This is a genomic window from Aeromonas sp. MdU4, from assembly GCF_041929505.1.
Classification (GTDB): domain Bacteria; phylum Pseudomonadota; class Gammaproteobacteria; order Enterobacterales; family Aeromonadaceae; genus Aeromonas.
In genome coordinates, this window is record NZ_JBHFMW010000006.1 from 111,936 (window position 1) to 223,361 (window position 111,426).

Below are 111,426 nucleotides of genomic sequence, written 5' to 3' on the forward strand. Positions count from 1 at the left end.
CAACGACTCATCCCCTTGAGCGGATAGCGCAGCGGCTGCTCATGGCCCATGGACTTCTGGAACACCTGCTGCCGACTGCGCGAGCGGCGCTCCAGCGCGATCAAGAGCACCACTGCCAGCAACATCAGGCAGGAGAGTTTGGCCGCGGTGGCCAGACTGCCGTAACCGAGCCAGGTGTCGTAGACTGCCGTGGTCAGGGTGTTGATGGCAAAGAAGTGAACGGTGGCGAAATCAGCCAATGTCTCCATCGCCACCAGCGATACCGCCACCATAATGGCGGGGCGCGCCAGCGGCAGACTGAGACGGCGAAAGCTCTGCCACGGGGTACAGCCGAGCAGGCGGCTGGAGTGAATGAGGCTGACCGACTGCTCCAGAAAGGAGGCTCGAGTCAGCAGATAGACATAGGGGAACAGCACCAGCGCCAGCACCCAGGCGGCGCTACCAAGGGAGCGAATGGCCGGAAACCAGTAATCTGCAGGACTGTTCCAGCCAAAGAGTGCGCGCAACCCGGCCTGTAGCGGGCCCGAGTAGTCGAGCAGGTCGGTATAGACGTAGGCGACGATATAGGAGGGCATCGCCATCGGCAGCATCAAGGCCCACTGCAGGGCACGACGCCCCGGCACCTGACACATGGCCACCAACCAGGCGGTAGGTACACCAAACAGCAGGCTAAGCAGCACCACACCGACTACCAGCCCCAGGGTATTGGCCAGATAGTCGAGCAGCACTGTATCGGCGAGGTGGCGAAACAGCTCTCCCTCAGCCGAGAAGGCAGAGAAGATGAGGGCGAGCACCGGCAAAGCCAGCAGCAGGGCGGTGGCCCAGCTGCCGGTAATCCATCCAAAATTTTTCATGAGACCACAGAGGTTGATGGGGCCATTGGCCCCATCTGAATTACAAGTCGAACTTCACTTCATCCAGTAGCTGCAAGGCGTCCTTGCGGTGCTTGGCGTAATCGCTGACCGGTAGTGCGTCAGACTTGAAACTGCCCCAGGACTTGACCATGGCGGAAGGCTCGACCCCGGCCTTGACCGGATACTCGGCGTTCACGTCCGCATACATGTGCTGGGCGGTGTCGCCGGCCAGAAACTCCATCAGCTTCTGAGCGGCCTCTTTGTTCTTGGCATACTTGGTCATGGCCACGCCGCTCACGTTGACGTGGGCACCGCGGTCAGCCTGATTAGGGAAGTTGATGTAGACGGCATCGGCCCAGGATTTCTGCGCCGGATCCTTCAACATGGCGCCCAGATAGTAGCTGTTGCCGAGCGACACGTCACAGATGCCATCCTTGATCGCCTTGACCTGATCCCGGTCGTTGCCCTGCGGCTTGCGCGCTAGGTTGGCTTTGACCCCTTCCAGCCAGGTTTTGGTCTCGGCCATACCGTGATGGACGATCATGGAGGAGACCAGCGCCACATTGTACTCATGCTTGCCACTGCGGGTGCAGATTTTCCCTTTTAATTCCGGCTTGGCCAGATCTTCGTAGCTGATGGTGTCGAGTTTGCCGAGGCGCTCCTTGCTCGAATAGATGGCACGCACCCGGGTGGTCAGGGCGAACCAGCGGTTGTCCGGATCGCGATAGCTGGCGGGGATGTTCTCCTGCAGGATCTTGCTCTCAACCGGCTGCACCAGCCCCTTGTCTACCAGATCGGTCAGGCGGCTGATATCGGTCGTCAGCATCAGGTCGGCCGGAGAGAGTTTGCCTTCCCGCTCCAGACGCTCGTTCAGCCCCTCTTTGGCGAACACCACGTTCACCTTGATGCCCGATTCCTTCTCGAACTGCTGGATGATGGGCTTGATCAGCTCATCCTGCCGGTTGGAGTAGACATTCACCTCTCCTGCCGCCAACGCAGACTGGGCTGCCAAAGCAGAGAGAGCCAGTGCCAGCATCTTCATTTTCATCATCCATTCCTTGAGTTGCTAAACCGAGTGAGAACAATTGCCGTTTGCATTCTGCATATTCCAATTGCGAGATCAAGGAGGAGTTGCGGGGATAGTTCACATAATTAAACGCAGCATAAATAAAAGGGCCGGATAGAATCCCATCCAGCCCCAATCGGGTTTCGCCATGACAAGTGAGGTGACAAACCGGCGATCAGAGCGCCTCTTCGTCGCTCTCGCCGGTACGAATACGCACCGCCTGCAACAGGTCGTATACGAAGATCTTGCCGTCACCGATCTTGCCGGTATAGGCCGCCTTGCAGATCGCCTCGATCACCCCCTCCACATTGTCATCCGTGGTGGCGATCTCCAGCTTCACCTTGGGTAAAAAATCGACCTGATACTCGGCTCCCCGGTATAATTCGGTGTGTCCCTTCTGGCGGCCAAATCCCTTGACCTCGGACACGGTCAACCCCTCCACCCCCAGGTTGGCAATGGCCTCGCGGACATCGTCCAGCTTGAACGGTTTGATAATCGCACTAATCAGCTTCATCTGGTTGCTCCCAATCCATGGTGTGTCATAAACCGGGAATCAATTCTTGTGCCAAGTATTTTTATTATTAAATTTCATGAAGATAGCGTCTAATTACGGCGCAACACCCAAAGCGGGCCAAGATCGACCTGCCACGCGCCCCATAATGAGGCACCACGCTGTGGCGGCCAGCGCCTCTGCACCAAACAAGAGCACAGCAGTATGTTAGTCATCTCCAACAGCGTTACCCTCCCCTGGCATGAGCTGCAATTCCAGACCATGCGGGCCCAGGGCAACGGCGGCCAGCACGTCAACAAGACCGATTCGGCCGTCTGGTTGCGCTTCGATTATCGCAACTCACCCAGCCTGACGCCGCTCTACAAGGAGGGGCTCGACAAGCTGAGCGACAGCAGGGTTCACGACGGTTTTATCATGATCCGGGTCGAGAGCCATCGCAGTCAGGACATGAACCGCAAGGAGGCGATGAGCCGTCTGGTCGAACTGCTGAAGAAGGCGGCGTGGCGCCCCAAGGCCCGTCATGCCACCAAGCCAACCCGCAGTTCCCAGCGCAAGCGGGTTGATGCCAAGAAGCGCAAGGGGGATATCAAATCCGCCCGCGGCAAGCCGCAACTGGATTGAACAAGGGCAGACCCGATGAACAGCAACATGAAATACGACTTCTGCGAGACAGCCCGCGGCCCTCTGCTGGTCGCCATCGATAAGGATGGCCTGCGCCACGTCGAGTTCATGCACGGGGAACGACCCGTCATGCCGCAGGCTGACTGGCAACGGGATGATCTGGCGCTGGCCCCTTTCGTTGAGCAGTTCGCAGCCTATTTCACCGGAAAGTTGCAGCAGTTCGACCTGCCGCTGGCCGCTCGGGGCACCCCGTTCCAGCAAACGGTGTGGCACGCTTTGTGCGATATCCCCTACGGCGAAACCGTCAGCTACCTCGATATCGCCCAAGCCATCGGCAATCCCAAATCGGTCAGAGCCGTGGGCGCCGCCAATGGCCGCAATCCGCTGAGCATCATTGTGCCCTGCCACCGGGTGATCGGCCGCAGCGGCGAACTGACCGGTTATGCCGGCGGCATCCCCATCAAACGCTGGTTATTGGCACTGGAGCAAACGGGGGCGGCATTTGAGTTAACCCCATAAAGGCGGCGTGATTTATGGGCACCCTACATATGTGGCCACGACAATGAAAAGGCTTTCAACCAGCACACCCGGGTTGCTGGCAAGATGAACAGAAAATGAAGAATCATCTCAGAACTACTTCAGATTCAGCGGAGCATGATGGTCTCATACTTGAATGGCACGGCTCATTCGCTGATTCAAGTAGCACCCATGTGACGCTTCCAATCTGTCTTTTTCCCCAGCGCCTCCTCTGAGGCGCTTTTTTTGCGCCAACGCAACAGGCCCCCCCTCTGGCTGAGTGGCCTGAGCGCGACAAAATCGGCACCACCGCAAACGCCAAGAGGCGAAGGATCACCCTTCGCCTCTTGGTGTGACTGTTGGCTACTCGCTTTGGGGCAGGAACTGCAGTTCCGGCGCGAAGGAGGTCAACACATCGGCACAATAATCCCAGGTCGAGATGCGATAGTGCTGCAGATCTTCGTCAAGATGCAGGCCATCAGACTCCTGATGAAACCAGCTGGCGAAACGGGATGGGGTGATGAGCTGGATCTGCTCTTCGATGGCGTGACTATCCTTCCCCTCCGCCAGATCGCAATCTTCGATGACCCGCAGGGCGTAGATATGGCGGAAATGAACCCGACAGAGGATTTGCGGGGGAAGATCGATGCTGCGCGCCCGACCCAGCATGATGGTCAGGGAGTCGCTCCAGAGATCCTGATGCAGCTCGGCAACGACCAGCCCGGGCGGAAGCTGGCGGGACGGAGCCCAAGGTACGGCAACCTGCCGAATGGCATTTTTCTGTTCCATATCCACCTCGCGACCACTCACTTCCTGTCTTGAGTCTATCTGAACCAGATAGTCCCGGCGAAGACAATCGATGGACAAGAAAAACAGACAATAAAAAAGCCGACGTATCAAACGTCGGCGAATAAAAAGTGCTTACAACAGAGGATTCACATATTAAGACCCGTGGGTCAGCAGATTGGTTCCCTCTTTTTGTAATTAATTTTCGGCGCGTTTAAACATCAGGGTATGGGCGTCCGACTCTTCCGGCACGAAGTAGTAGCCCTCAGCGTTGAAACCGGTCAGTTGCTCTACCTCGGTCAGACGGTGCTTGATGATATGGCGAGCCATCATGCCGCGCGCCTTCTTGGCGTAGAAGCTGATGATCTTGAACTGGCCGTTCTTCTCATCCTTGAACACCGGGGTGACGATCCGCCCTTTCAGGTTCTTGGGTCGCACCGACTTGAAATACTCGTCAGAAGCCAGATTGATCAACACCTCATCCCCCTGTGCGGCCAGCGCATCATTGAGGTGGTGAGTGATCACCTCGCCCCAGAACTGGTAGAGATCCTTGCCACGGTCATTCTCGAGCCGGGTTCCCATCTCCAGACGGTAGGGCATCATCAAATCGAGTGGGCGCAACACACCGTAGAGACCGGAGAGCATCCGCAGATGCGCCTGAGCGAAGTCAAAATCAGCCTCGCTGAAATCTTCTACCGCCAGTCCGGTATAGACATCCCCCTTGAAGGCCAACAATGCCTGACGGGCGTTGGTCGGGTTGAAATCGGGCTGCCACTGGGCAAAGCGAGCGGCGTTGAGGCCCGCCAGCTTGTCGCTGATCTTCATCAGAGTGGCGATTTGATCCGGGCTCAGTTGGCGAGCCCGCTTGATGAGTTCTGCGGAGTGATCCAGCAGTTCGGGTTGAGTGAATCGGGTTGTCACCAGCGGTGACTCATAATCCAGCGTCTTGGCCGGGGAGACCACAATCAGCATAAGGTTCCTTTAGTGCGTGGGGCCGAGCCGCAGCTCGGCTCCATTGTTCATTCATCCAGCGTCACATTATCCAGCGTGCCTGTACCAAGCTGATCACGGCCAGAGAGCTTGATCAGCAGCCGCAGGTCGTTGGCCGAGTCGGCATGGGCAAGGGCCTCACTGTAGCCAATCTGGCCGGAGCAGAACAGGCTAAACAGCGATTGATCGAAGGTTTGCATGCCAAGCTCGCTGGATTTGGTCATCACCTCCTTGAGCCGGTGCATCTCCCCCTTGCGAATGATATCGGTGATAAGCGGGGTGTTGAGCAGGATCTCGAACGCCGCACAGCGCCGCTTGCCATCGATACTCGGTACCAGCTGCTGAGCCACGATGGCCTTGAGGTTGAAGGAGAGATCGAACAGGAACTGGCGATGCTTATCCTGCGGCACCAGATGCAAAATGCGATCCAGCGCCTGGTTGGCGTTGTTGGCATGCAGGGTGGCAAGGCAGAGGTGGCCCGTTTCGGCAAACTGCAGAGCAAACTCCATGGTCTCCGAGCTTCTGATCTCACCGATCAGGATCACATCCGGCGCCTGACGCAGCGAACTTTTCAGCGCCACATCGAACGACTCGGTATCGATCCCCACCTCACGCTGGGTGATCAGGCTGCGACCATGCTGGTGGATGAATTCTACCGGGTCTTCCACCGTCAGAATGTGGCCATCGGCATTCTGGTTGCGATAGCCAATCATGGTCGCCTGGGTGGTCGACTTGCCCGCCCCGGTGGCGCCGACAAACAGCACCAGCCCGCGCTTGGCCAACGCAACCTCCTGCAGAATGACGGGCAGTTGCAGGTCTTCAAAGGTGGGAATGCGGGTCTCGATGCGACGCACCACCATACCGGGCAACTCCTGCTGCCAGAAGGCGCTGACCCGAAAACGACCTAACGCCTCACGATGAATGGCATAGTTGGCCTCCTTGGTGCGGACGTAACGCTCGAAGTGATCGCTGCTGAGGGTCTCCCGAACCAGGGTCAGCGCCCCCTTTTTGTCGAGCGCCTCGCCCCCCAGCGACAGCAGATGGCCGTTCACCTTGAGGGTGGGCGGCGAACCCACCGTCACAAACAGATCCGATCCCTTGCGCTCGACCAGCTGGCTTAGCAGATCATCCAGATTCATCATTTATCCCTCCCTGGGCTCCATTCCCTTAGACGCTGTTGGGATCGACGGCCTTGGCCTTGGCATCGAGAGAAGCCACCACACCGCGACTGACCAGCTGTTTGAGGCTCTGATCCATGGTCTGCATGCCGTGGGTCATACCGGTCTGGATCACCGAGTAGAGCTGGGCAATCTTGTCCTCCCGAATGAGGTTACGCACCGCCGGGATCCCCATCATGATCTCGTGGGCTGCCACCCGACCGCCACCGATGCGCTTGAGCAGGGTCTGGGATATAACCGCCCGCAGGGATTCAGAGAGCATGGAGCGCACCATGTCTTTCTCTGCGCCGGGAAAGACGTCGATGATACGGTCGATGGTCTTGGCCGCCGACGAGGTGTGCAGGGTGCCGAACACCAGGTGGCCAGTCTCGGCCGCGGTCATGGCGAGGCGAATAGTTTCAAGGTCACGCATCTCACCCACCAGAATGATGTCCGGGTCTTCACGCAGTGCCGAGCGCAGGGCGTTGCTGAAGCTCTTGGTATCCCGGTGTACTTCCCGCTGGTTCACCAGACAGCGCTTATTCTCGTGCACGAATTCGATAGGGTCTTCGATGGTAAGAATGTGGTGATGGAAGTTCTCGTTGATGTAGTTGACCATGGCCGCCAGGGTGGTCGATTTACCGGAGCCGGTCGGGCCGGTCACCAGCACCAGACCGCGCGGGAACTCGGCAATCTTGCGGAAGATCTCCGGCGCATCGAGATCTTCGAGGCTCAGCACGGTGCTGGGGATGGTACGAAACACCGCCCCCGAACCGCGCGCCTGCTGGAAGGCGTTGACCCGGAAACGGGCCAGATTGGGCACCTCGAACGAAAAGTCGACCTCGAAGTTCTCCTCCAGCTCCTTGCGCTGATGGTCGTTCATTATGTCGTAAATAAGGGCATGCACCTCCCGATGTTCGAGAGCGGGCAAATTGATCTTGCGAACCTCACCATCAACCCTGATCATCGGGGGAACCCCGGCCGAGAGGTGTAGATCCGAGGCTTTATGCTTTACACTGAAAGCCAATAACTCTGTGATATCCATAGATTTGTCATTCTCCCATCACAAGATCACTAACGAAATATGAACCAGATTGCCCAGCACCTGTTTCAGGTAAAGGAACGTATTGCCCAAGCCGCCGAACGGGCAAACCGCAACCTGCAGCAGGTCAGCCTGCTTGCCGTGAGCAAAACCAAGCCCCTTGATGCTATCGTGGCCGCTCATGCCGCAGGTCAGCGCTCATTTGGCGAATCCTACGCCCAGGAAGCAGCAGCCAAGATCGACAGCTTGCGCCCGCAACCCGAATATAGCGATATAGAGTGGCACTTTATCGGCCCTTTGCAATCGAACAAATCCAAGCTGGTTGCCGAACGGTTCGACTGGGTACAGAGCGTGGATCGGGACAAGCTGATCGACCGCCTCAACAACCAGCGCCCTGCCTCAATGGCACCGCTAAATGTTTGTCTGCAAATCAATATTAGCGGAGAGAGCAGCAAATCCGGAACGTCGGAACAAGAGATTTTCCGCCTTGCCAAGCTGGTCTCCCAGAGTGAACGACTGGTGCTGCGCGGCCTGATGGCCATTCCCGAACACACCAGCGACGAGAGCGTATTGGCCGCCCAAATGGCCCGCATGCAGACTCTGTTCACCGAACTTGCGCGACAATACCCCACGGTGGATACCCTCTCGATGGGAATGACCGAAGATCTCGAGCTGGCGATCGCCCACGGCAGCACCATGGTGCGAGTCGGTACCGCCATCTTCGGCGCCCGTGACTACCCATAAGCAAGACTGGTGGATGGCTCAGGCAGCCACCTCTTGCAGCAACTTCATCAACAGGAGCGTTTGATGAAATACCGAATCTTGGCGTCAGGCGGTGCAGGCAGCACAAGCCCCGCAGTGACCGCATGTGCAACAGGAGCATCTGATGCAGCATAGAACTCTGGCCTTTATCGGCGCGGGCAACATGAGCCGCAGCATCATTGCCGGACTGGTCAAGGCGGGTTATCCCGCCGGGCAGATCACCGCCGCCAACCCCAGTCTGCCCAAGCTGGAAGCGCTGGCCAGCGACTACGGCATTCGCACTACCCAATCCAATGCCGAGGCGGCCCGCGATGCCGAGGTGATCGTGCTGGCGGTCAAGCCACAGCTGATGGCTGGCATGCTGGCGGCGCTGGTTGCCGAGCTGGGCTCTCTGGAGAGCAAGCTGCTTATCTCCATCGCTGCCGGTATCAAGGTGGCGCGCCTTGGCGAGATGGCCGGTGGCCACCACCGCATCATCCGCACCATGCCCAATACCCCGGCCCTGCTGGGTCTGGGGATGACCGGCCTCTACGCCCCGGAACATATCGTTGCCAGCGACCGCGACTTTGCCGAGCAGATGATGCAGGCGGTCGGCAAGACCCTTTGGGTGGAGCAAGAGTCCGGCATCAACGGCGTTATCGCCGCAGCGGGCAGTGCTCCGGCCTACTTCTTCCTCTTTATGCAGGCCATCGCCGAAGAGGCAGAGGCGATGGGCTTCTCGCCCGAGCAGGCACGCCTGCTGGTGCAGCAGACCGCGCTGGGCGCCGCCGCCATGGTGGAACAAAATCCCGAACTGTCGCTGCAAACCCTGCGTGAGCAGGTAACCAGCAAGGGCGGGACCACCTTTGAGGCAATCAACACCTTCCAGCAGCAGGGGCTGATGCCGCTGACTGCGCAAGCCATGCAGGCGGCCGTCGCTCGCGCCACCGAAATGGAAACCCTCTTCTAACAGGAGCCCAGATGAACACTGCTTACTTTCTGATTAACACCGTTTTCGATCTCTACCTGATGGTGGTGCTGCTGCGCGTCTGGCTGCAGTGGGCGCGCGCCGACTTCTACAACCCGATGAGCCAGATGGTGGTCAAACTGACCAATCCGCTGGTAATCCCGCTTCGCCGCATCATTCCGGGCTTGGGCGGCATCGATCTCGCCTCCGTGGTGCTGGCACTAGCCGTTGCGTTCATCAAGCTGGCCCTGCTCAAGAGCATGAACGTGCTGATGGCCGACTGGCTCAGCATCAGCCTGTTCGCTGCCCTCACCGTACTGAAGAAAGCGGGTTCAATGATTTTCTGGGTGCTGCTGATCCGCGCCATCCTGAGCTGGGTCAGCCAGGGCCGCAACCCGATCGAATACGTGATGCATCAACTGACCGAGCCATTCCTGGCCCCTATTCGCCGCGTGCTGCCGGCACTGGGTGGGCTGGATCTGTCGGTACTGGTCGCCTTTATCGGCCTGCAAGCCATCAACTATCTGCTGGGTGACCTGTTCGGCCAGCTGTGGTGGATGATTTGATGCCAGCCGTCCTGCAACAAGGGGATGAACTGGTACTGCATCTGGTGATCCAGCCCAAGGCGAGTCGGGATCAGATCGTCGGATTGCACGGTGAAGAGTTGAAAGTGGCCATCACTGCACCGCCCGTCGATGGCCAGGCCAACAGCCATTTGATCAAGTTTCTGGCCAAGCAGTTCAAGGTGGCCAAGGGGCAGGTCACCATAGTGCGGGGTGAGCTGGGGCGGCACAAAACCGTCGCCATCGACTGCCCCAAACAGTTGCCACCGGAAATAAGTGCACTGCTGAACGAAACGGTCTGAGCCAACAGTTGATACGAGAGGGATGACAGATGAAAACAGCCTGGACAAGCTGCCTGCTGGCACTGCTGATAACCCTGCCACTCAAGGCAGAACAGATGAAGGAGCTGGGCCCCTGGCAGGTGCACTACAACGCCTTCAACTCCAGCTTCCTCACCCCCGAGGTGGCCAAAACCTACGGGCTGGAGCGCAGCCGCTACAACGGCATCATCAATATTGCGGTACAGGACAAACAAGGCAAAGCACAGGCTGTCGGCATCACAGGTGAGGCCAAAAACCTGACCGGCACCATCCGCACGTTGAGCTTTCAGGAGGTAAAAGAGGGGGATGCCATCTACTATCTGGCGACCCTCCCCTATCGCAATGAAGATACCTATCAGTTCACCCTGAAGATCATGGGCGGCGGGCAGCAGCAAAACCTCACCTTCCAGCAGACTTTCTACGTCGACTGAGCAGACAAACCGACCCGCCGACCAGCGGGTCTTGCTCTGATAAAACAACAAGGGCGCCATCACGGCGCCCTTGTTGCATTCGATGATGTCGCCACCCGTTACAGGGCGAGGAACAGACCGGCCAGACAGGCACTCATCAGGTTCGCCAGCACGCCGGAGAGAATGGCACGCATGCCATAACGGGCGATGAACCCTTTGCGCTCCGGCACCATGGCACCCAGACCGCCGATCAGGATCGCCATGGAGGAGATGTTGGCGAAACCGCACAGGGCGAAAGTCACGATGGCTTTGCTCGACGCACTCAGCGTCTGATCCTGCACCAGACCGATAAAAGCGACAAACTCGTTGACCACAATCTTGGTGCCGATCAGGGCACCCGCCGCCTGTGCCTGCTCCCAAGGCACACCGATCAACCAGGATACCGGTGCAAACAGCCAGCCCAGAATGATCTGGAAGCTCAGATCCAGCCCTACCAGACCACCAGCCCAGCCCAGCAAACCATTGAGCATGGCAATCACGCCGACGAAGGCGAGCAGAGTTGCGCCAACAGCCACGGCGATGTTGAGGCCCGCCATGGCACCATCGGCAGCCGCTTCAATCACGTTGGTCGCACGAGGGATTTCTACATCCTGATGGTGATCGATCTCTTCAGCCGCAGGCGGCACCAGGATCTTGGCCATTGCCAAACCCGCTGGCGCGGACATGAAGGCGGCCGCAATCAGATATTTCAGCTCGACACCGATACTGGCGTAACCCACCAGAGTACCGCCAGCGACCGAGGCCAGACCGCAACTCATCACCGCGAAGAATTGGGAATCTGACATCTTGGAGAGGTATGGCTTGACCACCAGCGGCGCTTCCACCATGCCGACAAAGATGTTGGCAGTGGCGGAGAGGCTCTCGGCACGACCGGTACCCAGCAGCTTTTGCAGACCACCGCCCAGCAGGGCGATCACCCGCGGCATGATGCCGATGTGGTAGAGGATGGCGATCACCGCAGAGAAGAAGATGATGACTGGCAACACGTTGAAAGCAAAGATGAAGCCCAGTTTGAACTTGGCCAGATCGCCGAACAGGAAGGCGATCCCCTCCTGACCATAACCGATCACGCTACTGACGCTCTCGCTGACCCCGTTCAGCACGTGCTGACCGGCAGGCAGCCAGAGCACCAGACCGGCAAACATGACTTGCAGGCAGAGGGCAAGGCCAACTGTTCGCAGCGGGATACGACGACGATTATCAGAGCAGATCACGGCGAGCGCCAGGATACTCAGGATGCCGAGCAGGGCAATCATAGGGACTCCATCAGGTGGGGCAAAAGATGGGCGCGGATTCTGCGCCTCTCACCCCGTCACTGCAAGCCCACTTGGTTACAGCTCTGTTAGCAAAAACGTTTTCACGATATCGGTTGCGCCAACTGGCTGATTTGGCTCAATTTTGGTATCACGCGAAATCCAGAGTTTCTACTCAGAAACAATCATTCCTCACTGCCGGACAATTTCCCCCCAAGCCAGGGGGCAAGTCGTTGCTCCCAGTAGGGTTCGGGACCAAAGCGGGTCTTGAGGAAATCGATGCAGAGGCGGATCTTGGGATCCAGATGTTCACGCCTGGCATAAACCGCGTGCACCGCCATCTGCTGGTTTGGCCGCCACTCGGGCAACAGCGGGATCAGCTTGCCGCTCTGCAACTCCTTGTCCAGCAAGTAGTTGGCGATATAGGCGATGCCGAGTCCTGCCAGCGCCGCATCGCGCACCGCTTCCGCCATATCCACCCGGTAGTTGCCAGCCACCTGCACCGTCTGGCGCTCCTTGCCCTGGCGGAACGACCACTGGTGATAGCGCCGCTCCCGGCTCTGATAGGTGATGCAGTTATGCTGAGCCAGATCCTTCGGATGGAGCGGGGTGCCGTGGCTCAGCAGGTAATCCGGCGAGGCAGCCAGCACGAAGCCAATGTCGGCCAGTCGCTGCCCTACCAGCCCTTCCGGTTTGTCTTCATAGGTGGTGAGCCAAAGATCCAGCCCCTCATCCACCAGATTGGTGCGGTGATCGAACAGCGAGACCTCCAGCTCAAGCTCGGGATAGCAGTCCTGAAACGCCTTGAGATGGGGAATGACGTGCAGGCGACCAAAAGATTGGCCCACCCCGAGATGGAGCACTCCGCTCACCTTGCCACGCCGTTCGGCGATCATCGAGTCTGCTTCCTGTGCCACCGCCACCAGTGCATGACAGTGACGGGCATACTCCTGACCCAGATCGGTCAGGGCAAAGCGGCGGGTAGTGCGCTGCACCAGCTGGGCGCCAAGGGAGGTCTCCAGCAACGCCAGCTGCTTGCTGATATGGGATTTGGAGACCCCGAGCCGACGGGCTGCGGCAGATATTCCCTGCTCGCGCACCAGCGCATCGAAGATCACCATTTGGGGGAGACGTTGCAGCACAGCATAACCAGATTGAGGAGCGGGAGCCCATTATTCCAGAGCTCCTCGCCAAGGGGTAGGGTCAGAGTCCGAGAGCCCGGGTGATCTGCAGCTTGAGGGGGTCGTCAGCCGGATTCTGGTTGGCGCCGTAGCTGGCGATCAGCTTGCCATCGCGCCCCACCAGATACTTGTGAAAGTTCCAGTTCGGCTCATCGCCATCAGCGGCCGCAGCCAGCCCCTTGAATAGCGGCACCGCATCGGATCCGCGCACCGCCACCCGATTGAACATCGGGAAGGTCACCCCATAGTCGCGGCGGCACACCTCGGCAGTTTTGCGCTCGTTACCCGCCTCCTGCCAGAAGTCGTTGGAAGGGAAGCCCAGAATGATCAGCCCTTTATCCTTGTAACTCTGGTACAGCTTCTCCAGATCACGGAACTGGCCGCTGTAACCGCAATAGGAAGCGGTGTTGACCACCAGCACCACCTTGCCCTCGGTCAGCTGACAGAGGTTGTGACGCTGAGAGTTGTTGAGCTCCCGCATCTCCACATTGAAGTAGTCGGGGCAAGCCGCAGAGGCAGCGCCAGCGCCAAGTAAAAGCAACAGAGTGAACCATTTCATCGCCAAGACTCCTTTTGTTTTATCCATCATACGCGGTTACGACAACCGCAGTTCACTCTCAATGCAGGGGGATGCCGGTCAGCCAGCCGTGGCCCCAGAAGACCAGCAGTAGCGTGGCTGCCACTCCGGCCCCGACACAGATACCGGTCATCCGCCAATTGGCTGCCGGACGGGGCGATTTTTGCCAGTCCCGCACCGAAATCCAGACGATGCTGACCAGCGCCCAGAGCCCGATGCCGCCAAACAGCACCAAGGATCGCGCCTCGCTGTTAACCAACAGATGAGCCGCTGCCCACAGCAGGGTGCCAAGCAGTTGGGGATGAACCAGCCAACGGCGCAAATGATTGGCCCCCTGGCCGGAGCAGAGGAGGATCAAGGCAACCGGCATCATCGCCATCATCGCCACCGGCCCCCACACTGGCAAAAAGTAGAGGGGCAACGGGCTGGCACTGCGCCAACCTGCGATGATGCAAGCGATGGCGACAAACACCAGCAGAGAGAAGAGCCCCTTGTAGCGATTCTCACCCAGCCGTTCACGCAGCCGCGCCCGATGGGCCACTGCAAAGCAGGGGTAGAGATGGATCAGGGCAAACAGCACAACCCCCAAGGTTAGCAGGAACATGGGTCTCTCCTTGTACTTGATTCAACCACTATGCCGCAAAGGGGGACATGCGCCTATAGAAACCAAGCGAACGGCGAGAGCCAGGATGAGGGGGGGGAGACAAAAAAAGCCGACCACAAGGGGTCGGCGAAAAGTGCTAAGGGCAACCGGATTTCTCATCAGATGAGAATGGCCCTCATGGGGCAAGGGATGGTTGATGCCCGGATGTCGGGCATCAACCAACATAAATCAGCGGGGCAGTCGATAGAGCGCAGCGACATTGCGCGCGGTCAGCTGAATGTTGGTGCTAGCGGTCTCCAGTGCTTCCGGCAGGGACATGGCACGGTTGACCACGGCGAATACCGCATCCAGCCCGTGCTCGTGTACCACGCCGCAATCGTCGGTCAGACAGCCGGAGATGCCGATCACCGGCTTGCCGAACTGCTTGGCACAGCGTGCGACACCGATTGGCGTCTTGCCATGGATGGTCTGGCTATCGATACGCCCTTCACCGGTAATAACCAGATCCGCATCGGCCACTTCATCGGCCAGTTTCAGGGCTTCGATGACGATCTGGATGCCGGGCTTGAGCTCGGCACCAAGCAGACCGACCAGCGCGGCTCCCATGCCACCGGCGGCGCCCGCCCCCGGAATATCCTTCACCTGTTTGCCAAGGGCCTGCTCGATGCAGTCGGCATAACGGGAGAGGTTGGCATCGAGCTGCAGCACCATCTCGGGAGTCGCCCCCTTCTGCGGGCCAAACACCGCGGAAGCGCCTTTCGGGCCGCACAGCGGGTTGTTCACATCGCAAGCCACCTCGATCACCAGATCGCTCAGGCGCGGATCCAGAGCGCTCAGGTCGATGGTCGCGAGTTCTGCCAGACCTGTTCCACCCAGCTCGATGGCAGAGCCATCGGCTTTAAGCAACTTGCCGCCAAGCGCCTGGATCATGCCGGCACCGCCGTCATTGGTGGCGCTGCCGCCGATACCGAGGATCAGGTGCTTCACCCCCATCTCCAGTGCGGCCAGGATCAGCTCGCCGGTACCGAAGCTGGAAGTGAGCAACGGATTGCGCTGTTCGGGGGCGACCAGATGAATACCGGAGGCGGCGGCCATCTCGATGACGGCACGCTCGCCATCACCCAGCAGGCCGACGAAACCCTGTACCTTGTTGCCAAGCGGTGCGGTCACTTCGACCGGCAGAATGCGGCCACCGGTGGCATCGACCAGCGATTGCACCGTGCCCTCACCGCCATCAGCCATCGGCAGTTTGACGTAGGTGGCATTCGGCAGCACCTGTTTGAAACCGGCCTCGATGGCATCAGCCACCGCCATGGCGCTCAGACTCTCCTTGAATGAATCGGGGGCAATAACAATTTTCATATCAATTCCTTAGGCGAGGCCAAACACGCCAAACATCAGGGTGGAGACAGCTGCAATGGTCAGACCGACTGCGGTTTCGTAGGGGATGAGCTTGAGACGCTCACCCACGCCCATGTGGACGCTGCCGCCAGTAGCATGGAAGAAGGAGCCGTGGGGCATGTGGTCAAACACGGTGGCACCGGCATGGATCATCGCCGCCCCCGCCAAACCACTGATCCCCAGCTCAATCAGGGTTGAGCTGAATACGTTGGACGCGACTACAGTACCGGCGGTGGTCGAGGCAGTCGCCAGCGACATCAGAGCACCTGAGATGGGGGCCAGCAGATAGGAGGGCAAACCGGAGGCGGTCAGGCCGCTGATCAGCACATCCTTCAGACCCGAGTTGGCGATGATGCCTGCCAGGGTACCGGTGCCCAGCAGCATGATGGCGACTGGCGCCATGCGGGAGAGACCCGCGACCGCAAACTGGTTCACCTTGCTGAACTTGCCCATCATCAGGGCGCCGACCAGACCACCGAGGGGCAACGCAATCAGCGGATCCACCACGATACCGGCGACCGGACGCAGGGCCAGCAGCAGGATAGCCACCAGCGGCGCGCTGATTGCAGCGGCAAAGCCCGGCAGTTTGGTGCCCTCGAAGCTCACCACCTCGTCAGCGGCGACCTTGCTGCCCTTGTTGTTGAGACGCTTGGCCAGCCAGTAGGCCATCACCAGACCGAACAGACCCGGAATGATGCCCGCCGCCATGACCGAGGTCAGGGGCAGATGGAAGGCGTCAGCCGCCGCAATGGCGTTGGGATTGGGGGACATAACGTTGCCCGCCTTGCCGCCACCGATCATCGCCAGCAGGATCGCCGCCTTGGAGAGGTCAGCACGACGGGCGATGGCCAGCGCGATAGGAGCAACCGTGATCACCGCCACGTCCACGAACACGCCGACCGCAGTCAGGATCAGGGTCGCCAACGCAAGCGCCAGCAGAGCGCGGGTTTCACCCAGCTTCTTGACGATGGTTTCGGCGATGGTGGTCGCCGCGCCCGATTCAATCAGCACGCCAGCCAACACACCGGCCGCCAGGATCCGCATCACCGCAGTGGTGATCCCCTGGGCGCCGCCAATCATCAGGGCAACGGTTTGGGTCAAATCGGCTCCGCCAATCAGGCCGCCAGCGAGCGCGCCAACGATCATGCCGTAAGCAGGCGGTACCTTCTTCAGAATGAGGAAGATGGCGATGGAGAGCGCCGCGATGGCGCCAAGGGCAGTAACCGGGATCATGACGGACACCTTCAATAAAAATGAATGGTGGCCATTATGGAGATCCGCGACTGAATTTCTTTGGTCAAATGACCAAATGTTTCATCTAAAGAGAGGCTTTATTTGTTGTAAATGCCAATCACAGGTCGAGATTGAGCCCGAGATAGAGCAAAAATTTGTCATCTAACTTGTTGAAATTCAATCCGGTTATCTGCTCGATCCGGTTTAGCCGATAACGCAGGGTATTGGGGTGAATAAACAAGGCTTCGGCACAGCGATGCAGATCACAATCCTGCAAGAAATATTGGCGCAGCGTCTTCTGCAGCGCCCCTTTTGCATCTTCCCGGGCCAGTTTCTGTAGCGGAGTACGTAATTGATCCGCCTGCCAGGAGTCTGCCAGACTGCCGAGCAACACCGGCAAGCGATAATCCTCGAAGAAGTAGACCTGCTTGCGCGGCGCCTGCCGCATGCCACGACGCAAGGTATCCCGCGCAGTCTGGTAGGAGCGCGCCAATCCGTCGATCCCGGCGAAGTAATCCCCCACCCCGATCCGCACCTTGAAGTGGGGAATGCGCGCCAGCAACTGCTTGATGCGGCTGCGCTCCTGCACCGATTGCCAGAGGCCGTCGCTGAGCTGGGCCGGTTTGAGCACCACTATCTCATCAAGGCCATTGATGGCCACCAGATTGTCCCGCTCCGGATTTTCCAGCTGATGGACCAGCTCCCGCAGCCGGGCTGGGTCGGCCTCTTCCAGCGCCAACACCGCCACCACGCGAGGCTGGGCCAGATCCAGCCCGAGAAAACGGGCTGCCTGCTGTAACTGATCGACCCGCCCCTCCCCACGAATGAGCTGCAACACCAGCTCCTCTTTGTGGCGCTTGTCCCACTGCAGCTGTTCGGTAAGCGCCGCCTGCTCCAGAATGAGTTCCGCCGTCATTCGCACCAGCTCGGCGTAAGCACGCACTTCTTCCGGATCGCCTGAAATGCCGATAACCCCCAGCAGCACCCCTTGATAAGAGATGGGCAGGTTGATGCCGGGGCGCACCCCCTTGAGCTGCAGAGCGGTCGCTTCACTGATCTCCACCACCCGGTTCTCGGTCAGCGCCAGTACAGCCCCTTCATGGCGCTCATGGATCCGCTCCGGATTGCCGGACGCAATGATGAGACCGCGTTCATCCATCACGTTGACCGAAAAGGAGAGGATCTTCATCGCCCGACTCACTATCTGGCGCGCCAGGGTCTCGTTTAACTGCATAACATCTCCAAGGAAGGGCGAAGCTGGACATGCCACCCACAGGATCCTGTCCGCGATGGAGCAAAGATGCCACATCATCAAGACAAGCGAGAGGTGGATCGCTAGAATAGGCCACTTTACCCGATGTGCGCCCCGTCATGGAGCAGGATTTGGTGCTGGCACCAGCCACTTCGTGCAGGCCCATCGTCCCGATTTGGAGTGCGCTATGGATTATGAATTTCGCCGTGACCCGTTCGGTGGTTATCGCGCCCGCTTCTCCATGGGCCATGAAGCCATCGGCCAGTGGCTGATCGATGAAGTGGGCAAAGATGAGGAGAAGCTCGACGAGCTCTTCGCCATCATTGACCAGCTATCCAGTCGGAGTCGCACCGAATATCGGCTCACCGGTGGGGATTACTCCCTGCTGCTGACCCATGAAGAGGCGGAGGTGAAAGCCAACGTCCTCAATATCGAACTGGGTGAGGATCTCGACGATCTTGCCTACTACGATGATGAACAGCTGGCCATGTGCGGGCTGGAAGATTTTGCCCAGGTGCTCGGCTCCTGGCGTGCCTTTATCCGCAACGAAGATATGGGCTGATCGGCCCAATGGCGGATCAACATGCCGAATTACTATGTCGGGCAAACTTGCCCTTTTGCCTAACCCAACAGGATTAACTATGTCTATTTACGATTTTGATGACGAACTGCCGGAAGACGAAGAACAGGAATCCAGCAAGAAAGCCGCTGCCCCTGCCAAGAAGAAAGGCAAGCAGGTGATGAACACTCAGGTCAACCTGAGCCCGCGTGATGCCAGCCGTCTGAATGGCATGCACGTAGAAGCTATCACGACTCTGGACGACGTCAGCCTGCCGAAGAACGTCATCTTCAAGGCTGGCCTGATCGCCCTGGGTGAGCTGGAAGCCAGCAAGCGTGCTGACATCATCGCCCGCGTCATCGCCGAATCAGGCCGTTAATCAGCGCCCTGAATGGAACAAGCCGGAGCAATGGCTCCGGCTTGTTACCTTGAATTAAAGAGAGCGTGTCGCAAGGACCCGAGTGTTCAGTGACTACGACTTGTCAGGCCAAACGCCCCCAACGAGATGCGTGATCGCCTAGCTATCACCTTTTTCCCATACATTGCACCTGCCCCCTCGACTCCCCCCAACCAACTCATCATAACTGCCGTTCGCATGGACCCTGGCCAACGCACGGTTAAACTGTTTTATCACCTCAGAACCATCTGCTATTTGACGCGAGACGATTAGATAGAGTGCTTCGGTTTCGCGAAAATAGGGTAAAGGTTGCAAATAACAGGGGTCGCCGAACTCCTGCTGGCTGGCATCCGCCATGACGGCATCATTCATGGTGATCAGATCTACCCGCTGACGTGCCAACAACTGCAGGCACTGCTCCAGGGTCTTGGGGCTCTGTACAATCAACCCAAACCGCTTGACCACACTATCAAAGTTGCTGGAGCTCCACCCCAGAGGCATACATACCTTCAACCCCTGCCAGTTGCCATCCAGCACAGCCTGACTGCCGCGGTAGGTAAACCAGGAGAGGTGATCAAGATGAATCGGGTCACTGTAATAGAAATCCCGCTCCCTCTCGCTCGTGCGGGCATAAGGATAAGTCGCGGTTGCCAGCCCATTAAGCGCCTGCTGATAACCTCGTCCCCATGGCAGATACAAGACCTTCAGATCCTGATAACCGGCCGCATGCATCACCCTGGTCACCAGCCTGGTGCTCTGGCCACCATCCGGCAACGTGGCACCGGAATAAGGCGCATAATCTCCCGTCACCAGTATCAGCGGTGCTCCAGACAGCCATCCACACCAACACCAGAGCAGCCACCAATACTTTGCCATCATCCCCCCTCTTCACTCTGCCATTCAGTATAGAAAGTGGAGTCAAGCCAACCACGCCCGAGTGAACTGGTTCACAAGGCCAGATACCGATAATCAGAAAGAGTGAAAGCATGAAGAGCAGGCATTGTCATAGCCAATTCCTCACCCCTCCTGCACAAAAAACTGATCCGCAACGCCCGAGCCAAGCCACAGTTATGCCGCCCCACAAAAAGCTTCATTTGGGCCACATCTTGCATCTTGTACTTTTGCTGCCCAACATCAGATCCTGATAGCTACCATCACTCCGGGAAGCAGCTAATGCATTGTTAAACCGATCCAGCAGGGCTGGACCATCGGGTACACGGCGAGAAACTATCAGATACAACACATCAAGCTGCCGAAAATAGGGCAACAGTTGCAAATAACAGGGGTCACCAAACTCCTGCATGCTGACATCCGCCATCACGGCATCATTCATCGCAACAAGATCGACACGCTGCCGCGCCAACAACTGCAGACACTGCTGCAGAGTTCTGGGACGCTGCAAGATCAGACCAAAACGCTTTATGACATGATCGGCGTGGGCAGTGCTCCACCCCTGAGGGACACAAAACTTCGCGCCTTGCCACTGACCATCAAGCAGAGCGGGGCGACCGTGATAGGTAAACCAGGATAGATTATCGATATGAATTGGCGAGCTGTAGTAAAAATCGCGAGCTCTCTCCTCGGTCCATGCATAAGGGTAGGTTGCCGTGGCAAGACCATTCTCCGCCTGCTGATAGCCCCGGACCCAGGGCAGATACTCCACCTTGATATCGCGATAACCAGCATTTTTCAGCAACCGGGTGACCAACCGGGTACTCTGACCGCCATCCGGAAGATCAGCCCCTGAATAGGGAGCAAAATCCCCCGAAACCAGCGAGAGCGGTGCCGCTGATAACCAGCTACACCAAAACCAAAGCAACCACCTGAACTTTGCCATCATCGTGATCGCACCCCGTGACTCAGCATCCTTCTGACTCTCTTCTCCAGTATAGGGAGTGCTGACAGCGGTCATCAGAGAGGCGATGGGCTACCAATCCTGCACAGCTACCCTGTCCACATCTTGCACCTGCGACCATGAGCCCCCTGCACCAACTCATCATAGCGTCCGCTCGTGCGGGCTGCCGCCAGGGCTTTGTTAAACCGTGTCAATAACATGGGTCCTTCTGTCACTCTTCTGGACACAATCAGATAGAGCGGTTCCGTTTCACGATAATAGGGCAACATCTGCAAATAACAGGGATCTCCAAACTCTTGCAGACTGGCATCGGCCATCACGGCATCATTCATCGTTACCAGATCGACCCGATGGCGCACCAATAACTGCAAGCACTGAGCCAACGTCTTGGGACTCTGCAATATCATGCCAAAACGCTTCACAACCACATCCAGATGGCTGGTACTCCATCCCAGCGGCATACATACCGTCAACCCCTGCCACTTGCCATCAAACACAGCCTTGCTGCCACGATAGGTAAACCATGAGAGGTGATCGAGATGAATCGGGTCACTGTAATAAAAATCCTGTTCTCGCTCAGCCGTTCTGGAGTAGGGATAAGTCGCGGTGACCAGGCCGTTAATCGCCAGCTGATAGCCACGCAGCCAAGGTAGATAAGTCACCCTCTGATCGTGATAACCGGCATCTCGCAGCATCTGGGTCACCAGACGGGTGCTCTTGCCCCCTTCAGGCAGGTTGGCGCCGGAATAGGGAGCATAATCGCCCGCCACCAGCGTCAACGGAGCGCAGGATAACCATCCACACCAGCACCAGAGCAACCACCAACAGTGCCTCATTATCACCTCTCGCACTCTGTCATTACGCCCAAAGGTTCCCCCTGACTTCAACCGCAAGCAAGTTGGGGTGATCTGCATCGTAGAATCTGGCCATTTTCATTTATAACAACCCTAAATAGCCAAGCCGGAGCCTCTGCTCCGGCTTGGCTATGTTTTGTCACTACTCACCGTCATTCACAACGGGGAGAGTGAGGAGGAGCCCTTGGTACCAGCTGATCATAATGACCGCTGGCACGGGCGGCTGCCAGCGCTTCATTGAACCGCTCAATCAGCTCACTTCCGCCAGGTACTTTGCGCGACACCAGCAAATAGAAGGTATCGTGCTGGCGAAAATAGGGTAACGGCTGCAAATAGTTGGGATCGCCAAATACCTGCATGCTGGCATCCGCCGTGACTGCATCGTTCATCGGCATCAGATCAACCCGCTTGAGTGCAAGCAATTGCAGGCACTGCGCCAGACTCTTGGGGCGGGTGAGTTGCAGAGCAAAACGAGCAATCACCTCATCAGCGTGACTGGTACTCCAGCCTGCGGGAATGCAGACCCGCAATCCCTGCCATTTGCCATCCAGCACGGCATCGCTGCCGTGATAAGTAAACCAGGAGAGGTAATCGATATGAATAGGCGCGCTGTAATAGAAAAGTTTGGCCCGCTCACTCGTCCAGGCATAGGGGTAAGTCGCCGTCACCAAGCCGTTACGGGCCAGCTCATAACCGCGGTTCCAGGGCAGGTAATCCACCTTGATCTGGCCATAACCCGCCTGGTGCAGCAGGGTCGTTACCAGCCGGGTACTCTGACCGCCATCGGGTAAAGTGGCACCGGAATAGGGGGAAAACTCCCCGGTTACCAGTGATAACGGGGCACCTGACAACCATCCACACCAACAACAGAACAACCACCAATAGTGCTTCATCGCCATCCCTCTTTTAACTCTGTTATTGAGTATAGGAGGCTGGCCCGAAGAACCCGCACTGGTTGCCTTTGCCGTCACGCCCCTGCTAAGGTGCAGCCCTTTTCGCTACAGATGAATTCTGATGTTACCCCTACCCGAGGCCCTGATATGGGGCGCAATGGCACTGGCCACCCTGTGCTGTTTTGCGCACCAACCCAAACCCGGTTTTACACTGCTGGGGATGGCCCTGCTGCTGGCCTTATGGCTGGAGCGTATCACTCCGACCGCCCTGCTGGTGACGCTGGCGGTCCTGTTGCTGGCTTGGCGCCTCCCTTCACTCCCCAAACAGGGCCGCATACTCGCATGGGTAGCCCTGCAGGTATGGGCAGTCGCACTGACCCTGCACCTTGTACCCGGCTTTAACAATCTCAAAGTGCTGGATCAGGCACTCGCAGGCCCGGATAGCATACCGTTCAACATGTACCTGAACCTCGACAAGCCACTGCTCTTCTTTGGTCTGTTGCTGGCATGCCCGACCCTGCTTGGTCAGGGCGGCACGATCCGCTGGCGTCCACTCGCCCTGCTGATCCTGCCGCTGGGCGCCCTGCTGGTCATCGCCTGGCAGTTAGGGGCTCTGAAACCGGAAGTGGCTCTGCCTAACTGGTGGTGGCTGTTTGCCCTCAACAACCTGCTCTTCACCTGCGTGGCGGAAGAGGCGTTGTTTCGTGGGGTGATCCAGCAACGACTGGCTGACCGCTCCCGACCCTGGATCGCCATCGTCGTCGGAGCACTGTTGTTCGGTGCCATCCACCTGCCCGGTGGCCCACTCCTGGCACTGTTTGCCACCCTGGCAGGCTGCTGTTATGGCCTGGCATTCCAGCTAAGCAGGCGACTCACCGTGGCCATCCTGATCCACTTCGCCTTCAACTTCGCCCATCTGGCGCTGTTTACCTACCCGCTGGCACACCACTGATCCTGTTGGTACCCGACGTGGGTACCAACCCCATCTTCCCTGCCCCCCTCTTTCCGCCCCATTGACCAGTGCAATAGAGATACAGCTTCAAATAAAACCAATTCATTTACTTGCAACAAAAATGCAAACAAACTGACCGCTGCATTCGCCATAACAGTCACTTTCCATTTCCCTGCAACCAAAAGGATCCTGTGATGCAGAAAACCCTCAGTTATGCCGCCCTGCTGTTGGTCAGCCAGTTCCCGCAACTGGCACTGGCTGATACCGATGTCTACCTCACCAACAACAGCTCTGAACCACTTCAGATCGACATTCGCCAAAGCGGCACTGGTCAGTTGCAACAAGACAGTCAGTGGAACCAGCACCGTACCGAACTGGGCCCTTGGGAGAGCGCCATGGTGCTCAGCTTCAATCGCTATGAGGGGGTCAAGGCGGGCAAAAGCTATCTGTTCGAAACTCGCGTGACCACAGCGGGTGGTGACGTCTATCGGCTCAACCAGCTGATGGAGGGAACCTGGTGGAACACCACCTTACAACACGGTGGCGAGACCCCGGCCGGAGCATCCGGCTGGCAAAGCGATCGGGTGGTCCATCGCGTTGCAGGGCCACAAGAGCTGGCCTTTGCCGCCAAGTTCACCGGCCGCTACGACGATCTGCACTATATGCTCACGCCACCACAACGTCGGGAGCAACCGGAACTGGCGGAAAACAAACTCAAGGTCGCCAGCTACAACGTCTGGGCGCTGCCGGTGATCGCCTCCAGCATTGGCGAGCGGTTTAACTTGCTACCTGATTATCTGAAGGGCTATGACGCCCTGCTGTTGCAAGAGGTATTCGATGGCCGCCGTGAAGGCTTTTTGCAGGCGCTGGCAAAAGAGTATCCCTACCAGACCAAGGTGCTCGACAAGCCCGGGGTCAACATTCATGACGGCGGTGTGGTGATCGTCAGCCGCTACCCCATAGTGCGGGAGGCCCAACTGGTCTATCCCCAGTGCACCGGCACCGACTGCTTCGCCGACAAGGGGGTGATGTACGCAGAGGTGATCAAGGGGGGCAAGGCGTGGCACCTGTTCGCCACCCACACCGCCAGCTTCGACACCGACGAGGCGCGCAAACTACGCCAGATCCAGTTCGGCCAGATCCGCGCTCTGGCTGCCAGCCTCAAGATCCCGGCCACGGACACCGTCATCTACGGCGGTGATTTCAACGTCAACAAGCGCAAATTTGCCGATGATTACGCCAGCATGCTGGCCAATCTGAACGCCGATGAACCCGCCTACGGCGGCTACACCGAAGCCACCTTCGATCCCAGGATCAACCCCTATGCCGGTGGCCCGCTCTCCGGTGGCGCCAACGTCGAGTATCTGGACTATCTGGTGGTGAGCCGGGAGTACGGCCGCGCCAGCCACAACCTCAACACGGTCTGGATCCCGCGCAGCAGCGATGGCAGCCTCTGGCCCGCCAGCAATCTCTCTGACCACTTTCCCGTCAAGGGAGAGATCAGCCGATGAGACGTCGTTACGGGATCCTGGCGCTGGCTATCCTGACGCTTTTGCTGGTGAATCTGTGCTGGCAGGAAGAGCAGCTCCCGATATCGCCAGAACGGTCGACGACGCCCGCTCTGACCGATATGCAGTTGCCAGCCGAACCGGCGAGCCCGTCTCCCCGCATGTCTCTCGCAGAGGTGCTGGATGACAAGAGCAAGGGAGCGCCCAGCAGCTGGCAGGCGATGCCGGATGAACTGATCAATCAGCTAGCCAGCGAGATCAGCGACAGCGAGTTGCCGCTGGCGCAGCGCTTGAGCAATCTGGAGGCAACAGAGGCCGGGTGGCTGAGCGAGGGGGAGAGCCTGATCCGGCTACAGGGGCGCTATGCCCTGGCGCTGGAACAACTGACGCAGGAGAACGAGAAGCTACCGTTGGCGGAGCGGCTGAACGCCCTCAGCCGCTTGCAGGATCAGTGGGCAGCGGATCATCCGGATCTGGCAGCTGATCTGTTCAACCCGGATGCCCGCCTGCAGCAAGCTCGCCAGCTGTGGGGGGATGAGGAGCTGGCTACCCTGGCCCGCCACTTCCTGCCCGCAGAGCAGGCCGAAGCCACTCTGGCGTTTGCCGGCGCGCGCCAGCAACAGCTGGATCAACGCAGCCGCTACCAGCAACAGCTAGCCGAGCTGGAGCAGCAACTGGCGGCCAGCCAACAGCAGATAGATCCCGCGCTGCGGCAGCAACACAAAGAGGAGGTGTTGAGCCAGTGGCGCCGTGACTTCTTCGCTCGGGAACAAGGCAAACCCTAGGGTCAGCGCTTGCCCTTGAACTGCTTGACGCTGCGTTTGGCCTGAGTGCGGCGATTGGCCTGCTTGTCGCGGGGTGGACGCTTGCCCTCCCCGCTGGCGGGTTGGTCGGTCACCGGGAATCCCGCCAGCTCACTCACCGGCAACTCACGCCCGGTGAGGGCGCGAATAGCCATCAGCGTCTCGGCTTCGCCATGGCAGGTGAGCGAGATGGCAAGCCCGCTACGCCCGGCCCGTGCGGTGCGTCCGATGCGGTGCACATAGACGGGGGCACTGGCTGGCAAGTCCAGATTGATCACCACCGGCAGTGCCTCTACATGAATGCCGCGCGCCATCAGGTCGGTAGCCACCAGCACCCGTACCTTGCCCGCCTTGAAATCAGCGAGCGCCTGCTCGCGCACCGCCTGCTCCTTCTCGCCATGGAGTGCCGCCACCGCAATCCCTACCTTGGCCAGCTTTTTGGCCACGCCGTCAGCGTCATCCCGGGCGCTGATGAAAACCAGCACCTGTGACCACTCGTGAGCCTTGAGCAGGCTGATGAGAGCAGGTACCTTGCTGCTCTTGTTGACCAGATAGAGCCGCTCCTCGATATCGTCGGCCACGCTGTTGCGGGGATCCGCCTCCACCCGCTCAGGCTCCTTCAGCAGACCGGTGGCCAACTCATCGAGCTCGCCCGGCAGGGTGGCAGAAAATAGCAGGGTCTGGCGCTCGGCGGGCATTGCATGCATCAACCACTGGATGTCAGGCCAGAAGCCCATCTCCAGCAGGCGATCAGCCTCATCCAGTACGAGAGTGCGCAATCCGGACAGCGTCAACAGCTGCTGTCCCAGCAGATCCCGCAGCCGCCCCGGCGTTGCCACCAGCAGTTGCGGCCCCTGCGCCAGCTCGTCCTGTTGCAGCTCCTGAGCCACCCCGCCACACAGAGTCACCAGCCGCACGCCCAACGCATCGGCAAAGCCTTGCAGCGCGCCACTCACCTGAGCGGCCAGCTCGCGAGTCGGCACCAGCACCAGACCCTGTACCTCAGACATGGCGGGATCCAGCCGCTGCAGCAACGGCAGCCCGAACGCCAGGGTCTTGCCACTGCCGGTACGGGCCAGCGCCAGCAGATCCCGCCCAGCCAGCACGGCAGGGATCGCCAGTTGCTGCACCCGGGTCGGATGTTGGAAGTCGCTTGGCAGAGTGGCCTGCAATGCGGGCGCGAGGGCAAGTTCGTTAAAGGTCATGGCGTTACGCTGATATCGGCTAATTGAAGAAGTGGAGGCGAAGTCTAGCCAGCCAGACCTCATAAGTAAAAGAAGTTGGCTCAGAGGACCACAGGTGGTCTGTCTCACCACATGACGGATATAAAAACGGCCAGCCCTGTAAACAGGGCTGGCCGTCAGGCAATCACAGCAGCCTGCGTTACAGCACGGCCAGAGCCGCGGCGTAGTTCGGCTCGTCGGCCACTTCAGCAACCAGCTCGCTGTGCAGCACCTTGTTCTCTTCATCCAGCACCACGATAGCGCGGGCCGCCAGACCGACCAGCGGGCCGGAGGAGAAGGCCACACCGTAATCCTGCAGGAAAGCGGCACCACGCAGGGTGGAGAGGGTCACCACCTTGTCCAGCCCTTCGGCGCCGCAGAAGCGGGACTGGGCGAACGGCAGGTCGGCGGAGATGCAGAGCACCACGGTATTGTTCAGCGCGCTGGCCTGCTCGTTGAACTTGCGTACGGAGGTGGCGCAGGTCGGGGTATCGACGCTCGGGAAGATGTTCAGGATCTTGCGCTGACCGGCGAAGCTCGCCAAGGTCAGGTCACAGAGATCCTTGGCGACCAGAGCGAAGGGCTTGGCCTGCTCACCGGCAAGCGGGAAATGGCCGGCGACGGAAACCGGATTGCCTTGCAGAGTGACTGAATTGCTCATGTCTCATGTCCTTTATTGGTGTTGTAAAAATCAGGCCGCCCATTATAGGCGCGCCCGAGGCGCACAAACACCCGTCAACCACAGGGATATAGGTGGTAGAGCTCGCAACCCAGCAGCAACGTCAACCGGATAAAAAGAGGGTTGACCTTGGACTTAACACCAAGGTTTACACTCACCTAAGTTAATCAGGATCCCGCAGGGGCGGGATCCAGCCAAGAGGAACACACCATGAGCAAATCCTGCTGCTCCACCCAGCATGCTGCGGCCCCCATCAAGGCTGTCAGCAAGGCCAGCTCCACCGAGCACCAGCATAACAGTCACTGCTGTGACAGTGCCGCGCCGGTCAGCTGCTGTGGCGGCGCCACCTCTCATGATCATCAGGATCACGAGAAGTGCGACTCACCGGGAGATGAAGAGCCCCCCCTAGGCGGCCCGCACTCCCAGAGCTGCTGCACAGCGAATTCATCCCATGACCATCATGATCATGACCACGATGCACAGGCACCAGTCGAACCGCTGGCCGCTCCGACTCAGGGCAACAGTCGCCACAGCTGGCAAGTCATGGGAATGGATTGCCCCAGCTGCGCTCGCAAGATCGAGACAGCCGTCAGCCGCGTCAACGGTGTCCAGCAGGCACGCGTGTTGTTTGCCACCGAGAAGCTGGTGGTGGATCTGGCCCCCGGTCTCTCCCCCGATCCTGTGACGGCTGCCGTACTGGCCGCCGGTTTCCAGCTCAAGGGTATTGCCCAGAGCGCGGCTCGCAGCGAAACGAACCGCAGCCCGCTAATGAATCTGCTCAGCAAATACTGGCAACCACTGTCGCTGGCCAGCCTGATGCTGGTGGCGGCCCTGCTGCCGGGTGAGATCGGTCAGCCGCTGTTTACTCTGGCCACCCTCTGGGGCCTGTGGCCCATCTCTCGCAAGGCGTGGGCACTGACCAAAAGCGGTTCCCCCTTCGCTATCGAGACCCTGATGACGGTCGCCGCCGTGGGCGCCCTGTTCCTCGGCGAAACCGCCGAAGCAGCCATGGTGCTGCTGCTGTTCATGCTGGGCGAGCATCTGGAGGCCTACGCCGCCGGTCGCGCCCGTGCCGGGGTCACCGCCCTGATGGCGCTGGTGCCTGACAAGGCGTTGCGGATCCGTACCACTGCCGCGGGCGAAGTGCGGGAAGAGGTCGGCGCCGATGAGCTGCGTCCCGGCGACATCATCGAAATCGCTCCGGGTGCGCGCCTCCCGGCCGATGCCCGTCTGCTCGACGCCCTTGGCGCCTTTGACGAGAGCGCCCTGACCGGTGAATCCATTCCGGTGGAACGCCGCCAGGGTGACAAAGTGCCGGCCGGTAGTCTGGCTGCCGATCGGGTGTTGCGCCTTGAAGTGGTATCGGAACCTGGCAACAACGCCATCGATCGCATTCTGCACCTCATCGAGGAAGCCGAGAGCCAGCGCGCGCCCATCGAGCGCTTTATCGACCGCTTCAGCCGCTGGTATACCCCGGCCATGATGCTGGTTGCCCTGCTGGTGGTGCTGGTGCCGCCGCTCGCCTTCGGCCAGAGCTGGGATGAGTGGGTTTATCGTGGTCTGGCACTGCTGCTGATCGGTTGCCCCTGTGCGCTGGTCATCTCCACCCCGGCGGCGGTGACCTCCGCACTGGCGGCAGCAACCCGGCAGGGGGCCCTGATCAAAGGGGGTGCCGCACTGGAGCGACTGGCCCATATCGATACCGTGGCGTTTGACAAGACTGGCACCCTGACCCTGGGCAAGCCGCAGCTGACCGAGCTGGTGAGTCTCAATGGTCAGAGCAATGGCGAACTGCTGGCGCTGGCTGCCGCCATCGAACAGGGCTCCCACCACCCGCTGGCACGCGCCGTGGTGGCCGCCGCCAACGAGCAGGGGCTGGCACAGGTAGAAGCCCGCGATCTGCGCGCCCTGCCGGGTATGGGTGTTGAAGGGCGCATCAACGGCGAGCTGTGGCAACTGCTGGCACCGAGCCGCGTCGCTACGCTGAGCAAAGATCAACAGGCCCAGATCGCCATGCTGGAGCAACAGGGCAAGACGGTGGTCGTGCTCTGCCAGAGCAGCAGCAACCAGGCTCTGCCGGTTGCCCTGCTGGCGCTGCGAGATCAAATCCGGCCGGAAGCGGCAGCGGCGCTGCAAGAGCTCAACCGGCTCGGCCTGCAGAGCATCATGCTGACCGGGGACAACCCCCGCGCCGCCGAGGCCATCGCCACCGAACTGGGCATGGGCTGGCGCGCCGGTCTGCTGCCGGAGAACAAGGTAGAAGAGATCGCCAAACTGGCCAGCACCCGGAAGGTTGCCATGATTGGCGATGGCATCAACGACGCCCCGGCCATGAAGCGAGCCAGCATCGGCATCGCCATGGGGGGAGGCACCGATGTGGCGCTGGAGACAGCCGATGCGGCGCTGACTCACAACCAGCTCGGTGGTATCGCTGCGATGATCCGCCTCTCCCGCTCCGCGCTGGCCAATATTCACCAGAATATCGCGCTGGCACTGGGACTGAAGGCCATCTTCCTGGTCACCAGTCTGCTCGGTATCACCGGTCTGTGGATTGCGGTACTGGCCGACACCGGCGCCACCGCCCTGGTCACCGCCAACGCCCTGCGCCTGCTGCGCAAGCGCTAAGCGAGCCGATTGCGCCCTAGCCAAAAGCCGTCCCCAACCGGGACGGCTTTTCTTTTTGCTCTCACGACTCCCCACAAAAGAAAAAGCGCGCCTGCCGGTCGGCAGTCGCGCTTTGCTTACTCTCTCGGATTATCCCACCCTTGGCGAGGTGGAATTCAACCCGGGGGCGCCGAGCCAGCCTCCGGGCTCAATGGGGTTGCCTAGGGCGTTGCATCAGCCACGCTGACGCTCAGGGTCGGCTTCTCCTTGTCCATGGCGGTAAAGACAAACTTGTAGTTACCGGCCTTGCTCAGGGTCATGCCAACGTTATCACCCCCTTTGCACAGGGTAAGAGGGGCTGAAACGGTCAGCACATCGCCCGATGCACACTTGCCGTAGTTGGCGATGTTCCAGCTGGCATCGGCGATCTTCAGGGTGGTCTGACCCAATTGGCCATCGGTTACTGGCACGGTCAGCCCGTACATGTAGTTGCCATCAAAGCTCATCTGGTTGACCGCATCCCACTGGCCCAGGAAACCGCGAATAAAGATATCGGTCATCCCAAACGGTGGCAGCGTGCTCAGGTCGGTTTTCTTGCCAAGCGGCAGGCCCGCACCTTGCTTACCAGACTGCGGCTTGACGAACACCGCAGCCGACCAGGCCCCCAGCGTCAGGGTACCGTTATTGACGGCGGCATCGCGAGCGATGCTGTTGCTGGCGTGGTGAGCCGGGCTCAGTTGCAGACCGCTCAGGTCGATCAGCTGACCATCGCCATCACGGAATTCGCCGATGCTCTGGCTCTGATTGGTGGCGTTGATCATCACCACCAGACCGTCGATGGCCGGATCCAGATCCACCCCGGCCTTGCTGCCATCATCCACCGTCATGACGATCAGGCCCGGTACCTGATCCGGCCCGGTATTGCGGAAGTCGACCCGCTTGATCACCTCGGCGCCGCTGCCAAGACGCAGCAAACGGGAGGAGTTGCGCAGCTCCGCCAGCTCCTGATAGAAGCTCACCATGGTCGCCATGTCGGCACCGCTCGGCTTGGCGTGCTGGGTGAGCACCTGCTCGATCAGCGCGTAGTTGACCTCATCCTTGTCCTTGCGTGGCAACCCCTTGTTGAAGTTGTTGTCGGCCAAGGTGTAGTCAACTTTGTTGTACCAGTCGCCTGAGTCGTAGCTGTCTCGCTCCATGGATTTGGAGCGCAGCAGCTCGACACCGGCGTGGGTGAAGGGGATGCCCTGTCCCAGCATGGCGGTGGCGAGTGATACCCCCTTGCATCCGCACCAGATCGGCTCCTTGCGGCGCCTTGTAGATCAGGTTGTCGAACAGGGTCTGGTTGTCGTGCTTGTCGACATAGTTCTGCACTTCCACCGGATCCTGGGCATAGCCTGCTGGCTGACCGTTGTAGTCGATCTCGGAACCCTTCTTCGGCATGCCATCCTTGTCGGTCAGCACGAACTCCTTGAGGTTGCCCGCCATACCGAGGCGCACCAGATCGGACTGGTGCAAGGCTGTTGCCAGCTCCACCTTGCTCATTTCGTTAGGATCAACAAAGGCGCCGTTGCCAAACCCCTGGGTTTCACGAATGGCATCTTTACTATCAAACGGACTGCCGCCGCGTACCGCATCCCGCAACCGGTCGGAGAAGGAGCCAATCCCGGTACCGGCCAGATGTTTCTGGGTCGCCTGCACGAAGCGCTTGTCATCGGCAACCTCGCCGAAGTTCCACCCCTCGCCGTAGAAGTACATCTCGGGATTGACCTTCTTCACTGCGGCCAGCGCCTGCACCATCTGATCTTTCGGGTGGTGACCCATCAGGTCGAAGCGGAAGGCATCGATCTTGTAGTCCCGCGCCCAGGTGACCAGCGAGTCATCCATCAGCTTGGCGAACATGGCGTGTTCCGGCGCCGTGTTGGAGCAGCAGGTGGAGTTCTCCACCGAGCCGGTCTCCGGATTGAGGCGCTGATAGTACCAAGGCACTATCTTGTCGAGCACCGACTTGGGGCCGAGCCCGGATTCGTTGGTGTGGTTGTAGACCACGTCCATCACCACGTTCATGCCGATGTTCTGCTTGATGGCCTTGACCATCTCGCGGAACTCCAGGATGCGCTGGGTGCCCTCGGCATTGGTGGCGTAGGAGCCTTCCGGCGTGGTGTAGTGGTAGGGGTCATAACCCCAGTTGAAAGAGTCGACGCCGCGCAGATAGCCGGAGAGCTCCTGCACCTGCGGGTTATCCTTGCTGTCGCCCGCCTTGAGCGTATCCAGCACCTGGCCAACAGTCTGACCGCCGCCACAGTAAGTGCCAAACTGGGATGTTTTCACATCCGGATTGACCTGACAGAGCTTGCTGAAATCATCGCCAATATTGGCCACCTTGGCCGGATCCTCGTTGACGGTGGCGATGTCGAATACCGGCAGCAGGTGCAGGTGGCTAACGCCGCTTTTTGCCAATGCTTTCAGGTGCTTGACCGGTACTGTATCGCTATCGGCCAGACCGAGGAACTTGCCGCGGTGCTCCACCGGGGTGGAGTCGTCGTTGCCGGTCAGATCGCGGACATGGGCCTCATAGATGGTGATGTCGGCCGGGTTTTGCTGGCTATGAGGCGCCGTCAGGCTGTCCCACCCTTCAGGTTTCAGCGCCGGATCGTTGAGATCCACCACCTGACTAAACTCGGAGTTCATCGCCAGACTGAGCGAATAGGGGTCGGTCACCTCGTAGTGCTCAACCTTGCGGCTCAGCGGATGGTAGACCTCCATGTCGTAGCGGTAGAACTGGCCGATCAGCTCGCTGCCCCCTTCGTAACTCCAGCTGCCGCTGGCGCTGTCGAAAGTCATCGCCACTTCGCCACTCTTCTGGTGACTGGCATTGTAGAGAGCCAGCTTGACCGACTTGGCGGTCGGCGCCCAGAGACGGAAGGTAACCCGGTTGCCCTCCACCACGGCGCCATAGCTCAGCTTGGTCGCCTCTGCCGCATAGAGGGCATCAAGAGCACCGGCGCTCTGTACCAGGGTCGCGCCCTGCAGAATGCCATCAGCATCGGTGCCGATAGCCACCAGCTCCCCTTTGAGCAGGGGCTTGAGATCCTTGCCAGCCGGCAGGGCAAAGGCAGCCGCATCCTTGAGATGCGGATATTTGGCCTGCTGTTCGCCAGTCAGGCTGGTCGCGGTCAGCGTGATATAGGGGAAATCGAACACGCCATCGGCATTGGCCTTGATGGTGCCCGAGTCGGTGTAATAGAGACGAACGTGGGGCTTATCCTTGCCACCTTGCCAAATCAGGGTGTTGCCGTCGATCAGATGGGCACTGGCCCCAGCCACACCGAAAGCCGCGGTAAAGGCATCAGCACGCGAATCAAACAGCTCTTTTTTACCCGCGACGATGGCCACGGTGCGATCCGGGTGATCCTTGAAGATCACCTGCATATCACTGCCGGTCAGGTTGCCGAGAGAACCATCACGGGCGATAAAGTTGATGCACCCTTCCAGCTTGGCCAGCGGTACCACCCAGGCCGGACCAAAGTTGTCAGCCGCAGTGGGACCCTTGCTCTTGTCATCCCAGCTACTGTTCAGGCCGCTATCAGCCGTTGCGTCGCAGGCATCGTTGTTCCAAAGATGCAGGCTGTAGCTGTCAAAAGACGCCTTGGCCCCCTTGGCAGCCGACTGGGTATCTACCAGCGCAATCACCACCTGATTGTCTCCGGCAACCAGCAACTCTTTGGGGGACTCCATTTTTGGCAGACGGGCAACGGGCCCATCGGTGACTTCGGGGGTGGGTGGCGTTGGTGGTGTAGGGTTAACACTGGATGGTGCAGAACTGTTGTCATTACAGCCAGACAAAAGCGCGAGCAGTGAGGCTGTTACCAGCGCCACTTTGGTCTTTTTCATATCCATGATTTTTATAATTCCCGCTGTGTAGTTAGTCTCGATAATCGAGCACCCGGTCATTGCCGGGCGGTGCCATATTAATCAGCGGCAATCGTCTCAAATGTGAGCGAATGGGCAAAAAAGCCAAACTTTTTCAACAAGATAACGTTTTCAGATTGAAACTTGGATCCTGCTCACAGACCGCACGCCACTTTAGCCCCATATCTGGCAAACGGCAGTCGCAGGATCAGAAAAAATAATTTCTGATCAAGTGGATAGAGAAGGAGCAAGCGATGAAAAGGATTGAAGAACAGGCCAAACGGCTGGATCAGGAGTATCAGGCGATCGGACAACTGTTCGACCAGTTCTGCCAGCAGGCAGGCACCCTTGCCGAGCAGTACCACTTCTTCAACTGGCCCGACTATGAGGACTCCCCTCCCCTGAGTCGTGCCTTCACTCTACTGGGAGAACCTCGCGAACTGCGGCTGCGCTGCCAGCCAGGTGAGCGGGGTGCCTTCAACGGTCTGATCCAGGTGGTGGCCGAAGATGGTACCATCGATGCGAGCCTTGGCTTTGGCTCCGATGGGCAGCTATTACTGGAGTCCGGCAAGCTGCTCGACAACCCGCCAGAGCTGTTGCTCAAGCTGCTGCTGGGCGCGGTCTGGCAGCACAAACCGCAGACCAGCAAGGGGGAACCGGCCACCTGACGCTGCACTCTTAAACATCAGGGGGCCAAGGCCCCCTGTTCGCGGTTATTCGGTCGCGATCTCGATGGTCACATGCACCAGCTCTTCATGGATGGCGAGCCGCTCGCGGATCTGGCTGGCCGACAGAGGCGCCATCATCAGCAGGGAGAGCACGCAGGCATACTGCTGCTGACCTACCCGCCAAACGTGGAGATCGCGGATCTCGGTCTCCGGCAGCTCGGCAATCACCTCGCGGATCTCCGTCACCAGCGGGGTATCCATCTCGGCATCCAGCAGCACCCGCCCCGAGTCGCGCAGCAGACCCCAGGCCCACACCGCCACCAGCCCGGCACCCACAATCCCCATCAGGGGATCGAGCCAGTCAGCCCCCCACAGCATCCCTCCCACCAGCGCCAGAATCGCCAGCACCGAGGTGGCCGCATCCGCCAGCACGTGGATGTAGGCGGCGCGCAGGTTGAGATCCTGATGACCGTGCTGATGCTCATGAGAGTGATCGTGGTCGTGATGATCATGATGATGGTTGTGGCCGTGCCCATGGTGATGGCCGTGATCATCCTTGAGCAACCAGGCACAGGCGAGGTTCACCAGCAGGCCGACGATGGCGATGGCAATCGCCTGCTGGTAGTGGATCGGGCTGGGATCCAGCAACCGGAACACCGACTCGAACAGCATCAACCCGGCGACCCCCACCAGCAGCAAGGCACTGGTGAAGCCCCCTAGCACTTCGATTTTCCAGGTGCCAAAGCTGAATCTGTGGTCGCGGGCGAAGTGGCGGGCGGCGCGGTAGGCCAGTACCGACAGGCCGAGCGCCAGCGCGTGAGAGCTCATGTGCCAACCGTCAGCCAGCAGCGCCATGGAGTTGTAGAACCAGCCGCCACCGATCTCCGCCACCATCATGATGACAGTGAGCAGAACAGCCCAACGGGTCTTCTGTTCGGCCAGTGGATTGCCTTCGTGCACGACGGGTTGATGGCAGTGTGATTGGGCAAGGGACGACATCTGTTTCTCCTGAGAACGACAATGCAATATACTATACCCCAGTATAGTTTTATTGATCGAGAGGATCCGCCATGTCACACACCATCCACGACAAGAAGAAGCTGCTGGCACGGGTGCGCCGCATCAAGGGTCAGGCAGGCGCACTGGAGAGTGCACTGGAGCAGGAGAGCGACTGCACCGCCATTTTGCAGCAGATCGCCGCCATCCGCGGTGCCGTCAACGGCCTGATGCTGGAGGTGCTGGAAGGACATATGCGCGAACACCTAGGCGCTGAAGAGGCGACCCATGCCGAGCGGCTGGAGGATCTGGATCAGGTAGTGCGGGTTTTGCGATCCTATCTGAAGTGACACCATGCAAAGATGCCCGGTGGCAAACCGGGCATCTCGTCAATCAAACTCCGCGTATGGGGTCAGAGGCAGTGGCGGCATATCGAGATCTCCCCGCCACGGCTTGAAGGTGTAACGCAGGAACAGGGTGGCGTGGCTGGGCGCGTAGTCATCCGCCTGCTGCAGGTCGATGCGACCACCGATGCGCCAGTGATCCGTCAAACGGTGCTCGACCATTGCATTGAGGGTGTAGCCCATGCCACTGCTGCTGCCACCGGTCACCGGGGCATCTTTATCCGGCAAACCATCCGGCAGCAGACCGGGCAGAGGATAACGGCGACTGTCATCGGTTCTGGCCTGCGACCAGGAGACCGAGCCTCCGAGCTCCCAGGACCAATTCTGCACGCGCTGGCGATAGCTGACCGGCAGCGCGACCGAGAGATAATGCTGGGGACTGTAATACCCTCCCTGCCCCAGGGTGTAACCGCTCAGATCCTGCTGATAGTGCCACCACATAGAGTTCAGTCCGACACTGACCCGACGGTGATCTTCATTGATCAGCTTGTAATAACTGCCGCCCATCAGCCGGGTACGCCAGTTGTCAGGCACATTCTTGCCCGTCAGGAGGTGCTGCTGAACGCTGCCCCAGAGGCCGGTATCCCCACCCTGGTCACGGCTCAGATCCAGGCGCATGCCATTGGCTCGCACTCCCCCCCAACGGATCCCGCTGCCCGGGTCGATCATTCCGGCATAGGCGAGCAGGGAGCTATTGAGCGGACGGCGTGACACCGTGGCCCGCCACCCCAGGCTCTGCCAATCCCCTCTCACACTCGCCCCCCCGACCCAGTCCACCACCTCGAACCCGACAGGTGTGGTCCCCAGATCAAAGGACCAGCGCTCATCATGCCAACCGGTAGCCACCGCAGTGCCCTGCTGTCGCTGCTGCGCCATGCCACTGCAGCTTGTCTCGGCACAAGTGCCCAGTTGCTCCTGATAGGGGGAATCAGGCAGGGTTCCCGCATCCATCTCGACCAGCTCGAGACGGTTGAAAAACGTGCCGCCAGCCAACGGGGTATCCAGCTGCAGCATCTGGGTCAGGGCACGGAGGTTTGACACCCCCGGCGTACCGCTGGAGCCCCAGTAATCGCTGTCAAACGAGAAGGTGCTCTGCTCCTGACGATAGTGCCGATCAAGATCGCTGCGCAGGCTGGAGAGCAACCAGTCGTCACCACGCTGGCGATGAGCCTGCTCGCTCAGCTCGCCATCGGGTATATCCTCCCGGGGGATAAGGCCGCCAGCCAGCAACGCCTTTCTATCCAGCGCCAGCGCCTCCTCGTTGTCTCCGCTGGCAAAACGCTGGCGGGCAGCGTCGCGCCAAAACAGGGTGCTCTCTTGAGAGGATGGCAACCCGGACACCAGCGGGGCATAGGTAGCAAAGATCTCCTGTGCAAGGTCAGGGTCCCCCAGCTGCTGGTAAAGATTGGCGACCTGACGATAGAGATTCATCTTCTCCGGCGACGGCGTATCGGGCCACGCAGGTAGCCAGTGATAGGCAGATTGTCGATCCCCTCTGGCCAGCGCGATTTCGGCCATGCCAAGGCGCGCATCGGGATGATGGGGATGTTTGGCCAGAACGCTCTGATAGAGATGCTCCGCGCGCACCTTGTCACCACGAACCGTCGCCCACTGCGCCAGCAGCAGAGCAATATCCTCGTCAGGCAGCAGGGGTTGCAGCAACTGCTCGGCCGCAACCTCATCGCCCTGCTCACGCAGTCGGGTTGCCTGTGCAACCCGCTCCCGGCGAGCAAGTCGGCTGTCCAGCTCGCGCATATCTTCGCTCCAGCGTGCTGCGGGCTCTGCGGGCTCTGCGGCCAGCAGGGTGCGCGCTTGCGCCACGTCGCCCTGTCCGGAAAGGAAGAGTGCGGTGGCATAACGCAGCGAGAGATCACGGGGGGTCGCCGCCAGACGTTGCCGCAGCAGCCGTTCACCCGCTGCGGCACCGTCGACACGCGTCAAATCTTCTGCCAGCCGATAAGCCAGCCAGACATCATCAGGGGTCAATTGCAGCGCTTCCTGACGCCGCGCTACCGCCTGTGGCCACTTGCCAGCCTGCGCCAGCAGGTCGGCCTCCTCCTCCAGCTGCGTGGCAAGGATCCGGGCCGCTTGTTCCTGCAAGCGCGGTGAGCGACTCGCATTGGCCAGCGCCACTGCTTTTGCCGGATCCTGCTGCACATAGAGATCAAACAGACGCCCCAAAGCCCGCGTGTTGCCGGGGGCGAAGGCGAGCACCTTGCGATAGGCCAGCTCTGCCTCCCGCTCTTGCTGACGCGCGCGTTCGCTGTCACCCAGCCCAAGCCACCCCTCCGGCTCCTGCGGATCCAGCCTGGTTGCCTGGCGGTATAGATTGGCCGCCTCCGCCCACTGTCGGGTGGCGGCCGCTTTGTCGGCGCGATCCAGCATTAACCAGTAGCGGTTGGTCGCCAGCAAACTCTCCCACTTTGCGCGTTGGGCTACGTCAGGCTGCCGCAACAACCGCTCCAGCTGGGCCACCGCTTCCGCCCGCCGGTTGTTGCGTGAGTACGCTTCGGCCAGGGCGCCTCTCAGCGCCTGATCATCAGGGTTGGCAGCCAGTGCAGCGCTGATCTCCCGCACCGATGCCTTGCCCGTGCGGTTGCGAGCCAGAGCATTCTGACGCTGGCGAAAGGCCGGAGATGCCCACTGCTGCTCCTGTGTATCGAGCAGCGTCAGGGCCTCATCTACCTCACTGTCAGAGCCAAACGTCACGACAAACTGGCGCAGCGCATCCATGCTCGCAATTCCGACCGGCATATCGCGGATAGAGGCAAGCCAGAGAGAGGCAGCCGCATCACGGCTACCGGGATGAAGCGCCATGCGCTTGAGCAACACCATCGCCTCTTGATAACGACCGTCCTGCTGCAGATTGCTTACCAGACCGGCCCGCAATGCTGCATGGCCGGGATAGCGCCGCTCAAGATCCTGCAAGGTGGCGATAGCAGCCTTGCGGGTAGCGGGAATGCGGGCCTCGAGCAGTGCATATTCCACCGCCAGATCCAGCGTCGGCGGCCCATCAGAACCAAACAGCTTGCGGTATCCGGCTTGCGCCTCCTGCAAGCGTCCTGCACTGGCGAGCACGCGCGCCTGCTGCAACTGTTGGCGCACTTCAGGAGCCTCCAGCGCCAGTGCGGCCATGATCTGCCGGTACTGGCTCGAATCCGGCGCCACACTGGCCAATTGTGCCAGCGCTTGTTGGGCATCGACCTGCTTGCCGAGACGCAGCGCCTGACGCGCCTTGGCTGCCAGCAGCTCGGGGTGGTCAGGCTCAACCAGAGAGAGGGAGTAGAGCGAATTGCTGATCAGCGCCTCGTTATGAGTCGCTTCCCCGACGCGCACCTGCTCCAGCAACCAGCTGACGGGCTCAACCGCACTATGGGCCTGACCGCTCAGCAACAAGCCGAGCGTCAGGCAGAGGGCTGTCACTCTGGTTGATGACATCTCTCGCTCCAGCGGGGGATCAGATTGCCATTTGCCGCAAAACGATAACGCTCCTGATCCCAACCCGACCCGAACAACGTCAGCACGCTGCCATAGTAGGCATGGGCATCCCAGCCGCGCTGGCCGACTTGTGCGCGCAACGCATCAAGTGCGGGCTCCCCTTGCATCAAAGGGAGCAGGGCCGCGGCAAATCCGGCAGCAGCGTGTCCCTCAACCTTGCCGGTGGCGGTATCGATACGCTCCGGAACCTGGCCGGTGCGATTGATATAAGCCCGCATGGGCGAGAAGTGGGCCAGCAGTTGCTGTTTCGCCGGGTCGTCAGCACTCAGCATCCCGACCCAGAGATAGACCCGAATCGCATCATAGCTGCCGCGATTACCATGTTTGGCATTGCTCACCCAGCCTGTCGCTTGCTGCCAGTCGACCCAGTCAGGGGCAAATCCCTTGGGAGCACTTGCCATCAACATGGCGGGCCACTGCTTATGCATCTCTTGCCACGGCCCCTGCATGCCGGCGACACGCGCCAGCAACTGGGGTGGCAAATAGGCGGGGTTGAGCGTCCAGCGATTTTCCGCAACAAATCCTTTGGGTCCCGGCAGCAGCACCGGCCCCAGGCCCGGCAGGCGCGCCACCTCTTCCCGGGCTATGCGGCGCAGCAACATGGTGCCGATGGATTCGTAGCTGTGGTTCTGCCACAAACGCCCGGCCTCCAGCAGGCTGTAGGCGATCCAGAGATCAGAATCAGCCGCACTATTGGCATCCAGCACACCCCACTTCTCGCCCTGCAGCCCCCACAGCCAGGCTGGCAGGAAACCGGTCAGATCCCCTTTTGCCAGCTCGCGCTCGGTCCAGTTCAGCACCTGCTCGAACGTCTCCCGATCATCATTGACCAGTGCAAAAAAGAGCGCGTAGCTCTGCCCTTCCGAGGTGGTGATACGGCGCGCATCTGATGGGTCAATCACCCGTCCCTCGGCCGTTATGTAATCCCGCTTGAACTGCTGCCACTCGGGCCAGTCACACGCAGCGCGGGCCGGGAGGGTGCTTGCGCACCAGAGCAGCAGTAGCATCATCGTTCTGATCATCTTTCTCATCTCTTACTCTTCCTTCAAACGACGACGGCTGATCTGAGCCAGCAACAACCTCAGCCCCCATCCCAGCAACAGCATGCTGATCAGCGTGACCCCGGCCAGACGCACCGGATGGTTGGCCAACAGATGCCACAGCCGCTCCCACCAGGGGAGATAACCCACCTCGTAGCGTTCGCCGACATCCAGCGCGGTGACCCCAGCCTCCCGAATAATCGCCACTGAGCCCTCTATCCGGGTCCGCAACGAAGGCGTTTGCATCGTCTCGTTCAACAAGCGGGTGCCCGCCGTACCATCTGCCAGCAGGGCCACGACGCTGCGCTGCGGGTGAGCAGGAGATTGCAGACCTAGCACCACGGCAATCGCGTTATTCCCGCTGATCCCGACCCGCGCCTCTGGCTGACGGTCACGAGCCGAAGAGTGTTCGACCGCCCTGAACTCGCGCCTTGGCTGATTCACCCAGCTCTGCAGCGAGGCAAGCAGCGCATCCGGCTCGGCATCATGGCGAAATTCGGCAGGCAGATCGCCGATCAGCAGGGTATCAAGGTCGGCATCCCGCACCTGCTGCCACTCATTGGTCAGGGTAAAGGCCAGGGCCGGATAACCGGTCTCGGCGCCGATTGCCCCCAAGGTATCGAGCATGGTTGTTATCTGCTCAGAAGATGGTTTTAGCGGCATAACTATCTGAGTTTCAGATAGATCAGCCATCCTGCTGAAGGGAAAACCGGCCCCGGAGAAGACCTTCAGATTGGGCATCTCGATCAAATGGCGATAGCCGGTGAAATCGAGCGTCGAGCTTTCATCAATTCGCACCTGATGAGCGGGTGGCAGCAACAGATCGCAACGACCATCCTCATGCCCCCCCATAAACTGCTGGCCATATTGGAAGGCGAAACTGAGACGATTGGCCTGCCCGCTCTTGAGCCCCGGCATCCGCAATGCTCTGGACTCATCCTCCCCGGTCAACCACAGGGGAAGGGTCAGTAACTGCTTGCCCTTGATCTCGTCAGGCTCCAGTGGATACGACTTCATCAACTGATCGTTCACCTTCACATCCAGCCGGGAACCGTCATGCAACACCGGCGATGTGTAGTGGTAACCCAGCTGCAGCTTGATCCCGTTCGCACCGGGCTGATAGAGGTCCGGCGGTAAGGTCACGGTGAGGTCCAGCGGCCAGATGGCGCGCCCGCTGGCCTGCAACTGCCCCGGATAGTCGAGCAGCTCGTCAAGGCGTACCGGACGATCCAGCCTGACCCAGTTGGGGGCATCATAAGGCACTCTTGGCGCCAGGGGCTTGAGCTCATCGACCCGCACGCTCTGACCACGCAACAGCACAGTTCCCTGCGCTATCGCCTTGCTGGCGATCAGCAAATCGTCCTGATTGCGCCCCGATATCACCAGCAGCCTCACATAGGGGTTATCAGGCGCACTCACCATGTCGATGGTGGGCCCGGTCACCTGAGGGTAATCGACCAGAAAATCGGGCCGGGTCTCGTTGGTGGCAAACACGATGGCATTGCGGGTCGGCGTCTCATTAATCAGCACGGGGAAATGCTGGCCGCGCCATTGCGCTTTGGCCCCGAACCAGGAGGCCAGTACGGCCGCTGCCCGTTGCTGCTCCAGCGACACGGCACCGGCAAAGACCATGGGCAGCACCAGCTGCGAATCATCGCGCGTGTCGAGAAACGGCATCGGGAAGAAGGAGAGTTCATTGCGCACCGGCAGGGTCTGCAGTTGCAAATTGAGCCGGGTGTCCCGATTGATATTGAGCCACAGGGTATCGCTGGCCGGGTTCTCGCAGACCCTCTGATAATGGCCGATGAAGTTCAGCTTGAGCCGGTTGAAATCCTTGGCGTAACGGGGATCGAGCGCCATGGTGGCGTAGTTTCGCTGTCCCATCTGCTTGTCGACAAAGGGCTGGACGCCCATCAGTTCGTCGTTGAGATAGACCTTGAGTTGCGAGACCAGCGGCAGCAAGGATGGTGACGGGGTGAAATCGAGATCCAGCGTGGCCCGGGTCACCACCTCGTCACGGCGCACGGTGAAATCAGCGAGCCCATCAGGCATGGTGCCGCGCAGGGAGAAGGTGCCAGGGTGCCCGGCCATCTGCTCCAGCGTCATTGAGCGGGTACGGATCGGGGCATCTACCGCAGGCAGCGGCCCCGTCATCTCCGTCGCCGATACCGCGGGGGCCGCCAGGAGCAATGCAAGCAGGTAAGGTTTTGGTTTCATCATGCTTTTACTGTCTGTGCTGTCGAGGCTCCGGAGCGAAAATCCGCAGAGACGCGACGTGGAACAAAAGAGAGCAGCCAGAACAGCAGCTTCTCACTGAGAATGCAGAGCGAAGCCAGCGGCGTGGAGCGCAGCAGACGCCAGTAAGCCCCCCAGCCCAGCTGAACTATCTGGAAAAAACTGTGCAGCGGACGATCTCTGCCCAGCCGTTTTTGCCACAGGGACCAGGTATCGGCGCGAGCAAAGGTGCACTGGATAAAGGCGATATGTTGCGCCTTGTCCATCGGCTCCAGCTCCAGTCCGAGGCGACTGCCAAATACCCGCTGAACCCGGGCAGGGAATGCCGCCTCCCGGCTGCCATAGCGCAACAGCAGCCAGACCCGCTCCTTACCTGCCAGAGGCAACATCGTCTCGAGCCGAATGCCAACCCCACCGTTCGAGTAGTCGCTGAGGGTGCAGGGGTAGATGTGTCCGTCGGCCAGCTTGATGGCGGCAGGCATCACCATCTCCACCCGGGGATTGCTGCGCACCTGGCGGGATTCGAAGGCAACGGCCAATGCGCCCCCCAGAATGGTCATGTTGTAGAGCGCCCACAGCATGCTGAGGATCAGGGTCGGGATCTCATCTACCGGCCCGGCCAGAATGCGCCAGATACCGAATCCCAGACCGCAGATATTGAGCAAAACCAGGATCAGATAGGGGCGCGATACCTCCAGATCGAGATAGACCTCCTCCGTCAATCCGCCCTTGGCCGTCACGTTGAACTTGCCTTTGTGCGGAGCAAAGAGAGCCACCGTCGTGGGGCGGGCGATATACCAAGCCAGTACCGTCTCGTAGACCTCTCCCCAGAAGGAGTAGCGCACCTTGCCCTGAAGCCGGGAGTTGGTCAGGGCGCTATGGAACAGATGGGGCAACATGTAGAGGGCGATCGCCGCCGCAGGGGCGTAGATGACATAGGCATGGAGGATCAGAAAGGTCAGCGGTGCGGTCAGAAAGATCAGACGCGGAACCCCGGCCAGAAAATGGAGCATGGCGTTGAAGTAACAGAGGCGCTGTCCCAGGCTGATCCCTTTGCCAAACAGCGGATTGTCCAGCCGCAGAATTTGAGCCATCCCGCGCGCCCAGCGAATACGCTGGCCGATATGGGCGGAGAGGCTCTCGGTCGCCAACCCTGCCGCCTGGGGGATCCGCATATAGGCAGAGGTGTACCCCTGACGATGCAGTCGCAATGAGGTATGGGCATCCTCGGTCACGGTCTCGACGGCCAGCCCGCCGATCTCATCCAGTGCCGAGCGCTTGATGACGGCACAGGAACCGCAGAAAAAGGTGGCATCCCACATGTCGTTGCCATCTTGTACCAATCCATAGAAGAGGGCGCCCTCGTTAGGCATCTTGCGAAAACGATGGAGGTTGCGCTCGAAGGGATCGGCCGAGAAGAAGTGATGAGGCGTCTGGACCAGACCCAGGGCAGGATCTTTGAAAAACCATCCGACAGTCATCTGCAAGAAGGATCGGGTGGGTAGATGGTCACAGTCGAAGATCGCCACCAACTCACCATTCGCCAGCTTGAGGGCATGGTTGATATTGCCCGCCTTGGCGTGCTCGTGGGTGGGGCGCGCCACATAGCGGATCCCGACCGCCTCGGCAAACTGTCTGAACTCCTCGCGCCCGCCATCATCGAGCAGCCAGATGGTCAGTTTCTCCTTTGGCCAGTCCAGCGCCAGCGAGGCATAAACCGTCCCTTTCACAATGGCCAGCTCCTCGTTGTAGGTCGGGATCATCAGATCCACCGATGGCCATTGCTCGATATCAGGGGGCATGGGTACGGGCGGACGATTGAGCGGCCACGCGGTCTGCCAGTACCCCAGGATCAACACGATCCAGGCATAGGTTTCTGCCGCCAGCAGCAACAGACCACAACACAGGCTTAACGGATCCCACCAGTCCAGGGTGGAGGTGTAACGCCACCAGATATAACGGCATGAGACAGTCAGGGAGAGCACCATCATCATCAGCATGGGATAGCGCCCCGGTACGGCACGCAGCACGAATGCCATCATGGCCAGCATCAGGACAAAGACCAGCTGAGCGTAGAGATCAAAAGGCTGGGTAATGCAGAGCAGGCTCAGTAACCCGGCCGCAATACAAAGCAGCACGCTCTTCCATCTGGCAACGGCAACAGCATTGCGTGACTGACGCAGCTGGCTGTGCTCGAATTGCGCCAGCTTCCCCTCCAGCCACAGAGTCCCTTTCTGCCATAACCGCTGGCACCAGGCCGGCCAGCGAAAAGGTCTGGGTTCAGGCCTGCGGATCAGCAGCCAGATCGTCTGTAACAGCAGACGGAGGGGATCGCCGGGGCGCGTGTTGGTGACATGGGGATAAAGCGCGTGCCGGTGCCGATAAAAGCGCTGCCAGGCTGGCCCCTCCAGCGGACACAGGATCCACGCCAGCACCCGCAGCATGGTGACCGCGAAGGCTGCCCAGCGGGATGAGCCCGCACTGCGCAAATGACGATAGCTGCGGCGTAACCAGCTCGTGGCGGCGGGAGTCAGCAAGGGCACTAGCATGAAATGTTACGCCCGTGCTGGAGGCACCAGCGTGCCAACGCATCCAGCTCATGGGCAATCAGGCTGTCGGGCGCATAGTCCCCCACCGGCAATTTGGCTGCCATGGCCTCCGCCATCGACTCATCCCGATGCAGACGAATGGCGAGCAGCGGGATCCCCCCCTCATCCCAGAGATCGAGCAGATCCTGTTGCAACGCTCGCCGACTGGTAAATTGGGTGACCACCACCTGCTCCTGTGGCACAAACCGATGGCGATAGAGCCGTGTGTGGGCATTGGCGTCGGCATTGACGACCGTGAGCAATCGGGTGCATTTCACCGCTATCGTTCCTGCAGGCAGATCCAGCAGCACCAGATCATAACCCTCCACTTCAGACAACCAGTCAATGGAGAGAGGCCCGGTTACCCCACCCTGCGCTAACAGATCCAGACCGGGTTGCCAGCAATGAATGGCGGAGCGCCAGCCATTGGCAGGATCAGCCAGCAAACCCCAGCCACGGGCCTCATCCCAGGGCCTCCCGAAATGCAGTGCTAACTGATTGTCAGGACAGAGATCGACCGCCAGTACCCTGGCTCCCTGTCGCCAGGCTGCCAGTGCCAACCCGGCAACGATAGAGGTCGTTCCCACTCCCCCTCTTATCCCTTGCAGCGCAACGGTAATCACTCTTCGCCCCGCTTTTTCAAATCCAGCTCGGCGAGCAGAGGAAAGCGCTCCCGGACATCGGCCAGACGCTCTTCCAGTGCGATATCGTGATAAAAAAAGCTGACACCAAAGGCTTGCTGGACAAGCTCGATGTCGGTGATCCCATCCCCTGCCACAGGGACATCAAAGGGTGCCGGTTTACTTACCTGCTCATCAGTCGTCATGTTGCACTCCGGATCATTTCGGATAAAGAACCCAATCGCCCTGCCCCAGTTTGATGTGGTAGTCCCCCTGATAATGCACCACCACGGTTCCCTGATTCTCCGACACCATGGGGGTCTTGGGCAGGTTGTTCAGCAGTCCATTCCAGTCAATAGTCGGCTTGCCAAACAGATCACTCTCCAGCGTGTTGGCCACCAGTGCGGAGAGGGCTAGGTAGCTGCTTTCTCCCGCGATATGACGTGTTGGCTCATGAGGTGCCTGGGTGCCGATAAAGGCCACACCAACAGGAATGCGGGTAATGGCCGGGCTCGGAATATCGCGCAAACCCGCCATCTGCATCCGATCACCGGTCAGAGCGGCGCCATGCTCCGGCACCACCACCACCATGACCTTGCGACCAGAGCGCTCCAGCTCGGAGAGGAAGTGATCCAGTTGATCCAGCAGGGTGCGCAGCCGCCCTTTGTAGGGGGCTGTCTGCCGATTTTTGGCGTAACGGTTGCCATCATGCAGGGAGATGAGGTTAAAGAAGGTGGCATTACGCACCGCCTGACTCTCGCCTCGCGCCTGCAACCAGCGCGCAAACAGGGCATCATCGCGGTAGATTGATTCACCATCAAACGACACCAAATCATTTGGTAATCCAGCCCGGCTCATGGGCGCAGTATCCAGACCAGCCAGATCTTTCAACTCCTTGAGATAATTGCCAAAGGCGCCGGAGTGATCGAGGGCCACCTGTTTCTCGAAACCCAATTGCGCCAGATTGTCGAACAGCAGGCACTCTTTGGGGGCTGGCAGATAGAGATCCTGATGACTGGGCTGACCACAACTGGCACGCAGCAGGCGGATGGAGGCAGGGCCACTGTAAGAGGTAGCAGCGTTGAAGCTGTCAAACATCAAATTGAAATGGCGCCATACCGGATGCTGCTGCAGGCCACTCGCCTCCACATCGCTCCACGCCAAAGAGCAGATGTTGATCACAAGCAGATCAAAAGGGGTCGCCGTGGCGGGCAACTGCTGCGGAAATTTGATCTTGCGCCCACGCTCTGCCAGATAGAAATCATCGAGATAGGCATTGAGGTTGGCCGTGGTCGGAGGCGCACTCTGCTCAAGCTGTTGCTCCAGTTCAACCGGGCCCTGCTCGTTATTGACCAGACCCTTCACAGGCTGGGCTGCACTGCTCGCAACCATATCCTTACCGTCAGGCACTGCACTCACCAGCAGCGGAGATAGCCACAGCCAGAGCAGAGAAGCCAGCACCCAGGGGGTAAACCGCAGCCACTGCACCAGAAACAGGTAGGCGGTTAGCATGACAAAACCAATCCCCACCATTTCCCAATTGATGAAGCGCTCGAGCAGTTCCAGCCAATAATCGGCACTAAAAGAGAAAAGCTGTCCGCCCTGACTGACGATGCTCTCTAATCCCGGCAACCAGGTATCGTGATAGAAGAGCCCGATCCCGACTGGCAAGGCAATCCATGACCGTGCTCGTCGCAAGCGGGGCGAGGAGAGCGGGAACAGCAGAAAAGCAGCGAATACCAGATTGGCCAGCGGGTGGAAATTGAGATATCCCCCCCACAACAGTGCCAACTTGCCCAGAAAATAGAGGTTCCAGCTACCCAGCCCCAGCCAGAGGGGGTTCACAAGAGAGTTTGCAGATGTATGTCGCGTCATTGAAACCGGTCTACCTATCGTCACCAAACCGGATAATTGCAAGCAGAGAGCAGCTCCAGATGGATAATTAAATCACGGCGCATGCGATATGGATGCGCTAAGTGACATGTCACCGGCATGTTTAACGGGCACACTGAGTCGCTCGCCTGAATACACCGGCAATATAATTAAGGAATTGATTGGTCTATCAGTGTACCACTACAACAAGGATGGAAATCCGTTTGACCCCGAATTTTTGTTTCAAAATGTGACGATAGCGGCCTATTTTCCTCCTCAACAGGCATATAAAACATGCATTCGAACTGGGTGTCATAGATAGCCAGACTAGAGCACAACTTGAGGCTTGAGGCTAAAAGGGGATTACGCCATGATGTCCAGCCCGGCTGACCGCCGGTCTTACTGGACAGTCAATTTCAAGGATCCCCCATGTTTGAACACGTCGATGCCTATGCTGGCGACCCCATCCTGACCCTGGTCGAGACCTTCCACAAAGACACCCGCGAGCAGAAGGTGAACCTGGGGATCGGCCTCTATTACGATGAGCAGGGCCGCATTCCGCTACTGCCGTCAGTGCAGCAGGCCGAAACGCAGCGCGCAGCCGCCCCGGCGCCGCGTCCCTACCAGCCGATGGAAGGCGCCGCCAACTACCGCACCGCGGTGCAGCACCTGCTGTTCGGCGCCGACCATGAAGCGGTCAAGGCGGGACGTATCGCCACCATCCAGACCATCGGCGGCTCAGGTGCGCTGAAGATTGGCGCCGATCTGCTCAAGCGCTACTTCCCGACCTCCGAGGTGTGGGTCAGCAATCCGACTTGGGACAACCACAAGGCGATGTTCGAGGGGGCCGGCATCAAGGTGCACGACTACCCCTACTACGATGCGACCACCGGCGGCGTGCAGTTTGACGCCATGATCGACTGTCTGAGCAGCCTGCCAGCGAAAAGCATCGTGCTGCTGCACCCCTGCTGCCACAACCCGACCGGGGTTGATCTCTCCCGTGCCCAGTGGGATCGGGTGATCGCGCTGGTGGCTGAGAAGAACCTGATCCCCTTTATGGATATCGCCTATCAGGGCTTCGGCGACGGGCTGGAAGAGGATGCCTACGCCATCCGCGCCATGGTGGCCGCAGGCGTCAGCTTCTTCGTCAGCAACTCGTTTTCCAAGAACCTCTCCTTCTACGGCGAGCGCTGTGGCGGCCTGTCTGTCATCTGCCAAGATGCCGAAGAGGCAAGCCGGGTGCTGGGCCAGATGAAGGCCACCGTGCGCCGCAACTACTCCAGCCCTCCCACTCACGGTGGCCAGATCACCGCGGCGGTGATGAGCCAGCCGGAGCTGCACGCCCTGTGGGTTGACGAGGTGACCGAGATGCGCACCCGCATCAAGGGGATGCGCCAGAAGCTGTTCGAGGTGCTGAGCGCCAAGGTGCCGGGCCGTGATTTCAGCTACTTCATCAACCAGCGCGGCATGTTCAGCTACACCGGCCTCACGCCGGAGCAGGTGGATCGCCTGCGCGAAGAGTTCGCAGTCTATCTGGTGCGCTCCGGTCGCATGTGCGTGGCGGGCCTCAATAGCCGCAACGTCGACTACGTGGCCGATGCCATGGCGGCAGTGCTCAAGGGCTAATCTGCATCAGCCCCGCTTTGGCGGGGCTTTTTGTCTGTTTCATTCGCTTGTGGAGTCTTTATGGATCTGATCGCGCTCTCGAGATTGGGCGGTCGCCATCTGGTCACCCTGCACCTGCTGCTCGACAACCAGAGCGTCACCCGCACCGCCGAACGGCTCTGCACCACCCCTTCCACCATCAGCAAAACCCTCAACCAACTGCGGGATCTGCTGGGAGATCAACTGCTCTACCGTCAGGGCAACCAGCTACTGCTCACCCCCATGGCCGAGCGACTGGCCCCGACCCTGCACCGGTTGTTGGGGGAGCTGAACGGCCTCACTCGCCAGAATGCCTTTGCCCCCGAGCAGTGGCAGGGCACCTTGCGGCTGGGATTGCGCGAGAGTGTGATGAGCTGGCCGGTTGGCCCCATTCTGGGTCAGCTGATGAGAGAGGTGCCCGGCATGGTGCCGGAGATCTGGAACAAGGATGAGCAGGGGCTGGAGGCACTGGCAGCGGGCAAGCTCGACTTCGTGATCCTGCCCCATGACCAGAGCCAGCCGTTACCACGTCAGCCGAGGCTGGTGTGGGAGACCCTGCGGGAAGAGCAGCTGGTCTGCCTGCTGCGCAAGGATCACCCGGCGCTGTCGCGCCCCTGGGATCTCGATGCCTACCTGAGCTGGCGCCACATCGCCATCCGCGATCAGGAGCTGGCCAACCCCTTCTTCGAGCAGAGCCTGGCCCAGCAACAGGTGCGCCGCCAGATTGGCGCTACCCTGCCCGATTTTGCCAGCGCTGCCGCTCTGCTGCCCCAATGTGACCTGATCCTCACCGCCATCGGAGGCTGGGCAGCCCGCATGGCCTGTCAGCCGGATCTGGAGATCCGGCCCGTTCCGTTCGATTACGGCAAGGTGAGTCACAGTCTGGTGTGGTATGGGCCAGCCGGGGATGGCTCGGCCCGCCACTGGTTCCGTCAGCGGATCCTGCAACTGGGCCGGGAGTTGACGCCGCCCTGAGCCGGGCGGCAACGCCAGCTGTCAGGGGCGTTTGGTATAGATGGGGCTGGGGAAATGGGAAACATTGCTGCCCAGCTCGGTGATGCGGGCAGCGCCCTGTTTTTTCACCCGATCGATGCGCAGCACCTGATGCATGGGGATCAGGGAGTGGCGCACATCGGCAAATTCGCTCTTGAGCTTCTCGTGACTGGGGTCAACGATGAGCGCCGTGTGGTTGTCCCAGACAAAGTCGGCAATTTCGATGAAGCCGAACAGCTGGCCCTGATTCACCTCGCGCACATAGACTTCGTAGCGCTCGCTGTGGCAGATAAATTGAACCCGATATAATGCCTTGCTTTCACTCATGATTCTCTGTCATTGAGGGGGAAGAAGATGGCCGATATTCTAGCCGCCGTTCTCACCCCCTCCAATAGACAGAAATCACAGTTGCATCCTCTTTCTACTCCCTTTTGGTCAGGGAATGACGCTGTCTCTCACAGCATCAGGGCAGGCAGTGAAACAGGCCCCAAACCCGCTGCGCGCAGGCGGCTGGCCAGCAGTTCCAGCTCGTCACGGGTCGCCTCGGGCCATTGTGCCGCCGCCCCCCTCACCCCGTGGTGGCGAAAGCCGTTGATACGGATCGGTACCGCACCAAGCTGATGCAAAAATTGGCTGAGATTGTGATCCAGCTCACCCTCTCCATCCAGAAAATCGCTCTGGCCCGGCACATGGAGCAGCCGCAGCTCAGCCAACTTGCCATGACGAGCCAACAGCTCAAGCGAAGCCAGCACCCGCTCGCGGCCATAGCCGGTCAGCGAGTGATGCACCGAATCGCGCCACCCCTTGAGATCGAGCATGGCGCCGTCGAGCACTGGCAGCAGCCGCTGCCAACCCGCCGCGCCGAGAGAACCGTTGCTGTCGAGCAGACAGCTGAGATGGGCCAGATCCGGCGCCCCCTTGATTGCACCAAACAGCGCAACCACAAAAGGGAGCTGGGTGGTCGCCTCGCCGCCGGAGACGGTGATGCCGCTCAGCAGCGGACCGTAGCTGCGCAGCAGGGCCAGCACCCCGGCCACCGTCATGGTGGCAATCTTCGGATTGGCGCTGCGCGGGCAAACATCGAGACAGGCGTCGCAGTCGGTACAGAGCACCTCCCGCCAACGGACCTTGCCATCAAGCTGGCTTAGGGCTCCGCTCGGGCAGGCCGCAAGGCAGTCGCCGCAATCGTCGCACAGCCCTATGGTGTGCGGGTTGTGGCAGCCGGGGCAGCGGAAGTTGCAGCCCTGCAGGAAGAGCACCAACCGGTTGCCCGGCCCGTCAACGCAAGAGAACGGCAGCACCCTGCTTACCAGGGCGCTGCGTTTCAGCAAAGCGTCATCCATCAAGATGGCGCTCAATACTCGCAGATGGTTGCTTCATGGGCTACTACCCGCGGTGCCCGCTGACGTATGGCGGTCACCTCACTCGCCTCGGCGCCGAGACAAGTGGTCTGCAAGCGTGAGCCCTCTTCTGCGAATCGGGCCACGTCGCTCTTGCGGATCATATAGCCGGTCACCCGCACCAGATCGCTGTCCGCCACGTTGGCGGTGAACTCGCGCATGCCGATGGCGAGCGCCCCCTTGCAGAGCTGCAACAGCGCCTGCGGGTTCTGGCGGATGGTGGGATCCAGCGTGAGGATCTCGCTGATCCCCGAGTGGTAATAACCGTGGTGCGGCGCCAGCGCCAGCAGATGGCTGGCCGGATCCGGCTCATGACCGTAAGGGATGCGCACCCCGGGAGTCACAGCCACATCGATGCTGAGGCCACCCTGCGAATGCAGCAAAGCGCGGCCGCCCCAGGCATGGGTTTGCGGCGTTGCAGTGACGTATTCCGAGAGCTGGGCCGAGATGCGATAGCCAAGCTGGTTCGCCTCCTCGTCATGGCCGTAGCGATCCGGCAGATTCTCTTTATCCATCAAGATATTGACCGCTTCCGCCATGCCGTAGATACCGAACATGGGGACGAAACGATCCTCATCCAGCAGCCCCTCCTTGACCAGGAAACTGTCGAAGAAACCGGACTCCTGATGGAGGAAGGCGGCACGCGCCTCGATCAGCTGGGAGGCCAGACGGCAGTAGTGGGGCAGCAGGCAGCCAAGGAAGTCGTCTATGCCCTGAGCCTGTTCAGCGACCCGCTTGAGGGAGATGCGCACCAGGGTGTTGGCGCCACCGGCCTGCGGCAGGGCGTTGTAGCAGCTGACGATGCCAAAACAGCGGGCATCGAAGGTGTCGCGATGGATCGGGTAGTTGGCGATGTGCGGCTTGCTGCACTCGGCGATGTTCTTCACCGCCTGCAGCAGCAGCTCGTCCGGGGTCTGCTCCGGATCGTGGAAGAAGGTGAGGTTGGGCGCCACCTGCTTGAGCTCGTTGTCGATGCGCAAGATCAGGCGGCAGATCCGGTTGTCATCAGGCCCAATGTTGACGTGCATGAAGGCGTCCGGCAGCACCCGATCCAGATAGACCCAGAACCCCTTCAGCTTGCGATAGAGGGTCTCGTCATCCAGCTCACCAACAAACGGCAGCAACAGATGGTCGAGTCGACCCAGCCAGACCGGCATGCCGGTGACGGAGGGGACATGGTGATAGAGGATGCGCAGGGCGTTAAGCGCCTCGTCGAAATCCTGCGGCGCCGCCAGCTCCAGCCAGGCAGAGCCCTGACTCAGGAATTTTTCATAGTCCGGCAGCACATAGCGCGGCTTGTAGGGTGCGTGTCCTTCGAACATGTCACAGACAACCCCCTGCGCCATCGCCTCGGCAACTGCAGCAGGCAGGTCGGGATAGGGCAACGCATTCTCGGCAGCCAGCGCCAGCGCGTGGCTCTTCTGGGCGGGGGAGAGATGGGGATCGCGCACGATGCGCTGACAGGCTTCGGTCAAAGACATGGGACACTCCTTCACGGACAGAGGCCATATCCTTACCCTTTACAGGCTTTTTTTGAAGTGACATTCACAACAATGCGGATGTCAGATAATGACATCCGCCAGACAAGATCACGACACGTTCTTTACCAGAGCAAGAGCTCGGCCACGCCTCCGAACCCGCGCAGCAGGAAGAAGCCCCCCATACCGACCACCACCACGACCAGAGTCGGCAGCCGCAGCAGGGTCAAGAGCGTCACCAACAAGGTGGCGGCCAGGTAGTCAGGATCCCAGTCAAGACCGATCCCCGGCTCGTAGCTAAAGACGATGGGCAACCAGATGGCGGTCAGCACCGACTGGGCCGAGAAGCCGAGAAACGCCCCCATCTCGGCACCCGGCTGATATCGGGTCAACCGAGAGAAAAAGGCGAAGCGGTTGAAAAAGGTGATCAGGGCCAGCAGGCCAATCATCAGCCAGCTCACGTTACCTCCTCATCCGGTGCAGCACATAGCCCACCACCATGCCAGCCAGAGCCGAGACGATGATGTGGATCTCCGCCAGCAGCGGCTTGGTAAGCAGCGCAGTGCCGCCGCTCACCAGAGTGGCCGCCACCATGGGCAGGTTTTTCATGGCGGGAATGGTCATGGCGATGAAGGTAGCGGCGATGGCAAAATCCAGCCCCATGCTGTCGAGTCCATCGATGTACTGACCGGCGGCGATGCCAAGCAGGGTCGCCAGATTCCAGAACAGATAGAAGACAAAGCCCGCGATTAGCGCATATGCCGGATCGAAGCGGCCGCTGCGCTCCCTGTCTTTCAGCGCCACCGCAAACATCTCGTCGGTCAGAAAGAAGGCGAGGCTGGCACGCCAGCGAAGAGAAAGTGGCAACACGTCACGGCGAAAGGTGAAGCCGTAGAGCAGATGCTGGGAGGTGATCACCATGGTTGAGCCCATGATGGGCAGCAGAGGCGTACCCGCACCAAACAGGGTAGTAGCCGAAAGCTGAGCTGCGCCGGCGTAGACCAGCAACGACATCAGCTGGGCCTGGAGAGGGCTCAGCCCTGCCTGCAACGCCAGCGCGCCACACAGGATCCCCCAGGGGATCACCGAAATCGAGAGCGGCAACATATCCAACGTGGCGCGCCACCAGAGCATCCCCGTTCGCTCGGGCAAGCTCGTTGCTGACATCATGTGATCTTCCTTGTCACAGCCAATACGAGCCGAGCAAACTAGCACGGGACAGCGAGTACTGTCACGCCATCACAGGTGGGAAATAAAACGCCCGCGGAGTCGCGGGCGTGCACAAGGGGATCAGGGCTCGATGATGATGGGCGTGCCGGGCTTGATGGCATCCCACACCTCATCCAGATCGTGGTTGAGCATGGCGATGCAGCCGTTGGTCCAGTTGGAGGGCTGTACCCTGCGGTTGCCAATGCTGTTGATCTGACCGTGGATCATGATCATGCCACCGGGGTTTACCCCCTTCTCGTTGGCCGCCTTGATATCGTCCAGATTGGGGTAATTGATGTGGATGGCCTTGTAATAGCCGGAGTTGGTCTTCTTGTAGTCGAGGATATAGCGACCTTCCGGGGTACGCTGATCCCCTTCCCGCTGCTTGTGCCCCTTGGGCGCCGGGCCCAGAGCAATCCAGTAGCGTTTCACCTCTTTGCCATCCTTCATCAGGGTCAGGCTATAGGTGGATTTCTTGACCACCACCATGTCGGCAGACAGGGTGGCAAAACTCAATGCGGGCCAAAGCCCCAACAAACACAGTAATACGGCTCTCATTCCATCCCTCGACAAGCCTCTGTACGGGCTTTGGTGTTGCCAAATCATCTGAACTCGGTTCGCCAGCTGGCGAGCGAGCGCCATGATATTGGATCGCCATCAATACTCAATATGCCCGCTAAAACATATCTTGGCCGCGCCTGCCGCGGCTTGCGCCATCCGCTCGATAAATATCAACAATTAACATTTAAAACAATAGGATGGCCGCATACTTCAGATATGGTACCGGGGCGATTGATCGGCGATGATGACTTTTTAACCCATCGACCGGATCATGCCATGCGCTCTTCGTGCCGCCTCGCCACCCTGCTGCTCTCTTCGCTACTGTGCTCGCCGCTGCTGCTCTGGCTGCCGACTGCCTTCGCCGCAGATGCACTCTGGCTACGGGAGCCCGCCCTCTCCCCCGATGGCAAGCAGCTGGCCTTTACCTGGCAGGGACGCATCTTTATCTCCAGCGCGCAAGGCGGGGCCGCAACCGCACTGACCGGCAGCGACTACCTGAGCCAGCGCCCCATCTGGTCGCCGGATGGCCAGCTGCTCGCCTTTGCCGCCAACCTCTATGGCAACGAGGATGTATTTGTGGTTCCCACCAGCGGCGGCAAGATGGTGCGTATCACCCGCGATTCGCGCACCGATCTGCCGCAGGCGTTCAGCCCCGATGGCAAACAACTGCTGCTGAGCAGCCAGCGGCTGACCGACCCCAACGCCGATCACTTCGTCGCGGAAGGGGTGCAAGGCAGCGCGCTCTACTGGACTCCAGTCACAGGAGGAAAGCTGCAGGCCGATCTGCCACTACCAGCCACCCTGGCTCGCCCCCACGGCACACAGCTCGCCTACCAGATGCCCGCCATGGATCAGCCTTTTCGCAAACACCAGCACTCCTTCGCGGTACCCCGGCTCTGGCTATTTGATGGCAAAGCACACCACCAGCTGACCGAAGATCGCATCGCCGCCACCGATCCGGTCTGGAGCGACCAAGGGGATACCCTCTTTTACCTGAGCGAGCGCAGCGGCGATTTCAACGTCTGGCAGCGCGATCTGGCCAGCGGCAAGGAGCAGCAACTCACCCACTACCAGGGCAATCCGGTACGGGGGCTGAGCGCCTCGCGCAGCGGCGATCTGGTCTGGTCGTGGCTCGGGGAGCTCTACCGCCTCGATGCGGGCAGCAAAGAGCCGCGCAAGCTGCACATTACCCCGCAAGCCGCCAGCGAGCCGGATGAACAGAGCCACTCCAACAATCAGGCGAACGAGATCCTGGTCAGCGAGGAGGGCAAAGAGCTGATCCTGGTGAGCGAGGGAAGCCTGTTCGCCGTTGATCCCGAGCGGGAGCGGGTACGCCAGCTAACCAACTCGCCCAGCGAGCAATCGAGCCCCCTCTTTGCCGAACAGGAGCGTTCGCTCATCTACCTCTCCGAACAGGATGGATCGGCCGCCCTCTATCGCCTGCACAAAGCGGATCCTAAGCGTCTCTTCAGCGATCCGGGCTCGTTGCAGGAGAGCCTGCTGCTGGCCATCCCCGGCAAGGGGATCAGCCGTCCGGTTCTCTCTCCCGATGGCAAGCAACTCGCCTTTGTGGTGGATGGACAAGCCATCCATCTGCTGGATCTGGCGAGCAACAAGCAGCGCGAACTGGTGCCTGCCAGCTTCAACCCCTCCCGTCATGAGGTGCAGCTCGCCTTTGCCCCCGACTCCCGCCATCTGGCCCTCACCTTCCGCCCCGATTCGACCCTGCAGGAGGTTGCAGTGATCGATACCCGGACTGCCAACGCCAAACCGGTCAATGTCAGCCTCAGCGGCTATCAGGATGGCGCTCCGGCCTGGAGCCAGGATGGCGGCATCCTCTACTGGCAGTCGACCCGATACGGGGTGCTGGATGCCGATGGCGAGCCACTGGGCAGCAACCTGCTCGGTATCTACAGCAGCCGGGCTGCCAAAGCGGACTTTATGGCCGAGGTACCCCCTCCCAAAGAAGGCTATGGCTTCGAAACCGAACGACTATCTCATCGGGAGGCGCTGCAGCTCTTCCCCAGCGGTAATTTACTCGCCAGCCGGGTGGTCCACGATCAACTCATCTATCTGGTCGAGGAGAGCCATCCCACCAGCCACGAGAGCGAGATCAAGGGCTACTCGCTCGATCTGCGCAAGGGAGAGACTCGCCAGCTGTTTGGCGACCAGCCGGGACCAGCCCTTGCCACCCTCAATCAGGAGGCAACCCTGGCCACCCTGGTGCGGGACGGGGAGATCACCCGCATAACCCTCGACTCAGGCGAGGCAGTCAGCGCCAGCTTCGAGCTGGTGCAGAGCCGTGGCAAGCACGCCCAGATGGCGGCCGCCTTTGACCAGATCGCCCGTCTCACCCGGGACGAGTTCTATCGCGCCGACATGAACGGGGTGGACTGGAACAGCTATGTCGCCACCTATCGCCGGCTGCTTGCCGGCATCAATAACGGCCGCGACTTTGGCGATCTGCTGGCGGAGCTGGCGGGCGAACTGAACGTCTCTCACACCTGGGGCTATGGCCCCACCCGCTATCCCGATATGGCGGACGAGACCGCCAGTCTCGGTGGCTACTGGCAGGATGGCAAGGAGGGGGTCGTACTGACCCATCTGCTGCCAGGCGGGCCGCTGGATCAGGAGAGCAATATCGCTGCCGGTGCCCGGTTGCTCGCCATCAACGGCAATCCGGTTGCGACCCTCGCCGATCTTGATCGCGCCCTCAACCACAAAGCGGGGGCACGGCTCTCCCTCACCTTCCAGCAGAACGGAAACAAGGAGCAGGACGAGGTGGAGGTAACCGCCATCGATCAGCAGCAAGAGTATCGGCAGCAGCTCGACAGCTGGGTCGCCAAGCGGCGGGATCAGGTCGCCAAACTGAGCAATGGCCGGGTCGGTTACGTCTATCTGCCGGAGATGAACAGCGCCGTCTATGAGGAGCTGGTGTCGGAGGCGCTCGGCCGCTTGCGCAGCAGCGAGGCATTAATTGTCGACGTGCGTTTCAACAAGGGGGGCTATCTGGCCAATACCCTGGTCGGCTTCCTCAGCGGCAGCGGCAAGGAGCAAGGGATGGCGATTTCCGCGCCCAAAGTGGGTCAGGGCGCCAGCGATGCCGCTTCCCGCCAGTGGACCAAACCCTCGGTGGTACTGGCCAACGCAGGTAGCTACTCGGAGGGGTCCGCCTTCCCCGAGTACTATCGCACCCTCAAGATCGGCCCCATCGTCGGCGAGCCGGTGCCCGGCACCGGCACCACGGTCTACGGCCACACTTCCCGCCTCGTGCCGGGCCTCTCCTACGGCATTCCGACGCTGGGGCTGCGCAAACCGGACGGCACCTTCTACGAGAATCAGGAGCTGATCCCGGACCTGCAGGTCCCGCTCACCCCGGCCGACATGGTGGCAGGACGCGACCCGCAGCTGGAGGCTGCCGTCAGCAAGGCACTGACCCTGATACCACAAGCAAAATAGTTTTCAGGGACAACAACATAGGTTGACACCTGCCTGACAGAGGGAGCCAAATGAGAGTCAGATATGTCTGCGGTGGAGTACGGGGAGCGCTCCACCCAGCCAACTCACAGGGAGGAGATGATGCTTACCGCAACTGAAATGCGATTCTGTGCCACCTGCCAGCGTGACACCAACCATATCGTGGTGCTGGTCGACAAATCCTATGGCAAACAGGTGAAACCGGAGCAGAGGCGAAAAGAGTTTTTCAAAGACTTTGTGACCGGCTGGGCGGCCGGACCCTTCCTGGCCAATATGGATCGCTTTGCACGCCACTCCATCTGTGAAAATTGTGGAACAAAAGTAATTGATGAGTGACCAATGATGACCAAAACGACTGGCAGAAAGGGCAATCTTCCTGCCAGCGGCCTCATGCAAGCACACCAAACGCCTCTCCCAGCGCTGCTCCGGTAGCCCCGGCGCAGTACAAAAGGTCGGATCGCGCAGCCTCTTATGAGGATGACCTAGCTGTAGCGGCTCGCTTCCTCATCAAGCGATACAGCAACTTGTTGTATTTCGCCCAAGAGTGGATCAGCAGAAAGATGCCGAACAGCAGGGCCACAAACAGTTGCCCCACCTCGACAGCATCCAGCGAGCCGATAAAGCTCTCGCTCTGCTGCGTCTCCAGATAGCTGAACCAGGGTTGCAGCGCCAGAAACAGCCAGCCCCCCCAGGTCACCAGCAGGATCAGCAGATCCCGCAGCCGATACTTCCAGCTGCGCCGGGTGCCGTTGCTGATGATCATCTCGTTCGCCAACTTATGCTTTGTCACGGAATGACTCTCCTCGGTCAGGGCTTTCCCAGACGGCCAGCTGGCCACGACGGCGCAGGATCGCCTTGGGCACGGCGACGATCACCGTGACCAGATTGAGCAGCCAGTAGATAAGCGGATACCAGACGCACCAGATAAAGCTGCGGGCCATGCTCTTGTCGTAGTGGTTGTCGATAAAGATGCTGACCCCGAACTGCAGCAGGCAGATGGCAGTCATCATCACCCCGGTCCACTGGAACAGGTGACCCACCGCCAGCCCGCTCAAGTCCGGCTCAATCAGCCAGATCAGCGCCAGCAGCAACATGCTGTAGCACCAGGCAACGCTGGAGAGATACTCCAGCAGCAGCAGCCAGAAACGGCGGTTGCGCCAGCGCATCGCCTGCAACCCGTAGCGCAGAAACACCTCGGCGCCCCCCTGCGCCCAGCGTAGCCGCTGCTTGTAGAGGCCGCGCACCGTCTCTGGCATCAGCACCCAGCAGAGCGCCTGCGGTTGGTAGTGGATGAGCCAACCGGCCAGCTGCAGCTTCCAGCTGATGTCGATGTCCTCGGTCACCATGTCATTGCTCCAGCCGCCGACCGCCTCGACCGCCTGCTTGCGAAACGCCACCACCACCCCGGAGACGGTGAAGACGGTGCCGTAGATCCGCTGGGCCCGCTTGATGAGGCCGATGATGGAGCTGAACTCGCCAGTCTGGATCTTGCCGATGATGGTGGAGCGAGTGCGCACCCGCGGATTGCCGGTGACCGCCCCGACCCTCGGGCTCTCGATGAAGTGCTTCACCATCCAGCGCACCGCGTCATAGTCCAGCACCGCATCGCCATCGATACCGACCAGGATCTCCCCGCTAGCCACGGCCAGTCCGTTGTTGAGCGCCATCGCCTTGCCCTGATTGTGCTGGTGGAGCACGGTCAGGCGCGGATCCTGCTGCGCCAGCCGATCCAGCCGTGCACCGGTGTCATCCTTGCTGCCATCGTTGATGGCCAGCACCTCGAGATCGGGATAACGCTGACGCAGCAGGTGGCCGATGGTCTCCTCGACGTTGGCTCCCTCGTTGTAGCAGGGCACCATCAAGGTCACTTTGGGGTAATAGGGGAGCGTCAGCCCCTGCTTGGCCAGCGCGATATCCCGCCGCTCCCACTGGAAGTAGTAATAGAGCCCACCGCAGACCCACACCATCGCCATCAGACTGGGATAGGCCAGGGTAAAGATGGCGATCCCTTCAAGAAGCTCCTTCACCGTGTTGCCTCCACGCGGGTGGCCGTGGCAGCACTGGCAGCGACCGGCGTAGTTGGCAGCTGGGGCTGGGTCTGCACCGAGAAGACCGGCTTGAGCACCGCCGGATCCGGCTGATTGTTGTGAAAATCATCCGGGTAGTAGCCAAAGTTGGTCACCCCCTTGCGCTGGATGATCTCCATCCAGCGCGCCAGCTCGGCGTCGGGAATGGGTTGGTCGGTACGCCAGTTGCGGCTCTGCAACTCGAACACCAGTCGATTGGCCGGCACCTGGGCCAGCGAATCTTCCGCCAGCCTGGCCAGCCACTGGTCGGGGTTTTCCGCCTGCTCCATATAGGGCATGGCCATCACGGCGGTGTAGTCATAGGCCTTGGCAAACGCCGCCATGCTCTGGGCAAACCACTGCTGGGATTGCGGCTCGGTCACCAGCGCCGCATAGATGTTGCGGGCGGTCTTAAGGCCGTCGGCGCCCCCCTGCCGGTAACGGGCTGCGGCATCGCGCAGCGCCATGGTGAAGTCGATCAGCAGATCGGTCTTCTGCTCCCCTTGCGCCTGCAGCGCATCCGGAGTGCGCGCCAGCGGCATCGGCCCCTCGTAGTCGCTGAGGAAGGCGTCGTCATGGAACAACAGGCCATCAAACTTGGTGTAAAAACCGAGATCCTCGTAGATATCCAGCAGCAGCTGACGACTGGCAGGATCCCAGGGCGAGAGGCGCAGATACTGCTCTTTGGCCGGAGCGCCGGTACGGCTGTCGGTGACATAGGCGTGGTTCGGCCCCATGTCATAGGCCATCACCGGCATCCAGGCGAACACCTTGACCCCGGCCCGGGTCTTGAGCTGCCAGGCCACCCGATTGAAGAGATCTGCCTTGACCGGCATATGACGGTTGGGGAAATAGAGCGCCTCCGCCACCCCGTCGCCATTGTCATCGGCATAGGCCTGCAGATAGACGGTGGTGATGCCGTAGCCCTTGATCCGATCCAGCAGCATGTCGATGTTCTTGTTCATCTGCAGCGGATCCTTGTCATAGACATAGTCCAGATCCACGTGCACCAAACGCTCCACCTGCCGCTCCCAGGTATTACCCCCCATGATCTCGTCCAGAGTTTCGAGGCTGGTGTCCTCCTCCAGCAGATAGCGGCGCACCGTGCTGCCCGAGTCACCCAGCTTGTTGAGCCCTTCGATCAGCGTGAAGGTGTAGGGCATCCCGGCGGCCCGGGCCAGTTCCAGCGCCGTCTGGTTGAAGGCGCCGTAGGGCCAGACCAGGATCCGTGGCACCCGACCGGTCTGCTCCCTGAGCTGGCTGGCCGAGGCGTCGAAGTCGGCTTTTATCCGGGCCCGATAGTCGGCCATGCTCTCGTAGCCATGCTGGCTCCAGCCTGCGGTGGTGACCGCTGGCTGCACGTTGCCCTGCGGGTTGGCGAGCAGCCCGTAGTGGGAGGTGAAGGTGTGGGAGGCCAGCTCTACCAGCCCGGAGGCCTGCATCTCGCGGATCTGCGGCCAGCCGACAAAGTAGTTGCGTGGCAGCTTGTCATTGCCGTACGGGACCATCTTGTCATCGGCTACATCCAGCCAGCTGCCCACCAGCGCAAAAACCGCCGGGTAGTTGTAGAGCTTGAGCAGCGGATAGACCAGCCGGTAGAAGCTCTCGTAGCCATCGTCGAAGCTGAGCAGGATCGCCTTCTCCGGCAGCGGTGCCTTGCCCGCTTTGGCATCCAGGATCTGCTGGAAGCTGACCGGGTGATAGCCCTGTTGCTTGATCCAGTTGAAATGGCGGATCAGGGTGTCGCGCCGGATGGTCTGGGGATAGAGCTTGAGGTTGGGGGTCAATTTCAGATCGACGATATCGTGGTAGCAGAGCACCACGTAGTCATCGGGTTGCCGGGCCGCCTGCGTCAGCGAAGGCAGCAGTGCAAGCAGCAAAACGAAAGGAGCAAGCCAGCGTTTCATCACATGAAACTCCATTGCAGATTGGCGAAGATGAAATTTCCGAACTCGGGGTTACCGTCATAGATGGCCTGACGGCGGCCCAGGCCATAGCCCAGGCTGAGGGCGGGAGAGAGGATCCAGTCATGGCGATAGCTGAGCTGCCAACCCTGATCGCTGCCATAGCCCTGCTGCCAGTAGTTGTTGCCACTGATGATCAGGCTCTGCAGCAGGGAGCGACGGCCAGCCAGCGGTAGTCGATAGCGCCCCGCCAGCTCCAGCTCGAGATTGCGATCCTGCAGGGGGTTGAAGTAGTCGACCTCCACCGCCTCGTTGCGGGAGGTGGCGCCGCGCAAGGTGGTATCGAACCACCAGCGATCCCGACGCCAGAGATCCTGACGCAACCAGCCGGAGGCGGTCAGCCGCCGGTTGCCATCGCTGATATCCATCCGCTCCAGCCGCAGTGCCCCCTCGCGGGTCTCATCCTGACGCCAGCCCAGATCGAGCTGGTATTGATCGGCGTAGTTGCCGCGCGCCAATGCCCGCAGCGGGGTATCGGCACTGTTGAGGTTGATGGCCGAGCCCAGCGTCCAGTGATCATCCAGCCGCCAGTCAAGGCGACTCCACAGATAGCCTTTGTGGTTGAGCTCGCTACCCGTGCCCCCCTCCAGCGTCAATTGCAGCGGATAGAAGGCAAGCTCGGCCCCCAGCCCGGTATAGGCGGCGCGCTCGGGCTGCTGGTCGAACTCGCCAAAGCTGCCCTGACGACGGACAAACAGCCGATCGCCGCCATCGCTGCGAGCGCTGTAGAGGCGGCTGTCGTAGCTCCAGTCTCGACTGGCCTGCACCGAGCCCCCTTCGTTGCGGCCATGGGTCAGCTCGGTGACAAATTGTGGCGCCTGCTCCAAAGTCAGCCGCTGTTGCAGCTCCTGACGATCGCGGGTCAGGTTGCCAAGGGTGCGCACGGCCTGCGGCGTGCCCTGCCAGTCGCCCTTGTCGAGCCGGGCATTGAGACGACCGGGCTCGGCCAGCACGGTGCGTCCGGCAGGCAGCCAGTGCACCGCCTGCTGATACGCCTGCTCGGCTTCATCGGGATGACCCCGCCAACGGCGAATATCCCCCAGTTGCAGCCAGAGCCAGGGGTTGGCTGGCGCGGTTTGCAGCCACCCTTCCAACTGTTTCTCTGCGGCGCCCGCCTCACCACGCCAGGCCTGCAGCAGGGTTTTCAGCTGCAACACCTTCTCGTAGTCGTCGTTGGCCATCCGCATATTGCCGGTGAAATCCCAGCGCGTCGGCGGCTCCTGCCAACCGGCCAGCAGACCCTGTGCCGCACCATAGCGCTCGCCATCCGCATAGGCGTAGAAGCGCTTCTCCAGCAGCCGCTTGTCTTTGGCGCGGGCCAGCGTTGCCAGTTGCTGGTAAATCACGGAGGCCTCATCCGCCCGCCCCAGTCCGGCCAGCGCATCGGCGCGCGCCTCCAGTACATAGTCGGGTAGCGGCCCCTCGGCCTGCAGCGCGGCGGACTCCTGCTCGGCCCGGGCAAAGTCACCGAGCGCCACCAGCGTCACCACCACATCGCGGCGGGCACTGATGTAGAGCACATGATCGTGTGGCGCACGGGCCAGGATCCGGTCCTGCAGCGCCAGCGTGCGGGTCAGGGAGCGACGGGCCAGTACCGGATCCTCGGTCTGGGCCGAGATCCGCAACAAATTGACCGCCTGGTAGTAGTCGAGCCAGAGCCGATCGACCGGCTTGAACAGCTCAGGGTAACGGCCCATCAGCTCTGCGGCCGCTGGGCCAGCCCCCAGACTCACCGCCACCCGATAGAGCGCCAGCACCTGATCGGGGTTGTCCGGCGCCAGCTCCAGCCACTGCTGGCGGGCCAGCAGCTCGCCCATGGGGTCTTCACTCTGACGGGCGGCATAGATACGGGCATCGAGGAGCGCCTGATCGCGACCAAAACGGGCTTCATATTCAGTCGCTGCGCTGCGGGCCAGCTCGCGGTTGCCCTGATCGCTGGCGGTGAGAAACAGCCCGAGCCAACCATTGCGGTTGGCGGGATCGCGCCCCTGCAGGACGCGGTAATAGCTGATCGCCTCGGAGTAACGCTTCTCGTCGCGGGCGGCACGGGCCACCCCTTCCAGCGTGCTGTTGCTGATGGCGCTGAACTCGCACGGCTCGCAGGCGGCCAATGCCCCCTTGCGATCACCACGCCACAGCTGCACGGCGATCAAATCGTCGAGCACCTTGCCATCACCACTCTGCCGATAGAGGGCATCCAGCCCGTGCGCCGCCCCATCCAGATCCCCGGCCCGGGCCTTGATCACCCAGGCTTCGCGCGCCCTGTCTACCTCACTGGCACACACCAGCAGAGGTAACAGCACCAACATCAAAAAGATGCGATTCATTCGCAACATACCACCCATAACAAACGCTGGTCATATCGTCCCTGCACGGCCATACGGATATCCACACCCGTCCGCTCCTGCCCGATAAGCAAGAGAACGTCCTGACTTGTGTGCTGATTTTGAGGGTGAAAGGCGGGCGATGAGCCGACACCTTTCCTATGTGCGGCCCAGCCATCTCCGGGCGGAGATCTGAGGCTTTCCGAACCCGATTCACATCGGGAGTGGCAAGGCGGGCGATTTTGCAGCTGTGGACAATTTAGTCAATCTGATGAGATGGGAATGGTTATCAACTGGACTATCCGGTTCGATACTTATGCACCCGGCTAACGACCGAAACAGGATTCACAAAATGCATCAGGGCACGTGGATAGCGGGTTCCCCTCCCTTGCGGAGCGGCCCGGCACTTCGTGTTCATACGAATACATATCTGATGAAAAGATCGCAGAGAACATCAGCAAAACGACAGAAATTGTCGCACCACATCCCCCGCAAGGTCACTGATGTCATGGCTGCGACAACCAATGGTCATAAAAAGCAGAGCTCCCGGCCTGATCGCCGGGAGCCAACAGAATTACCCGATGGATGCGGTTGGGTAATGGTTATGGATCCACGCCTCGAAGTCGGCCAGCATGCGACTCTCCGACTCGCGGTTGTCGGCGATGAGCTCGGCGCCGTGCACCACCCGGATATGGGCGTCGAGGGGCGAGCCCGCACCGGCAGTTGGCCGCTGCTGCGCGGCCGCCATGCAGGCTTGCGCTTGCTGCCAGGATTCGGCAGCGCTCAGGTTGCACGCCTCGGCCAGCGGCACTGCGCTAAACCCCTCGCCGGTCAGACTGCACAGGGTCTCATCGTGACTCATGCCGTTGCCCGGCCCCCAGTAGTGGTCGGCCAGATCCGGCCCGATGCGCGGGTTGTCGGTGAGGTAACCATCCCGTTTCAGGAAGTAGGCGCGGGTCTGCTCCACCGCCATCAGCGCCAGCAGGTAGCCATGATAGGCGCAGGCCGACTCCTGATTAAGGAGGTGCGGAATAGCCAGCAGCGGGCGCGGGCTCTCTACCCCGACGATCTGGCGCTCCCACTTGCGGGCCAGTGCCAGCACTGCCTCGGGGGTGCGTTCGGCCTCATCCATGGCGTAGAGATCCCGCTCGAAGTAGGCCACCAGCGCGATCTGGCGCTCGTTGAAGGCACGAAACGGCTGGCGCGCCTCGATCATCGCCTTGATGAGCGCATCGGGGATCGCCTCTCCTGCCGCGTTTCTGGCGTAGCGTTTGAGCCAGTCTGCATCGTCCAGCAGGCTGTCACAGAACATCGACTGGGTCTCGGCATAGGCCATCGACGTGGGCGGGAACTCCTGGGAGAAACAGGGGGCGTTGCCGGTGACATTGGCAAAGTGCGCAGCGTGACCGCCCTCGTGGAACAGGGTGTTGAGGCCACTCCAGCCGCTGCCCACCTGCGCCGGATCGGCCAGGCTGGTGAAGTTGACCACCGCCGGTATCCACTCACCCTGCTGGAAGAAGCTCGGTACCGGGCCATGGCAGAAGCCGTTCTCGTATTTCCCCTCCCGGGTCAGCAAGTCCAGGGTCAGGGTCGCACCGCGATACTGGATGCCGAGACGGCGGAAGCTCTCGACCCAGTCCCGCAGCGCCCGTGAGAAGGGCACATAGGGGTCGAGCTGGCGGGTCACATCGCCACTGATGGAGTAGCGCAGGTTGTGGGGCAACAAGGCAGCCTCCCCCTTGGCCGCTTTCAGTTCGGCGAGACTCTGCTGCAGCCGGGCGTCAGTACGGGCGATGAAGTCGTCGAGGATGGCGAACAGCTGATCCGGGCTCATCTGCTCGTTCTTGCGTACCTTGTAGTCGAAGTAGTCGCGATAACCCATGGCCCGGGCAAAGCGGTTGCGCAGGGCGACAATCTCGAGAAAACCACTGCCGACCACCCACTGCTCCAGGGTGTGGAACATGGCGAGCGCACTCTGGCGCACCGCCTCGTTCGGGCTGGCGGCCAATGAGGTGCTGGCGGCAGGCAGACTACCGGCCACCTGCTGGCCCTGTTCGTCCAGCAGGGTCAACTTCAACTCGCGGCGCCGGGCGAACAGATCCGCCTCGGCGGCCACCAGCTCATCCATCAGGGCCGCGGCAGCCGGTTCTTCAATCACGTTGCACTCGAAGAAAGCCAGCCAGCCTTGCAGACCACGCTTGAGATCATCCTGTTCGGCCAGCACCAGCATCTCCCGCAATGCGGGCAAGCGGCCCGGATTGGCACAGAACGCCTTATAGGCCTGCTCGGCAGCGGTGAAACCGGTCTGATCATCGCTGGTGCCCATATAGGTGGCCCAAAAGAGATCCTCTTTGCGTCTGTGTACCTCCAGGTAGTCGGCGTTGAGCTGGTTGAAGTAATTCCTGGCAATGGAACTCATAAATTCCCTCTTGTTATGGGGTCACCCAAACCGGGGCCCGCTCCTTTTTTTGATGAAATGCCAAACCCTTCACACTCTTTGGCAAAAATTGCGCTGGGATGCGCCTCAACACGCTACCACAAAGTGGGTGCTTGCTGTCTGCTGACTATACTGATGTCAAAACACTCATTTAAAAACAGGTGGCAACTTACTGAAAGTAAATGGGTTGTTAATTTTTCATCAACAGGCTGCCGCAGTAACGCGCCATACAAAATCAACAGGGATAATGAGGGTTTAGTCATGTTCAAGCTCGGTGATATCACCGTGAGCCGCAAATTGATCTTGCTGCTCACGTTGGCGTTTGTCGGTTTCGTTGCACTGCTGCTCATTTCGGCCAACGCACTCCAGCGCAATCTGATGAGTGAGCGGGAAGCGCGACTCAATGCGGTATTGAGTCAGGCCATGAGCCAGATCCAGTTTCTGGCCAGCACACTGCCAGCAGAGCAGGCCCAGCAGGAAGCACGCAAGCTGCTGACCAATATGCGTTTTGATGGCAACAACTACCTGTTTGTCATCGACGAGAGCCGCAAGATGCTGGTGCATCCTATCCGCCCGGAGCTGGTCGGCCAGACCATGGGAGAAGGGACGGGAGCCACCGCAGGACAGTTCTGGCACCAGATGGTCGACATCGCCCGCGGTGGCAAGCAGGGCACTTTGCAATATATCTGGACCGGCCCGTCAGGGGAGACCGCCGACAAGCTCTCCATGGTGTCAGGCTATCAACCCTGGGGCTGGATCCTCGGTTCCGGCATGCTGCTGCAGGATATTCAGCAGACCATCTGGGCCCAATACATGAAGATGGGCAGCGCCACGGGCATCATCATCCTGCTGATGGGGCTGCTGGGCTGGCGCATCACCCACTCCATCGTCTCCCCGCTCAACCAGATCAACCACGCAATGCAGCGGGTCGCCAAGGGGGATCTGGTGGTGAGCATTCCGGTACAGGGCAAGGATGAGCTGGGCATGGTCGCCCGCTGCACCAACCAGAGTCTCGATGCCATCCGTCACGCCCTGCTGGAAGCTAGCCTGGGGGCCCGCAACGTAGCCGATGCAGCCCTGCGCATCGCCGCCTCTGCCGAGCAGACCAATCAGGCGGTGACCAGCCAGCGGGATCAGCTGGCCCAGCTCGCCACTGCCATGAACGAGATGAGTGCCACCATCTCCGATGTGGCCGGTCACGCCGAGAACACCGCCCGCGATACCCAGGAGGCGACCGGTGAAGCCGGACTCGGTAACCGTGACGTTCACGCCAGCGTGCACGGCATCAAGGCGCTGGCAACCGAGGTAGAGCAAGCCACCCATCAGGTCAACCAGCTCAAAGAGGGGGTCATGCAGATCAGCGAAGTGACCGCTGTCATCAGCGCCATCTCGGATCAGACCAACCTGCTGGCCCTCAACGCAGCCATTGAGGCAGCCCGTGCTGGCGAACAGGGCCGCGGTTTTGCCGTGGTGGCCGACGAGGTGCGCCAGCTGGCCAGCCGCACCCGCCAATCCACCGAGGAGATCCAGAGCACCATCGCCCAGCTGCAGCAACGGGCCGTCAGCGCAGCCAATGCCATGGATGCCAGCCGCAAGCTGGCAGAGAGCAGCGTCGATCAATCCCAGCAGGCGGGCCAGGATCTCACCCTGATCGTCAACCACATCCAGCATGTCAGCGACATGGCGACCCAGATCGCCACCGCCGCCGAGCAGCAAAGCATGGTGGCCGAGGATATGAACCGCAACGTCAGCGGTATCAACGACTCGGCACTGGAGATGTCCCAGTCCGCTTCGCAACTGGCCCAGGAGAGCGAGCTGCTGGCAGGCCTCTCCCGCAGCCTGGATGAACGGCTCGCGGTGTTCAAATTAAGCAAGGAGTCCATCACCACCCCCATGATCCCGCCCTCTCATCATGCCGCCAGCGAACCGCGAGCTCGCCACTGACGACCTCTGGTAGTGCCATCTTGCCCTGCAACCTGCCAGCCATGCTGGCAGGTTTTTTTTAACCACAAAACATGCGTAAATTATGCACTTTATACGCACACACAACAGCTCGCAGACTGCAGGAAAAAAAAATAAATACTTATAAAACAATATGATTAATTAAAAATTAAACGGTTTCGGCCGACATTAAAACATTTAACTTTAAATAATTAATCAAATTGATACACAATGGCCAAGGCCGAGAATTCGGCCTGTAAATACCCATCGAGTCAATTGGCAAACTAACCGAAAGGTCAGGACGCAAAGCCTCCGGTCTAAAGACGCAGTGTCCAGGATAGCGGGGTTGCCACCCCCAGGTGTGCATCGGGGAACACTCCGGCCAACTGACTGCTCACATCTATCGAACAGAGGAATGTATGGCAGCAAAAATCCAACTCAGTCACATCGCTGCAGCACTGGCACTACTGGCCAGCGGCAGCGCACTGGCACACGGCTATATCAGCAAACCCGAAAGCCGCAACTACCTGTGCAATACCACCGGCAACACCCAGTGTGGTGCGGTGCAGTGGGATCCCCAGAGCGTGGAAGGCCCCTCCGGCTTCCCGCAAGCGGGTCCGCCAGATGGCCAAATTGCCTCGGCAGGCAACCCGCGCTGGGGCGAACTGAACGTCCAGACCAGCGATCGCTGGACCAAACGGGAAGTACAGGCAGGTCCCTTCGCCATCAGCTGGCTCTTCACCGCCAATCACATCACCCGCAACTGGCGCTACTACCTCACCAAGCAGGAGTGGAACCCCAACCAACCGCTAACCCGCGCCTCGTTTGATCTGACACCGTTCTGCGTCATCGACGGCAACATGGTGCAACCACCCAAGCAGATGACCCATAACTGTACCCTGCCAGAGCGAACCGGCTATCAGCTGATCCTTGGTGTCTGGGAAGTGGGCGATACCGCCAACAGCTTCTACAACATCATTGATGCCAAGTTCAAAGATGGCAGCCAGCCACCGCTAACGTGGACTCAGTCTGGCACCATCTACCCATCCATCAACCTCGCGGTGGGTGACAAGGCGATGACCCGAGTATTCGATGCCAACGGCGAACGCCCGGAACTGCAGACCGTGCTGACCATCGCCAATGCCGAACAGGGCCAAAAGAACAACTGGGCCCACGCCCTCGCCAGCAAGATCAACGCCGAGCAGTCGCAGATCCGTGCCGGTCAGCAGGGAGCCGATGGCCAGTTCAACCCTGTCTATGGCATGAACCCGGTCTATCTGAAGCGCGGCAGCAATCTGGAACGGGTCGAAATTGACCTGCAACAGCAGCAGCCGCCCGAGGTAGATGGCATCACAGTCAGCGGCCTAGCCAGCGAGTATGTGCTGGACAACGGCAAGGCAACCCTCGACTTCACCGTCACCGCGCAGGGCGACCTGGCGGTCACCAACACCCTGTATGACCATGGCGGCGCCGCCAAGGGAGAGAGCAGTGCCGATATCAAGGACAGCAGCCACACCTTCTCCATGGCGCTGGCCGGGCTCCAGGCTGGGCATCACCAACTGGTGATCAAGGCAGCACCGAAAGCGGGTGGCGACACCATTCAGCAGACCATGGACCTGATGTTCAAGGAGGCGAGCAGTGGCGGCGACTACCAGTTTGTCTTCCCGAACGATATCAAGTCCTACACTGCGGGAACCAAAGTGCTGCAGCCGAAAAACGGCAAGATCTATCAGTGCAAGCCCTTCCCCTACAGTGGCTACTGCGTGCAATGGACAACCACCGCCACCCAGTATGAACCGGGCACCGGTTCCCACTGGCAGAGCGCCTGGAGTGAGCTGAACTGATCCACGTCACTCGTTCATAAAAAAAGGCGTCCCCCGAACGGGGACGCCTTGCAAAGCCACACCTTGCGGTTGGCAGACCAACGGAGTCCGGTGTTCATTCTTCCCTCACAGCACACTCTTCACGACAGGGCTTATCCCTGCCATTTTCCCCCTTCCACGATCACGTCATTGGGATCGGTGTCGGCGCTTAAGCGATCGCGCACATACTGGTCATAGAGCTTGAGCAGGTACTTCTCTTCCCCCAGTTTGGCGAGACGGCCATTGACCCAGTCACGCAGCTCGATATTGCCCTTCTTCACCGCCGGGGCTATGGGATCTTCCGAACCCAGCTTCTCTGGCAGCACCCGGTAGCCCGGGTTCTCCTTGGCCCAGCTGAACAGCACCAGATTGTCTTGGGCATAGGCATCGCCGCGCCCTTGGGCCAGCGCTTGCAGGGATTCGGTATTCTTCTCGAACTTGAGCACCTTCCACTCCGGATGATTGCGAGTCAGCCAGATATCGGCCGTGGTACCGGTGGTGACGATCAGGGTCTTGCTGGCCAGATCGTCGAGTTTCTTGGCCGGGCTCCCTTCCGGCACCAGCACCTGTACCGCCACTCGCAGGTTCGGGTTGGTGAAGTCCACCACCTCGCGCCGCTCCGGAGTCACCGTCATATTGGCGAGGATCAGATCCACCTTGTCGCTCTGCAGGAAGGGGATGCGACTGGCGGGCTCCACCGCCACAAACTCGATCTTGTTCTCGTCCCCCAGCAGGTCCTTGGCAAAACGGCGGCCGAGATCCGTGTCGAATCCGACATAACGCCCCTTCTCATCGACGTAGCCAAAGGGAGGCTTGTCGGTGAAAACGCCGACGATGAGCTTGTCACGCTCCTTGATCTTGGCCAGGGAACCATCCGCCGCATGGGCAGCGCCGCTGGCGAGACCCAGCCCTAATAAGGCACTAAACAGAACCGAGGTGATTTTTTTCATGCTGACTCCTTTCGTTTGATGACATCGATATAAGAAAACTTGGCGAGGAACTGACGTGCTCGCTGGCTCCTGGGATTGTCGAAGAATTGATGGGGGGCGGCCTGCTCCAGAATGTGGCCGCCATCCATGAAGACGATGCGATCCGCCACTGCCCGGGCGAAGGCCAGCTCGTGGGTAACGATGAGCAGGGTCATGCCGCTACCGGCAAGATCACGGATCACCTCCAGCACCTCCTGCACCATCTCGGGGTCGAGGGCGGCGGTCACTTCGTCAAACAGCATCACCTGCGGGTTCATGCACAGCGCCCGCACGATGGCGATGCGTTGCTGCTGGCCGCCCGAGAGCTGGCGCGGATAGTCGTGACGCCGCTCCCACAGACCGATGCGGGTCAACAGCTGCTCGGCTTGCAGCAGCGCCTCTGCCCGCTCCCGCTTTTGCACCTGCAGGGGACCAAGCAGTACGTTTTCCTGCACCGTCAGGTTGGGGAAGAGGTGGTAGCTCTGGAACACCATGCCGATGCGCTGGCGCACTCGTTGCCAGTCGGTAGCGCCATCCAGCAACACGCCGTCGAAGCGGATCTCGCCCCCCTGAATGGGCTCGAGCCCGTTGAGGGTGCGCAGCAAGGTGCTCTTGCCGCAGCCACTCGGCCCCAGAATGACGATCACCTCGCCAGTCTGGACGTTGAGATTGACCCGCTCCAGCACCCGATTTGAGCCGAATTGTTTGCTGACAGAACTGAGTTCAAGCAGAGGTGTCATACCGCATTACCCCATTTTTGCTCCAGCCGGCGCGAGGCAAGCGAGAGCGGATAGCAGACCAGGAAAAAGAACAGAAACAACAGACCGTAGATAAGCACCGAGGCATAGGTGCGCTCGATGATCTGCTGGCCCACCTTGATCACCTCCACCACCCCGATCAATACCGCCAGCGAACTGGTCTTGATGATGCGGGTGTAGATGTTGATGGTCGGCGGCGTCAGGCGCTGCAGTGCCTGGGGCAGCAGCACGTGGCGATAGAGCTGCCAGGTCGAGAGCCCGAGCGCCAGCCCTGCTTCCTGCTGACCACGAGCCAGCGACCCCAAACCACCGCGCACCACCTCCCCCACCTCACTGGCGCCCCACAGGGCAAGTACCAGCACGGCGCACCAGAAGGCTGGAATATCGAGGCTGAAAAAGATCGGCAAGCCGAAGAAAAAGAGATAAAGCCACACCAGCACCGGCACCACTCGAAACAGCTCGAGATAGAGACGCAGCAGCCCCCGCACCAATCGGCCCCCCTGTTGCGCCAACACGCCGTAAGCGACACCACCGAGAGTGGCAAACAGAATGGCGAGCAGCGAGATGGCGAGGGTCTGGCCTGCCCCCACCGCCAGCAGTGGCAACGCTTGTGCCAATAACTCAGTAACCGGCGTGACCATACTGCGCCCTCCTTTCCAAGGTTCGCGGGGTCTGTGATGACGATGTCATGGCACTCTGCACTGCCATCAGACGCCACACTGGCTCAGGCAACTCAGTGACCGAACTGACCATGTTGCAGCCTCCTTTCAACGACTCGCAGAGCAAGCGACAGCGGCAGGAAGATCAGCACGCACATCAATGTCAGTACCGCCAGCATCTCGTAAGTCTTGTAGTAGAGGGCGATGTAATTCTTGGTGGTGTAGAGCAGTTCGGGCACCGCCACTGCCGAGGCCACCGTGGTCTCCTTGAGCAGGAAGATAAAATTGGCAAACAGCGCTGGCAGGCTGGCGAGCCAGGCTTGGGGCAGTTGCACGTGGCGCAGCAGTTGCCAACGGGATAGGCCGATGGCCCGGCCAGCCTCCAGCTGACTGGCAGGCACGGCCTGAATGCCTGCACGCAGCGCTTCGGTCAGATAACCACCACCGAGGAAGGTCATGGCGGTCACCGCGGTGGCAAACCCGGAGAGCGACAAGCCCAGCGCAGGCAGCCCGAAATAGAGAAAGAACAGCTGGATCAGCAGCGGCGTGTTGCGGGCCAGCTCGACATACGCCCGGATCAGGGCGCTGAGCGGCGGCTTGTGCAGGCTCAGCAGCACCACATTGATCAGGGCAACCGCCAGCGACGTCAGGATCACGATGGTTCCCAGTTGCAAGGTGACCCAGACCGACTTGCCGAAGGCGGGCAGCGTCGTGAGGATGAAGGGCAGATCCAGATTCATGCCGGGATCCTCCCGCCACGCTGCAAGCGCAGGAGGGGCGCACCGGCCCGACTCAGTTGCCAGGGCTGGTCGGCATCATGGATCTCTCCACTCTTGCTGCAACTCAGATGTGATAGGTAGCTATACGGCATGCTTTATCCTGAATGGATCGACGTTGGTCAGTCACTTATTCCATCATGTGACGCAAGTGCCAGATAACAAACGAAATAAAGTGGCAAAGTTAAGTGAAAAAATTCATATGGAGCCGTACCAGCGTACCTGATTGCGATCAGCACCACCCGTTCGGCCAGTAACAACAAGGGGAGCCAATGGCTCCCCTTGTTGTTACCCGTTACTGACTCAAATCTGGAAATCGATGGCAGGCTCACTGCCCATGGCGCGAGCTTGAATATCCGCCAGCGCCAGCTCGGGGTTGCAGAGCTGGATAAACTGCCAAGCAAAGTTGTGATGGAACTGCCCCTGCTTGAGCCCGATCCAGGCGGTATGGGGGGCAAACAGATGGCTGCCATCGAGCTGCACCAGCCCCTGATCGCGCTGGGAGTCGAACGCCATGTCGGCCAGAATGCCGACCCCCATCTCCAGCTCGACATAGGTTTTGATCACGTCGGAGTCCTGTGCCGTTAACAGGATCTGGGGGGTGATACCCGCCTCGGCAAAGGCCTCATCGACCCGTGCCCGCCCGGTCAACCCCGCCTGATAGGTAATGATGGGCCAGTTGGCCAACGCCGCCAGGGTAAGCTCGCTCTCGCTGGCGAGGGGGTGCTGCTCGGGCACCACGATATTGTGGTGCCAGCGATAATAGGGAAATGCCACCACCCCTTCGCTCTTGTCGAGCTGCTCGCTGCTGATGCCGATATCCACCTCACCGCTCTGCACCAGCCGCACTATCTCCTCCGGACTGCCCTGACGCAGCTCCAGCTGTACCAGCGGAAACTGCTCGCGAAACGCCTTCACCACCCGCGGCAGCGCATAGCGCGCCTGGGTATGGGTGGTCGCCACCAGCAAACGACCCGAATCGCGGTTGGCAAAGGTGCTCGCCAACTTGCGGATGTTGCTGGCGTCGCCCAGGATGCGCTCGGCAATAACCAGCAGCTCCTTGCCCGGCTCGGTCATCCCGAGCAGCCGCTTGCCATAGCGAATGAACAGCTCTATCCCCAGCTCCTCTTCCAGCTCGCGGATATGGCGGCTGACTCCGGACTGGGAGGTAAACAGGGCATTGGCCACCTCGGTCAGGTTGTAATCCCGCCGCGCCGCCTCGCGGATAATGCGTAACTGCTGAAAATTCACCTTGTCGCCTCCTGCGAAGAGTGACGACAAGGCTCCGTCGCCACTCTCTTTTTTTGTTATATGGCCGGACATGGCCGGCTGACAACCTGAACCGGGCGGCCATACCACCCGCAAAATGCCATCAAATCTGGTAATCGGGATAGAACTGCGCCTGTCTGGCCACTAGCCTCACCCCCTGCCCCGGAGCAAACAGTTTGGCCGCCTCTTTGGTCAGCTCCGCCTCGTAGTGGGCCCCTTTGGTTTCGCCATCGCCACGCAACTCCACCCGGATGCGTGGCCCCATGGGCAGCAGGCGGGTAATAGTGGCACGGATCCCGCCGGTCGCATCGGCTGGCAGGATCTCCAGCTCATGGGGACGCACATAGGCAATGGCGGCACTGCCGTGGGCCAGATGGGAAGCCGACGGGCCACCGAGCAGTTGCTCGCCGATGCCGAACCCCTGCTCGGCCACCCGACCGCGGAACTGGTTCACGCTGCCGAGGAAACTGTGAACGAAGGAGCTGGCTGGCTGGTCGTAGACTTCGGCCGGGGTGCCGATCTGCTCGACCCGTCCGGCATTCATCAGCACCACCCGATCCGCCACCTCCAGCGCCTCCTCCTGATCGTGGGTGACGAACAGGCTGGTGACATGCAGCTCGTCGTGCAGCTCGCGCAGCCAGCGGCGCAGCTCCTTGCGCACCTGAGCATCGAGGGCGCCGAAGGGCTCGTCCAGCAATAGCACCTTGGGCTGCACCGCCAGCGCGCGGGCCAACGCAACCCGCTGGCGCTGACCGCCTGAAAGCTGGGTCGGATAGCGCTCGGCCACGTGGCTGAGCTGCACCAGATCCAGCAGCTCCTTGACCCGGGTGCGGATCGCCGCCTCGGCCGGGCGCTCGCTGCGCGGCTTGACCCTAAGGCCGAATGCCACGTTTTCGAACACCGTCATGTGGCGAAACAGGGCGTAGTGCTGGAACACGAAGCCGACGTTGCGCTCGCGCACATGCAGGTCGGAGGCATCCTCACCACGAATGATGACGCTGCCGCTGTCGGCCTGCTCCAGTCCGGCGATGATCCGCAGCAACGTGGTCTTGCCACAGCCGGAGGGGCCAAGCAGCGCCACCAGCTCACCGTCGTGAAAGTCGAGGTTGATGTCTGCCAGCGCCGCGTACTGATTGAAATGCTTGTTGAGTTGTTGAACCTGAATGCTCATGGCTGCCTCTTTAAAACGGTGATCAGTGAGATTTGGTGGGCTGGGCACGCAGCCGGGCCAACAGGGTTTCACCCAGCAGGGTGAAGATCCCGAACAGAGCCAGCAGGCTGGCCACCGCGAAGGCGGCACCGGTCTGGTACTCGTTGTAGAGGATCTCGATATGCAGCGGCAGGGTATTGGTCTGGCCGCGAATATGGCCGGAAACCACCGACACGGCGCCAAACTCCCCCACCGCGCGGGCGGTACAGAGCAACAGGCCATACATCAGGCTCCAGCGGATGCCGGGCAGGGTGACGCGCCAGAACATCTGCAGGCCGCTCGCCCCCAGCATGATGGCCGCCTCCTCCTCTTCCGGGCCGCGCGCCTCCATCTGGGGCAGCAGCTCGCGCACCACGAAGGGCACGGTAATGAAGGTGGTGGCCAGAATGATCCCCGGGGTGGCGAAGATGATCTTGATGTCGTGTTCGCTCAGCCAGTCACCAAACCAGCCGCGACTGCCAAACAGCAGCACCAGCATCAAACCTGCGATCACCGGCGACACCGAAAACGGCAGATCGATGACGGTGATAAGCAGCTGCCGACCGGGGAAGCGGAAACGGGCGATGGCCCAGGCCGCTGCAATCCCGAACAGCAGGTTGAGGGGAACGGCGCAGAGCGTAACCAGTGCGGTAAGACCGAGGGCACTCAGGGCATCCGGCTCGCTGATGGCGTGCCAGAAAAAGGCGAGACCCGGGGTCAGCGCCTGAATAAAGACGGTGGCCAACGGCAGCAGCAGCAGGGCAGCAAACCAGCCCAACCCGACCGTGATGAGCAGCCACTTGACCCACTGGGGCTCGCGGATCACGACCGGAGCCTTGCGAACGGGGGCCGCCTCCACAGGGGCGACTTCCAGGGCGAGTGTCGATGCGTTCATATCCGGCTCCCTCCGATACGAGACCAGCTCCAGGCCTGCAACTTGTTGATTAGCAGTAACAAAATGAATGAAATCAGCAGCATCACCACGGCGATGGCGGAAGCGCCGGCGTAGTCGTACTCCTCCAGGTGGCTCATGATCATCAGCGGCGCGATTTCCGAGACCATCGGCAGGTTGCCTGCAATGAAGATGACCGAACCGTACTCCCCCACCGCTCGGGCAAATGCCAGGGCAAACCCGGTGAGCAGGGCAGGCACCAGAGTTGGCCACAGCACCCGCAGGAAGGTCTGCCAGCGATCGGCGCCGAGGCTGGCGGCGGCCTCTTCCTGCTCGCTCTCCGCTTCCCGCAGCACCGGCTGCAGGGTACGCACCACAAAGGGCAATCCGATAAAGGTGAGCGCAATCACCACGCCGATGGGGTTGTAGGCGAGCTGGATGCCGAGCGGTGCCAGCAGCTGACCGATCCAGCCGTTGGGAGCAAATATGGCGCACAGGGCGATGCCAGAAACAGCTGTCGGCATGGCAAACGGCAGGTCGATGAGGGCATCCACCAATCGGCGACCGGGGAAGCTGTAGCGCACCAGGATCCAAGCCAGGATCAGGCCAAACAGGCTGTTGAGCAGCGCCGCGACAAAGGCCGCACCGAAGCTCAGGCGAAAGGAGGCGAGTACCCGCGGCGAGCCGATCACCTGCCAGAACTCGGCGGCACTCAGGTTGTTCACGGCGAACAGCACCAGCGCCGAGAGCGGCAGCAACACCAGCACGCCCAGATAGAGCAGTGTGAAGCCGAGGGTCGGGCCAAATCCCGGCAGAACTGAGTAAGAACCAAATCGCATAACGATTCCATTTGTTATGAAAAACATCGGATGTAGCGATTCTGCTCACTCTCCTTTTAAGCAACAAACATCAATTGCGACTTTGCTAATTACTTTTTTGTCTAACAACGGTGGGATAAGGCTTTTAGAGCGTTCCAAATAAAAAAAGGTCTTTTATATAAATAAAAGACCTAAGAAATGGAGCAATGCGGAGCGCAACATTCAAAGAGCAGGGCATGGAGCAATAAACGAAACACGCATGCTCCAACCACGTCATAAATCACTAGCAAAAACCTATCGCGACTTGCCGGGACAATGCTGCAGCCAGTGGAGCCACCACCAGCTCGCCACGGCGATAAAGCGCGCCCAGCAGGTTCAGGCCCTGATGCCAGTCTCCATGACCAGACTGGGCATTGATATGGCCAGCGTCACCGGCATCGAACAGTGGCACCTGCCACTGGCGACTCCAATATTCGGCCCGCTCAAAGCTCATCCATGGATCATTGCGACTGGCCACCAGCTGAGCCGATACCTGCAGCGGCCCGGCCAATGCCTCATCGGCAATGCCAAAGCGGGCAGGATCGGCAGGTGCCACCAGAAAGATTGAGGCGACCTTATCCGGCTGCAATCTGGCCGCCGCGATGGCAGTCAGTGCGCCGAAGGAGTGGGCCACCAGATGGACCCGGCTACGACGGCTTCTCAACTTGCTCGCCAGCTTGGCACTCCAGACTGTGAGGTCGGGTTTGTCCCATGGCAGACCCGCCATCCGCTGCCATTGGGGAAAGTGATCGTGCCAGCGGCTCTGCCAGTGATCCGGCCCACTGTTGTGCAGACCGGGAACCAGGAGGATCTTGTTCATCTTGGTGCTCCTATCGGCTGGCACAGGGGCCAGTTCAAAGATGGGGTAAGCGCTTGTCAGCCTCAGCCACCCGGTTGATAAATCAGGTCAAACAGGCCGCCCTGGGCGAAGTGTTTCTTCTGGGCCTTGTCCCAATCCCCCTCCAGATCCTTGACGGTAAAGAGGGCCAGCTGCGGGAACTGGGCGGCAGTCTCTTTCAGGATCGCCGGATTGCTTGGACGATAGTGATACTTGGCGACGATACGCTGTCCCTCGTCGGAGTAGAGGTAGTCGAGGTAAGCCTTGGCCACCGCTTCGGTGCCATGCTTCTTGGCCACCTTGTCCACCACGGCGACCGGCGGTTCTGCCAGAATGGAGACCGACGGCACCACCAGCTCGAACTTGTCACTGGCACCAGCCTGACCAAGCACCAGCAGCGCTTCGTTCTCCCACGCCAACAACACATCACCGAGACCGCGCTCGATAAAGCTGGTAGTGGCACCACGGGCCCCCGAGTCGAGCACCTTCACATTCTTGTAGAGATCGCCGACAAACTGCCTGGCCCCCTCTTCACTGCCGCTCTTCTTAAGGGCATAACCCCAGGCTGCCAGATAGTTCCAGCGCGCCCCACCGGAGGTCTTGGGGTTGGGGGTGACGATGGCGACATCCTTGCGCACCAGATCGTCCCAATCCTTGATCTGCTTGGGATTACCCTTGCGCACCAGGAAGACGATGGTGGAGGTATAGGGCGCCGCGTTGTTGGCGAGACGGCTCTGCCAGTCCGCAGCGATGAGTCCTTGCTTGGCGACGGCATTGACGTCATAAGCAAGCGCCAGCGACACCACGTCAGCCTCCAGCCCGTCCACTACGGCGCGAGCCTGCTTGCCGGAGCCACCATGAGACTGGCTCACTACCACATCGTCACCCGTTTTTGTCTTCCACTCCTTGGCAAAAGCGCTGTTGTACTCCTGGAACAGCTCGCGAGTCGGATCGTAGGAGACATTGAGCAAACGGATCTCTGCAGCATTGGCCTGGCCCAAGGCCAGCAGGGAGAGCAAAGTCAGGGCGGTCATTCGCAGTTTCATGGTGAATCTCCATATCGTTGGGTTGAGAGCAGCATGCCGTGGAGTTGTTATGCCGAGAAGAAAGAAATAGCTCTTTGCTTATCTCTTTTGCTCATATCAAGCCGATCTCTCGCCCCACAAGGGGCCAAGCTGCGACTCTGTGAGCAATGCCCCTCTGACACCTGACTGGCTGTGCCATCATGGAAGCAAGCAGCAACAGAGCGAAAAGGAAGACGCTATGTGGATCAATGCTGAACCGGTCAATGGCGCCCTGGTCTCACTGGCCATCGGCCTTATCATCGGACTGGAGCGGGGCTGGCAGGTACGCCAGTTGGGGGATAACCAGCGTATCGCCGGGATGCGTACCTACGGCCTTATCGGCCTGCTCGGCGGAGTCTGCGCCCTGCTGCTGCCGAGCCTTGGCCCCTGGCTGCCGCTGCTCGGCCTGCTGGCGGTGGTGACGGGCTGTGGCCTCTCGGTCTGGCTGGCCCAGCACTGGCAGGGGGAGTTCGGCCTCACCAGCTCGGTGGCCATGCTGCTTACCTACCTGCTCGGCCTGATGTCGGTACTGCTGAGCCCGAGCGAGGCGGTGGCCTGCGCCGTGCTGGCAGCACTCCTGATGGGACTGAAAGGGCAGATCCAGCAGGGGATGCTGTTTCTGAGCGAAACCGAGTTTCACGCCACCCTGCGGTTTCTGCTCATCTCGCTGGTGCTGCTGCCGGTACTGCCCAACGAAGAGATGGGCCCGCTTGATGCCTTCAACCCCTTCAAAATCTGGCTGATGGTGGTGGTGATCGCCGGTATCTCGTTCTGTGGCCACTTCGCAGTGCGGCTACTCGGTACCCGCGCCGGGCTGGTGCTCACCAGCATACTGGCGGGACTGGCCTCCTCCACCGCCCTCACCCTGCAGTTTGCCCGCCTCAACAAGGAGCAGGGAGGGCTTGAACGGCTGCTGGCCACCGGCATCCTGCTGGCGGGAGCTACCATGTGGCTACGCCTGCTGGTGCTGGTACTGCTCATCCACAGCGAGCTGGCGATGCGCCTCGCCGCCCCCCTGTTGCTACTGGCCGCTACCGTCTACGGCTGCGCCTTCTGGTTCTGGCGCCAGCGCGAGGAGCTGACCGACGGTCCGGTGCAACCGGAGACCAGCAACCCCCTCGATCTGGCCACCGCCATCAAGTTCGGCCTGCTGCTGGCGCTGATCGGCTTCATGGCCACTCTGCTGCAGAGCAAGGTGGGCAACTCCGGGGTCTATCTGCTGGCGCTGGTGTCGGGCATCACCGACGTGGACGCCATTACCTTGTCACTCTCCCAGCTCTCCCACAAGGAGCTGGCGCTGGAGGTGGCGGCTCGCGGCATCCTGCTGGCCGGGCTGGTCAACTCGCTGGTGAAAGGAGTACTGGCGCTGGTGATAGGCGGCCGTAGTCTGGGGCTGCGGGTATTGTTGCCCTACTTCGTCTCGGCCCTGCTGATCCTGCCCCTCATCTGGCCTGCGGGTTGACCGGGTGCACCTGCAAAAAGTGACAGACTGACGACGACCCTGACAGTCACGTATACTGCCCTCTCTTGCAGCATGAGGAGGTAGCAATGGCGAGCGACTGGGACAAGGTACTGGCTGGCGGGGCACTGGACAGCCAGAGCGAGGAGATAGCCAACGACCGGATCCGCGGTCAGGCGCTGCTGGCCCGGCTCAATGGTTCACCGGCTGGCGATACGCCGCTACGCCAGCAGATCTGCCGCGAACTCTTTGGCCACTGCCCCGACTCCTGCTGGATCAGCACACCGTTCACCTGCGAGTTTGGCCGCAACATCCATATCGGCGAGAAGACCTTCTTCAACTTTAACGTCACCATTCTCGATGTGGGCGAAGTACATATCGGCAGCCATGTGCTGCTGGCCCCCAACGTGCAGATCTACACCGCCACCCACACCATGAACTATCTGGATCGGCGCAACTGGACTGCCTACAACAAACCGGTACGGATCGGTGACGACTGCTGGATTGGTGGCGGTGCCATCATCTGTCCCGGCGTCACCATAGGGCCGCGATCCATCATCGGCGCAGGCGCCGTGGTGACCCGAAATATCCCGGCCGACTCGGTGGCGGTGGGTAATCCGGCCAAGGTGATCCGCACTCTCAAGCAGGATGAGGAGCGCTGCTGGGAGCTGGCCCAATGATGGCGCTGGCACTGCTGCCACTGGGTGCAGCCCTCTGGCTCGGGCTCGACGGCCAGCAGTGGTGGCCGCTGGCCATGTTGCTAACTATGAGCCTGCTCACGGTGGCCGCCTACGCCTGGGACAAGCGGCAGGCGGTGCGCGGGCAGTGGCGCATCCCCGAATCCCGCCTTCATCTGCTGGAGCTGTGCGGTGGCTGGCCGGGCGCTCTGGTGGCCCGCCAGTGGCTGCGCCACAAGACCCAGAAGCGCAGCTACCGGCTGGTCTTCTGGTTTATCGTGCTGCTGCACTTGACCCTGTGGGCGCTCTGGGTCGGACGACCACTCTGGCAGCAATAGCCAACCGCATCACAAAGGCGCAACGAGCCCCATTGCGGCCAATTGGCGGCTATGAGAAAACAGAGCTGATCCATCAGCGTTTTCGCCGTTTATGACGACCATATTGATAACGACAAGGAGTCGTGACATGACCATGTGGACAGGCATAGTCCTGATCGTATTTATCAGCGTATTGTTCGGATATCTCGGCAAACGGGCCCGCTACCAGATGGGGGATGCCCGCATCACCGACCGCCTCGGCAAGCAGGATCTGATCATCAAGGAGCTGCAGGAGCGGGTCGCCAATCTGGAGGCGATCGTCATCGAAGAGGAGAAGCGGCGCCCGTTCCGGGAGCTGTGATTTTTCACCGCCAGGTTTCAGATAAGGAAAGGGCTGCATCATGCAGCCCTCTCTCGTTTGAACAGATTCAGATGGCCAGCGGCAGCAGTTCGGCATAGTCGCGGATCGCCGGGAAATCGGTGATGTTCTGCTCCGGCTTGCAGCTATCCGGATTCTGGATCGCCAACTGATAGCCAATGCCATAGTCAGCAGCGGCACGCAGGATCCGCTCGCTATCATCCACAAACAGGGTGCGGGCCGGATCGAATGCCAGCCGCTGTGCCAACGCCTGCCAACAGTGCTGACTCTCCTTCGACCAGCCCAGCTCATGGGTGCTTACCATCAGATCAAGATGGCCAGCCAAACCCAGCTTTGCATCCTTCACCGAAAGGCTGGCGGGGTGAGCATTGGTAAAGAGCACCAGTTGCTTGCCCGCAGCCCGCAGCGCTGCCAGAAAGGGGATGGCGTGGGGGCGCCACTGGATCTTGGCCAGCAGCTCCTGCTTGAGGGCACGAATATCGAGCCCCAGAGTCTCGCTCCAATAATCCACGCAGTACCAGTTGAGGGTGCCGTTGACCGCCTGATAGTGCACCTCGATCTGCGCCTTTGCCTCATCCAGCGGCAAACCGAGCCGCTCGGCGTAACGCTCCGGTACCAGCTGCTGCCAGAGGTGGTTGTCAAAATGGAGATCGATCAGGGTGCCATCCATATCGAGCAAAACGGTATCAATCTGGTGCCAGGGTAACGAGTTGGACATGCAGCCTCTTGAATCTCGGTGTCGCGGGAAAACGGAGCGGCAGTATAGCGGATTTTTCCGCCCCCTTTCCCCTCTCTGCCCCGTGGTGTTCGGTGTGGGAGTCGTTTACTCTTGAAGCACGATTTTTTAACGAGCAATCCCCCCTGATGAGTGAGCACCACAAAAGCGCCCCCGAACAGATTTCTATTGCCCAGCTGAAGCTGGAGAAGAGCAAACCGGAGATCCTCAAGGCCGACATCGTAGCCGAGAGTCGGCTGTTCTGTGTGGAGTCCCTCCACCTCAAGTTCTCCAACGGCGAAGAGCGGGTCTACGAGCGGATGCGCGGTGGCAATCGGGGCGCCGTCATGGTGGTGCCGCTGTTCGATGAGCATACCCTGCTGCTGGTGCGCGAGTACGCCGCGGGCACTCACTCTTACGAGCTGGGCTTTCCCAAGGGGCTGATCGACCCGGGCGAGGATGCCTTCAAGGCAGGCAACCGGGAGCTGATGGAGGAGGCAGGCTTTGGCGCCAACAGCCTGACCCTGCTCAAGCAGGTGTCGCTGGCGCCTGGCTACTTCTCCAGCCGGATGGATATCCTGCTGGCTTGGGATCTCTTTCCCGAGCAGCGGATCGGCGACGAACCGGAGCCGCTCGAGGTGATCCCCTGGCCCCTCAACCGAATAGACGAATTGCTGGCTCGGCCCGACTTCACCGAGTCGCGCAGCATCAGTGCCCTGCTACTGGCCCGGAAGTGGCTGGCGGAGCAGGCAGAGTAGCCCGCACACGGGCAGTTAACACAGAGGATAACGAGATGCAGGAGTTGTTGGCCTGGGTGCCGGGGGTCAAGGAGATTGCCCGCGAAGCCGGAAGGATCCTTCACGACATCTATCACGGCGGTCAGTTCGAGCGTCAGCTGAAGGAGGATGCGACCCCGGTCACCAGTGCCGATCTTGCTGCCGATGCCTACCTCAAGCAGGCGCTCTCGGCGCTCACCCCCCACGTGCCGGTATTGACCGAAGAGGCGGCCGACATCCCCTTCAGTCAACGCGCCAACTGGCGCCAGTACTGGCTGGTGGACCCTCTCGACGGCACCGGTGAATTTATCGCTGGCAGCGGCGACTTCGCCACCCTGATCGCTCTGGTACGGGACAATGTGCCGGTGCTCGGGGTCATCTATGCTCCCGAGTCAGATGTACTCTACTGGGCAATACGTGACTATGGTGCCTTCAAAGAGGTCAATGGCGAGACCCTGCCCATCAGCGCCATGCACCACGAGCACAACCAGCCCGACTCGCTGGTAGTCGCCATCAGCCGTCGCCAGAAGCTGGAGAAGCTGACGAGCCGCCTCAATCCGGCCATCAACTACGAGCTGATCCCGCTCGGCTCCAGCTCCCTCAAATCCTGTCTGGTGGCGGAAGGGGCGGCCGACTGCTACGTGCGGCTCGGCCCCACCGGCGAGTGGGATACCGCCGCCGCTCAGTGCATCGTCGAGGCGGCCGGTGGTCGCATCCTCAGTCTGACGCTGCAGCCGCTCAGTTACAACGAAACCGAGTCACTGGAGAACCCTGACTTTATCGTGATGGGGGATCCGGATCTCGCCTGGGGCAAGATCCTGACTCATTGAGCTGAGCGCGAACACAACGCGTTTTGATGAATAAGAGGCGGCCGCATGGTCGCCTTTTTCATGGTGATATTTGCTGCCAATGTCGGCAATGAGCAGGGATATTCACTAGGAAAGCCGCATAATGACAGTGGATCATCACAATCACCGTCAGATAACCGGCATGAATTTTCATGTAATTCTACAAAGTAACATCTGGTCAAAATAAAAAATCGACATACAGTTAAATTTCGGATTTAAATTTCGCAATTTCGACACTTGTCAGCTTTACACAATTCTGTGATCCAGATTCCATTCCCAATCTCACTGGCTAAAACCCGTTATGGTAGTGATATGTTTCAGGCCCTCTTTTTGAGAATTAAATCCCAATAAATCACAATAAGCTCAGATTAAAACACTGGCAAAAAGTGAATCAGCAATGAGTTTATCTGCAGACGTTACCGGGGAGCTATCCGGTTCCCACTCCACCACCGCCAGCACCACCCGCTGGCGCCGTCATGACACCCACTGGGTCATCAGCCTGTTTGGCACCGCCGTTGGCGCTGGCATCCTGTTCCTACCCATCAACCTGGGTCTGGGCGGCATCTGGCCTCTGGCCATCGTCGCCGTGCTGGCGGGTCCCATGACCTTCCTCGCCCACCGCGGGCTGGCACGCTTCGTCCTCTCCTCTGCCCGCCCCCACGCCGACTTTACCGAAGTGGCGGAGGAGCACTTCGGCAAGATGGCTGGTCGCCTCATTTCGGCGCTCTACTTCCTCTCCATCTTCCCGATCCTGCTTATCTACGGAGTCGGGCTGACCAACACGGTGGAGAGTTTCATGATCAACCAGCTTGGCATGGCAACCCCGGATCGGGTGATGCTCTCCGGCGTGCTGGTGTTCGCCATGATCGCCGTGATGCTGGCGGGGGAAAAAGCGATGCTGCGCGCCTTCGCCGTCATGGTCTATCCGCTGGCCGCCATTCTGCTGGCCCTCTCCTGCTACCTGATTCCCCAGTGGCAGTGGCCGGAAGTGACTGCGTTTGAATGGGGCAGTTTCCTCAATACCGTTTGGCTGGCACTGCCGGTCACCGTGTTCGCCTTCAGCCACGCCGCCGCCATCTCAGGTTTTGCCAACGTGCAGCGCCGGGAATATGGCGAGCTGGCCGAAGCCAAGAGCAGCCTGATCCTGCGCAACACCACAGTGATGCTAGTGGGTTTCGTGCTGTTCTTTGTCTTCTCCTGCGTGCTGAGTCTCTCGCCCGCCCAGTTGGCCGAAGCCAAGGCCCAGAACGTCTCGGTGCTCTCTTATCTGGCCAACATCACCGATAACCCGGTGATCGTGACCTTGGGACCGCTGATCGCCTTTATCGCCATCAGCTCGTCATTCCTCGGCCACTTCCTCGGAGCCCGAGAAAGCCTGAAAAGCCTGATCGCCAAGCCCACCGGCCTGCCGCTGGCGAAGGCGGACAAGGTCGGGATCGCCCTGATGTTCTTCTCCATCTGGGGTGCCGCCGTCATCAACCCCGGCATTCTGGGGCTGATGGAGACCCTCTCCGGCCCGGTCATCGCCATGATCCTGTTCATCATGCCGGTCATTGCGATCTATAAGGTGGAGGCGCTGGCCCGCTTCCGTCATGGCTGGACCAACGGCTTTATCCTGCTGACCGGTTCGCTGGCGGTATCGGCGCTGATCTTCAGCCTGCTGAAATAACAACGGCCCCGTAAACGGGGCCGTTGAAACGACAAGAGGCGACCCGTGGGTCGCCTCTTGTTCATTGCAAATCGCTTACTCTTTGTCGAAATCTTCGATCTCTTTGCCCAGCGCTTCCATGATGGCGCGCGCCTCGGCAGGGACGCTGTCCGGCTGATCCTTGCGCAAATCTTCATCGCAAGGAAGCGGCTGACCAGTGAAGGCATGCAGGAAGGCTTCACAGAGCAGCTCGCTGTTGGTCGCATGACGCAGGTTGTTCACCTGACGACGGGTGCGCTCATCGGTCAACACCTTCAACACCTTGAGCGGGATCGAGACGGTAATCTTCTTGACCTGTTCGCTCTTCTTACCGTGTTCCGCGTAGGGGCTGACGTAGTCGCCGTTCCACTCTGTTCCCATGACTCACCTGTTCTCATTTAGCCGTGAGCACGGATTTTAACCCTTAAGGAAATTAATGGCAATCCAACAGCAAAGCCATTTAGACGTCTGGAAGTGTTGACGGCCTTTTTAAGCTGGCGTAGTGTGATTCATCATGATGCCAGCATTGGCACGATAGCGTGTGGCAAAAACCGCGTGGCAGGAAGAGTAGCCACCGTCCAGAGAGATCAAGGAGAGAAACATGACCCACAAGGCCACCCTGGCGGTTCGCACCGGGATTGAGACAGACCAGCAACACGGTGCCGTGGTGCCGCCTATCTACCTCTCCAGCAACTACACCTTTGCCGACTTTGGCGAACCCCGTCAATACGATTATGCCCGCTCCGGCAACCCGACCCGTACCAATCTGGCGGACGCGCTGGCGGCACTGGAAGGGGGTGCCGGTGCCGTGGTCACCAGCACTGGCATGGGGGCAGTCCATCTGGTTACCACCGCCCTGCTCAAGGCGGGGGATCTGCTGATCGCCCCCCACGACTGCTACGGCGGCACCTGGCGCCTGTTCGAGTATCTGGCGGCCAAGGGCCACTACCGTGTGCAGTTTGTCGATCAGGGGGATGAGGCCGCACTGGCCGCATCGCTGGCCCAGAAGCCTGCGCTGGTATGGGTCGAGACCCCCTCCAACCCGCTGCTGCGGGTGGTGGATATCAGCGCCATTGCCAGCGCCGCTCATGAGGTGGGTGCACAGGTAGTGGTGGACAACACCTTCCTCTCCCCCCTGCTGCAACAGCCACTGGCGCTTGGTGCCGATGTGGTGGTGCACTCCACCACCAAGTACATCAACGGTCACTCAGACGTGGTGGGCGGAGTGGCGATTGCCAAGGAGGCCGCACTGGCCGAATCGCTGGTGTGGTGGGCCAACTGTCTGGGGCTCACCTCCGGGGCGTTCGACTCCTACCTCACCCTGCGTGGCCTGCGCACTCTGGCCCCCAGATTGCGCGCCCATCAGGAGAACACCGATCGCATCCTCGCCTTCCTGCAGCAACAGCCGCTGGTGAAACGCATCTATCACCCCAGCCTGCCGAGCCATCCTGGTCACGACATTGCGCGCCGTCAACAGTCCGGTTTCGGCGCCATGCTAAGTTTTGAACTCGATTGCAGCGAGGCGGGTATTCGCACCTTCCTCGCGGCCCTCACCCTCTTCTCGGTGGCCGAATCCCTCGGCGGGGTGGAGAGTCTGGTGGCCCATCCGGCCAGCATGACCCACAGGGCAATGACCCCGGCCGCGCAACAAGCAGCAGGCATCAGTAACCAGCTGCTGCGGCTTTCGGTCGGTATTGAACATGGTGAAGACCTGGTGGCCGATCTGGCACAGGCTTTTGCACAGGCACAGCAGGCAGAACAGGTAGCGAAGTAATGGAACAGCAGCAACAAGGAGAGATCGCGGTGGCCACAGAAGCAGGATTGAAGCGACGTCACGTCCACAAGTTTGGTGGCAGCAGTCTGGCGGATCCGGTCTGTTATCGCCGGGTTGCCACTATCGTCGAACAACAGGTAGGCGGAGATGAGCTGATCGTGGTCTCCGCCGCGGGCAAGACCACCAACCGACTGATCCAGCTGGTGGAGCTGGCCGAAGCTGGGGATGAAGCGGCCGGTGAAGCCATCTCGGCCCTGCAGGCCTATCAACAGAGCCTGATCGACGGCCTGCTGGAGGGGGAACTGCAGCTCGATCTGAGCAAGCAGCTGGCCGATGACATGCAACTCATCGCCAAAACCCTGGAAGGGCAGTTTGACCGCTTCGCCCGCAACGGCCTGCTCGCGTTTGGCGAAGTGTGGTCGGCGCGCCTGCTGGCAGCCCTGCTCACCAGCCGCGGCGACAAGGCCATCTGGCTCGATGCCCGCAGCTTCCTGCGCGCCGAGGATGGCGCCCTAGTCAAGGTGGATACAGCCCTCTCCAGCGAGCTGCTCAAGGCGCGGCTGGCCGAACATGCCGGACGCATCGTGGTGACCGGTTTTATCGCCGCCGACATGGAGGGACGATCCCTGCTGCTCGGCCGCAACGGCTCCGATTACAGCGCCAGCCTGTTGGCCCTGCTGGCGGACGGCGAATCCACCACCATCTGGAGCGACGTGGCCGGTGTCTACAGCGCCGACCCGCGCCGGGTGAAAGAAGCTCGCTTGCTGGAGCGTCTAAGCCTCGCCGAAGCGAACGAGCTGGCCCGCCTCGGCTCCTCGGTACTCCACTCGCGCACCCTGCAACCGGTGGCCGACAGCCGCCAGCGCCTCACCCTGCGTTGCAGTTACAATCCGGATGAAGGCTGTACCCATATTCTGCGCCGTGCCCCCCGCTCCGGCGGCGCCCGCATCGTCTCTTCGGTGGATCAGATCGCCCTGATCGAGCTGAAAGTGCTGCCGCAGACCAACTTTGATCAAACGGTGGCCACCATCGAGGCTTATCTCGCCCGCCACCGTCTCAACCCGCTCACCCTGCAGCGCCAGCCGGATCGCCGGATCCTGCGACTCGCCTACACCCTCGAGGTGGCACAGGGGGCGTTCGAGCTGCTGCGGGACTTCCAGCTGCAAGGGAGCTTCACCGGCCTCATCCAGAAAGAGGGGTTCAGTCTGGTGGCGTTGGTGGGTGCTGGTGTCACCGACAACGCCGAGCAGTGTCACCGCTTCTATCAGCTGCTGGCAGATCAGCCGCTGGAGTTTGTCCAGGTGGCTCGGGATGGCCTGAGCCTGGTAGCCGTACTGCGTCAGGTGGTGCTGGAGCCGCTGCTGATCGCCCTGCATAGCGCCCTGTTCAGCCGCCCGACCCGGGTCGGACTGGTGGTGTTCGGCAAGGGCAATATCGGCGGCCACTGGCTGAGTCTCTATGCCCGTGAAAAGGCACGGCTCGAACATGAACTCAATCTGGCGCTCACCCTCTACGGGGTATTCAGCTCGGAAGGGGGCTTGCTGGATGAAGAGGGACTCAACCCCCTCAAGGTGCAGGACAACTTCAATCCCAAAGCGCTGATCTGGCCCGAACTGCTGGCCCAGTTGGAACAGCACAGCTTCGACACCCTGATCGCCATCGATTTGACCGCCAGCGAGACGGTGAGCCGCTACTATCCGGACTTTGCCCAGCTCGGCATTCACATCATCGCCGCCAACAAGTTTGCCGGTGCCGCCGACAGCGAGTTCTACCAGCGCATCAAGCAGACCTGCCGCGACCATCAGGTGCAGTGGCGCTACAACGCCACCGTTGGCGCTGGCCTGCCAATCCAGTCCAGCATCCAGATGCTGCGCCAGAGCGGCGACCGCATTCAGGGGGTCTCCGGCATCTTCTCCGGCACCCTCTCCTGGCTGTTCCAGCAGTATGACGGCAGTCGCCCCTTCTCCGAGCTGGTGGACGAGGCGTGGCAACACGGCCTGACCGAGCCGGATCCCCGCGAAGATCTCTCCGGTCAGGATGTGCGCCGCAAGCTGCTCATTCTGGCACGGGAGGCAGGCTTCGAGCTCGACTCCGCCGATATCGAGCTGGAAAACCTGGTGCCCGTCCCGCTGCGCAAGGTGACAACCGATCAGTTTATGGATCGCCTGAAAGAGCTGGATGGCCCAATCCTGACCGCCTTCGAAGGGGCCAAGCGCCTCGGCAAGGTGCTGCGCTACGTCGCTCGCTTCGAGCACGATGGCAAGGCTCGAGTAGGTCTGGAGGCGCTGGAACCGCACCACCCGTTCGCCAACCTGCTGCCGTGCGACAACATCTTCGCCATCGAGAGCGACAGCTACCGCACCAACCCGCTGGTGATTCAGGGGCCGGGGGCGGGTCGCGAAGTGACGGCTGCCGCCATCCAGTACGATCTCTGGCAGATCTGCGCCAACCTCTGATCTTTCAGAGGCAGGAGAAGGCCGCCGTCATGCCCTGTGCGATCTCTGGCAGGTCTGCGTCGGCCTCTAAGCCAGATAATGCAAAGGGAGCTGCTCTCAGCTCCCGCGTACATAAAAAAAGCCCGAGTCAGTGACTCGGGCTTTTTGCTGAATGCCGCTTCGATTAGGAGAAGCAGGCCTGCAGCACGTAGAAGATGGCGATGGCCAGAATGGCACCGGCAGGCAGGGTGATGATCCAGGAGACCACGATGTTGCGCAGTACCCCCAGATTCAGCGCCGCAATGCCGCGCGCCAAACCAACCCCCATCACCGCACCGACCAGGGTCTGGGTGGTGGAGATAGGCAGACCGGTACCGGAGGCAATCACTACGGTGGCGGCAGTCGCCAGCTGGGCGGCAAAACCACGGCTCGGAGTCAGGTGAGTGATGCCGGTACCGACAGTCGCCATCACCTTCTCGCCCATGGTGGCCAGACCGATCACGATACCGATACCGCCCAGCGGCAGAATCCACCAGGCAATGGCAGCCTGACCGGAAATCTCGCCACCAGACGCAACGATTGAGGCCACGGCAGAGAGCGGGCCAATGGCGTTGGCCACGTCGTTGGAGCCGTGGGCAAAAGCCATGGCACAGGCGGTGATCACCATCAGGATGCCGAACACCTTCTCCACGTTGGCGAAGTGCATCTTGCTGTCATCCTGCGGGTTGTATTTCTGACCGCGAATGTAGATCCAGCCAGCAAATGCCACAGCAATAGAGATGGCCACGGAGAGCATGACACCTTCGCCATCGGTCAGGTGCAGACCAACGTGAGTCAGCCCCTTCTTGATGGTTACCAGGCAGATCACCAGCGCGGTCAGGAACATGTAGAACGGCACATAGCGCTTGGCATTGTTCAGCGGATCATCGGTGTTGAAGATGAGCTTCTGCACACTGATGAACATGAAGTAGGCGATGACACCGGAGATGGCCGGGGTAATGACCCAGGAGCCGACGATACCGCCAAACTTGCTCCACTGTACCGCTTCCGGGCCAATGCTCACCACCGCAAAACCGACGATGGCGCCGATAATGGAGTGAGTGGTGGAGACCGGCCAACCGAAGTAGGAGGCGAGGATCAACCAAGCTCCTGCCGCCAGCAGGGAGGCGATCATGCCAAGCACCAGTAGATCCGGGCGATCGGCAAAGGCATTGCTGTCGATGATGCCGTTACGGATGGTGGCCGTCACTTCGCCGCCAGCCAGATAGGCACCGGCAAATTCGAAGATCATGGCAATGATGATCGCCTGACGAATGGTCAGGGATTTGGTGCCGACCGATGTGCCCATGGCGTTAGCTACGTCGTTCGCGCCAATACCCCAAGCCATCAAAAAGCCGAACAAGGCCGCCACGAGCACCAGAGTGGTGCCGTAATTCGCGATAATGTCCATTAATAGTGTTTACCCAGTCAGTCGATTACGAACGAGCCAGCATCAGTTCCAGACGGGCGCCTACACGCTCGGCCTGATCTGCCAGGTCACCTACCCATTCGAGGATCTTGTAAAGGAACATCATATCGATCGGATTGTACTTCTGCTCAACCGCTTGCAGCTGTTGGCGCAGTCCGATCTGCATGGTGTCTGTATCGTCCTCGATCAGATCCAGCTGGTGGATCATCTCGGCAACCATTTCCACTTCCCGTCCCTTGAAGCCGGTTTCGAGCAGCTCGTCGAGCTCCCCGATCGCTTTCTCGGCCTGAGCGGTCGCATCAATACAACGTTTGAGATAAGCCATGAAATCCACCCGCATTTCGGAGGGGAATTCCATGCGACGACCAAGCATGCGGCCGGAAATATCCTTGGCACGATTGGCAATCTTGTCTTGCTGGGTCAACAGCTCCAGCAGGTCGGTACGCGCAACCGGCAGGAACAGACCACGAGGCAGTTTCAGACGGATTTCACGCTTGAGGATATCCGCCTCTTTTTCCAACTGGGCTATCTGCTGCCGGATCTTCTCGGCATCTTCCCAACGGTCTTCAGCAACGGCATCAAAGAAGGGAACCAGCTGCTGGGAACATTGGTGAACCTTAACGATATGCTTCTGCAGTGGCTTGATGGGGGACTTGGCAAAAAGCCCCAAAATAGTATTTACTGGCATGGTCAAACCTGTGTCGGTGAAAAAACACTCGATACGATTTTATGAGGCGCGCATGGTAACCGAACTGCGCCATCAATAAAACCGCGAATTAACCTAGTCGTCTCGGGGGCATTATATCCCCGCGACCCGAATCCTGCCCCCCAAAGTTGCCTGCCAGCCCGGAATGACTATGCAAACTGAGATCGAGATAAAGTTTTTTGTCGCCAGCGACATTCAAACCGCGTTATCCAACCTGCTGAATTCACTTGAAATTAATGATTGCTCCCAACAGCAGCTCGGCAACATCTATTTCGATACGCCGACCCTTGCCCTGCGCCAGCTGGAGATGGGTTTACGGATCCGCCGCTGCGATGCCTTCGCCGAACAGACCATCAAATGCCGTGGCCAGGTGGTGGGCGGCTTGCACGCCAGACCCGAGTACAACGCCCCCGTCAGCGGCGCTCTGCCGACCCTCTCGGCCTTTCCCGATGAAATCTGGCCGACCCTGACCGAGCGCGACTGCATCCAGCTGCAGCTGGTCGCCCAGTTTCGTACCGACTTCCTGCGGCGCCACTGGCTGATCGCCGTCGAGAACGCCGAGATTGAACTGGCCTGGGATCAGGGGGAGATAGTCGGCAGTCAGGGCAGTACCACCATCAACGAGCTGGAACTGGAGCTCAAATCCGGCGACACCGCGGCGCTATTTGCACTGGCCCGGCGCCTCGCCAAGATCGGCGGGCTGCGCCTCGGTGCCCAATCCAAGGCGCAGCGCGGCTATCGACTGGCAGGCCTTGGCAAACCGCTGGCCCTGCAATCGCTGGTCACCAGCGAAGTGATAGATGTGGCAGCTGCCATCGCAGCCGGACTGAGTCACTGGCAGCATCACGAGCAGCTCTGGCTGGAAAATCCGCAGGACAAAACGCTTCGGCAGCAGGCATTCGCCGCCTTGTGCGAAGGAATTGCGCTGATCAAACGTCGAGCCAACGAACTGGCACAGCCGACCCCTTGGCACTCTGAGCTGGCAAGCCTGCAGCTACATCTGCAAGCAGACGCGAACTCTGATCGCCAGTGGCCCATCGAACCGGAAGACCTCTTCCTCTGCCCGGATTATGTCGAATTACAGCTGACCATCGCCGCCTGGCTGCATCACGCTGCCTGAGCGAGGCTATGTCGGTCGGAAATAAAGACCGGACAAAAAAGTCGAAAACAAAACGGGTGAGCCTTGGCTCACCCGTTTTGCATTACAGCAGATTAAGCTGCTGCATGGCGCTGCGAATGCGCTCGCGAGTTGCTTCCGACAGCGGCATCACCGGCAAGCGGCACTCCTCGCTGCAGAAACCGAGTAGGGAAGCGGCATACTTGGCACCGGCCGGGCTCGGTTCGGCAAACATCGCCTGATGGAGCGGAATCAGCTTGTCTTGCAGTTCACGCGCGGCTTGCCACTTGCCAGCCAGCGTGAGGTTCTGCACCTCGGCCACCAGCTTGGGGGCCACGTTGGCGGTCACCGAGATACAGCCCTGACCACCGCCGATGTTGTAGGCCACGGCCGTGGCATCTTCACCGGAGAGCCAGGCAAAAGGCTTTTTGATCAGCTGACGCTCGGTCCAGGGGCGGGCCAAATCGCCGGTGGCATCCTTCACCCCGGCAATGCGCGGCAGTTCGGCCAGACGGGCCAGAGTGGCGGGCTGCACGTCGACGATGGCACGCGGCGGAATGTTGTAGACAATGATCGGCTTGGCGGTGGCGTCGTGCACTGCCTTGAAGTGGTGGTAGAGACCCTCCTGATTGGGACGGTTGTAGTAGCCTGCCACATGCAGGGTGGCATCGGCGCCGACCCGCTCGGCATGGAGGGTGTATTCGATCGCCTCGACCGGATTGTTGGAACCGGCCCCGGCAATCACCGGAACGCGCCCCGCCACCTGCTTGACCACCAGCTCCACCACCCGGCAGTGTTCGTCATGGGTCAGGGTCGGGCTCTCACCTGTGGTACCTACCGGCACAATGCCGTGAGTACCCTGCTCGATATGCCACTCAACCAGGCGCAGCAGCGCCTCTTCATCCAGCTTTCCCTGTCGAAACGGGGTAATCAACGCAACGATTGAACCTTGAAACATGGGATCTCCTTCTCCTAAGTGACGTGCATATGGCAATAAAAAACCCCGGTACGATGTGCGCAACCGGGGTTTGAATTTTCTCAGGGATGAGAGGTTACGCGCGAACGTCGGCAGGCCCGAATGTCAGGCTTTTTTTGTGCTTTCGTTTCAACCCGTTGAACCGCATTTCGTCATCTCTGGTCAAAAAATGGTGTCTGGGCATATTTCGGGAACGCAGCATAAATGTCAAGGCGAAAGGGGCTATGTATAATGGCCGCCCAAAATTGAGTGGAGAGACCCGATGAGCAGCCCTATCAGTGCCGTCAGCCAGATGCTGGAACGTAACCAAGCCCTCTTTGTCGGCAAGCGGCTACTTGTCTGCGGCGCGCTGGAGGATGACTACCCCCGCCAGCTGGCGACCCTGGCCCAGACCCTGACCATCTTTACCACCGATTACTGCTACTACCGCAGCCAGCAGGCGGCTCTCGGCGAGGCCATCCTGTTCGACCACCAGCTCGGTGGTACTCCCCGCTTCGATGCCCTGCTGCTGCTGATGCCCAAGGCCAAGGCCGAGGCACAGTATCTGCTGGCCATGATGACCCCCTTGCTGGAGGCGGGTGCCGACCTGTTCCTAGCCGGTGAAAACCGTGGCGGCATCAATGGCGCAGACAAGCTGCTGGCCCCCTATGGCGAGAAGCCAGTCAAACGTGACTCGGCCCGCCGCTGCTCCCTCTATCACGGCGAGCTCAGCAAACCGGTCACCCCGTTCGATCTGGATAGCTGGTTCGGCAGCTATCAGTGCAAAGCTGGCAACACCGAGCTGACCGTGCAGGCGTTGCCCGGCGTCTTCAGCGCCGCCGAACTGGATCTCGGCACCCAGATGCTGCTGGCGTCGGCGCCACCGATGCGGGGCACCCTGCTCGATTTCGGCTGTGGCGCTGGCGTGATTGGCTCAGTGCTGGCCAAACGCAACCCTGATCTCAAGGTCACCATGGTCGACATCAACGCACTGGCGCTGGAGTCGAGCCGCCGCACCCTGGCCATCAACGGTTTGCAAGGGGAGGTACATGCCTCCGATGTCTACTCCGATATCTCGGGAACGTTTGACCAGATTGTCTCCAACCCTCCTTTTCATGCTGGTCTCAAGACCTTCTACGCAGCGACTGAAACCTTCCTCGCCAAAGCGCCGGAATTTTTGCGGTCACAAGGCTCACTAACCATTGTTGCCAACGCCTTCCTGCGCTATCAGCCTATACTGGAGACACACTTCAAACGGACAGAAGTGATCAGCAGTGATGCCAAATTCAAGGTTTATATGAGTAGAGTGTAAATAATTGTAAGTAGTACAATAAAACCGCTAGAGAGCGCCATCTGGGATCTGATAAGGTACTCAGAGCATTATAAAAACACCCCTAAAGGGGTGTTTTTATACCGAACATTGAAAACCTTTTCATATTGTTCATTCAGGGAGAGAAACACGATGGCAGGCATTTTGACCATGATCCTGGCTGGTGGCGAAGGCACTCGTCTGCAGCCTCTTACGACTACCCGCAGCAAGCCGTCGGTTCCCTTTGGTGGCAGCTACCGGCTCATCGACTTTGTCCTCAACAACTTCGTCAACGCAGACTTTCTGCGCATCTATGTTCTGACCCAGTTCAAATCCCAGTCTCTCTATCTACACATGAAGAAGGGCTGGAATATCGTCGGCATCACTGACCGCTTTATTGACCCCATCCCGGCCCAGATGCGGATGGGCAAACGCTGGTATGACGGCACCGCCGATGCCATCTACCAAAACCTCGGCTTTATCGAACGAGCCGAACCGGATCATGTCTGTATTTTTGGCTCAGACCACATCTACAAGATGGATGTGAGCCAGATGGTCACCTTCCACAAGCAGAAAAATGCGGCCATGACAGTCGCGGCCCTGCGCATGCCCATCGCAGAGGCGAGCTCATTCGGCGTCATCGAGGTCGATACCGAAGGCCGGATGATCGGCTTCCAGGAAAAACCCAAACATCCCAAGCATATTCCCGGCGATCCCACTCAGGCGCTGGTCTCCATGGGCAACTACATCTTCGAGACCGAGGCGCTCTGCCGCGAGCTGAAGCGAGATGCTGCCGAGGAGAACTCCAGCCACGATTTCGGCAAAGATGTGATCCCGAGCCTCTATCCACGCGCCCCTGTCTATGTCTACGACTACAGCACCAACGTCATCCCGGGCGAAAGACCGAGCGTCTACTGGCGAGATGTGGGCACCCTGGACTCCTACTGGCAAGCACACATGGATTTGGTGGCAGACAATCCCCCCTTCTCCCTCTATAACCGCAAGTGGCCGCTGCACACCCACTATCCGGCACTGCCGCCTGCCACTTTCATCGACAGTGACGAGTGCAAGGTAAAGATCGCCAACTCCCTCATTTCCGCCGGTTGCTTTATTCAGGGCAGCCAAATCCAGCGCTCGATCCTTGGATTTCGTTGTAATATCGGGCCCTGCAGCCACATCAGCGAATCTGTGCTGCTAGGGGATGTGAAGATTGGTGAAGGGTGCTCTATCCGACGTGCGATCATAGATAAAAATGTTGAAATTGCGCCCGGCACCGTTATCGGTGAAAATCTCGACCACGATAGAGAGCGATTTACCGTGTCCGAAGGCGGTATCGTTGTGGTACCTAAGGGAGCAAGAGTTGGCTATTAACCCACTGAAAATCCTGTTTGTTGCCTCGGAAGTTGAGGGGCTGGTCAAAACCGGGGGCTTGGCAGACGTCGCCAGAGCCCTGCCTATGTACCTTGCCCAGAAGGGGCATGATGTCAGGATCATGCTCCCCTTCTACAAGACGATAAAGCGACGGGATGAGGCCAAGCTGGTCGCTTCACGCTGGCTGCCAACCCATCCGGGCCTGCCGGACATCGGTTATCGCATCTACCAGATGGAGTTGGACGGCGTCTGTGTCTATCTGCTCGACTGCCCGCAATATTTTGATCGTCCCCAGCTCTATGCCGAGAATAATCAGGCCTATCCGGACAACGGCGAGCGTTTTGCCTTCTTCTCGGCAGCTGCGCTCCATGCCTGCGAACAACTCGGTTTTGCCCCTGACATTGCTCACTGCAATGACTGGCATACCGGCTTGCTGCCACTGCTGCTGAAGACCCGCCATGCTCACAACCCCTTCTTCCAGCAGACCCGCAGTGTGATCAGCATTCACAACGCGGCGTTTCAGGGGGTGTTTGGTCGTGAGCAGTTCTGGGCCATGCCGGAAATCGCTGACTACGAACGCCGCATCAACTACGACTACGGCCACGTCAACCTGCTCAAATGCGGGGTACTCTACGCCGACAAGATCAATGCGGTCAGCCCCAACTATGCTCAGGAGTTGCTGACTCACCTCGGTGCCCACGGCATGGCCAACATTTTCCAGCAGCGGGCAGCCGATCTTTGCGGCATTCTCAACGGCTGTGATTACAAGGACTGGGATCCGGAGTTCGACGAATTCCTGCCTGCGACCTATAGCATCGGCAACATGGCAGGCAAACAGGTCTGCAAGCAGAGCCTGCAACAGGAAGCGGGACTTGCCGTTGCGGATCTCCCGATCTATGGCATGGTTTGCCGCCTGACCGAGCAGAAGGGCGTGCCCTTGCTGCTCCCTGCACTGGAGAAATTCCTTCACCATCAGGTGCAAGTGGTGATCGTCGGCTCTGGCGATCCTGCGCTCGCCACTCAGCTGCAAACCATGGCACAGCAGTATCCGGGCAAGCTGGCCTTCATCAATGCCTATGATGACCGGCTGGCTCATCTGGTCGAAGCCGGTGCCGACTTCTTCCTGATGCCATCGCTGTTCGAACCTTGCGGACTCAACCAGATGTACAGCCTCGCCTACGGCACTCTGCCCCTGGTACGGGCCGTTGGTGGCCTGAAAGACACAGTAGTGGATTGGGATGCCGATCCTGAAAATGCCACCGGCTTCTGCTTCAATGATCCGACGGCAACCATTCTGCTTGATACCATGCGTCGCAGCTTGCTCTACTTCCTGCAGGACAAGGAGCAATTTGCCAAGGTACAGCACAACGCCATGAACACCCGCTTCAACTGGCCCGACTCGGTTACCCAGTATGAGCAGATGTATCAGAGTGCATTGGGCCGTTACTGAGCTGCAAACATCAGCTAATTGCTGAAGATTTGTACCCTTGGTTCAACTTTAAGCGTCAACAGCGAAAAAAGTCCCCTTTGGCTGTTGACGCTCCCCCAAAACTCTATAGAATCCCCCTCCGCAGTGATGCGAAGGTGGCGGAATTGGTAGACGCGCTAGCTTCAGGTGTTAGTGTCCCACGGATGTGAGGGTTCGAGTCCCTCTCTTCGCACCAATACTGCCATGCTGATTCAGCAGCATGTAAATCCAACTAGAAAACCCGAATGTGCGAAGGTGGCGGAATTGGTAGACGCGCTAGCTTCAGGTGTTAGTGCCCCCCGGGTGTGAGGGTTCGAGTCCCTCTCTTCGCACCATGCTTCTCCAGACAGCATGTAAATCAAAACTGGTAACACAATGTGCGAAGGTGGCGGAATTGGTAGACGCGCTAGCTTCAGGTGTTAGTGTCCCACGGATGTGAGGGTTCGAGTCCCTCTCTTCGCACCATGCTTTATCCAGACAGCATGTAAATCCAGACTGGAAACCCGAATGTGCGAAGGTGGCGGAATTGGTAGACGCGCTAGCTTCAGGTGTTAGTGCCCCCCGGGTGTGAGGGTTCGAGTCCCTCTCTTCGCACCATGATTCTGACATGTAAAAACAGAGCAATGCGCTCCAACCGCATTTAAAAACCAGCTGGAGAAAATCAGTGTGCGAAGGTGGCGGAATTGGTAGACGCGCTAGCTTCAGGTGTTAGTGTCCCACGGATGTGAGGGTTCGAGTCCCTCTCTTCGCACCATTCATTACGCAAAAGGCCCATCACGAAAGTGATGGGCCTTTTGTTTTTACTCCTTGTTATGGCTATGCTTTTGACGACTCCCCGCTCATCGTCATGCCAAGGAACGCATATGATACTGGATACCGACATTCACAACTTTTACGAACATCTGGTGCTCAAGGAGATTGAGAAGCAGGGGCTGCAGCAGAAGCTCACTAGCGACCAGATGGCCGACCTCTGCTGCCTCACCCTTAACCAGCTCCCTTCCCACTATATTCGCCACGATGTTGACATGATCTACTTCCTGACCGATGCCAAACGCACCGAGATGGAGAAGCTGGTCGTCGAGTCACTCAAGCTGGCGCAGCAGAAAATCAAGCAGGCTCCCGCCAAAACCTCATAACCAGGATTGCTGCCAGAGCAGGAGGCGATACCGCTCAACCCGGCCACTGGCAGCAAGATCAAGGCGGGGCGCAATCCGGGCTCCGGCATAACCCAGGCTGCCAGCAGGAAACCGCTACTCCAGGTGCCGTACTCTTTATCCAGACCCCATGTGAGTACAACCACCGCTACCAGCAACATCATCCCCGCAATATCCAGCGCAATGTTTTTTCCCCGCCATGAAGGTGCAAATTGCGTTGTGAGTAAGCTTCGAATGTGACCAATCATGTCAACATGGCGCTCAAAAACGGGTTATGAGATCAACTAATTTGTAATTTCTTCAATCAAATGTGCATTTTTACCAATTTGGTGGGGCTTTAACCCGCCAGGTTTGTGGTAGATTGCGGCCTCTTTTTGGGTTGGCCCCTCGGGATACGTGTATCCACAGGACGAGAGGGACTGACCTTGGCGAGCAAGAGTTTAGGAAGTATCTATGCAAAACCAACAAAACCACATCCGACTACCGGGCATGGCACAGGTGTTTGCCTGTCTGGCCATTTTTCTGGCACTGGCATTTTCGTTCACCAGCGTGCTCGACTTGCCAATCCAGCTGGCACTGTTCATCGCCTGGTTCGTCATCATGGGGCTCGGCATCAAGCTGGGCCACGATTACAAATCTCTGGAGCAGGCTGCCGTTGACGGCGTTGCCAAGGGGATGGGGGCCATCCTGATCCTGGTCTCCGTAGGTGCCCTGGTCGGCACCTGGATTGCTGGCGGCATTGTCCCCAGCATCATCTACTTCGGCCTCAAGGTGATCCACCCGTCCATCTTCCTGTTGGCGACCCTGATCATCTGCTCCCTGACCTCGCTGGCCACCGGCACCTCTTGGGGCTCTGCCGCTACCGCGGGTATCGCCATGATGGGGATCGGCCACAGCCTCGGCGTGCCTGCGCCGCTGGTAGCCGGTGCCGTGCTCTCCGGCGTCTACTTCGGTGACAAGCTCTCTCCGCTCTCCGACTCCGTGGTACTGGCCTCGACCATGTCCAACGTCGATGTGGTGGAGCATATCAAGGGGATGCTGCCCATCAGTTTGCTCTCCTATGTCATCACCGCCGTGCTGTTCACCGTGGTGGGCATGCAGTATTCGGGCAACGTCAGTCTGGAGCAGGTCAATCTGGTGATGGAGGCCCTCGACAGCCAGTTCAACATCACCCCGTTGGCCATCGTGCCGGTGGTACTGGTGCTGGGCCTGTTGGCTAACCGCAAGCCCGCCTTCCCGGTGATCAGCTTCGGCGCCCTGCTGGGCCTGATCTGGGCTATCGCTTTCCAGGGCATGGATCCGGTCAAGGCAATGCACTCCGCCTACAGCCCGTTTGCCATCACCTCCGGCATCGGCTTTATCGACAATATTCTCGGTCGCGGCGGCATGGAGTCCATGCTGGGCTCGGTTGCGGTCATCATCTTCGGTCTCGGGTTTGGCGGCCTGCTGGAGAAGGTCGGTATTCTGGAAGTAATCGCCAGCGCCTTCGAGAAGCGCATCAACAGCGCTGGCAGCCTGACCACCCACACTATAGGCACTGCGTTTCTGGCCAACGTGTTCGGCTCGGCCATGTATGTGTCGCTGATCCTGACCCCCAAGATCATGGCCAAGAACTACGACCGGCTGGGGCTGGCACGCAAAAACCTCTCTCGCAACGCCGAATTTGGCGGCACCCTCACCTGCGGCATGGTGCCCTGGAGCGACAACGGCATCTTCATGGCCGGGGTGCTGGGGGTGGCGACCCTCGACTACCTGCCCTACATGTGGCTGAGCTTCACCTGCATCATTGTGACTATCGCCCTCTCTTATATGGGCAAGGCAGTAAACAGGGTCCCGCTGGTCGCGGCCGCAAGCTCTCGTTAAATTCATTCCGTAAACAACAAAGGCGCCATCAAGGCGCCTTTGTTGTTTCAGGGGAATGCTGTTTGCAGACACTCGCTGACTACCCCAAACAAAAACAGCCCTCGTCGCCGAGAGCTGTTTCATCAAACCGATAATGCCGATCAGATGGAGAAGCTGGAACCACAACCACAGGTAGTGGTCGCATTGGGGTTGGTCACGGTGAAGCGTGAACCTTCCAGACCCTCGGTGTAATCCACACTACCGCCTACCAGATATTGCAGGCTCATAGGGTCGATCACCATGGTGACACCGTTCTTCTCGACCACAGTATCACCGTCGTTGATCTTCTCATCAAAGGTAAAGCCATACTGGAAACCGGAGCAGCCCCCACCCGTGATATACACCCGCAGCTTGAGCTGTGGATTCTCTTCCTCGGTGATCAGCTTCTTCACCTTGTTGGCCGCCGCATCCGTCATCTGGATGGGCAGCGGGGCTTCTGCTACTGCACTCATTACTGACCTCACAACCATTAGATCCACAAACATGGAAACCGCGAAATTATCCAATACCCGACCATTCAGTTCAAGTATTCACCACGTTTAACCGGCCGCGGGCACCGGCGCGGGTGGCGCAGCGACCAGCGGCTTGATCACCTCCCCCCACTCAACCAGCAACTCTTGCGCCGGTTGCCTGCCGTCCTTGTTGATGGTGACACGGATCCGATCCGGCACAAAGCCTTCCGGCAACTGCCAATTCCCTTCCAGCAGCTGGAAATAGCGCAGGGAGTAGCGCCACTCGCTCACCTTCATCCCAAGTTCCCGCCCCGTCAGGGTCTTCGGCTTGTCAGCCAGGCTCCCCTCAACCCGGATCTGCACCTGACCACGAAACAGCTCCCGCTTCTTGGCGGGCTGGGTCAGGGCGAGACGGTAGTGGTAACGACCGGGAATGCTGGTCTCCTGCAAAGTCAGGTTGTCGATCACTACCCCCACCTGTTCACCGGTGGGGCGCATGATCCGTTCAAAAAAGGCCAGCTGGCGCTTGAGCTCCTGTACCTGCGCCTCCTGACTTTTCAGGGTGGTCTGCAACTGCTCAAAGGCCGCTTTCTGAGTTGCCAGCTGGGTATCTTTCACCCCCAGCTCGGTCTTGAGTTGGCCGATGGCCTTGCCCTGGCGATCCAGCGTCTCCTGCTGCACCACCAACAGACTGCTCTGGGCCAGCTCCTGACGGTTACCGGCAAAGTAACCGATAAGCCCGCCAACGGCTAACACGACCAATAACTTCAATAGATTGGACATAGCCCCTCATCCCGTTATCACGCTATTTTTACGGCAACGCCTCTCCCTTCACTATACCGCCCGGACCGGGGTCAAACGCGATAAAGGCAAAAATTAACTGGCCGTGGCGCTGCCATCACCCCGCTTTTGACGCGCAGCAAGCCGTAAAGTTCGCTCCAGGATCTGGGAATAGATGGGGCGACCACCCAACCACTGGGCAACGACTGTCGCCCCAACCGTGGTGATCATCATTGGCAGGATCAGCTGATAGTTGTCGGTCATCTCGGTAACCAGCACGATGCCGGTGATGGGGGCACGCACTGTGGCGGCAAACAGCGCTCCCATACCAGCGATGGCAAAGGCACCGGGCTCGATGCCCAGCTCGGGAAACGCCGCATGAAACAGATGGCCGAACACCACGCCAAACAGGGTGCCGAGGGCCAAGGTCGGCGCAAATACCCCGCCAGGGGCACCAGAGCAGAAGCAGATGAGGGTCGCAACCAGCCGCACCGAGAAGATGAGAAACAGGGTCGCCATTGCATACTCACCGCTCATCAGGTGGGGAATGAGCTCAGTGCCACCGCCCGTCACTGACGGGGCAAACAGCGACAACACGCCAAAGGTACCTGCGACCAGCATGCCGATGGCCACGAAACGGTGGCGCTTGTTCTGATGCAGCGCCAGATAACCATCCTGACAGGCAAGCACCAGCTTGTTGAAGACAAAACCCAACACCCCGAAGGTGGCCCCCATAAAGAGGAACAGCCAGAGCGCCTTGAGGGCTGGCGCATCGTAGTGGGGCAAGGTGATCACCGCCCCCTGCCCTTTCATGTTCTGCAGCATCAGGGTCGCCATGATGGCGGAGATCCCCACCGCCTTGATGGCCAGAAAGGAGTAACGAAACTGCGGCCGCATCTCCTCCATCACAAACAGGATGCCCGCCAGCGGCGCATTGAAGGCCGCCGCCAGACCACCCGCCGCACCGGCGGCCAGCAGGGCGTGACCATGCTCCTTGGGCAGTCTGAAGATATCCGCCACCATCTTGCCGAGGTTGCCACCGATCTGCACCGAGGGCCCCTCCCGCCCCAACACCATGCCGGAGCTCAGGGTACAGATGCCCCCGAAGAACTTGACCGGCAACACCCGCCACCACCGAACAGGACGCAGATCGTCCATCGCCCCTTCGATTTCGGGAATGCCGGAGCCCCCCGCTTCCGGGGCAAAGGCATGAGTGAGGAAGTAGCCGATAAACCCCAGCAAGGCGCTGAAACCGAAGCCGAACAGACCGAGCTGCCACCAGGGACGGTCGGCCAGCAACGCGATACGTTGTTCTGCCAACCAGTGGACACCCGATTCGAACAGGCCGCAGACCAGCCCGGCCAGAGTGCCGACCAACGCTGCCAGCAGCAGAACCAGCAAGGGCATCTTGTCTTGCCGAATGATTCGGGAAACCGACCCGCGCGGCGAGGCGGACGGTTCAGATGAGGAGAGAGCTTGTTGCGCCATCTTGTTACACCAACTTGGAAACGCCATATCGTCAGCTAGCTGAGATCAGGATCACCCGGCGCGTTGCTCGGCTGCCCAGGGCTGGGGCTTTCTGCTATAGTCGGCCCGTTAATTTTGTCACGGGAGCAGACCGAGAGTCCGGGTGGCGAGAGCGCAAAGCATACTCCTGATGCCCCGACCTGCCGAGTCTCAATCGGCTGCAATCCCCTGTGTGACGACCAAAATCCCATTAAGGATGATCCATGTCAAAATCAGATCAGCTGTTTGAACAGGCCCGCCAGACCATTCCGGGTGGCGTCAACTCTCCGGTCCGCGCCTTCAATGGGGTCGGTGGCACACCCCGCTTCATCGACCACGCCAATGGCGCCTATCTCTATGATGTGGATGGTCAATCCTACGTGGATTACATCGGCTCCTGGGGCCCCATGCTGCTCGGTCACAACCACCCGGCCATCAAGGCTGCCGTTATCAAAGCGGTGGAAAAAGGGCTGAGCTACGGCGCACCGACCGAGATCGAAGTGCTGATGGCAGAGAAAGTCCGCCAGATCGTCCCCTCCATGGAGCAGGTACGGATGGTCAACTCCGGCACCGAGGCGACCATGAGCGCCATCCGGCTGGCCCGTGGCTACACCGGCCGCGACAAGATCGTCAAATTCGAGGGCTGCTACCACGGCCACGCCGACTCCCTGCTGGTCAAAGCCGGTTCCGGCGCCCTGACCCTGGGTCAGCCCAACAGCCCGGGCGTCCCGGCCGATTTCGCCAAGCACACCCTGACCTGCGTCTTCAACGATCTGGCGTCGGTGCGCGAAGCCTTCACCCAGTACGGCAGCGAGATCGCCTGTATCATCGTCGAGCCGGTGGCTGGCAACATGAACTGCATCCCGCCGGTACCCGGCTTCCTAGAGGGGCTGCGCACCATCTGTGACGAGTTCGGCGCCCTGCTGATCCTGGACGAGGTGATGACCGGTTTCCGCGTCTCCCTGCGCGGTGCTCAGGGCTACTACAACATCGACCCGGATCTCACCACCCTCGGCAAGATCATCGGTGCTGGCATGCCGGTCGGCGCCTTCGGCGGCAAGAAGAAGGTGATGCAGCACATCGCCCCGACCGGCCCGGTCTATCAGGCTGGTACCCTCTCCGGCAACCCGGTAGCCATGGCTGCTGGCCTCACCATGCTGGACCTGCTGCTGGCTCCGGGCCTCTATGAGCAGCTGAGCGACAAAACTGCGCGTGTTGCAGAAGGCCTGAAAGCCGCCGCCGCCAAGCACGGTATCCCGCTCGCCATCAACTATGTGGGTGGCATGTTCGGCTTCTTCTTTACCGACGAGCCCGAAATCACCCGCTACGAGCAGGTCACCCGCTGCGATATGGAACGCTTCAAACGCTTCTATCATCTGATGCTGGAAGAGGGTGTCTATCTGGCACCGAGCGCCTACGAGGCGGGCTTCCTGTCGTTGGCTCACGGCGACAAGGAGATTGAGCACACTCTGGCAGCCGCCGAACGCAGCTTCGCCAAGCTGGCTGGCTAAATCGCCGCAGGTTGTCGCAAAGGGCCCGTCATGGGCCCTTTTCTATTGCAGTGCACCCATAATCACACAGGGCAGCAATACGCCCATTTCTGGTGCATGACTTCCTCGTCATCCGTCGTGTTGTCATCCTCTGGTGCAACTTGCCCCGCCATCCCTGTCATAAAGCAGGCCCACTATTTGCACATCCGCTACAGAGCCCACGTCACCGAGGTCTATATGGCAGAGATGAGCCCCATTGATGTGCTGCGGCGCTATCAGGAGTATCAGGAGGAGCTGACCCCGCTACTGCAAGGACTGCTCAGCGCCCCCCTTGCCTCGCTCAAGAGGTATCCCTTTGTTGTCAGCATTGACCGCTATCAGGGGCCAGTGTGCATCCAGCCTGCGGCACCGGCGGCCCATAATCGGTTGCACCTTATCGTGCAGGGGCAGGGGCGGGAGATCACCGTCTGTCTGAATCAGCTGATTGGCTGGTTAATGGGGGACAGGGAGCGCCGCCGCGCTATGCCTTGGTTCAAGGGGGTCTATGTGGTGCTCAGCATGGCGCTGTTTCTCATCGTCGCCACCCTGATCTGGCACGGGCTGGAGCAGCTCTACCAGTTGTTGTGCGGCGAGCAGCAGAACCGGCTCGGCGCCTTTAGCGCCATCATCTTCCTGACGCTGGCGCTGGCGGTGTTCGATCTAGGCAAGACCATTCTGGAAGAGGAGGTTTTGCTGCATAAGGACATCTTCCGCCACAGCGCCATTCGCCGCACCATCACCCGCTTTATCGCCGCCATCCTGATCGCAGTCTCCATAGAGGGGTTGTTGCTGCTGTTCAAAGGGTCACTCGGCCAGAGCGAGCTGCTCTGGCCTGCAGTTGGTGTAATGGGATGTGCCGTGGGATTACTGCTGGCGCTGGGACTCTATGTCTTTCTGGGGGCCAAAGCCGAGGCGTCACTGGTACAGGCTAACCTGCGCACTCCACCGCCAGTTGCACAGAGGAGCGACGTGCAGTCCGCCAGGAGGCGTACATGGTCCAGGAGGTATAGATGACAATAAAGGCGACCAGCCACTTCAGCATCTCCATATCCATGGATTGCACCAGCATGGCAGCCAGTAGCACGCCGATGGGGCCAAAGATGGCCACCGCCAGCACCGCCTTGGCATCAAACGCCCCTTTGCGGATAAAAGTACCTGCGGAGAAGACGCTGAGTACGGCAGCCGAGCCCATCATAATGGGGAACGCCGCCAGCGGGTTCATCCCCAGCAGATAGACCAGCGTCATGCAGGGGGCAAACAGGCCGATACCGACATTCATCAGCACCCCGAAGATAAAGTTACCGAGCAGGGCGATCGCCAACTTGTAGCCACTGAGCCCCATCGCCTCCCCACCGACCGGGAACAATCCGAACAGACCGGCGAAAATCAGCCCAGCCACGACCAAGAGAGAAGCGGCCATCACCAACCGGATAGTCTGGCGGTCAAACGAAGCAACATGGCGAGCACCCCACACAGCGCCAGCAGCCGCGGCAAACATCATGCTGATCAGCGTCGCGGGTTCCACTGCAACTGAGCCAATAAAGATGAGCGACTGGGTTACCGTAGGCAACACACACTGACCATTGAGGGTACCGGGCAATACGCGATCATCGATCAGTTTGAACTGTTTGTAGCAAGCGGTCTTCACTGCAAAGCTGCCCACCCCCAAGGTATCGAGGAAATTGGCCACGCCCCCGATCAGTGCGACCGGCCAGAAGGGCGTTGTTTCGAAAGTCCCTGCGCACCGCTTCCGCCAGCAGGCTTGTACCAGCATAAAGATGAACACCAGAGCACCACTTATAAAAATAATCCGCAAAACTTCAACTAACATATGGGTTTCTCCTGCACCGGGCGGCGATTCTAAGGCAGGAGCACATAAAAATCCTGGCAAGAATTAAGCAATCGCCAAATGGGGTGACAAAAGAGTTAACAGATAACAGTGTGAACTCGAACGACTCTGCTAATACTTGTTACTGAAGGCCACCAGGCCTGCGCCATCGGTCGTTGTTATGGTCATTTCGCGACGACCACCTGCACTGATGGACGTAATGAAAAAGAGGGCCGGTATTAATACCGACCCTCTTTCTGTATCTGGTCAGGGACACACAGTCCCGCTTGCCATGACAGCCGCTTATTGAATGCTCTTGCCAGCACGAACATCCTTGATAAAGCCTTTCAGGCTAGCCAGATCACGCGGTGCTCCGCGCAGGATCTGATCACCGATAATAAATGCGGGGGTACCGGAAATACCGAGCGCTTCGGCCAGGGCACGGTTGGTACCGAGGTTCTGGTCAATGCTGCCATCCTTCAGCTTGGCTTCGACCTTGCTCCAGTCAACGCCAGCGGCCTTGGCAACCTGCTTGACCTGAGCCTCATCAGAGAGCGGGCCCTGATGGGTATAGAGCTTCTCGTGGAACGCCTGATACTTGTCAGGCTGGCCCAACTGAACCGCCAGAGCGGCACGGGCAGCGAAGTAGGAGGATTCGCTCAGAATGGGGAACTGCTTGTAGATGTAACGGATGTCTTTATCTTCCGCCATCAACTGCTTGACCAGCGGATGAGCACGCTTGCAGTAACCACAGTTGTAATCAAAGAACTCCACAACCGTGAGCGATGCCTTCGGATTTCCCATCTCGGGATCATTATTTGCATAGAGCTGCTTGGCGTGAGCCTTGATCAACGCCTTATCACTCGCAGCCTGCTGACTCTCCTGCTTGGCACGCAGGGCATTGGACATTTCGACCAGGATCTCCGGATTCTTTACCAGATAGTCACGGACAATTTGCTCGACATCGCTCTTGGTCAGTTCGCTTGCATGTACCGGGGCAGCCAACATGCTCACGCCAGCCAGTGCACAAAACAGGGCATTTTTAATAGTCATAACGTTATCTTGCAGAGGATAGGATGGAGGCCACTATAGTGGTGGAGTCTGTTTTCAAGTCAAGTTATCTGGCCAAAAAAGCGCTTGATGTGCTCTGCTTGCCACTTTTTCGCGCCATTTCGCGCAATTAACCAGCAATCGAACCAGGCAGGGATTTACAAGCCAGATCAGCATGGTAATATTCGCCGCACTGCTGCGGAGGGGTGGCAGAGCGGCTGAATGCACCGGTCTTGAAAACCGGCGATGGGCGACCATCCGTGGGTTCAAATCCCACCTCCTCCGCCATTCATACCGAGCCCATGCAACCATGTTGCACGGGCTTTTTGTTTGCCTACGATTTGCCATTCCTCACAACTCTCAACACATTAGCCTTCTGCAACACCAGCCCTCATCTTCTAACCTGCTGGCTCAATTCACCTATCAACATCGAACCTCTGCGTTTCTGTGCATATCCCTTCCCATTTTCTTATTACCCCAAACCACAACGACCAAACACAGCAACCACTGCGTCAGAAATGTGGGCGCAGCCAATAATCCCTCTTTGTAATAACGTCAGGACCGGCTAACAAAGGCATAGAAAAACAGAGGCGATAAGAAAGAGAGCTTACCGCTAGCTAACACAGGATGCAGATACCTAGGAAAGATCGCAAGCAAGAACTCAGCACATGCTGACGAGCATAGGCTGCACGGATCATGACGACGCCAGAGCCGCCATACAGAGCAACCGCTTCCATGAAGGAAGAGCAAAAAGTGGAACATCAAGCTATTCGTAGCACCGACAAACAACGGCGCATAGCAAGAAGAACAGAGGAAAGAGGATAGAGGATAGAACGGGTCAATAATCAGGCGATTAGCTGAATTGCAGCCAATAAA

At 59.8% G+C, this 111,426-nt stretch carries 97 protein-coding genes, 6 tRNA genes, 2 pseudogenes and 1 riboswitch (1 of these 106 cut by a window edge); of the genes and pseudogenes, 44 read left to right on the top strand and 61 right to left on the bottom strand.

From position 1 onward, the window contains the following. From ACE1BR_RS04195 to glnK, 3 genes are all read right to left on the bottom strand, one after another. Nucleotides 1–854, bottom strand: the 5' portion of a protein-coding gene (locus ACE1BR_RS04195; protein ID WP_374867878.1) for an ABC transporter permease. 772 nt of this gene lie to the left of the window's left edge; 854 of the gene's 1,626 nt are visible here — the first part of the coding sequence; it begins with the start codon at nucleotides 852–854; its stop codon lies off the left edge, out of view. 40 nt (nucleotides 855–894) lie between these two features. After that, nucleotides 895–1,902 (bottom strand): Fe(3+) ABC transporter substrate-binding protein, encoded by a 1,008-nt coding sequence (locus tag ACE1BR_RS04200; protein WP_374867880.1) that lies wholly within the window; start codon nucleotides 1,900–1,902, stop codon nucleotides 895–897. A 193-nt stretch (nucleotides 1,903–2,095) separates the two neighbouring features. Beyond that, nucleotides 2,096–2,434, bottom strand: a complete 339-nt coding sequence (glnK, locus tag ACE1BR_RS04205; protein WP_374867882.1) for a P-II family nitrogen regulator — start codon at nucleotides 2,432–2,434, stop codon at nucleotides 2,096–2,098. A gap of 201 nt (nucleotides 2,435–2,635) precedes the next feature. Between glnK and arfB the strand changes: the two genes are divergently transcribed. Continuing rightward, complete coding sequence (gene arfB / locus ACE1BR_RS04210; RefSeq protein ID WP_374867884.1) at nucleotides 2,636–3,052, top strand: alternative ribosome rescue aminoacyl-tRNA hydrolase ArfB; 417 nt, start codon at nucleotides 2,636–2,638, stop codon at nucleotides 3,050–3,052. Nucleotides 3,053–3,079: 27 nt separating this feature from the next. Beyond that, nucleotides 3,080–3,571 (top strand): methylated-DNA--[protein]-cysteine S-methyltransferase, encoded by a 492-nt coding sequence (locus ACE1BR_RS04215; protein ID WP_374868065.1) that lies wholly within the window; start codon nucleotides 3,080–3,082, stop codon nucleotides 3,569–3,571. Between the two features lie 360 nt (nucleotides 3,572–3,931). Here the strand turns inward: ACE1BR_RS04215 and ACE1BR_RS04220 are convergent, their stop codons facing one another. The 4 genes from ACE1BR_RS04220 to tapT all read right to left on the bottom strand — a co-directional run bounded on the left by ACE1BR_RS04220 (nucleotide 3,932) and on the right by tapT (nucleotide 7,546). Then, nucleotides 3,932–4,357: a hypothetical protein gene (locus tag ACE1BR_RS04220; RefSeq protein WP_374867886.1), complete on the bottom strand. Its 426-nt coding sequence runs from the start codon at nucleotides 4,355–4,357 to the stop codon at nucleotides 3,932–3,934. Nucleotides 4,358–4,552: 195 nt separating this feature from the next. Further along, a complete protein-coding gene (gene yaaA / locus ACE1BR_RS04225; protein WP_374867888.1) occupies nucleotides 4,553–5,326 on the bottom strand; it encodes a peroxide stress protein YaaA in 774 nt (257 codons plus the stop codon). 47 nt (nucleotides 5,327–5,373) lie between these two features. After that, nucleotides 5,374–6,483 carry a type IVa pilus ATPase TapU gene (gene tapU, locus ACE1BR_RS04230; protein ID WP_374868067.1) on the bottom strand — a complete coding sequence of 370 codons (1,110 nt, stop codon included), beginning with the start codon at nucleotides 6,481–6,483 and terminating at the stop codon, nucleotides 5,374–5,376. 28 nt (nucleotides 6,484–6,511) lie between these two features. After that, complete coding sequence (gene tapT / locus ACE1BR_RS04235; RefSeq protein ID WP_234662958.1) at nucleotides 6,512–7,546, bottom strand: type IVa pilus ATPase TapT; 1,035 nt, start codon at nucleotides 7,544–7,546, stop codon at nucleotides 6,512–6,514. A gap of 39 nt (nucleotides 7,547–7,585) precedes the next feature. Here tapT and ACE1BR_RS04240 point away from each other — a divergent pair, with 39 nt between their 5' ends. The 5 genes from ACE1BR_RS04240 to ACE1BR_RS04260 all read left to right on the top strand — a co-directional run bounded on the left by ACE1BR_RS04240 (nucleotide 7,586) and on the right by ACE1BR_RS04260 (nucleotide 10,565). After that, the gene (locus ACE1BR_RS04240; protein WP_374867890.1) at nucleotides 7,586–8,287 is read left to right on the top strand and encodes a YggS family pyridoxal phosphate-dependent enzyme; all 702 of its coding nucleotides are present in this window, start codon (nucleotides 7,586–7,588) and stop codon (nucleotides 8,285–8,287) included. A 142-nt stretch (nucleotides 8,288–8,429) separates the two neighbouring features. Then, the gene (proC, locus tag ACE1BR_RS04245; RefSeq protein WP_374867892.1) at nucleotides 8,430–9,254 is read left to right on the top strand and encodes a pyrroline-5-carboxylate reductase; all 825 of its coding nucleotides are present in this window, start codon (nucleotides 8,430–8,432) and stop codon (nucleotides 9,252–9,254) included. 11 nt (nucleotides 9,255–9,265) lie between these two features. Beyond that, entirely contained in the window at nucleotides 9,266–9,817 is a 552-nt protein-coding gene (locus ACE1BR_RS04250; RefSeq protein WP_374867894.1) for a YggT family protein, read from the top strand. Continuing rightward, nucleotides 9,817–10,116: a DUF167 family protein YggU gene (yggU, locus tag ACE1BR_RS04255; protein ID WP_374867896.1), complete on the top strand. Its 300-nt coding sequence runs from the start codon at nucleotides 9,817–9,819 to the stop codon at nucleotides 10,114–10,116. Before ACE1BR_RS04250 ends, yggU begins: the two co-directional genes overlap by 1 nt. Nucleotides 10,117–10,145: 29 nt before the next feature. After that, the gene (locus ACE1BR_RS04260; protein WP_374867898.1) at nucleotides 10,146–10,565 is read left to right on the top strand and encodes a DUF4426 domain-containing protein; all 420 of its coding nucleotides are present in this window, start codon (nucleotides 10,146–10,148) and stop codon (nucleotides 10,563–10,565) included. Nucleotides 10,566–10,663: 98 nt separating this feature from the next. Here ACE1BR_RS04260 and ACE1BR_RS04265 read toward each other — a convergent pair whose 3' ends face one another. The 7 genes from ACE1BR_RS04265 to ACE1BR_RS04295 all read right to left on the bottom strand — a co-directional run bounded on the left by ACE1BR_RS04265 (nucleotide 10,664) and on the right by ACE1BR_RS04295 (nucleotide 18,087). Beyond that, the gene (locus ACE1BR_RS04265) at nucleotides 10,664–11,860 is read right to left on the bottom strand and encodes a NupC/NupG family nucleoside CNT transporter (RefSeq protein WP_374867900.1); all 1,197 of its coding nucleotides are present in this window, start codon (nucleotides 11,858–11,860) and stop codon (nucleotides 10,664–10,666) included. A 182-nt stretch (nucleotides 11,861–12,042) separates the two neighbouring features. Then, complete coding sequence (locus ACE1BR_RS04270; protein ID WP_374868069.1) at nucleotides 12,043–12,978, bottom strand: LysR family transcriptional regulator; 936 nt, start codon at nucleotides 12,976–12,978, stop codon at nucleotides 12,043–12,045. A gap of 82 nt (nucleotides 12,979–13,060) precedes the next feature. Next, complete coding sequence (locus ACE1BR_RS04275; RefSeq protein WP_374867902.1) at nucleotides 13,061–13,597, bottom strand: glutathione peroxidase; 537 nt, start codon at nucleotides 13,595–13,597, stop codon at nucleotides 13,061–13,063. A gap of 58 nt (nucleotides 13,598–13,655) precedes the next feature. After that, nucleotides 13,656–14,219: an NnrU family protein gene (locus tag ACE1BR_RS04280; protein ID WP_374867904.1), complete on the bottom strand. Its 564-nt coding sequence runs from the start codon at nucleotides 14,217–14,219 to the stop codon at nucleotides 13,656–13,658. A gap of 228 nt (nucleotides 14,220–14,447) precedes the next feature. Further along, nucleotides 14,448–15,581, bottom strand: coding sequence for a glycerate kinase (locus ACE1BR_RS04285; protein ID WP_374867906.1), 1,134 nt, complete (start codon nucleotides 15,579–15,581; stop codon nucleotides 14,448–14,450). A gap of 9 nt (nucleotides 15,582–15,590) precedes the next feature. Then, the gene (locus ACE1BR_RS04290) at nucleotides 15,591–16,853 is read right to left on the bottom strand and encodes a GntP family permease (protein WP_374867908.1); all 1,263 of its coding nucleotides are present in this window, start codon (nucleotides 16,851–16,853) and stop codon (nucleotides 15,591–15,593) included. A 118-nt stretch (nucleotides 16,854–16,971) separates the two neighbouring features. Beyond that, complete coding sequence (locus ACE1BR_RS04295; protein ID WP_374867910.1) at nucleotides 16,972–18,087, bottom strand: sugar diacid recognition domain-containing protein; 1,116 nt, start codon at nucleotides 18,085–18,087, stop codon at nucleotides 16,972–16,974. A gap of 205 nt (nucleotides 18,088–18,292) precedes the next feature. Here ACE1BR_RS04295 and ACE1BR_RS04300 point away from each other — a divergent pair, with 205 nt between their 5' ends. Both ACE1BR_RS04300 and ACE1BR_RS04305 read left to right on the top strand, forming a co-directional pair. Then, nucleotides 18,293–18,667, top strand: coding sequence for a YacL family protein (locus ACE1BR_RS04300; protein WP_374867912.1), 375 nt, complete (start codon nucleotides 18,293–18,295; stop codon nucleotides 18,665–18,667). A gap of 79 nt (nucleotides 18,668–18,746) precedes the next feature. After that, the gene (locus tag ACE1BR_RS04305; RefSeq protein WP_374867914.1) at nucleotides 18,747–19,043 is read left to right on the top strand and encodes a hypothetical protein; all 297 of its coding nucleotides are present in this window, start codon (nucleotides 18,747–18,749) and stop codon (nucleotides 19,041–19,043) included. Nucleotides 19,044–19,181: 138 nt separating this feature from the next. Here the strand turns inward: ACE1BR_RS04305 and ACE1BR_RS04310 are convergent, their stop codons facing one another. The 4 genes from ACE1BR_RS04310 to ACE1BR_RS04325 form a co-directional block, all read right to left on the bottom strand. After that, entirely contained in the window at nucleotides 19,182–19,793 is a 612-nt protein-coding gene (locus tag ACE1BR_RS04310) for a substrate-binding periplasmic protein (protein WP_374867916.1), read from the bottom strand. A gap of 358 nt (nucleotides 19,794–20,151) precedes the next feature. Beyond that, complete coding sequence (locus ACE1BR_RS04315; RefSeq protein WP_374867918.1) at nucleotides 20,152–20,973, bottom strand: substrate-binding periplasmic protein; 822 nt, start codon at nucleotides 20,971–20,973, stop codon at nucleotides 20,152–20,154. 32 nt (nucleotides 20,974–21,005) lie between these two features. Further along, nucleotides 21,006–21,752: a substrate-binding periplasmic protein gene (locus ACE1BR_RS04320; protein WP_374867920.1), complete on the bottom strand. Its 747-nt coding sequence runs from the start codon at nucleotides 21,750–21,752 to the stop codon at nucleotides 21,006–21,008. Nucleotides 21,753–21,922: 170 nt separating this feature from the next. Next, nucleotides 21,923–22,663 carry a substrate-binding periplasmic protein gene (locus ACE1BR_RS04325; RefSeq protein ID WP_374867922.1) on the bottom strand — a complete coding sequence of 247 codons (741 nt, stop codon included), beginning with the start codon at nucleotides 22,661–22,663 and terminating at the stop codon, nucleotides 21,923–21,925. 121 nt (nucleotides 22,664–22,784) lie between these two features. Between ACE1BR_RS04325 and ACE1BR_RS04330 the strand changes: the two genes are divergently transcribed. From ACE1BR_RS04330 to ACE1BR_RS04340, 3 genes are all read left to right on the top strand, one after another. Beyond that, nucleotides 22,785–23,615: a lysostaphin resistance A-like protein gene (locus ACE1BR_RS04330; RefSeq protein WP_374867924.1), complete on the top strand. Its 831-nt coding sequence runs from the start codon at nucleotides 22,785–22,787 to the stop codon at nucleotides 23,613–23,615. Between the two features lie 194 nt (nucleotides 23,616–23,809). After that, nucleotides 23,810–25,126 carry a sphingomyelin phosphodiesterase gene (locus ACE1BR_RS04335; protein ID WP_374867926.1) on the top strand — a complete coding sequence of 439 codons (1,317 nt, stop codon included), beginning with the start codon at nucleotides 23,810–23,812 and terminating at the stop codon, nucleotides 25,124–25,126. After that, entirely contained in the window at nucleotides 25,123–25,908 is a 786-nt protein-coding gene (locus tag ACE1BR_RS04340) for a hypothetical protein (RefSeq protein WP_374867928.1), read from the top strand. Before ACE1BR_RS04335 ends, ACE1BR_RS04340 begins: the two co-directional genes overlap by 4 nt. 2 nt (nucleotides 25,909–25,910) lie before the next feature. Here ACE1BR_RS04340 and ACE1BR_RS04345 read toward each other — a convergent pair whose 3' ends face one another. Together ACE1BR_RS04345 and tpx are read right to left on the bottom strand one after the other, a co-directional pair. Continuing rightward, a complete protein-coding gene (locus tag ACE1BR_RS04345; RefSeq protein ID WP_374867930.1) occupies nucleotides 25,911–27,131 on the bottom strand; it encodes a DEAD/DEAH box helicase in 1,221 nt (406 codons plus the stop codon). 178 nt (nucleotides 27,132–27,309) lie between these two features. Further along, complete coding sequence (gene tpx / locus ACE1BR_RS04350; protein ID WP_374867932.1) at nucleotides 27,310–27,810, bottom strand: thiol peroxidase; 501 nt, start codon at nucleotides 27,808–27,810, stop codon at nucleotides 27,310–27,312. A gap of 228 nt (nucleotides 27,811–28,038) precedes the next feature. On the opposite strand from tpx, the gene ACE1BR_RS04355 reads away from it, so the two are divergent. Continuing rightward, nucleotides 28,039–30,453: a zinc/cadmium/mercury/lead-transporting ATPase gene (locus ACE1BR_RS04355; RefSeq protein WP_374867934.1), complete on the top strand. Its 2,415-nt coding sequence runs from the start codon at nucleotides 28,039–28,041 to the stop codon at nucleotides 30,451–30,453. A 200-nt stretch (nucleotides 30,454–30,653) separates the two neighbouring features. Here the strand turns inward: ACE1BR_RS04355 and pulA are convergent. Then, nucleotides 30,654–34,329 (bottom strand): annotated as a pseudogene (gene pulA / locus ACE1BR_RS04360) (pullulanase-type alpha-1,6-glucosidase). A 266-nt stretch (nucleotides 34,330–34,595) separates the two neighbouring features. Here pulA and ACE1BR_RS04365 point away from each other — a divergent pair. Beyond that, nucleotides 34,596–35,009, top strand: a complete 414-nt coding sequence (locus ACE1BR_RS04365; RefSeq protein WP_374867936.1) for a hypothetical protein — start codon at nucleotides 34,596–34,598, stop codon at nucleotides 35,007–35,009. A 45-nt stretch (nucleotides 35,010–35,054) separates the two neighbouring features. On the opposite strand, the gene dmeF is transcribed toward ACE1BR_RS04365, so the two are convergent. Next, on the bottom strand, nucleotides 35,055–36,008 hold the full coding sequence (gene dmeF, locus ACE1BR_RS04370) for a CDF family Co(II)/Ni(II) efflux transporter DmeF (protein ID WP_374867938.1): 954 nt from the start codon (nucleotides 36,006–36,008) through the stop codon (nucleotides 35,055–35,057). A gap of 71 nt (nucleotides 36,009–36,079) precedes the next feature. Between dmeF and ACE1BR_RS04375 the strand changes: the two genes are divergently transcribed. Next, nucleotides 36,080–36,355: a metal/formaldehyde-sensitive transcriptional repressor gene (locus ACE1BR_RS04375; protein WP_335854051.1), complete on the top strand. Its 276-nt coding sequence runs from the start codon at nucleotides 36,080–36,082 to the stop codon at nucleotides 36,353–36,355. Between the two features lie 39 nt (nucleotides 36,356–36,394). Here the strand turns inward: ACE1BR_RS04375 and bcsC are convergent, their stop codons facing one another. Genes bcsC through bcsG form a run of 7 tightly spaced genes read right to left on the bottom strand, consistent with a single transcriptional unit; the run spans nucleotide 36,395 to nucleotide 48,235 of the window. After that, nucleotides 36,395–39,847, bottom strand: coding sequence for a cellulose synthase complex outer membrane protein BcsC (bcsC, locus tag ACE1BR_RS04380; protein ID WP_374867941.1), 3,453 nt, complete (start codon nucleotides 39,845–39,847; stop codon nucleotides 36,395–36,397). After that, nucleotides 39,829–40,938 carry a cellulose synthase complex periplasmic endoglucanase BcsZ gene (gene bcsZ / locus ACE1BR_RS04385; RefSeq protein ID WP_374867943.1) on the bottom strand — a complete coding sequence of 370 codons (1,110 nt, stop codon included), beginning with the start codon at nucleotides 40,936–40,938 and terminating at the stop codon, nucleotides 39,829–39,831. Before bcsZ ends, bcsC begins: the two co-directional genes overlap by 19 nt. Before the next feature lie 3 nt (nucleotides 40,939–40,941). After that, nucleotides 40,942–43,167 carry a cellulose biosynthesis cyclic di-GMP-binding regulatory protein BcsB gene (gene bcsB / locus ACE1BR_RS04390; protein WP_374867945.1) on the bottom strand — a complete coding sequence of 742 codons (2,226 nt, stop codon included), beginning with the start codon at nucleotides 43,165–43,167 and terminating at the stop codon, nucleotides 40,942–40,944. Beyond that, on the bottom strand, nucleotides 43,164–45,731 hold the full coding sequence (gene bcsA, locus ACE1BR_RS04395) for a UDP-forming cellulose synthase catalytic subunit (protein ID WP_374867947.1): 2,568 nt from the start codon (nucleotides 45,729–45,731) through the stop codon (nucleotides 43,164–43,166). The genes bcsB and bcsA overlap by 4 nt, the downstream gene beginning before the upstream one ends. Beyond that, nucleotides 45,725–46,393, bottom strand: a complete 669-nt coding sequence (locus tag ACE1BR_RS04400; RefSeq protein WP_374867949.1) for a cellulose synthase operon protein YhjQ/BcsQ — start codon at nucleotides 46,391–46,393, stop codon at nucleotides 45,725–45,727. The genes bcsA and ACE1BR_RS04400 overlap by 7 nt, the downstream gene beginning before the upstream one ends. Further along, on the bottom strand, nucleotides 46,390–46,596 hold the full coding sequence (gene bcsR, locus ACE1BR_RS04405; protein WP_374867950.1) for a cellulose biosynthesis protein BcsR: 207 nt from the start codon (nucleotides 46,594–46,596) through the stop codon (nucleotides 46,390–46,392). The genes ACE1BR_RS04400 and bcsR overlap by 4 nt, the downstream gene beginning before the upstream one ends. 13 nt (nucleotides 46,597–46,609) lie before the next feature. Further along, nucleotides 46,610–48,235 carry a cellulose biosynthesis protein BcsG gene (gene bcsG, locus ACE1BR_RS04410; protein ID WP_374867952.1) on the bottom strand — a complete coding sequence of 542 codons (1,626 nt, stop codon included), beginning with the start codon at nucleotides 48,233–48,235 and terminating at the stop codon, nucleotides 46,610–46,612. Nucleotides 48,236–48,691: 456 nt separating this feature from the next. Here bcsG and ACE1BR_RS04415 point away from each other — a divergent pair, with 456 nt between their 5' ends. After that, nucleotides 48,692–49,888: an aromatic amino acid transaminase gene (locus ACE1BR_RS04415; RefSeq protein WP_374867954.1), complete on the top strand. Its 1,197-nt coding sequence runs from the start codon at nucleotides 48,692–48,694 to the stop codon at nucleotides 49,886–49,888. A 60-nt stretch (nucleotides 49,889–49,948) separates the two neighbouring features. After that, nucleotides 49,949–50,881: a LysR family transcriptional regulator gene (locus ACE1BR_RS04420; RefSeq protein ID WP_374867956.1), complete on the top strand. Its 933-nt coding sequence runs from the start codon at nucleotides 49,949–49,951 to the stop codon at nucleotides 50,879–50,881. A 21-nt stretch (nucleotides 50,882–50,902) separates the two neighbouring features. Here the strand turns inward: ACE1BR_RS04420 and ACE1BR_RS04425 are convergent, their stop codons facing one another. From ACE1BR_RS04425 to ACE1BR_RS04450, 6 genes are all read right to left on the bottom strand, one after another. Further along, nucleotides 50,903–51,226, bottom strand: coding sequence for a DUF1820 family protein (locus ACE1BR_RS04425; protein WP_234662975.1), 324 nt, complete (start codon nucleotides 51,224–51,226; stop codon nucleotides 50,903–50,905). A gap of 128 nt (nucleotides 51,227–51,354) precedes the next feature. Beyond that, on the bottom strand, nucleotides 51,355–52,242 hold the full coding sequence (locus tag ACE1BR_RS04430) for a YjjW family glycine radical enzyme activase (protein ID WP_374867958.1): 888 nt from the start codon (nucleotides 52,240–52,242) through the stop codon (nucleotides 51,355–51,357). An 11-nt stretch (nucleotides 52,243–52,253) separates the two neighbouring features. Then, a complete protein-coding gene (locus ACE1BR_RS04435) occupies nucleotides 52,254–53,780 on the bottom strand; it encodes a YjjI family glycine radical enzyme (RefSeq protein ID WP_374867960.1) in 1,527 nt (508 codons plus the stop codon). A 122-nt stretch (nucleotides 53,781–53,902) separates the two neighbouring features. Continuing rightward, a complete protein-coding gene (locus tag ACE1BR_RS04440; RefSeq protein ID WP_374867962.1) occupies nucleotides 53,903–54,238 on the bottom strand; it encodes an AzlD domain-containing protein in 336 nt (111 codons plus the stop codon). Nucleotide 54,239: 1 nt separating this feature from the next. After that, nucleotides 54,240–54,947, bottom strand: coding sequence for an AzlC family ABC transporter permease (locus tag ACE1BR_RS04445; protein WP_374867964.1), 708 nt, complete (start codon nucleotides 54,945–54,947; stop codon nucleotides 54,240–54,242). A 120-nt stretch (nucleotides 54,948–55,067) separates the two neighbouring features. After that, on the bottom strand, nucleotides 55,068–55,544 hold the full coding sequence (locus ACE1BR_RS04450) for a murein L,D-transpeptidase family protein (protein WP_374867966.1): 477 nt from the start codon (nucleotides 55,542–55,544) through the stop codon (nucleotides 55,068–55,070). A 279-nt stretch (nucleotides 55,545–55,823) separates the two neighbouring features. Here ACE1BR_RS04450 and ACE1BR_RS04455 point away from each other — a divergent pair, with 279 nt between their 5' ends. Next, nucleotides 55,824–59,006, top strand: coding sequence for a S41 family peptidase (locus tag ACE1BR_RS04455; RefSeq protein WP_374867968.1), 3,183 nt, complete (start codon nucleotides 55,824–55,826; stop codon nucleotides 59,004–59,006). Between the two features lie 120 nt (nucleotides 59,007–59,126). Further along, nucleotides 59,127–59,360: a hypothetical protein gene (locus ACE1BR_RS04460; protein WP_374867970.1), complete on the top strand. Its 234-nt coding sequence runs from the start codon at nucleotides 59,127–59,129 to the stop codon at nucleotides 59,358–59,360. A gap of 133 nt (nucleotides 59,361–59,493) precedes the next feature. On the opposite strand, the gene ACE1BR_RS04465 is transcribed toward ACE1BR_RS04460, so the two are convergent. The 5 genes from ACE1BR_RS04465 to ACE1BR_RS04485 form a co-directional block, all read right to left on the bottom strand. Then, the gene (locus tag ACE1BR_RS04465) at nucleotides 59,494–59,814 is read right to left on the bottom strand and encodes a hypothetical protein (RefSeq protein WP_374867972.1); all 321 of its coding nucleotides are present in this window, start codon (nucleotides 59,812–59,814) and stop codon (nucleotides 59,494–59,496) included. Continuing rightward, nucleotides 59,801–61,051 carry a poly-beta-1,6-N-acetyl-D-glucosamine synthase gene (gene pgaC / locus ACE1BR_RS04470; protein ID WP_374867975.1) on the bottom strand — a complete coding sequence of 417 codons (1,251 nt, stop codon included), beginning with the start codon at nucleotides 61,049–61,051 and terminating at the stop codon, nucleotides 59,801–59,803. Before pgaC ends, ACE1BR_RS04465 begins: the two co-directional genes overlap by 14 nt. Then, nucleotides 61,048–62,997: a poly-beta-1,6-N-acetyl-D-glucosamine N-deacetylase PgaB gene (pgaB, locus tag ACE1BR_RS04475; RefSeq protein WP_374867977.1), complete on the bottom strand. Its 1,950-nt coding sequence runs from the start codon at nucleotides 62,995–62,997 to the stop codon at nucleotides 61,048–61,050. Before pgaB ends, pgaC begins: the two co-directional genes overlap by 4 nt. Then, nucleotides 62,997–65,381 (bottom strand): poly-beta-1,6 N-acetyl-D-glucosamine export porin PgaA, encoded by a 2,385-nt coding sequence (gene pgaA / locus ACE1BR_RS04480; RefSeq protein WP_374867979.1) that lies wholly within the window; start codon nucleotides 65,379–65,381, stop codon nucleotides 62,997–62,999. The genes pgaB and pgaA overlap by 1 nt, the downstream gene beginning before the upstream one ends. A gap of 571 nt (nucleotides 65,382–65,952) precedes the next feature. After that, the gene (locus ACE1BR_RS04485) at nucleotides 65,953–67,797 is read right to left on the bottom strand and encodes a M3 family metallopeptidase (RefSeq protein ID WP_374867981.1); all 1,845 of its coding nucleotides are present in this window, start codon (nucleotides 67,795–67,797) and stop codon (nucleotides 65,953–65,955) included. Nucleotides 67,798–68,076: 279 nt separating this feature from the next. On the opposite strand from ACE1BR_RS04485, the gene ACE1BR_RS04490 reads away from it, so the two are divergent. Then, nucleotides 68,077–69,759: a methyl-accepting chemotaxis protein gene (locus ACE1BR_RS04490; RefSeq protein ID WP_374867983.1), complete on the top strand. Its 1,683-nt coding sequence runs from the start codon at nucleotides 68,077–68,079 to the stop codon at nucleotides 69,757–69,759. Between the two features lie 265 nt (nucleotides 69,760–70,024). Continuing rightward, a riboswitch (cyclic di-GMP riboswitch) is annotated at nucleotides 70,025–70,110 on the top strand. Nucleotides 70,111–70,175: 65 nt separating this feature from the next. Beyond that, entirely contained in the window at nucleotides 70,176–71,600 is a 1,425-nt protein-coding gene (gbpA, locus tag ACE1BR_RS04495; RefSeq protein ID WP_374867985.1) for an N-acetylglucosamine-binding protein GbpA, read from the top strand. Between the two features lie 131 nt (nucleotides 71,601–71,731). Here the strand turns inward: gbpA and ACE1BR_RS04500 are convergent, their stop codons facing one another. The 10 genes from ACE1BR_RS04500 to ACE1BR_RS04545 all read right to left on the bottom strand — a co-directional run bounded on the left by ACE1BR_RS04500 (nucleotide 71,732) and on the right by ACE1BR_RS04545 (nucleotide 80,870). Next, nucleotides 71,732–72,568: a transporter substrate-binding domain-containing protein gene (locus tag ACE1BR_RS04500; RefSeq protein ID WP_374867987.1), complete on the bottom strand. Its 837-nt coding sequence runs from the start codon at nucleotides 72,566–72,568 to the stop codon at nucleotides 71,732–71,734. Continuing rightward, nucleotides 72,565–73,326, bottom strand: a complete 762-nt coding sequence (locus ACE1BR_RS04505; RefSeq protein ID WP_374867989.1) for an amino acid ABC transporter ATP-binding protein — start codon at nucleotides 73,324–73,326, stop codon at nucleotides 72,565–72,567. Before ACE1BR_RS04505 ends, ACE1BR_RS04500 begins: the two co-directional genes overlap by 4 nt. Further along, a complete protein-coding gene (locus tag ACE1BR_RS04510; RefSeq protein ID WP_374867991.1) occupies nucleotides 73,323–73,985 on the bottom strand; it encodes an amino acid ABC transporter permease in 663 nt (220 codons plus the stop codon). Before ACE1BR_RS04510 ends, ACE1BR_RS04505 begins: the two co-directional genes overlap by 4 nt. A 92-nt stretch (nucleotides 73,986–74,077) precedes the next feature. Then, nucleotides 74,078–74,743: an amino acid ABC transporter permease gene (locus ACE1BR_RS04515; protein WP_374867993.1), complete on the bottom strand. Its 666-nt coding sequence runs from the start codon at nucleotides 74,741–74,743 to the stop codon at nucleotides 74,078–74,080. Between the two features lie 339 nt (nucleotides 74,744–75,082). Continuing rightward, nucleotides 75,083–76,030: an HTH-type transcriptional regulator Cbl gene (cbl, locus tag ACE1BR_RS04520; RefSeq protein WP_374867995.1), complete on the bottom strand. Its 948-nt coding sequence runs from the start codon at nucleotides 76,028–76,030 to the stop codon at nucleotides 75,083–75,085. 121 nt (nucleotides 76,031–76,151) lie between these two features. Beyond that, nucleotides 76,152–77,219: a sulfate/molybdate ABC transporter ATP-binding protein gene (locus ACE1BR_RS04525; protein ID WP_374867997.1), complete on the bottom strand. Its 1,068-nt coding sequence runs from the start codon at nucleotides 77,217–77,219 to the stop codon at nucleotides 76,152–76,154. A gap of 22 nt (nucleotides 77,220–77,241) precedes the next feature. After that, on the bottom strand, nucleotides 77,242–78,132 hold the full coding sequence (cysW, locus tag ACE1BR_RS04530) for a sulfate ABC transporter permease subunit CysW (protein WP_374867999.1): 891 nt from the start codon (nucleotides 78,130–78,132) through the stop codon (nucleotides 77,242–77,244). After that, entirely contained in the window at nucleotides 78,129–78,968 is an 840-nt protein-coding gene (gene cysT, locus ACE1BR_RS04535; RefSeq protein ID WP_374868001.1) for a sulfate ABC transporter permease subunit CysT, read from the bottom strand. Before cysT ends, cysW begins: the two co-directional genes overlap by 4 nt. Before the next feature lie 262 nt (nucleotides 78,969–79,230). After that, the gene (locus ACE1BR_RS04540; RefSeq protein ID WP_374868003.1) at nucleotides 79,231–79,806 is read right to left on the bottom strand and encodes an RBBP9/YdeN family alpha/beta hydrolase; all 576 of its coding nucleotides are present in this window, start codon (nucleotides 79,804–79,806) and stop codon (nucleotides 79,231–79,233) included. 62 nt (nucleotides 79,807–79,868) lie between these two features. Further along, nucleotides 79,869–80,870, bottom strand: a complete 1,002-nt coding sequence (locus ACE1BR_RS04545) for a sulfate ABC transporter substrate-binding protein (protein WP_374868005.1) — start codon at nucleotides 80,868–80,870, stop codon at nucleotides 79,869–79,871. Between the two features lie 217 nt (nucleotides 80,871–81,087). On the opposite strand from ACE1BR_RS04545, the gene ACE1BR_RS04550 reads away from it, so the two are divergent. The 4 genes from ACE1BR_RS04550 (at nucleotide 81,088) to ACE1BR_RS04565 (ending at nucleotide 83,702) form a co-directional block, all read left to right on the top strand. Beyond that, on the top strand, nucleotides 81,088–82,350 hold the full coding sequence (locus tag ACE1BR_RS04550; protein ID WP_374868007.1) for an MgtC/SapB family protein: 1,263 nt from the start codon (nucleotides 81,088–81,090) through the stop codon (nucleotides 82,348–82,350). A gap of 86 nt (nucleotides 82,351–82,436) precedes the next feature. Then, entirely contained in the window at nucleotides 82,437–83,027 is a 591-nt protein-coding gene (locus tag ACE1BR_RS04555) for a sugar O-acetyltransferase (protein ID WP_374868009.1), read from the top strand. Continuing rightward, nucleotides 83,024–83,362: a DUF1294 domain-containing protein gene (locus ACE1BR_RS04560; RefSeq protein WP_374868011.1), complete on the top strand. Its 339-nt coding sequence runs from the start codon at nucleotides 83,024–83,026 to the stop codon at nucleotides 83,360–83,362. Before ACE1BR_RS04555 ends, ACE1BR_RS04560 begins: the two co-directional genes overlap by 4 nt. A gap of 127 nt (nucleotides 83,363–83,489) precedes the next feature. Beyond that, nucleotides 83,490–83,702, top strand: coding sequence for a hypothetical protein (locus ACE1BR_RS04565; RefSeq protein ID WP_374868013.1), 213 nt, complete (start codon nucleotides 83,490–83,492; stop codon nucleotides 83,700–83,702). 67 nt (nucleotides 83,703–83,769) lie between these two features. On the opposite strand, the gene yrfG is transcribed toward ACE1BR_RS04565, so the two are convergent. After that, nucleotides 83,770–84,438: a GMP/IMP nucleotidase gene (yrfG, locus tag ACE1BR_RS04570; protein WP_374868015.1), complete on the bottom strand. Its 669-nt coding sequence runs from the start codon at nucleotides 84,436–84,438 to the stop codon at nucleotides 83,770–83,772. A 146-nt stretch (nucleotides 84,439–84,584) separates the two neighbouring features. Here yrfG and nudE point away from each other — a divergent pair, with 146 nt between their 5' ends. From nudE to ACE1BR_RS04585, 3 genes are all read left to right on the top strand, one after another. Beyond that, nucleotides 84,585–85,193: an ADP compounds hydrolase NudE gene (gene nudE, locus ACE1BR_RS04575; RefSeq protein WP_374868017.1), complete on the top strand. Its 609-nt coding sequence runs from the start codon at nucleotides 84,585–84,587 to the stop codon at nucleotides 85,191–85,193. A 35-nt stretch (nucleotides 85,194–85,228) separates the two neighbouring features. Beyond that, the gene (cysQ, locus tag ACE1BR_RS04580) at nucleotides 85,229–86,041 is read left to right on the top strand and encodes a 3'(2'),5'-bisphosphate nucleotidase CysQ (RefSeq protein ID WP_374868019.1); all 813 of its coding nucleotides are present in this window, start codon (nucleotides 85,229–85,231) and stop codon (nucleotides 86,039–86,041) included. Nucleotides 86,042–86,456: 415 nt separating this feature from the next. Further along, nucleotides 86,457–87,728, top strand: a complete 1,272-nt coding sequence (locus ACE1BR_RS04585; protein WP_374868021.1) for an aromatic amino acid transport family protein — start codon at nucleotides 86,457–86,459, stop codon at nucleotides 87,726–87,728. Nucleotides 87,729–87,803: 75 nt separating this feature from the next. Here the strand turns inward: ACE1BR_RS04585 and metJ are convergent, their stop codons facing one another. After that, nucleotides 87,804–88,127 carry a met regulon transcriptional regulator MetJ gene (gene metJ / locus ACE1BR_RS04590; protein ID WP_005340251.1) on the bottom strand — a complete coding sequence of 108 codons (324 nt, stop codon included), beginning with the start codon at nucleotides 88,125–88,127 and terminating at the stop codon, nucleotides 87,804–87,806. Nucleotides 88,128–88,347: 220 nt separating this feature from the next. On the opposite strand from metJ, the gene metB reads away from it, so the two are divergent. After that, nucleotides 88,348–89,520, top strand: coding sequence for a cystathionine gamma-synthase (gene metB / locus ACE1BR_RS04595; RefSeq protein WP_374868023.1), 1,173 nt, complete (start codon nucleotides 88,348–88,350; stop codon nucleotides 89,518–89,520). Next, the gene (locus ACE1BR_RS04600) at nucleotides 89,520–91,976 is read left to right on the top strand and encodes a bifunctional aspartate kinase/homoserine dehydrogenase II (RefSeq protein ID WP_374868025.1); all 2,457 of its coding nucleotides are present in this window, start codon (nucleotides 89,520–89,522) and stop codon (nucleotides 91,974–91,976) included. The genes metB and ACE1BR_RS04600 overlap by 1 nt, the downstream gene beginning before the upstream one ends. A 163-nt stretch (nucleotides 91,977–92,139) precedes the next feature. Here ACE1BR_RS04600 and ACE1BR_RS04605 read toward each other — a convergent pair whose 3' ends face one another. Beyond that, on the bottom strand, nucleotides 92,140–93,405 hold the full coding sequence (locus tag ACE1BR_RS04605; protein WP_374868027.1) for an inorganic phosphate transporter: 1,266 nt from the start codon (nucleotides 93,403–93,405) through the stop codon (nucleotides 92,140–92,142). Between the two features lie 25 nt (nucleotides 93,406–93,430). Beyond that, on the bottom strand, nucleotides 93,431–94,111 hold the full coding sequence (locus ACE1BR_RS04610) for a TIGR00153 family protein (protein ID WP_374868029.1): 681 nt from the start codon (nucleotides 94,109–94,111) through the stop codon (nucleotides 93,431–93,433). A gap of 169 nt (nucleotides 94,112–94,280) precedes the next feature. Here ACE1BR_RS04610 and ACE1BR_RS04615 point away from each other — a divergent pair, with 169 nt between their 5' ends. Further along, entirely contained in the window at nucleotides 94,281–95,249 is a 969-nt protein-coding gene (locus ACE1BR_RS04615; protein WP_374868031.1) for an inorganic triphosphatase, read from the top strand. An 82-nt stretch (nucleotides 95,250–95,331) separates the two neighbouring features. Here ACE1BR_RS04615 and dapA read toward each other — a convergent pair whose 3' ends face one another. Beyond that, a complete protein-coding gene (gene dapA / locus ACE1BR_RS04620) occupies nucleotides 95,332–96,204 on the bottom strand; it encodes a 4-hydroxy-tetrahydrodipicolinate synthase (protein ID WP_374868033.1) in 873 nt (290 codons plus the stop codon). Between the two features lie 280 nt (nucleotides 96,205–96,484). On the opposite strand from dapA, the gene rsmC reads away from it, so the two are divergent. From rsmC to ACE1BR_RS04665, 9 genes are all read left to right on the top strand, one after another. Then, complete coding sequence (gene rsmC / locus ACE1BR_RS04625) at nucleotides 96,485–97,513, top strand: 16S rRNA (guanine(1207)-N(2))-methyltransferase RsmC (RefSeq protein ID WP_374868035.1); 1,029 nt, start codon at nucleotides 96,485–96,487, stop codon at nucleotides 97,511–97,513. Nucleotides 97,514–97,663: 150 nt separating this feature from the next. Then, complete coding sequence (gene glgC / locus ACE1BR_RS04630; RefSeq protein WP_374868037.1) at nucleotides 97,664–98,881, top strand: glucose-1-phosphate adenylyltransferase; 1,218 nt, start codon at nucleotides 97,664–97,666, stop codon at nucleotides 98,879–98,881. Next, a complete protein-coding gene (gene glgA, locus ACE1BR_RS04635; protein WP_374868039.1) occupies nucleotides 98,871–100,331 on the top strand; it encodes a glycogen synthase GlgA in 1,461 nt (486 codons plus the stop codon). The genes glgC and glgA overlap by 11 nt, the downstream gene beginning before the upstream one ends. A gap of 128 nt (nucleotides 100,332–100,459) precedes the next feature. Further along, nucleotides 100,460–100,545 (top strand) — tRNA-Leu (locus tag ACE1BR_RS04640). Nucleotides 100,546–100,598: 53 nt separating this feature from the next. After that, a tRNA-Leu gene (locus ACE1BR_RS04645) sits at nucleotides 100,599–100,684 on the top strand. A gap of 44 nt (nucleotides 100,685–100,728) precedes the next feature. Continuing rightward, nucleotides 100,729–100,814: transfer RNA gene (locus tag ACE1BR_RS04650), tRNA-Leu, on the top strand. 46 nt (nucleotides 100,815–100,860) lie between these two features. After that, nucleotides 100,861–100,946: transfer RNA gene (locus ACE1BR_RS04655), tRNA-Leu, on the top strand. A gap of 71 nt (nucleotides 100,947–101,017) precedes the next feature. Beyond that, nucleotides 101,018–101,103: transfer RNA gene (locus tag ACE1BR_RS04660), tRNA-Leu, on the top strand. Nucleotides 101,104–101,212: 109 nt separating this feature from the next. Then, nucleotides 101,213–101,485: a late competence development ComFB family protein gene (locus tag ACE1BR_RS04665; RefSeq protein WP_374868041.1), complete on the top strand. Its 273-nt coding sequence runs from the start codon at nucleotides 101,213–101,215 to the stop codon at nucleotides 101,483–101,485. On the opposite strand, the pseudogene ACE1BR_RS04670 reads toward ACE1BR_RS04665, so the two are convergent. Continuing rightward, a pseudogene (locus ACE1BR_RS04670) lies at nucleotides 101,480–101,687 on the bottom strand (hypothetical protein). The gene ACE1BR_RS04665 and the pseudogene ACE1BR_RS04670 overlap by 6 nt on opposite strands. 269 nt (nucleotides 101,688–101,956) lie before the next feature. On the opposite strand from ACE1BR_RS04670, the gene nhaC reads away from it, so the two are divergent. Beyond that, the gene (nhaC, locus tag ACE1BR_RS04675) at nucleotides 101,957–103,366 is read left to right on the top strand and encodes a Na+/H+ antiporter NhaC (protein ID WP_374868043.1); all 1,410 of its coding nucleotides are present in this window, start codon (nucleotides 101,957–101,959) and stop codon (nucleotides 103,364–103,366) included. 140 nt (nucleotides 103,367–103,506) lie between these two features. Here the strand turns inward: nhaC and erpA are convergent, their stop codons facing one another. From erpA to clcA, 3 genes are all read right to left on the bottom strand, one after another. Beyond that, nucleotides 103,507–103,857 carry an iron-sulfur cluster insertion protein ErpA gene (gene erpA, locus ACE1BR_RS04680; protein WP_374868045.1) on the bottom strand — a complete coding sequence of 117 codons (351 nt, stop codon included), beginning with the start codon at nucleotides 103,855–103,857 and terminating at the stop codon, nucleotides 103,507–103,509. 87 nt (nucleotides 103,858–103,944) lie between these two features. After that, entirely contained in the window at nucleotides 103,945–104,640 is a 696-nt protein-coding gene (locus ACE1BR_RS04685) for a DUF6776 family protein (protein WP_374868047.1), read from the bottom strand. Nucleotides 104,641–104,733: 93 nt separating this feature from the next. Beyond that, on the bottom strand, nucleotides 104,734–106,125 hold the full coding sequence (gene clcA / locus ACE1BR_RS04690) for a H(+)/Cl(-) exchange transporter ClcA (RefSeq protein ID WP_374868049.1): 1,392 nt from the start codon (nucleotides 106,123–106,125) through the stop codon (nucleotides 104,734–104,736). 242 nt (nucleotides 106,126–106,367) lie between these two features. On the opposite strand from clcA, the gene hemL reads away from it, so the two are divergent. Both hemL and ACE1BR_RS04700 read left to right on the top strand, forming a co-directional pair. After that, nucleotides 106,368–107,654 carry a glutamate-1-semialdehyde 2,1-aminomutase gene (gene hemL, locus ACE1BR_RS04695; protein WP_374868051.1) on the top strand — a complete coding sequence of 429 codons (1,287 nt, stop codon included), beginning with the start codon at nucleotides 106,368–106,370 and terminating at the stop codon, nucleotides 107,652–107,654. Nucleotides 107,655–107,870: 216 nt separating this feature from the next. Then, the gene (locus tag ACE1BR_RS04700; RefSeq protein ID WP_374868053.1) at nucleotides 107,871–108,686 is read left to right on the top strand and encodes a hypothetical protein; all 816 of its coding nucleotides are present in this window, start codon (nucleotides 107,871–107,873) and stop codon (nucleotides 108,684–108,686) included. On the opposite strand, the gene ACE1BR_RS04705 is transcribed toward ACE1BR_RS04700, so the two are convergent. Together ACE1BR_RS04705 and ACE1BR_RS04710 are read right to left on the bottom strand one after the other, a co-directional pair. Continuing rightward, nucleotides 108,601–109,503, bottom strand: coding sequence for a TSUP family transporter (locus ACE1BR_RS04705; protein WP_374868055.1), 903 nt, complete (start codon nucleotides 109,501–109,503; stop codon nucleotides 108,601–108,603). The genes ACE1BR_RS04700 and ACE1BR_RS04705 overlap by 86 nt on opposite strands. A gap of 300 nt (nucleotides 109,504–109,803) precedes the next feature. Continuing rightward, on the bottom strand, nucleotides 109,804–110,553 hold the full coding sequence (locus ACE1BR_RS04710; RefSeq protein WP_374868057.1) for a DsbA family protein: 750 nt from the start codon (nucleotides 110,551–110,553) through the stop codon (nucleotides 109,804–109,806). Between the two features lie 197 nt (nucleotides 110,554–110,750). Here ACE1BR_RS04710 and ACE1BR_RS04715 point away from each other — a divergent pair. Next, nucleotides 110,751–110,838, top strand: a tRNA-Ser gene (locus ACE1BR_RS04715). Nucleotides 110,839–111,426: the final 588 nt, after the last annotated feature.

What these genes read in the sequence shown, in the direction of transcription:
- ACE1BR_RS04285 (WP_374867906.1), bottom strand. Translation starts at nt 15,581, where the DNA reads ATGAAAATTGTTATTGCCCCCGATTCATTCAAGGAGAGTCTGAGCGCC.
- ACE1BR_RS04250 (WP_374867894.1), top strand. Translation starts at nt 9,266, where the DNA reads ATGAACACTGCTTACTTTCTGATTAACACCGTTTTCGATCTCTACCTG.
- ACE1BR_RS04525 (WP_374867997.1), bottom strand. Translation starts at nt 77,219, where the DNA reads ATGAGCATTCAGGTTCAACAACTCAACAAGCATTTCAATCAGTACGCG.
- ACE1BR_RS04700 (WP_374868053.1), top strand. Translation starts at nt 107,871, where the DNA reads ATGGCAGAGATGAGCCCCATTGATGTGCTGCGGCGCTATCAGGAGTAT.
- yaaA (WP_374867888.1), bottom strand. Translation starts at nt 5,326, where the DNA reads ATGCTGATTGTGGTCTCCCCGGCCAAGACGCTGGATTATGAGTCACCG.
- tapU (WP_374868067.1), bottom strand. Translation starts at nt 6,483, where the DNA reads ATGAATCTGGATGATCTGCTAAGCCAGCTGGTCGAGCGCAAGGGATCG.
- ACE1BR_RS04415 (WP_374867954.1), top strand. Translation starts at nt 48,692, where the DNA reads ATGTTTGAACACGTCGATGCCTATGCTGGCGACCCCATCCTGACCCTG.
- bcsA (WP_374867947.1), bottom strand. Translation starts at nt 45,731, where the DNA reads ATGCTAGTGCCCTTGCTGACTCCCGCCGCCACGAGCTGGTTACGCCGC.
- ACE1BR_RS04545 (WP_374868005.1), bottom strand. Translation starts at nt 80,870, where the DNA reads ATGAAACTGCGAATGACCGCCCTGACTTTGCTCTCCCTGCTGGCCTTG.
- ACE1BR_RS04460 (WP_374867970.1), top strand. Translation starts at nt 59,127, where the DNA reads ATGCTTACCGCAACTGAAATGCGATTCTGTGCCACCTGCCAGCGTGAC.
- yggU (WP_374867896.1), top strand. Translation starts at nt 9,817, where the DNA reads ATGCCAGCCGTCCTGCAACAAGGGGATGAACTGGTACTGCATCTGGTG.
- ACE1BR_RS04605 (WP_374868027.1), bottom strand. Translation starts at nt 93,405, where the DNA reads ATGGACATTATCGCGAATTACGGCACCACTCTGGTGCTCGTGGCGGCC.
- ACE1BR_RS04270 (WP_374868069.1), bottom strand. Translation starts at nt 12,978, where the DNA reads ATGGTGATCTTCGATGCGCTGGTGCGCGAGCAGGGAATATCTGCCGCA.
- nudE (WP_374868017.1), top strand. Translation starts at nt 84,585, where the DNA reads ATGAGTGAGCACCACAAAAGCGCCCCCGAACAGATTTCTATTGCCCAG.
- ACE1BR_RS04310 (WP_374867916.1), bottom strand. Translation starts at nt 19,793, where the DNA reads ATGCATGCGGCCGGTTATCAGGATCTGAAGGTCTTGTATCTGCCATGG.
- ACE1BR_RS04295 (WP_374867910.1), bottom strand. Translation starts at nt 18,087, where the DNA reads ATGCAGTTAAACGAGACCCTGGCGCGCCAGATAGTGAGTCGGGCGATG.
- ACE1BR_RS04215 (WP_374868065.1), top strand. Translation starts at nt 3,080, where the DNA reads ATGAAATACGACTTCTGCGAGACAGCCCGCGGCCCTCTGCTGGTCGCC.
- ACE1BR_RS04320 (WP_374867920.1), bottom strand. Translation starts at nt 21,752, where the DNA reads ATGAGGCACTGTTGGTGGTTGCTCTGGTGCTGGTGTGGATGGTTATCC.
- ACE1BR_RS04665 (WP_374868041.1), top strand. Translation starts at nt 101,213, where the DNA reads ATGATACTGGATACCGACATTCACAACTTTTACGAACATCTGGTGCTC.
- metB (WP_374868023.1), top strand. Translation starts at nt 88,348, where the DNA reads ATGACCCACAAGGCCACCCTGGCGGTTCGCACCGGGATTGAGACAGAC.
- ACE1BR_RS04500 (WP_374867987.1), bottom strand. Translation starts at nt 72,568, where the DNA reads ATGAAAAAAATCACCTCGGTTCTGTTTAGTGCCTTATTAGGGCTGGGT.
- ACE1BR_RS04710 (WP_374868057.1), bottom strand. Translation starts at nt 110,553, where the DNA reads ATGACTATTAAAAATGCCCTGTTTTGTGCACTGGCTGGCGTGAGCATG.
- ACE1BR_RS04425 (WP_234662975.1), bottom strand. Translation starts at nt 51,226, where the DNA reads ATGAGTGAAAGCAAGGCATTATATCGGGTTCAATTTATCTGCCACAGC.
- ACE1BR_RS04240 (WP_374867890.1), top strand. Translation starts at nt 7,586, where the DNA reads ATGAACCAGATTGCCCAGCACCTGTTTCAGGTAAAGGAACGTATTGCC.
- ACE1BR_RS04685 (WP_374868047.1), bottom strand. Translation starts at nt 104,640, where the DNA reads ATGTCCAATCTATTGAAGTTATTGGTCGTGTTAGCCGTTGGCGGGCTT.
- ACE1BR_RS04315 (WP_374867918.1), bottom strand. Translation starts at nt 20,973, where the DNA reads ATGACCGCTGTCAGCACTCCCTATACTGGAGAAGAGAGTCAGAAGGAT.
- bcsZ (WP_374867943.1), bottom strand. Translation starts at nt 40,938, where the DNA reads ATGAGAAAGATGATCAGAACGATGATGCTACTGCTGCTCTGGTGCGCA.
- bcsC (WP_374867941.1), bottom strand. Translation starts at nt 39,847, where the DNA reads ATGTCATCAACCAGAGTGACAGCCCTCTGCCTGACGCTCGGCTTGTTG.
- glnK (WP_374867882.1), bottom strand. Translation starts at nt 2,434, where the DNA reads ATGAAGCTGATTAGTGCGATTATCAAACCGTTCAAGCTGGACGATGTC.
- ACE1BR_RS04585 (WP_374868021.1), top strand. Translation starts at nt 86,457, where the DNA reads ATGAGTTTATCTGCAGACGTTACCGGGGAGCTATCCGGTTCCCACTCC.
- ACE1BR_RS04510 (WP_374867991.1), bottom strand. Translation starts at nt 73,985, where the DNA reads ATGGTCACGCCGGTTACTGAGTTATTGGCACAAGCGTTGCCACTGCTG.
- ACE1BR_RS04445 (WP_374867964.1), bottom strand. Translation starts at nt 54,947, where the DNA reads ATGATGTCAGCAACGAGCTTGCCCGAGCGAACGGGGATGCTCTGGTGG.
- ACE1BR_RS04290 (WP_374867908.1), bottom strand. Translation starts at nt 16,853, where the DNA reads ATGATCCCGGTTACTGCCCTTGGCGCCATCGCGGCGCTCTCCATCGCC.
- bcsR (WP_374867950.1), bottom strand. Translation starts at nt 46,596, where the DNA reads ATGACGACTGATGAGCAGGTAAGTAAACCGGCACCCTTTGATGTCCCT.
- ACE1BR_RS04560 (WP_374868011.1), top strand. Translation starts at nt 83,024, where the DNA reads ATGATGGCGCTGGCACTGCTGCCACTGGGTGCAGCCCTCTGGCTCGGG.
- bcsB (WP_374867945.1), bottom strand. Translation starts at nt 43,167, where the DNA reads ATGATGAAACCAAAACCTTACCTGCTTGCATTGCTCCTGGCGGCCCCC.
- ACE1BR_RS04550 (WP_374868007.1), top strand. Translation starts at nt 81,088, where the DNA reads ATGTGGATCAATGCTGAACCGGTCAATGGCGCCCTGGTCTCACTGGCC.
- ACE1BR_RS04330 (WP_374867924.1), top strand. Translation starts at nt 22,785, where the DNA reads ATGTTACCCCTACCCGAGGCCCTGATATGGGGCGCAATGGCACTGGCC.
- ACE1BR_RS04615 (WP_374868031.1), top strand. Translation starts at nt 94,281, where the DNA reads ATGCAAACTGAGATCGAGATAAAGTTTTTTGTCGCCAGCGACATTCAA.
- ACE1BR_RS04420 (WP_374867956.1), top strand. Translation starts at nt 49,949, where the DNA reads ATGGATCTGATCGCGCTCTCGAGATTGGGCGGTCGCCATCTGGTCACC.
- ACE1BR_RS04280 (WP_374867904.1), bottom strand. Translation starts at nt 14,219, where the DNA reads ATGTTCCTGCTAACCTTGGGGGTTGTGCTGTTTGCCCTGATCCATCTC.
- ACE1BR_RS04375 (WP_335854051.1), top strand. Translation starts at nt 36,080, where the DNA reads ATGTCACACACCATCCACGACAAGAAGAAGCTGCTGGCACGGGTGCGC.
- rsmC (WP_374868035.1), top strand. Translation starts at nt 96,485, where the DNA reads ATGAGCAGCCCTATCAGTGCCGTCAGCCAGATGCTGGAACGTAACCAA.
- pgaA (WP_374867979.1), bottom strand. Translation starts at nt 65,381, where the DNA reads ATGAATCGCATCTTTTTGATGTTGGTGCTGTTACCTCTGCTGGTGTGT.
- ACE1BR_RS04705 (WP_374868055.1), bottom strand. Translation starts at nt 109,503, where the DNA reads ATGTTAGTTGAAGTTTTGCGGATTATTTTTATAAGTGGTGCTCTGGTG.
- gbpA (WP_374867985.1), top strand. Translation starts at nt 70,176, where the DNA reads ATGGCAGCAAAAATCCAACTCAGTCACATCGCTGCAGCACTGGCACTA.
- ACE1BR_RS04275 (WP_374867902.1), bottom strand. Translation starts at nt 13,597, where the DNA reads ATGAAATGGTTCACTCTGTTGCTTTTACTTGGCGCTGGCGCTGCCTCT.
- ACE1BR_RS04490 (WP_374867983.1), top strand. Translation starts at nt 68,077, where the DNA reads ATGTTCAAGCTCGGTGATATCACCGTGAGCCGCAAATTGATCTTGCTG.
- ACE1BR_RS04200 (WP_374867880.1), bottom strand. Translation starts at nt 1,902, where the DNA reads ATGAAAATGAAGATGCTGGCACTGGCTCTCTCTGCTTTGGCAGCCCAG.
- ACE1BR_RS04265 (WP_374867900.1), bottom strand. Translation starts at nt 11,860, where the DNA reads ATGATTGCCCTGCTCGGCATCCTGAGTATCCTGGCGCTCGCCGTGATC.
- dapA (WP_374868033.1), bottom strand. Translation starts at nt 96,204, where the DNA reads ATGTTTCAAGGTTCAATCGTTGCGTTGATTACCCCGTTTCGACAGGGA.
- erpA (WP_374868045.1), bottom strand. Translation starts at nt 103,857, where the DNA reads ATGAGTGCAGTAGCAGAAGCCCCGCTGCCCATCCAGATGACGGATGCG.
- hemL (WP_374868051.1), top strand. Translation starts at nt 106,368, where the DNA reads ATGTCAAAATCAGATCAGCTGTTTGAACAGGCCCGCCAGACCATTCCG.
- ACE1BR_RS04540 (WP_374868003.1), bottom strand. Translation starts at nt 79,806, where the DNA reads ATGAACAAGATCCTCCTGGTTCCCGGTCTGCACAACAGTGGGCCGGAT.
- ACE1BR_RS04365 (WP_374867936.1), top strand. Translation starts at nt 34,596, where the DNA reads ATGAAAAGGATTGAAGAACAGGCCAAACGGCTGGATCAGGAGTATCAG.
- cysW (WP_374867999.1), bottom strand. Translation starts at nt 78,132, where the DNA reads ATGAACGCATCGACACTCGCCCTGGAAGTCGCCCCTGTGGAGGCGGCC.
- ACE1BR_RS04515 (WP_374867993.1), bottom strand. Translation starts at nt 74,743, where the DNA reads ATGAATCTGGATCTGCCCTTCATCCTCACGACGCTGCCCGCCTTCGGC.
- ACE1BR_RS04555 (WP_374868009.1), top strand. Translation starts at nt 82,437, where the DNA reads ATGGCGAGCGACTGGGACAAGGTACTGGCTGGCGGGGCACTGGACAGC.
- nhaC (WP_374868043.1), top strand. Translation starts at nt 101,957, where the DNA reads ATGCAAAACCAACAAAACCACATCCGACTACCGGGCATGGCACAGGTG.
- ACE1BR_RS04455 (WP_374867968.1), top strand. Translation starts at nt 55,824, where the DNA reads ATGCGCTCTTCGTGCCGCCTCGCCACCCTGCTGCTCTCTTCGCTACTG.
- ACE1BR_RS04340 (WP_374867928.1), top strand. Translation starts at nt 25,123, where the DNA reads ATGAGACGTCGTTACGGGATCCTGGCGCTGGCTATCCTGACGCTTTTG.
- ACE1BR_RS04485 (WP_374867981.1), bottom strand. Translation starts at nt 67,797, where the DNA reads ATGAGTTCCATTGCCAGGAATTACTTCAACCAGCTCAACGCCGACTAC.
- ACE1BR_RS04345 (WP_374867930.1), bottom strand. Translation starts at nt 27,131, where the DNA reads ATGACCTTTAACGAACTTGCCCTCGCGCCCGCATTGCAGGCCACTCTG.
- ACE1BR_RS04325 (WP_374867922.1), bottom strand. Translation starts at nt 22,663, where the DNA reads ATGAAGCACTATTGGTGGTTGTTCTGTTGTTGGTGTGGATGGTTGTCA.
- ACE1BR_RS04355 (WP_374867934.1), top strand. Translation starts at nt 28,039, where the DNA reads ATGAGCAAATCCTGCTGCTCCACCCAGCATGCTGCGGCCCCCATCAAG.
- clcA (WP_374868049.1), bottom strand. Translation starts at nt 106,125, where the DNA reads ATGGCGCAACAAGCTCTCTCCTCATCTGAACCGTCCGCCTCGCCGCGC.
- ACE1BR_RS04450 (WP_374867966.1), bottom strand. Translation starts at nt 55,544, where the DNA reads ATGAGAGCCGTATTACTGTGTTTGTTGGGGCTTTGGCCCGCATTGAGT.
- cysT (WP_374868001.1), bottom strand. Translation starts at nt 78,968, where the DNA reads ATGCGATTTGGTTCTTACTCAGTTCTGCCGGGATTTGGCCCGACCCTC.
- dmeF (WP_374867938.1), bottom strand. Translation starts at nt 36,008, where the DNA reads ATGTCGTCCCTTGCCCAATCACACTGCCATCAACCCGTCGTGCACGAA.
- ACE1BR_RS04430 (WP_374867958.1), bottom strand. Translation starts at nt 52,242, where the DNA reads ATGGATGACGCTTTGCTGAAACGCAGCGCCCTGGTAAGCAGGGTGCTG.
- tpx (WP_374867932.1), bottom strand. Translation starts at nt 27,810, where the DNA reads ATGAGCAATTCAGTCACTCTGCAAGGCAATCCGGTTTCCGTCGCCGGC.
- metJ (WP_005340251.1), bottom strand. Translation starts at nt 88,127, where the DNA reads ATGGGAACAGAGTGGAACGGCGACTACGTCAGCCCCTACGCGGAACAC.
- ACE1BR_RS04435 (WP_374867960.1), bottom strand. Translation starts at nt 53,780, where the DNA reads ATGTCTTTGACCGAAGCCTGTCAGCGCATCGTGCGCGATCCCCATCTC.
- glgC (WP_374868037.1), top strand. Translation starts at nt 97,664, where the DNA reads ATGGCAGGCATTTTGACCATGATCCTGGCTGGTGGCGAAGGCACTCGT.
- pgaB (WP_374867977.1), bottom strand. Translation starts at nt 62,997, where the DNA reads ATGAAACGCTGGCTTGCTCCTTTCGTTTTGCTGCTTGCACTGCTGCCT.
- ACE1BR_RS04335 (WP_374867926.1), top strand. Translation starts at nt 23,810, where the DNA reads ATGCAGAAAACCCTCAGTTATGCCGCCCTGCTGTTGGTCAGCCAGTTC.
- proC (WP_374867892.1), top strand. Translation starts at nt 8,430, where the DNA reads ATGCAGCATAGAACTCTGGCCTTTATCGGCGCGGGCAACATGAGCCGC.
- ACE1BR_RS04260 (WP_374867898.1), top strand. Translation starts at nt 10,146, where the DNA reads ATGAAAACAGCCTGGACAAGCTGCCTGCTGGCACTGCTGATAACCCTG.
- ACE1BR_RS04505 (WP_374867989.1), bottom strand. Translation starts at nt 73,326, where the DNA reads ATGACACCTCTGCTTGAACTCAGTTCTGTCAGCAAACAATTCGGCTCA.
- yrfG (WP_374868015.1), bottom strand. Translation starts at nt 84,438, where the DNA reads ATGTCCAACTCGTTACCCTGGCACCAGATTGATACCGTTTTGCTCGAT.
- ACE1BR_RS04600 (WP_374868025.1), top strand. Translation starts at nt 89,520, where the DNA reads ATGGAACAGCAGCAACAAGGAGAGATCGCGGTGGCCACAGAAGCAGGA.
- ACE1BR_RS04565 (WP_374868013.1), top strand. Translation starts at nt 83,490, where the DNA reads ATGACCATGTGGACAGGCATAGTCCTGATCGTATTTATCAGCGTATTG.
- ACE1BR_RS04610 (WP_374868029.1), bottom strand. Translation starts at nt 94,111, where the DNA reads ATGCCAGTAAATACTATTTTGGGGCTTTTTGCCAAGTCCCCCATCAAG.
- ACE1BR_RS04220 (WP_374867886.1), bottom strand. Translation starts at nt 4,357, where the DNA reads ATGGAACAGAAAAATGCCATTCGGCAGGTTGCCGTACCTTGGGCTCCG.
- ACE1BR_RS04300 (WP_374867912.1), top strand. Translation starts at nt 18,293, where the DNA reads ATGGATTATGAATTTCGCCGTGACCCGTTCGGTGGTTATCGCGCCCGC.
- tapT (WP_234662958.1), bottom strand. Translation starts at nt 7,546, where the DNA reads ATGGATATCACAGAGTTATTGGCTTTCAGTGTAAAGCATAAAGCCTCG.
- arfB (WP_374867884.1), top strand. Translation starts at nt 2,636, where the DNA reads ATGTTAGTCATCTCCAACAGCGTTACCCTCCCCTGGCATGAGCTGCAA.
- cysQ (WP_374868019.1), top strand. Translation starts at nt 85,229, where the DNA reads ATGCAGGAGTTGTTGGCCTGGGTGCCGGGGGTCAAGGAGATTGCCCGC.
- ACE1BR_RS04305 (WP_374867914.1), top strand. Translation starts at nt 18,747, where the DNA reads ATGTCTATTTACGATTTTGATGACGAACTGCCGGAAGACGAAGAACAG.